Annotated in this window: 94 protein-coding genes and 2 pseudogenes (1 of these 96 running past the window's edge); 34 read left to right on the top strand and 62 right to left on the bottom strand. The window is 59.5% G+C overall.

The annotated features are described in order from the left end of the window. Both ACQR1I_RS31915 and ACQR1I_RS31910 read left to right on the top strand, forming a co-directional pair. A protein-coding gene (locus ACQR1I_RS31915; protein WP_434870240.1) for a 2OG-Fe(II) oxygenase family protein crosses the window boundary here: on the top strand, positions 1–811 show its 3' portion. It extends 122 nt beyond the left edge of the window; only the last 811 of its 933 coding nucleotides appear in the window; the start codon falls outside the window, past its left edge; it ends in the stop codon at positions 809–811. A 242-nt stretch (positions 812–1,053) separates the two neighbouring features. Continuing rightward, positions 1,054–2,190 carry an FAD-dependent monooxygenase gene (locus ACQR1I_RS31910; protein WP_434870239.1) on the top strand — a complete coding sequence of 379 codons (1,137 nt, stop codon included), beginning with the start codon at positions 1,054–1,056 and terminating at the stop codon, positions 2,188–2,190. A gap of 985 nt (positions 2,191–3,175) precedes the next feature. On the opposite strand, the gene ACQR1I_RS31905 is transcribed toward ACQR1I_RS31910, so the two are convergent. Further along, complete coding sequence (locus tag ACQR1I_RS31905; RefSeq protein ID WP_434870238.1) at positions 3,176–4,366, bottom strand: DUF932 domain-containing protein; 1,191 nt, start codon at positions 4,364–4,366, stop codon at positions 3,176–3,178. Positions 4,367–4,718: 352 nt separating this feature from the next. Next, positions 4,719–5,033, bottom strand: coding sequence for a DUF736 domain-containing protein (locus tag ACQR1I_RS31900; RefSeq protein WP_434870237.1), 315 nt, complete (start codon positions 5,031–5,033; stop codon positions 4,719–4,721). Positions 5,034–6,087: 1,054 nt separating this feature from the next. Between ACQR1I_RS31900 and ACQR1I_RS31895 the strand changes: the two genes are divergently transcribed. The 12 genes from ACQR1I_RS31895 (at position 6,088) to ACQR1I_RS31840 (ending at position 22,789) form a co-directional block, all read left to right on the top strand. Then, a complete protein-coding gene (locus ACQR1I_RS31895; RefSeq protein WP_434870236.1) occupies positions 6,088–7,575 on the top strand; it encodes a DUF3987 domain-containing protein in 1,488 nt (495 codons plus the stop codon). Positions 7,576–7,732: 157 nt separating this feature from the next. Next, a complete protein-coding gene (locus ACQR1I_RS31890) occupies positions 7,733–8,152 on the top strand; it encodes a hypothetical protein (protein WP_434870235.1) in 420 nt (139 codons plus the stop codon). Positions 8,153–8,173: 21 nt separating this feature from the next. After that, on the top strand, positions 8,174–9,709 hold the full coding sequence (locus ACQR1I_RS31885) for a hypothetical protein (protein WP_434870234.1): 1,536 nt from the start codon (positions 8,174–8,176) through the stop codon (positions 9,707–9,709). Positions 9,710–9,912: 203 nt separating this feature from the next. Then, positions 9,913–10,812, top strand: a complete 900-nt coding sequence (locus ACQR1I_RS31880) for a hypothetical protein (protein ID WP_434870233.1) — start codon at positions 9,913–9,915, stop codon at positions 10,810–10,812. Further along, on the top strand, positions 10,805–11,446 hold the full coding sequence (locus ACQR1I_RS31875; protein ID WP_434870232.1) for a hypothetical protein: 642 nt from the start codon (positions 10,805–10,807) through the stop codon (positions 11,444–11,446). The genes ACQR1I_RS31880 and ACQR1I_RS31875 overlap by 8 nt, the downstream gene beginning before the upstream one ends. 6 nt (positions 11,447–11,452) lie before the next feature. Continuing rightward, positions 11,453–13,162 (top strand): type IV secretion system DNA-binding domain-containing protein, encoded by a 1,710-nt coding sequence (locus ACQR1I_RS31870; protein ID WP_434870231.1) that lies wholly within the window; start codon positions 11,453–11,455, stop codon positions 13,160–13,162. A gap of 277 nt (positions 13,163–13,439) precedes the next feature. After that, a complete protein-coding gene (locus ACQR1I_RS31865) occupies positions 13,440–17,174 on the top strand; it encodes a hypothetical protein (protein ID WP_434870230.1) in 3,735 nt (1,244 codons plus the stop codon). Between the two features lie 627 nt (positions 17,175–17,801). Beyond that, positions 17,802–20,426, top strand: a complete 2,625-nt coding sequence (mobF, locus tag ACQR1I_RS31860; RefSeq protein WP_434870229.1) for a MobF family relaxase — start codon at positions 17,802–17,804, stop codon at positions 20,424–20,426. Further along, complete coding sequence (locus ACQR1I_RS31855) at positions 20,416–20,628, top strand: hypothetical protein (protein ID WP_434870228.1); 213 nt, start codon at positions 20,416–20,418, stop codon at positions 20,626–20,628. Before mobF ends, ACQR1I_RS31855 begins: the two co-directional genes overlap by 11 nt. Further along, entirely contained in the window at positions 20,625–20,867 is a 243-nt protein-coding gene (locus ACQR1I_RS31850; protein ID WP_434870227.1) for a hypothetical protein, read from the top strand. Before ACQR1I_RS31855 ends, ACQR1I_RS31850 begins: the two co-directional genes overlap by 4 nt. A 1-nt stretch (position 20,868) precedes the next feature. After that, the gene (locus ACQR1I_RS31845; protein WP_434870226.1) at positions 20,869–21,042 is read left to right on the top strand and encodes a hypothetical protein; all 174 of its coding nucleotides are present in this window, start codon (positions 20,869–20,871) and stop codon (positions 21,040–21,042) included. A gap of 34 nt (positions 21,043–21,076) precedes the next feature. Next, entirely contained in the window at positions 21,077–22,789 is a 1,713-nt protein-coding gene (locus tag ACQR1I_RS31840; RefSeq protein ID WP_434870225.1) for a recombinase family protein, read from the top strand. A 301-nt stretch (positions 22,790–23,090) separates the two neighbouring features. Here ACQR1I_RS31840 and ACQR1I_RS31835 read toward each other — a convergent pair. Together ACQR1I_RS31835 and ACQR1I_RS31830 are read right to left on the bottom strand one after the other, a co-directional pair. Continuing rightward, positions 23,091–23,275, bottom strand: a pseudogene (locus tag ACQR1I_RS31835) (hypothetical protein); the annotation flags it as partial. Between the two features lie 459 nt (positions 23,276–23,734). After that, positions 23,735–27,373, bottom strand: coding sequence for a hydantoinase B/oxoprolinase family protein (locus ACQR1I_RS31830; RefSeq protein WP_434870224.1), 3,639 nt, complete (start codon positions 27,371–27,373; stop codon positions 23,735–23,737). 258 nt (positions 27,374–27,631) lie between these two features. Between ACQR1I_RS31830 and ACQR1I_RS31825 the strand changes: the two genes are divergently transcribed. The 4 genes from ACQR1I_RS31825 (at position 27,632) to ACQR1I_RS31810 (ending at position 31,219) form a co-directional block, all read left to right on the top strand. Beyond that, positions 27,632–28,228 carry a helix-turn-helix domain-containing protein gene (locus tag ACQR1I_RS31825; protein ID WP_434870223.1) on the top strand — a complete coding sequence of 199 codons (597 nt, stop codon included), beginning with the start codon at positions 27,632–27,634 and terminating at the stop codon, positions 28,226–28,228. A 104-nt stretch (positions 28,229–28,332) separates the two neighbouring features. After that, positions 28,333–29,622 (top strand): MFS transporter, encoded by a 1,290-nt coding sequence (locus ACQR1I_RS31820; RefSeq protein ID WP_434870222.1) that lies wholly within the window; start codon positions 28,333–28,335, stop codon positions 29,620–29,622. An 81-nt stretch (positions 29,623–29,703) separates the two neighbouring features. Further along, positions 29,704–30,081, top strand: coding sequence for a RidA family protein (locus ACQR1I_RS31815; RefSeq protein WP_434870221.1), 378 nt, complete (start codon positions 29,704–29,706; stop codon positions 30,079–30,081). Between the two features lie 7 nt (positions 30,082–30,088). Next, entirely contained in the window at positions 30,089–31,219 is a 1,131-nt protein-coding gene (locus tag ACQR1I_RS31810; protein WP_434870287.1) for a PLP-dependent cysteine synthase family protein, read from the top strand. A 164-nt stretch (positions 31,220–31,383) separates the two neighbouring features. On the opposite strand, the gene ACQR1I_RS31805 is transcribed toward ACQR1I_RS31810, so the two are convergent. The 3 genes from ACQR1I_RS31805 to ACQR1I_RS31795 form a co-directional block, all read right to left on the bottom strand. Beyond that, positions 31,384–31,950 (bottom strand): class I SAM-dependent methyltransferase, encoded by a 567-nt coding sequence (locus ACQR1I_RS31805; RefSeq protein ID WP_434870220.1) that lies wholly within the window; start codon positions 31,948–31,950, stop codon positions 31,384–31,386. A 79-nt stretch (positions 31,951–32,029) separates the two neighbouring features. Next, a complete protein-coding gene (locus ACQR1I_RS31800; RefSeq protein ID WP_434870219.1) occupies positions 32,030–32,500 on the bottom strand; it encodes a hypothetical protein in 471 nt (156 codons plus the stop codon). Positions 32,501–32,529: 29 nt separating this feature from the next. Further along, complete coding sequence (locus ACQR1I_RS31795) at positions 32,530–33,408, bottom strand: SDR family oxidoreductase (protein ID WP_434870218.1); 879 nt, start codon at positions 33,406–33,408, stop codon at positions 32,530–32,532. Positions 33,409–33,518: 110 nt separating this feature from the next. On the opposite strand from ACQR1I_RS31795, the gene ACQR1I_RS31790 reads away from it, so the two are divergent. Next, positions 33,519–33,890: a winged helix-turn-helix transcriptional regulator gene (locus tag ACQR1I_RS31790; RefSeq protein WP_434870217.1), complete on the top strand. Its 372-nt coding sequence runs from the start codon at positions 33,519–33,521 to the stop codon at positions 33,888–33,890. Positions 33,891–33,900: 10 nt separating this feature from the next. Here ACQR1I_RS31790 and ACQR1I_RS31785 read toward each other — a convergent pair whose 3' ends face one another. After that, the gene (locus ACQR1I_RS31785; protein WP_434870216.1) at positions 33,901–34,782 is read right to left on the bottom strand and encodes an AraC family transcriptional regulator; all 882 of its coding nucleotides are present in this window, start codon (positions 34,780–34,782) and stop codon (positions 33,901–33,903) included. Between the two features lie 207 nt (positions 34,783–34,989). On the opposite strand from ACQR1I_RS31785, the gene ACQR1I_RS31780 reads away from it, so the two are divergent. Together ACQR1I_RS31780 and ACQR1I_RS31775 are read left to right on the top strand one after the other, a co-directional pair. Next, positions 34,990–35,379, top strand: coding sequence for a nuclear transport factor 2 family protein (locus tag ACQR1I_RS31780; RefSeq protein ID WP_434870215.1), 390 nt, complete (start codon positions 34,990–34,992; stop codon positions 35,377–35,379). A gap of 73 nt (positions 35,380–35,452) precedes the next feature. Then, positions 35,453–35,824 carry a nuclear transport factor 2 family protein gene (locus ACQR1I_RS31775; protein WP_434870214.1) on the top strand — a complete coding sequence of 124 codons (372 nt, stop codon included), beginning with the start codon at positions 35,453–35,455 and terminating at the stop codon, positions 35,822–35,824. Positions 35,825–35,949: 125 nt separating this feature from the next. Here the strand turns inward: ACQR1I_RS31775 and ACQR1I_RS31770 are convergent. From ACQR1I_RS31770 to ACQR1I_RS31715, 12 genes and pseudogenes are all read right to left on the bottom strand, one after another. Beyond that, positions 35,950–36,486 (bottom strand): annotated as a pseudogene (locus ACQR1I_RS31770) (transposase); the annotation flags it as partial. A 464-nt stretch (positions 36,487–36,950) separates the two neighbouring features. Then, on the bottom strand, positions 36,951–38,417 hold the full coding sequence (locus tag ACQR1I_RS31765) for an MFS transporter (RefSeq protein WP_434870213.1): 1,467 nt from the start codon (positions 38,415–38,417) through the stop codon (positions 36,951–36,953). Further along, positions 38,326–39,771, bottom strand: a complete 1,446-nt coding sequence (locus ACQR1I_RS31760) for a WS/DGAT/MGAT family O-acyltransferase (protein ID WP_434870212.1) — start codon at positions 39,769–39,771, stop codon at positions 38,326–38,328. The genes ACQR1I_RS31765 and ACQR1I_RS31760 overlap by 92 nt, the downstream gene beginning before the upstream one ends. A gap of 74 nt (positions 39,772–39,845) precedes the next feature. Continuing rightward, on the bottom strand, positions 39,846–41,573 hold the full coding sequence (locus ACQR1I_RS31755; RefSeq protein WP_434870211.1) for a long-chain-fatty-acid--CoA ligase: 1,728 nt from the start codon (positions 41,571–41,573) through the stop codon (positions 39,846–39,848). Positions 41,574–41,629: 56 nt separating this feature from the next. Continuing rightward, the gene (locus tag ACQR1I_RS31750; protein ID WP_434870210.1) at positions 41,630–42,055 is read right to left on the bottom strand and encodes a phasin family protein; all 426 of its coding nucleotides are present in this window, start codon (positions 42,053–42,055) and stop codon (positions 41,630–41,632) included. A gap of 71 nt (positions 42,056–42,126) precedes the next feature. Beyond that, positions 42,127–42,918, bottom strand: coding sequence for an esterase/lipase family protein (locus ACQR1I_RS31745; protein ID WP_434870209.1), 792 nt, complete (start codon positions 42,916–42,918; stop codon positions 42,127–42,129). A 246-nt stretch (positions 42,919–43,164) separates the two neighbouring features. Beyond that, positions 43,165–44,247: an AraC family transcriptional regulator gene (locus ACQR1I_RS31740; protein WP_434870208.1), complete on the bottom strand. Its 1,083-nt coding sequence runs from the start codon at positions 44,245–44,247 to the stop codon at positions 43,165–43,167. Positions 44,248–44,611: 364 nt separating this feature from the next. Continuing rightward, positions 44,612–45,823, bottom strand: a complete 1,212-nt coding sequence (acdA, locus tag ACQR1I_RS31735) for a 3-sulfinopropanoyl-CoA desulfinase (protein ID WP_434870207.1) — start codon at positions 45,821–45,823, stop codon at positions 44,612–44,614. Positions 45,824–45,952: 129 nt separating this feature from the next. Beyond that, positions 45,953–46,942, bottom strand: a complete 990-nt coding sequence (locus ACQR1I_RS31730) for a succinylglutamate desuccinylase/aspartoacylase family protein (RefSeq protein ID WP_434870206.1) — start codon at positions 46,940–46,942, stop codon at positions 45,953–45,955. After that, on the bottom strand, positions 46,939–48,156 hold the full coding sequence (locus ACQR1I_RS31725; protein WP_434870205.1) for a pyridoxal phosphate-dependent aminotransferase: 1,218 nt from the start codon (positions 48,154–48,156) through the stop codon (positions 46,939–46,941). The genes ACQR1I_RS31730 and ACQR1I_RS31725 overlap by 4 nt, the downstream gene beginning before the upstream one ends. A 36-nt stretch (positions 48,157–48,192) precedes the next feature. After that, positions 48,193–49,392, bottom strand: coding sequence for a CaiB/BaiF CoA transferase family protein (locus tag ACQR1I_RS31720; RefSeq protein ID WP_434870204.1), 1,200 nt, complete (start codon positions 49,390–49,392; stop codon positions 48,193–48,195). After that, complete coding sequence (locus tag ACQR1I_RS31715) at positions 49,376–51,001, bottom strand: thiamine pyrophosphate-binding protein (RefSeq protein WP_434870203.1); 1,626 nt, start codon at positions 50,999–51,001, stop codon at positions 49,376–49,378. Before ACQR1I_RS31715 ends, ACQR1I_RS31720 begins: the two co-directional genes overlap by 17 nt. A 100-nt stretch (positions 51,002–51,101) precedes the next feature. Here ACQR1I_RS31715 and ACQR1I_RS31710 point away from each other — a divergent pair, with 100 nt between their 5' ends. From ACQR1I_RS31710 to ACQR1I_RS31690, 5 genes are all read left to right on the top strand, one after another. Next, positions 51,102–52,028 (top strand): LysR family transcriptional regulator, encoded by a 927-nt coding sequence (locus ACQR1I_RS31710; RefSeq protein WP_434870202.1) that lies wholly within the window; start codon positions 51,102–51,104, stop codon positions 52,026–52,028. A 138-nt stretch (positions 52,029–52,166) separates the two neighbouring features. Continuing rightward, on the top strand, positions 52,167–53,078 hold the full coding sequence (locus ACQR1I_RS31705) for a LysR family transcriptional regulator (RefSeq protein ID WP_434870201.1): 912 nt from the start codon (positions 52,167–52,169) through the stop codon (positions 53,076–53,078). A gap of 120 nt (positions 53,079–53,198) precedes the next feature. Beyond that, on the top strand, positions 53,199–53,822 hold the full coding sequence (locus tag ACQR1I_RS31700; RefSeq protein ID WP_434870200.1) for an RraA family protein: 624 nt from the start codon (positions 53,199–53,201) through the stop codon (positions 53,820–53,822). Positions 53,823–53,983: 161 nt separating this feature from the next. Further along, complete coding sequence (locus ACQR1I_RS31695; protein WP_434870199.1) at positions 53,984–55,291, top strand: MFS transporter; 1,308 nt, start codon at positions 53,984–53,986, stop codon at positions 55,289–55,291. 120 nt (positions 55,292–55,411) lie between these two features. Next, positions 55,412–56,392: a phosphoglycerate dehydrogenase gene (locus tag ACQR1I_RS31690; RefSeq protein ID WP_434870198.1), complete on the top strand. Its 981-nt coding sequence runs from the start codon at positions 55,412–55,414 to the stop codon at positions 56,390–56,392. Between the two features lie 152 nt (positions 56,393–56,544). Here ACQR1I_RS31690 and ACQR1I_RS31685 read toward each other — a convergent pair whose 3' ends face one another. Beyond that, on the bottom strand, positions 56,545–57,636 hold the full coding sequence (locus ACQR1I_RS31685) for a YeiH family protein (RefSeq protein WP_434870197.1): 1,092 nt from the start codon (positions 57,634–57,636) through the stop codon (positions 56,545–56,547). A gap of 53 nt (positions 57,637–57,689) precedes the next feature. On the opposite strand from ACQR1I_RS31685, the gene ACQR1I_RS31680 reads away from it, so the two are divergent. After that, positions 57,690–58,571 carry a LysR substrate-binding domain-containing protein gene (locus ACQR1I_RS31680; protein WP_434870196.1) on the top strand — a complete coding sequence of 294 codons (882 nt, stop codon included), beginning with the start codon at positions 57,690–57,692 and terminating at the stop codon, positions 58,569–58,571. Positions 58,572–59,029: 458 nt separating this feature from the next. Here the strand turns inward: ACQR1I_RS31680 and cynS are convergent, their stop codons facing one another. After that, on the bottom strand, positions 59,030–59,518 hold the full coding sequence (cynS, locus tag ACQR1I_RS31675; RefSeq protein WP_434870286.1) for a cyanase: 489 nt from the start codon (positions 59,516–59,518) through the stop codon (positions 59,030–59,032). A 1,078-nt stretch (positions 59,519–60,596) separates the two neighbouring features. Between cynS and ACQR1I_RS31670 the strand changes: the two genes are divergently transcribed. Then, positions 60,597–62,309, top strand: coding sequence for a methyl-accepting chemotaxis protein (locus ACQR1I_RS31670; RefSeq protein WP_434870194.1), 1,713 nt, complete (start codon positions 60,597–60,599; stop codon positions 62,307–62,309). A gap of 368 nt (positions 62,310–62,677) precedes the next feature. On the opposite strand, the gene ACQR1I_RS31665 is transcribed toward ACQR1I_RS31670, so the two are convergent. The 20 genes from ACQR1I_RS31665 to ACQR1I_RS31570 all read right to left on the bottom strand — a co-directional run bounded on the left by ACQR1I_RS31665 (position 62,678) and on the right by ACQR1I_RS31570 (position 86,204). Further along, positions 62,678–63,703, bottom strand: coding sequence for an MBL fold metallo-hydrolase (locus ACQR1I_RS31665; RefSeq protein ID WP_434870193.1), 1,026 nt, complete (start codon positions 63,701–63,703; stop codon positions 62,678–62,680). Between the two features lie 139 nt (positions 63,704–63,842). Next, positions 63,843–64,550, bottom strand: a complete 708-nt coding sequence (locus tag ACQR1I_RS31660; protein ID WP_434870192.1) for a c-type cytochrome — start codon at positions 64,548–64,550, stop codon at positions 63,843–63,845. Next, complete coding sequence (soxC, locus tag ACQR1I_RS31655; protein WP_434870191.1) at positions 64,534–65,811, bottom strand: sulfite dehydrogenase; 1,278 nt, start codon at positions 65,809–65,811, stop codon at positions 64,534–64,536. The genes ACQR1I_RS31660 and soxC (ACQR1I_RS31655) overlap by 17 nt, the downstream gene beginning before the upstream one ends. A 37-nt stretch (positions 65,812–65,848) precedes the next feature. Beyond that, positions 65,849–67,546 (bottom strand): thiosulfohydrolase SoxB, encoded by a 1,698-nt coding sequence (gene soxB, locus ACQR1I_RS31650; RefSeq protein WP_434870190.1) that lies wholly within the window; start codon positions 67,544–67,546, stop codon positions 65,849–65,851. A 578-nt stretch (positions 67,547–68,124) separates the two neighbouring features. Further along, the gene (locus tag ACQR1I_RS31645) at positions 68,125–68,418 is read right to left on the bottom strand and encodes a hypothetical protein (RefSeq protein ID WP_434870189.1); all 294 of its coding nucleotides are present in this window, start codon (positions 68,416–68,418) and stop codon (positions 68,125–68,127) included. Between the two features lie 1,035 nt (positions 68,419–69,453). Next, entirely contained in the window at positions 69,454–70,095 is a 642-nt protein-coding gene (locus ACQR1I_RS31640; RefSeq protein WP_434870188.1) for a pentapeptide repeat-containing protein, read from the bottom strand. Positions 70,096–70,132: 37 nt separating this feature from the next. Continuing rightward, entirely contained in the window at positions 70,133–70,573 is a 441-nt protein-coding gene (locus tag ACQR1I_RS31635; protein WP_434870187.1) for a hypothetical protein, read from the bottom strand. Positions 70,574–70,639: 66 nt separating this feature from the next. Then, positions 70,640–72,109 (bottom strand): hypothetical protein, encoded by a 1,470-nt coding sequence (locus tag ACQR1I_RS31630; RefSeq protein ID WP_434870186.1) that lies wholly within the window; start codon positions 72,107–72,109, stop codon positions 70,640–70,642. A 26-nt stretch (positions 72,110–72,135) separates the two neighbouring features. Beyond that, on the bottom strand, positions 72,136–72,744 hold the full coding sequence (locus ACQR1I_RS31625) for a hypothetical protein (protein WP_434870185.1): 609 nt from the start codon (positions 72,742–72,744) through the stop codon (positions 72,136–72,138). Between the two features lie 399 nt (positions 72,745–73,143). Next, positions 73,144–74,553 carry a sigma-54-dependent transcriptional regulator gene (locus ACQR1I_RS31620; protein ID WP_434870184.1) on the bottom strand — a complete coding sequence of 470 codons (1,410 nt, stop codon included), beginning with the start codon at positions 74,551–74,553 and terminating at the stop codon, positions 73,144–73,146. A gap of 21 nt (positions 74,554–74,574) precedes the next feature. Then, the gene (locus tag ACQR1I_RS31615; protein WP_434870183.1) at positions 74,575–77,166 is read right to left on the bottom strand and encodes an ATP-binding protein; all 2,592 of its coding nucleotides are present in this window, start codon (positions 77,164–77,166) and stop codon (positions 74,575–74,577) included. A gap of 6 nt (positions 77,167–77,172) precedes the next feature. Beyond that, complete coding sequence (locus ACQR1I_RS31610; protein ID WP_434870182.1) at positions 77,173–80,298, bottom strand: efflux RND transporter permease subunit; 3,126 nt, start codon at positions 80,296–80,298, stop codon at positions 77,173–77,175. A gap of 12 nt (positions 80,299–80,310) precedes the next feature. Then, complete coding sequence (locus ACQR1I_RS31605) at positions 80,311–81,474, bottom strand: efflux RND transporter periplasmic adaptor subunit (RefSeq protein ID WP_434870181.1); 1,164 nt, start codon at positions 81,472–81,474, stop codon at positions 80,311–80,313. Further along, positions 81,467–82,312: an efflux RND transporter periplasmic adaptor subunit gene (locus ACQR1I_RS31600; RefSeq protein ID WP_434870180.1), complete on the bottom strand. Its 846-nt coding sequence runs from the start codon at positions 82,310–82,312 to the stop codon at positions 81,467–81,469. The genes ACQR1I_RS31605 and ACQR1I_RS31600 overlap by 8 nt, the downstream gene beginning before the upstream one ends. A 28-nt stretch (positions 82,313–82,340) precedes the next feature. After that, positions 82,341–82,805, bottom strand: a complete 465-nt coding sequence (locus ACQR1I_RS31595) for a hypothetical protein (RefSeq protein ID WP_434870179.1) — start codon at positions 82,803–82,805, stop codon at positions 82,341–82,343. A 271-nt stretch (positions 82,806–83,076) separates the two neighbouring features. After that, positions 83,077–83,901, bottom strand: a complete 825-nt coding sequence (soxA, locus tag ACQR1I_RS31590) for a sulfur oxidation c-type cytochrome SoxA (protein WP_434870178.1) — start codon at positions 83,899–83,901, stop codon at positions 83,077–83,079. A gap of 60 nt (positions 83,902–83,961) precedes the next feature. Further along, positions 83,962–84,291 carry a thiosulfate oxidation carrier complex protein SoxZ gene (gene soxZ, locus ACQR1I_RS31585; protein WP_434870177.1) on the bottom strand — a complete coding sequence of 110 codons (330 nt, stop codon included), beginning with the start codon at positions 84,289–84,291 and terminating at the stop codon, positions 83,962–83,964. A 25-nt stretch (positions 84,292–84,316) separates the two neighbouring features. Further along, on the bottom strand, positions 84,317–84,772 hold the full coding sequence (gene soxY, locus ACQR1I_RS31580; RefSeq protein WP_434870176.1) for a thiosulfate oxidation carrier protein SoxY: 456 nt from the start codon (positions 84,770–84,772) through the stop codon (positions 84,317–84,319). Positions 84,773–84,808: 36 nt separating this feature from the next. Continuing rightward, positions 84,809–85,258, bottom strand: a complete 450-nt coding sequence (gene soxX, locus ACQR1I_RS31575; RefSeq protein ID WP_434870175.1) for a sulfur oxidation c-type cytochrome SoxX — start codon at positions 85,256–85,258, stop codon at positions 84,809–84,811. A gap of 376 nt (positions 85,259–85,634) precedes the next feature. Next, a complete protein-coding gene (locus tag ACQR1I_RS31570; RefSeq protein WP_434870174.1) occupies positions 85,635–86,204 on the bottom strand; it encodes a SoxW family protein in 570 nt (189 codons plus the stop codon). Positions 86,205–86,368: 164 nt separating this feature from the next. On the opposite strand from ACQR1I_RS31570, the gene ACQR1I_RS31565 reads away from it, so the two are divergent. Continuing rightward, entirely contained in the window at positions 86,369–87,097 is a 729-nt protein-coding gene (locus ACQR1I_RS31565; protein ID WP_434870173.1) for a hypothetical protein, read from the top strand. Here the strand turns inward: ACQR1I_RS31565 and ACQR1I_RS31560 are convergent. Continuing rightward, positions 87,094–87,822: a cytochrome c biogenesis CcdA family protein gene (locus tag ACQR1I_RS31560; RefSeq protein ID WP_434870172.1), complete on the bottom strand. Its 729-nt coding sequence runs from the start codon at positions 87,820–87,822 to the stop codon at positions 87,094–87,096. The genes ACQR1I_RS31565 and ACQR1I_RS31560 overlap by 4 nt on opposite strands. 254 nt (positions 87,823–88,076) lie before the next feature. Beyond that, positions 88,077–88,277, bottom strand: a complete 201-nt coding sequence (locus ACQR1I_RS31555; protein ID WP_434888867.1) for a hypothetical protein — start codon at positions 88,275–88,277, stop codon at positions 88,077–88,079. Between the two features lie 1,299 nt (positions 88,278–89,576). On the opposite strand from ACQR1I_RS31555, the gene ACQR1I_RS31550 reads away from it, so the two are divergent. Then, positions 89,577–90,302, top strand: coding sequence for a superoxide dismutase (locus ACQR1I_RS31550; protein WP_434870170.1), 726 nt, complete (start codon positions 89,577–89,579; stop codon positions 90,300–90,302). A gap of 186 nt (positions 90,303–90,488) precedes the next feature. Here the strand turns inward: ACQR1I_RS31550 and ACQR1I_RS31545 are convergent, their stop codons facing one another. Next, entirely contained in the window at positions 90,489–91,574 is a 1,086-nt protein-coding gene (locus tag ACQR1I_RS31545; RefSeq protein ID WP_434870169.1) for a YeeE/YedE family protein, read from the bottom strand. Between the two features lie 861 nt (positions 91,575–92,435). Between ACQR1I_RS31545 and soxC (ACQR1I_RS31540) the strand changes: the two genes are divergently transcribed. The 3 genes from soxC (ACQR1I_RS31540) (at position 92,436) to ACQR1I_RS31530 (ending at position 95,039) form a co-directional block, all read left to right on the top strand. Then, complete coding sequence (soxC, locus tag ACQR1I_RS31540) at positions 92,436–93,722, top strand: sulfite dehydrogenase (protein WP_434870285.1); 1,287 nt, start codon at positions 92,436–92,438, stop codon at positions 93,720–93,722. Further along, entirely contained in the window at positions 93,709–94,287 is a 579-nt protein-coding gene (locus ACQR1I_RS31535) for a c-type cytochrome (protein WP_434870168.1), read from the top strand. Before soxC (ACQR1I_RS31540) ends, ACQR1I_RS31535 begins: the two co-directional genes overlap by 14 nt. 203 nt (positions 94,288–94,490) lie before the next feature. Continuing rightward, positions 94,491–95,039 carry a DUF924 family protein gene (locus tag ACQR1I_RS31530; RefSeq protein WP_434870167.1) on the top strand — a complete coding sequence of 183 codons (549 nt, stop codon included), beginning with the start codon at positions 94,491–94,493 and terminating at the stop codon, positions 95,037–95,039. A 485-nt stretch (positions 95,040–95,524) separates the two neighbouring features. Here the strand turns inward: ACQR1I_RS31530 and ACQR1I_RS31525 are convergent, their stop codons facing one another. Next, positions 95,525–95,893, bottom strand: a complete 369-nt coding sequence (locus ACQR1I_RS31525) for a DUF4437 domain-containing protein (protein ID WP_434870166.1) — start codon at positions 95,891–95,893, stop codon at positions 95,525–95,527. Positions 95,894–96,684: 791 nt separating this feature from the next. Here ACQR1I_RS31525 and ACQR1I_RS31520 point away from each other — a divergent pair. Further along, on the top strand, positions 96,685–98,397 hold the full coding sequence (locus ACQR1I_RS31520) for a methyl-accepting chemotaxis protein (protein ID WP_434870165.1): 1,713 nt from the start codon (positions 96,685–96,687) through the stop codon (positions 98,395–98,397). A 408-nt stretch (positions 98,398–98,805) separates the two neighbouring features. Here the strand turns inward: ACQR1I_RS31520 and ACQR1I_RS31515 are convergent, their stop codons facing one another. The 16 genes from ACQR1I_RS31515 to ACQR1I_RS31440 all read right to left on the bottom strand — a co-directional run bounded on the left by ACQR1I_RS31515 (position 98,806) and on the right by ACQR1I_RS31440 (position 115,098). Beyond that, positions 98,806–99,000 (bottom strand): integrase, encoded by a 195-nt coding sequence (locus ACQR1I_RS31515; protein WP_434870164.1) that lies wholly within the window; start codon positions 98,998–99,000, stop codon positions 98,806–98,808. Between the two features lie 543 nt (positions 99,001–99,543). Continuing rightward, positions 99,544–99,774: a DUF2274 domain-containing protein gene (locus tag ACQR1I_RS31510; protein WP_434870163.1), complete on the bottom strand. Its 231-nt coding sequence runs from the start codon at positions 99,772–99,774 to the stop codon at positions 99,544–99,546. A gap of 11 nt (positions 99,775–99,785) precedes the next feature. Next, positions 99,786–100,979, bottom strand: a complete 1,194-nt coding sequence (locus ACQR1I_RS31505; RefSeq protein WP_434870162.1) for a TrbI/VirB10 family protein — start codon at positions 100,977–100,979, stop codon at positions 99,786–99,788. Further along, positions 100,976–101,944, bottom strand: a complete 969-nt coding sequence (gene trbG / locus ACQR1I_RS31500) for a P-type conjugative transfer protein TrbG (RefSeq protein WP_434888866.1) — start codon at positions 101,942–101,944, stop codon at positions 100,976–100,978. Before trbG ends, ACQR1I_RS31505 begins: the two co-directional genes overlap by 4 nt. After that, the gene (trbF, locus tag ACQR1I_RS31495; RefSeq protein ID WP_434870160.1) at positions 101,941–102,624 is read right to left on the bottom strand and encodes a conjugal transfer protein TrbF; all 684 of its coding nucleotides are present in this window, start codon (positions 102,622–102,624) and stop codon (positions 101,941–101,943) included. Before trbF ends, trbG begins: the two co-directional genes overlap by 4 nt. Before the next feature lies 1 nt (position 102,625). Further along, on the bottom strand, positions 102,626–103,849 hold the full coding sequence (gene trbL / locus ACQR1I_RS31490) for a P-type conjugative transfer protein TrbL (RefSeq protein ID WP_434870159.1): 1,224 nt from the start codon (positions 103,847–103,849) through the stop codon (positions 102,626–102,628). Between the two features lie 53 nt (positions 103,850–103,902). Next, the gene (trbJ, locus tag ACQR1I_RS31485; RefSeq protein WP_434888865.1) at positions 103,903–104,631 is read right to left on the bottom strand and encodes a P-type conjugative transfer protein TrbJ; all 729 of its coding nucleotides are present in this window, start codon (positions 104,629–104,631) and stop codon (positions 103,903–103,905) included. After that, complete coding sequence (gene trbE / locus ACQR1I_RS31480) at positions 104,628–107,069, bottom strand: conjugal transfer protein TrbE (protein ID WP_434870158.1); 2,442 nt, start codon at positions 107,067–107,069, stop codon at positions 104,628–104,630. Before trbE ends, trbJ begins: the two co-directional genes overlap by 4 nt. A gap of 8 nt (positions 107,070–107,077) precedes the next feature. Further along, positions 107,078–107,341 carry a VirB3 family type IV secretion system protein gene (locus tag ACQR1I_RS31475; protein ID WP_434870157.1) on the bottom strand — a complete coding sequence of 88 codons (264 nt, stop codon included), beginning with the start codon at positions 107,339–107,341 and terminating at the stop codon, positions 107,078–107,080. Then, positions 107,341–107,664 carry a TrbC/VirB2 family protein gene (locus ACQR1I_RS31470; protein ID WP_434870156.1) on the bottom strand — a complete coding sequence of 108 codons (324 nt, stop codon included), beginning with the start codon at positions 107,662–107,664 and terminating at the stop codon, positions 107,341–107,343. The genes ACQR1I_RS31475 and ACQR1I_RS31470 overlap by 1 nt, the downstream gene beginning before the upstream one ends. Beyond that, a complete protein-coding gene (gene trbB, locus ACQR1I_RS31465) occupies positions 107,664–108,581 on the bottom strand; it encodes a P-type conjugative transfer ATPase TrbB (protein WP_434870283.1) in 918 nt (305 codons plus the stop codon). Before trbB ends, ACQR1I_RS31470 begins: the two co-directional genes overlap by 1 nt. A gap of 226 nt (positions 108,582–108,807) precedes the next feature. Then, entirely contained in the window at positions 108,808–110,178 is a 1,371-nt protein-coding gene (locus tag ACQR1I_RS31460) for an MFS transporter (protein WP_434870282.1), read from the bottom strand. Between the two features lie 43 nt (positions 110,179–110,221). Next, positions 110,222–110,755, bottom strand: coding sequence for a hypothetical protein (locus tag ACQR1I_RS31455; RefSeq protein ID WP_434870155.1), 534 nt, complete (start codon positions 110,753–110,755; stop codon positions 110,222–110,224). 135 nt (positions 110,756–110,890) lie between these two features. Then, the gene (locus tag ACQR1I_RS31450; RefSeq protein ID WP_434870154.1) at positions 110,891–111,319 is read right to left on the bottom strand and encodes a CopG family transcriptional regulator; all 429 of its coding nucleotides are present in this window, start codon (positions 111,317–111,319) and stop codon (positions 110,891–110,893) included. A gap of 10 nt (positions 111,320–111,329) precedes the next feature. Next, positions 111,330–113,318 (bottom strand): conjugal transfer protein TraG, encoded by a 1,989-nt coding sequence (locus ACQR1I_RS31445; RefSeq protein WP_434870153.1) that lies wholly within the window; start codon positions 113,316–113,318, stop codon positions 111,330–111,332. Positions 113,319–113,337: 19 nt separating this feature from the next. Next, complete coding sequence (locus tag ACQR1I_RS31440) at positions 113,338–115,098, bottom strand: relaxase/mobilization nuclease domain-containing protein (protein ID WP_434870152.1); 1,761 nt, start codon at positions 115,096–115,098, stop codon at positions 113,338–113,340. Positions 115,099–115,343: the final 245 nt, after the last annotated feature.

Genomic DNA, 115,343 nt, shown 5'->3' with positions numbered 1-115,343 from the left:
CGCTTCGCTACATGAAAATTACCTCGATGCGACCATGAATTTTTTCAAGAACGGCTCGGCGCAAGAAAAGCAGGCGCTGAAGCCGGCGAGAAAGGAATTAAGGAGAGGCTTTTCGGATTTGGAGGCGGAAAGCACTGCGCTCGTAATGAACTCGGGCAAGTATTCTGATTACTCGATGTGCTATTCGATGGGGGCGAGCAATAACCTATTCCCATCGAAACGATTTGAAGCTGCATGGGTGGATTATTTTAATGCGTCGAATGCCTTTGCGATTAATATCGCGCGCGCAATTTTGCAGCACAGCGGCGGATTGGCGCCGAGTGTTGGCGATGAATTGGATCGCTGCGATCCGTTGCTGAGGTTTCGTTATTTTCCCGATGTGCCTGAAGAACGTGTGGCCGAGAAGGAGCCTATGCGCATGGCGTCACACTACGATCTCTCGATCTTGACGTTGATCCAGCAAACCCCGTGCGCAAACGGCTTCACAAGCCTGCAGGCGCATATCGGGGGTGAGATGGTGGACCTACCTGCAAAACGAGAGGCGATACTGGTGCTGTGTGGAGCCGTCGCCACATTGGCAAGCAACGGGGCGCTGCCCGCTCCGCGCCACCATGTGGCCTCGCCACCAGCAGACAAGCGGATCGGCAGCGCAAGGACATCGAGCGTCTTTTTCCTAAGGCCAAATCCGGCATTTAGCTTTTCGGTAGGCGAGGCGCGCGGCTACGGTCTCGACGTGAGCCTGAAGCAAGAGCGCGCCACATTCGCCGATTGGATCGGCTTCAATTATGTGACAATGCACACGGGGATCTGATAGCGGTGCCTGTCAGTCAAAGAGCGCCACAGATCGGCATAGCCAGGCAAGCCGCTTTCGAGGCATTTTTTGGTTGGCGCATAGCGAGCGGGAGAGCCTGCTTGCATCACCGGGATCTCACCGGCGGCGACCTCCGCGTTGCGTGTGTCGATCTGTGCGGGCACCGCCCCGTGGTTTTTGCTGCACCGGGGTCGTGTCGATCGCCTCGCGTTGTGCTGGTTGTCGAGCATTGAGCCGTGGCGATGGACCCGCGCGTCCTCATCGTCGGCGGTTCGCTGGTCGGTATGGCGACCGCGCTCGCGCTCGACGCACGTGGCGTCACATGCCGAGTCGTTGAGCGTTGGAAGCCGCCAGTTCGGGGCGGCACAGGGCTCGGGGTCGATAGAGGCTTGCTTTCACGTGTCACTGGGCGCGACGCGCGACGCAGTGACGGCGGCGTCGGCCTTTTGCCCGTGATCCATGCGCACGGCGAAGCCGCTGCGTGGCAAGACATTCACGACTGGCTCTGCGCGCATGTCCTGGCCGCTAAACATATCAATTTGGTGCATGGAGTAAAAATCAATAGGGTCGGCACGGAAGATGACCATGCATGGGCCGACGCTGAGGGGATGCGCCACCTTGCACGCGTCGTGGTGGGTGCCGACGGCTATCGCAGTGAGGTTCGTCGCGCTGTGGGCTCTGGTCGAACTCATGGGCGGTGGGCCGGCTATGTCCTTTGGCGCGGGCTCGCGAAGGAGACTTGGCTACCGCCTGAGCTGCAGGGCTTTCCGGATGGAAACGGGGTCGGCAGGACGACCACGGATGGTTACCGGCTGATAGCCTATCCGGTCCCTGGACCCGATGGCGGAACTCGACGCTGCGCCCGCGCGATCGCGTTCGCATGGTATGATCCGTTCCGTCGCGATGATCTCTCGAGGCTCGGCTGTGTTGCCGGCAATGAGGTCTTGTCGTCGCTTGCGGCTGACGCCATGCCGACTAAGCTCTTACATGAATTGCGTACGCTAGCCGCTCGAGTCTGGCCGTTACCATGGCGAGAGGCTGTGGTTGCAGTAATAGACCGCGGCGAGCTATTCGGCACGCCTATCGTCGAGCACGTTCCTGAACGTCTGACGCACGGGCGTTTGGCGCTGGCGGGCGACGCTGCGCACGTTTCAACGCCTGCACTTGGCGGCGGGCTCGAAACCGGGCTGCTCGACGCCGAGACCTTTGCCGATGCCTTAGCCGAATCCGCTGAGGGCGCAGAAGAACAGGCTCTCGCGAATTACGAACTGTTGCGTCTCCGACACGGCCGCGCCATCGCGCTACGCGGCCAAGCCTGGAGCGAGGCCTATGTCGCCACGGCTCACGAACGACGACTGCCCCACTGCAGAAGTTTGTGACGGCCATGATTCACGCCGAAGCCGCAGAGTGAGCCTGCTGGCTTTTTCATCGACGCCGGCGAGGGTGACGGCCCAAGGCGCTAGTACCAAACATAGAGGATTTGACGGATTGGTTGGGCACCTCCAGGCCGGACAGAATCGTAAGCGTTGTTCTCAAGCGACGTTGCGCAGTTTTCCGCTCCGGCTATGCCCAGGGCATGAGCCCCTATCAATCCGATCATTGGGATGAGCCTTGACGATCTTGGCGATGGTGTCGAGGATATAGACTTGGGGATCGATGGCGCCGAGTTTGCGGGCCTCTTCTATCTGCGTATCTTGGCTGTAGCAATCTTGCGGCGTTAGGCGTTTTTGCTTCGCTCATACGGCTAGGATTGTTGTGATGCACAGGTGTGATAGCAACTTTTCGCAACATTGCGGTTTGCTGCATTTTGTTGCGCTCGAATGAAGGATGATCTGATTGGTCCTCGTACCGTTGTCAGAGAACCACAGCAGTGCACATCAAGCCGGCCACCGATGGACCTGGGCCTCCAACATTCTGCCGGGGGCGCTGCTGTTGCGTCGCCGTAAGCGCGAACGTCTGCGTGCCCCCGTACGCAGTGCGATAGCGAGCCGGGAGATCGACGCCAGACCGACAGAACGAGTCGCGGAAGCGCCCGAGCTTGAGAAGTAAGTTGAGGCCTGGCAGCAGAAGTGCGCGTATCCTCCTGTGCAATTGGCCGTCACATGGAGCGCTGCCGAGACATTAGACTTTCTAGTGGTGAGCCGGTCCGGCTTTTTGTCCAGACCTCGCATGCCAAGCATGCGCTATTTGGCTTCCAATGCCCTCTCGTCGGAGCCTGGTCCTTCGCGAGCCGGGCCGGGAGGCACGGCGAGCCCGCGACGCGGACACGCGTCATCGCCGCCGATCCGGCTTGCCGGATCGGCGGCGCGATTCTTTCATGTTGTGAGGCCGCGCAACTGAGCTCCAGTTGCGCGGCCAATGGCCTTAGACTGCACGCTCCATCAGGCGCCTTGCCTTGCCTTCCAACTCGAGGCGAGCATCCTGATGCGGCTTGGCCCGGGCAAATGCGGTAATTCCTTGAATGAAATCGAAGATACTTTCGGGCTTGCGGTTTTCCTCGCCAAGGACGGTTTTGATGATTTTCGAGGTCTCGGATTTGGTGAAGGCGTTCTTGCGCAAGAATGCTTCTCGGTCCTCGTCCGTGCGAGCAACGATCCGCTCGCGAGCCGCCCTGATGCCGGCGACGAAGGGTGCAGGCGAGGAATTGGCAAAGCGCGTCAACGCGGGCGCAGCCTCGTGCGCAAAGCGCTGAGCGGCGAACTTCGAATGACGGATGGTAATCTGCTCAAAATTCTCCACGCCCCAGAGATTGCGGTTCATGCAGACGGCGCGCAGATAAAAGCTGGCGATGCCAAGGGTCTTGCTGCCGACTTCACTGTTCCAGCAATAAAATCCCCGGAAATATAGATCCGGCGATCCATCCGGCAGCGTTCCGGCCTCGATCGGATTAGTATCGTCGACCAGAAACAGGAACACATCCCGATCGCTGGCGTAGAGCGTCGTGGTATCCTTTGTGACTTCCACAAGGGGATTGTGTGTCATGGTCGACCAATCCAGAACGCCCGGCACCTTCCAACGGGTGTCACCGGTGCCGTTGCCTGCGATCTTCATGACGGCAGCGACCAGCTCATGATCCCAGATGCGGCCGTAATCCGGGCCGGTTACGGCGCGGAGTTCGATGCGCCCGCTTTCCGCTTCCAGCGTTTTGATGAGCTCCGCGCGATGCGATAGCAGACCGTGCTGCAGGTTGATGGCTGACAATGGCGCCGGGAGTTGCCGCAAGTAGGAGGTCGGGGCTCCGACAAGCGTGCACAATTGGCCAAAGCTCCAATGGGTCGGTGCAACTGGCTCGTCCCGTCCCGGCACCATGAGGGAGAGGCGTTCCGGATTATCCCGGCTTGCCTCTACCCGAATGGACTTGCTTTCAATCGTCCGGGCCTGCGTACGCTCGGCGCGGCCTCGCACTGCTGCATAGAGGTCTGGCAGGTTGAGGTAGCGCTCGTCATCGGGCCGAGCAAACCATTCGGACGACACCCGGCCGATTCGCTGACCGCGCGATATGTCCACACGGAAGCCGCCGGAAGCGGGTTGTTCGGGTAAGGTCATGATGTTCATGGTCGTTCTCCTATGGGTTCAGGTTGAAGCGCAGCGCTGCGCTGCAACCCTGCCCGTCGGCGAGACCTGGGGTAGCAAGGGCAAGGGCGGCCGGATGCGGAGGGGGATCACCCGCCCGAAGGGGCGCCGCAGGCGGCGCATCTGTACGCGCTCCGACGAAGTCGTGATCAAAAGCGCGGAAGATCGGGGATACCGTTCCGGCCGGCACGGCGTGCCGTGCTTCACCCTTGCCGGCGCGAGGGCGGAGCCCTTAGCAGTTCCTTCCAAGAAAAATTGTCCTGCCTTATCCGCACCAGCGGCAGAATCGAGAAAGGCCCCGCCTCGAAGAGGCGGGGCCTTAGATGCCTCGGCATCAGTCGCCGCTGCGGCGAGACCAGATCAGAGCGAATTCGTCGCCACCGTCGATCTTGACGAGCGATGCGTAGATCGCGCCAGGCAGTGAAGGATCGTCGATCTTGCAACTGAGGTAGGTGCGATCGCTGTCACGCGCGACCTTCCTCCATGCCGCCCCGCACTCGACCGCGCCCGCGACGATCCGATAGTCGGGCGCCCTGTCGTTACCGGTCTCGGAGTTGGCGACCAGCTTTGCTTTCAGGTTGAGCGTAAGTGTCTTGATGGACCCGACATAGCCGGTTTCCGATGCGGTGAAGGTGCCAATCTGAGCCATGATAGTCTCCATTTGTTACTCGGGCCGCGACCATCGCCGCCTCGATGACGGTCGTTAGCCCGGGGAGCGATGGGCCCGCAGCCTTCAGGCCCGCAGCGGATGCGCAGGACTGCGTCAGCCTGCTTTTTTGTCTTCGCGCGAGGAATGCCGCCGCTTCGCGGCAGGGGAAAAAAGCAGGCGTAGCAGTTGCGGGAAGGCGATCGAGGCGTAGCCGGCCCCCGGGCTTGATCCGCTCATCCGAGGAGGCGCAGGACGCGAGCCCTTTCCAGGCAAATGGAGACAATCATGGCGTACTGCACCGGGTTGCATGAGGGTTTGATCGGCTTGGTCGGAAGCCCGCGAGATGCACGAAGCTCAACCTTGAAGCTGACGATCTGAGGCGGGGTGATGGCGTAACTTCGCGGCTTCGTGGTGCTCGAAAGGTCGCGGACATTGGCGCTTGTCGCGATGGTCGAGAGATCCTCAGTTCATGGATGAGTGCCAACGCGTGTCGGGAGGCTCGCGTGCATACTGTCATCTTGTCACGCGGTTCGTTCAGGACGGCCGAGGCATGCCAACGAGCGTTGCAGGGCTATTCTTGGATTTCGTCAATTTGGCATAGCAAGCGCTGATCTGAGAGGCGTTGACGCCCTCTCACTGAAAATCGGGCCAGAATCCACATCCCCGATGAGAGCGCGCTCTCATCGTGCAGACTTGGATCGCAATCGGCCGGCCTGACAAAATGACGAAATGCCAAGCTTCGTGAGGCGAGCGAGCTCGTGGACGGCTCATGAGGAAAATGCATCGAGCCGCAACGGCCGGCTTTGGATTTTGTCATTCTGTCATTTCGTCAGGCCGGGTACCTGGAGATCGGCTGAATGGCGACGGTCGTGTGGGGAGACCGGAGGCCGCATCGGCAAGGCTGTCCGAGGCCCATGCTCCGGATCGCCGCGATTTTCTCCGGGGTCAGGGGGGAAATTCCCTAACCGGGTCCTCTAACAGAGATGTCGCCCACGCTTCGATGGGTGACATAGGGATCCCCTTTGGGGGGAGCATCATGGCACGAAAGTCGACAATGACCAAAGCTGAAAGCAAGCCGGCGTCAGCCGATGTGGAGCCGGGCCAGAATTTGGCCGGCGTCAAGGCATGGCCCGACGTGGACCTCGCCTTCGCAGAGAAGAACGTCGCGACGTCCCCCTCGTTTCCGGTGAGCGCCTTGCCGCCGGCAATCGAACCCCTCGTCGCAGGCCTCGCCGCCGCAAAATGCATCACGCCGGCCTACCTCGCGCCGGCGATTCTCGGCGCGTTTTCGGGCGCGATCGGCAACAGGTGGCGCATCGCCATCACGCCGGACGAGGCCCAGCCGCTCGGCCTCTTCATCCTCCACGTGGGCGAGCCGGGATCGCATCGCAGCTCGGCCGTTCAGGTCGCGACCCGCGCCCTGCGGCAGGCGGAGGCCGCGATCAGCACGGACCTCACGACGACCGCGGCCATGGCCTCGGCCGAAGTGTCCAAGGCGCGCCACCAGGACAGCGCGCGAGCCATCCGGCAAATCGTTCGCGAGCACGGCACGCCGTTCGACGTCGGCGATGAGGAGATGCCTCCTCCGCCGCTGATCGTGTCGGACGCCAGCGGCGCCGGCTTCGTCGACGAAATGCAGCATGATGCGCGCGGGCGGGTGCTCGTGACCGATGAGTTCGGCGGCGGCAGCCTGGCTGGCCCGGGGGAGATGGGCCAGAAGATCCTGCTGCAGGCGTTCGACGGCAATAGGTTCGACCAACGGCTCAAGAGCAGCGGGCACGTCAGTGTCCCCGCGCTGCTGCTGACGATCATCGCGGCGACTCATCCGGATCGTGTCCAGCAGATCGTCGGGCGAATCCGCAACGGCGCGTGCGCCCGCTTTCTGTGGACGTATCCGGCGTTCGAGCTGGTGCACGACCTGCCCCAGCAGTCCGGGCCGGTTGAGGAACTCGGCAAGCTCGCGGTCGATCTCGCCCGCTCCGGTGGCTCGAACCGGTCCGGCAGCTTCTTCGACACGATCGAACTTTCGGCTGACGCGCGGGCCAATCTGACCGGGGCCAGCAAGGCCTTCACGATGGGGCTCGATGATCTGTCCGGCCCGCTGCGCGATGTTCACGTTCGCGCGCGGCAGCACGCGCTGCGGCTGGCCGGGTTGTTCGCTGTCGTCGAGGCGACGGCGAACGGCAGGCAGCCCGATCAGGTGACCGGCGAGCATGTTGAGCGCGCCGGCACCCTGATGGGTGACTTCTTCCTGCCGATGGCGGCGCGGGCGCTGTCGGCGGGCTCGTACAAGGCCGAAAGCCCGGCGCTTCAGCTCACGCGGCATCTGCGCCGTCTCGGGAAGGCGACGGTGAATGTGCGCGACGATATTCAGCGCGGGATCGGCTCGCCGCTGCGTGAGCTTGCAACGATCGGCGAGGCGCTACGCGAACTGCAGTTGCGTGGCTTGATCAGGCCCGTCGAACGCTTGCGGGTGGGCGCCGGCCGCCCCTCGCGGGACTGGATGATCCATCCGGCCCTGCTCGGCGGGTCTGCTGGCTGAGATCGCTCGCAATAACTGCAGTCGAGAGGAAGTACCCCGCCATGAGCGGGGCGCTTGCCTATGTACCGCAAGACGATTGGCGCGGCTCGATCTGAAGAGCATCGATGAGACGACCAAGAAGCGTTGCGCTTCATCGCGTTGCACTTACATCAATTAAATGGACAGCGAAAAGAGAATCCAGGCGATCATCGCAGCGTTGGGCGACGGCCCCGACAAGATCCCGTTGCGCCGCGCGTTGCGCATGTGTCTGCCGGATTTGAAGGCGCTGCGGGCACAGGGATTGACGTGGGGTGTCATCGCCATGCGGATGACCAAAGCCGGCGCACGTCACAGGAGAGGCCAGGCGATTTCCGAGCATCAATTGCGCACTGAATATGGTCGGTTAACGATGGAGCGAAATGAAAGCGCGGTCCCGGCCAGCGGTGCAAGGAAGTCTCAACCTTTGGGTCAAATGAATCCACCCGTCGAACTTCGCATGGCGCCTGCGTCACCGGCGGATGGAGCGACGGCACGCCGATCGGACCGGTTGGCGGACATTCTAAGGACCCGAGTGCATCGGATCGATCTGGACGACTGACACCACGCGGTGGCTTCACTCATGTGCGATGATGGTTCGAATTTGACGCCGCAAGACATCTTGCAGCAACTGAACCGCAAGATCTCAGTATTCTACGAGAAGCATCTTCATCCACAGTATCGAGAGCGCCGTGCCTTGGACTGCACTGAAGCGTTCCAGATCCATCTGATGGATTTCCTCGACGGCGTCGAGGAGTGGGGCAAGGATCTTCCGCAACTCCCGCCACATCGACGCGGGGAGGGCAATGCGCAGACGGAGCCATCGAAGAACCGACTTCATCTTGTCAAGGAACTCGAACAGTTTGCGGCATTCTTGTCGCGCAATCGGGAGCGGCGCCCGAATCGACCATTGAATCGCACGCGGCTCGAAGGACGCCGGCATCTTTCCGTCTACGCATGTCGAGAACTGGTACACCGCGCTTCCGGGAAGCTTGCGGTTTTGGCTCCAGTTCGCAACCGAGAGCATCAGAGCCCATCGGCCTTGTCCGAATTCCGCATGTTCGGATGGAATAGCGAGGAGAACGGCGTCCATCGCATGAAGCGTGCCTTTACCGCTGCGGCGCGTGATCCATCCGTTGAAATGCATGGGCTGTGGCGGCTCCACGATCGGTTGGGCCGCGAAACTGCCCAGCGTCTGGTTTGGGCCTCCGGCGGACTGCAACGGCATGTTCCGATCGCGCAACTGGTCGCCGAGATGGACGGCCTGGCGATGGAGAATCTGGCACTAAGCTGCCGGCTCGCAGCGAGAGATCTCGAGACGGCGTTCCGACTTTGGGACAGGAACAGGGACCCGCAATTGAACAGGACGGTGACGGACTTCGAGAAGCCCGCACCGCTCTATCAACTGATCAGTGGACTTCTGGAGCAGGGATGGCCATGTTTTAGCGTTGCCATGATCAAGGAAGAAGACGAACGTCTGCTGGCCGGCAATTCCGAGAGCGATCCGTTCGAAAAGCGATTTGCGGAGTTAGTGTCACAGATCGTGGAGTGCACTCCTCGATTGGCTCAAGCACTTCACGGCCAAGATGATTTTGACCCACTTATTGGGATCGACGCGAGAACTATTCTCAAGCATGAGAAGCCGCCACCGCGCGGGGATCTTGCCGCCTGGCAGCTCTGGGCACCGGACGCGGCCAGACATTTCGCCGGCAGGATCGCCAAGGCAAGAGAGCAAATCGTCATCCTGCGCGACTATGCCGAAGCCACGCGGAGGATGAACGAAGATCTGGCCAAGCGCGCGAGAGCCGACCAGCGGCTTGAAGGAGCCAGGGATTACTTCAACGCCCATGCCACCGTTGAAATCTATGCATGGCTACGCGAGTGCGAGCGCCAATACCGCCATGGCGTCTTCTATACGCAGGACGCCAAACGCGGTGACGACTATTTGGAGGTGAAGCGGTTGGGTGTCGAGCTTCTGCGGCACGAATACCCGCGCCGTCATCAAGGCGGGCCGCGGTTTGCCAATGTTCCAGGAGAAAGGATAAGGGCAATCTTCGAGGCTCTCCATCCCGCCGGCGTCATCCGGGATGAGATTCGCAGAATTCTCGCGGAGCTATGAGCTCCATGTCCTGGCGAGAGATGCTCAATGTTTGCGGTTATTTCGGCACGGCCGGCGGCTTGGCTCGGCCGGCTATCAATGTCGTCTGTCGGTCTTCGTGCTGCTCGCATTCCGGCAGCCTGCATTTTTCTCCGGGGTCGCGGGAGGATTTCCCTTAGCTGATGTGAACTTATCGCTGTCCATCCAATCGAAGGAGGACCGCGATGGACGAAAGCGAACGCAAGGAAAAGTTGCTCGAGCGCAAGGCGAGCAAGCTCGTCAAGCAGGTGCGCGCGGCAGAGAAACGGGCTGCCGTGTCAAAGGCCCGGATCTACTTGACGATCGGCCCCAAGGGAGGTCTCGGCAAGACCCTGCTGGCGCGGCTGCTGATCGACAAGTATCGCGCGGGTGGCCAGCCCGTCAGGATCGTTCAGATCGACCGAACGCCGCAACTGCCGTCTCTCTATGGGGACGCGGTGTCGGTCGTCCGTCTGCCGGGCGCGGAGGCGCTGCGCGCCGATCCGCTGGCGGCCGTGGTGGCGATGGAGCCGTATACGGCGGCTATCGACGCATCGCTGCAGGATGGCGCAACGCTCATCGTCGATGTCGGCGGCGGGCCGTCGGCTTCCGGGACCGTCGAGTATACGGGTAAGGCCCGGGTTGACAGCTATCTCAGACAGCACGGTGTTCGCTCGACCGTCTTCCTGTTGCTGCTGCCCGACCCGGCTGCCATGGCACAAAGCATCGAGCTTGGACGGGCGTTGGAAGTCGCATTTCCGTCTGCCGAAATCGTTCCCGTGCTGAACGAGAGGGACGGCAAGTTCCGGTTCTTCCCGGGCTCCACGGCCGAACATGTGTGGCGCGAGAGCGTGGCTCCGTTCGCGTTCGGCCGGCAGATGCTGCACATGCCGGCGTTGCCGGCCGGAGCGATGCCGCCATTCGAGACCCTCGGCTTCACCTTCACCGATATCATCAACACCGACGATGCGGCGATCGCCAAACGTCTCGGCATGTCACGCGCCATTGCAGCAACGCTGCAGGGCGATGTGGCGGCATGGTTGGAAGCCATGTGGTCGGCGATCGACGACGTGTTTAACGCAGATCAGGGAGGTTCCGATGCCTGATCGCGCGGATGAGTTGAAAAGCTTCTATCGTCTGTTGCGCCAGAGGCAGATCTCTGGCGAGGCCGGACGAGCCCAGATCGTAAATCGCCTGGCCAAGATGACGGCGGCCGAGCTGTTGCGCGTACCGCCGTGGGTCATCGTTCGCCTGGGGCCGAAAGGCCTCGCCCTGCTGGCCGAGCGTTCGGCGGTCATTCGCGCAAAGGAAGGCGGCTCGGCGCAGATCGCCGAGGCAGCCGCCCACGCGGTCGGCGCACCGACGGCGCGACCGAGGCTCTCATGGCTCGCGGACATGAAGCGCCGCTGCCCGCTGTGGTGGGAATGTCTGTGCAAGATGGTGGTGACCACGACCGTCGGCCTGGCGTTGATTACGGCTCTCCCGTTTGCCGTGCGATGCCTTCGGTCGCTTGAGGGGCCCACCTCAGGGCGCGAGGCCTGCACTCGGCTCGACCGTTGGACAGGTCACTGCATCTATCGCGTCGGTTCCTCCGGCTTGAGCCTGAGCCAGGCGGCCGATCGCCTCGCTCTTCCTGTCGCGGCGCTTTTTGCGGCGAACCCAGACCTCGTTCCTGACCGCTCGCTGCCACAGGGCACGCTCATTGCGGTGCCGCAGCGCATCAGCATCAACTTGAGGTAACTTGACATGCCCCCCTTCCATCCGACCGAACTCCAGCTCTCGCCGGCCAGCGCACGGTTCTGGAGCACACTTGTGTTTCTTGGCGTGCTCGTGATCGCGACCGCCGCGATTTTCGCCCTGCTGCCGCCGATCGTGTGGTCGCACCGGGCGGACATGTTCGTGACGTTCTACCCGTGGGATCTGTGGTTGATCATCAGGCAGACCAGCATCCCGCCGCTCGAAACGATGAGCCTCGGCGACATCGTGGGCTACCCGTTCAGGATGGCGGCAGCCTTCACTGCTCCGCCGCCGTGGCGCGCCCTTGCAATACCACTGCTCCTGCGCATTGCCGTCGTCATCGCGATTGCAGCATTGGCGGCAAAGCTCGTCTTTGTTCGCGTGCGCGAGGTCAGCCCGAAACAGATGCGCGCACGCCATGTCAACGGTCCCCGACCGATGCGGGGGCAGTGGGGAGCGGCGCATCTCAATCAGATCTGGGCGCCGCTGCGTCGTCAAACAGGCGATGGCTTGCTGCTGGCACCTGGCGTCAGGCTGCCAATCGTCACCGAGCAGCAAGGAATCTTGCTGGTTGGTCAGCCCGGCGCCGGTAAATCCGTGATCCTCGAGGGGCTATTGCGGCAGGCGCTGGCACGACGGGATCGCGTCGTCGCGCTTGACGTGAAGGGCGGGCTTGCGAACCGCATGGCCGCCGACAAACCGGCGACACTTGGTCTTTCGGGAGCCACCTCGGTGGTCTGGGCGATCGGCGAAGATCTTCTGAGCGACGCCGATGCCGACGAATTCGCGGCGTCCCTCATTCCGGAATCCAAGGATCCGGTCTGGTCGGAGGGCTCAAGGCTCATCCTGTCGGCCTTGGTGCTCTATCTCGCCAATCGTTACGGTCGGCAGTGGGGCTGGCGCCATCTTTACCGTTTGCTGAACCAGCCCCTGGAGAAGCAGGAACAGATGGTCCGACAGGTCGCGCCGGAGGTCGCGAACATGATTCAGCAACGTGGCGAAGAGCCAGCGACCTTTATTTTGTCGTTGCTCTTCAATTTGACGGCGCATGTCGGCGCAACCGCCAGGCGCCTTGCCAGGATGGAACATGCACGGGCGCGCCGACTATCGTTGCGGAAGTGGGCGACTGCGACCGGCTGGCGGCGCCCGATCGTATTGAGATACGATCTGCAGCGCAGGGAACGCTCGGCGAATTTTGTCAAACTGTCATTGCGCCTGTTGGCCGGAACGCTTCTTGGCGATGAGGTGGAGGATGGCCGCGATGCGCGCATCTGGCTGTTTCTCGATGAGGTCACGCGGATCGGTCGCAGCGACGCTCTGATCGACCTTGTTTCGCTTGGCCGCTCGCGAGGGGTGCGCAGCGTGGCTTCACTGCAGAGCCCGGCACAGCTCCGGGATGCCTATGGCGAGGCCGGTGCGGAAGCCTTGCGCGAGAATTTCGGCTTGCAGATCGTCTGCGCGCTCTCGCCGGGCGACAATGCCAAGCGTATCGCCAACGATTGGGTCGCACCGCGTACCGTTTGCGAGCCCCGCACCGTCCCTCAAAATGGAGCGCAGCGCGAGTGGACGATTCCGCCGATCTCTCCAGCGGAGTACGCCGCCGATTTCGGTCTCCGATTCGACCTCTGGGGCCGGCCCTACGTCCGGGCCGTGGTATTGGGGCTCGGCGATATCCCGGTACTGGATTGGCCGTTCCATCGCTGGATGCCAAAAGCCTAATCGAGCATGTAGTCATTAGTGGCTCATCGAGCTGTCTCGGAAGAGGACGTTTCCGACAGGCGACGCGTTTCCGGCTCGTTTCTCCATTCATTGGCGAAGTGCCGCGGCTCCTTATCTCTAATTGACGACATCGAGTGGCTTTTCTAGCTTCGGGCCATGTTTGAAATTACAGGCGACGATATTGCGGCATTGACCGACACAGACCTTCGCACGCTCGTCGGACTGCTCTGCGAAGCCGAATTGCGCAGAGGCAGTTTGTCGGTCTCCGCGGTGACCTATGGGGGCAATCAAACGGCCAAAGGATGGCGGCCTGGATGTCCGCGTTGCGGTGCCGGCCGGGTCATCCATACACGGCTTTATTCCGAAGCCTCAGACAGGATTCCAAGTCAAAGCCCAGGACATGCCTCGAGGCGAGATCCTCGATGAAATGAAGCCTAAGCCGGCAAGGGTGTTACGCCCGTCGATTGTCGAGTTGGCCGACATGGACGGAGCATACATCATCGTTAGCTCCAAAGGGTCCGTGGCAGAGACCGCCCTGAATGACCGCCGGGCCGCGATGGCAGAAGCACTTGCGGGCACATCCGCCGCCGGGAAGCTCGTCCTTGATTTCTACGACCGCAGCCGCATGGCAACGTGGGTCCGCGACCACGCGGGCATCATCCCGTGGGTACGAGAGAAAATCGGCAAGGCCGTACCTGGATGGAAATCATTCGGTTCGTGGTCCCTTGCGCCTCAGGGGTCTGAGAGCAGTTACCTCTTCGACGAGCACGCGCGTATTCGAACCGGGGATAAAGATGAAGGCGATGGCATCCCTGCGATCGATGGGGTCAACAAGATTCGCGAGGTGCTTTCTAAGCCGGGGCGCGTCGTGCGGCTTGCCGGCTTATCTGGAGTGGGCAAAACGCGGCTTGCGGAAGCACTATTCGATCCATCGGTGGGAGATGCTGCTCTCGATCCTTCGCATGCTATCTACACCAACGTCGCGGACGAACCCAATCCTCCGCCGGTGGGCCTGGCGTCAGACCTGAATGCCAACGAGACCCGCGCGATCCTCGTGGTCGACAATTGTCCACCGGAGCTGCACCGCACCCTTTCGGAAATTGCACGAACAAAGGGAGCTTCGATCAGCGTCATCACGATCGAATACGACATTCGTGACGACCAGCCTGAAGGCACCGATGTCTTCCGCCTCGACACGTCATCCATCGAGCTGATCGAGAAGCTCGTCGTTAGGCGCTATCCGGATTTGTCTCAAGTCGATGCCCGTACAATCGCCGTGTTTTCCGATGGCAACGCCCGCGTCGCCCTTGCACTCGCCTCGTGTATCGAAAAGACAGAGCGAGTCGCGGAGTTGAGCGACGAAGAGTTGTTCAAGCGTCTGTTCCAACAGCGTCATAACTCCGATCCATCGCTGCTGTTGGTCGCGCAAGCGTGCTCGCTGGTCTATTCTTTGGAGGGCGAAACGCTCGACGGTGATAAAGCTGAACTCCCTGTGCTCGGACAACTGGTCGGCAAGACGGCCGACGAGGTCTACCAGGGTGTTGCCGAGCTGCGGCGTCGCGATCTCGTTCAGGCGCGTGCGCAATGGCGGGCAGTTCTGCCGCACGCCATTGCGAATCGTCTTGCAAAAATGGCGCTTCAGAATATTCCACCCGCTCGCGTGGCGTCCTTTTTGGTGGATAGTGCGTCCGAACGCTTGTTGCGCTCGTTTTCACGCCGTCTTGGCTACCTCGATGATAGCAAGCAGGCCAAGGCGATAGTGGAGAGCTGGTTGGCGTCGGGCGGGCTTCTCGGCGACGTTAGCGACCTTAACGAACTCGGACGCGCGATTTTTGCCAATATCGCTCCTGTCGCTCCCGAAGCTGTTCTAACGGCGATCGAGCGCACGGTTGCACCGGGCGACGAGGAGACGCTTAATCGTTGCAAGCACTTTGTGCGTCTGCTGCGGTCGCTGGCTTATGAACCGGCTTTCTATGATCGAGCAATCGCTGTTTTGATAAAGTTCGCGGCACTTACTCCCGAGAGCGAGAACGACAGCGACGCCAACAAGGTCGTGGCGTCATTGTTTTATATCGTTCTGTCTGGGACCCACGCACCAATCGATATGCGGATCAAGATCGCGCGACGGTTATTGTTATCCGAGGATGAGAAAGAGCGGGCGGTTGGTATCGGTGCATTTGAAGCGTTGCTCAAAACCGATCATTTCATGTCGAGCTATGATTTTGATTTCGGCGCGCGTTCGCGTGATCATGGTTATCATCCCGCTAATGGCGGCGAGGTCCGGTCGTGGTTCGATGCGACGTTGAACTTGGCGCGAAGTGTGGCTCTCTCGAACAGTCCAGTTGCGTCTGTCGTGAAAAAGGCGATTTCGCAAGAATTTCAGGATCTGTGGGGCCGTTCGGGCCAGGCCGAGCAACTCGACCAGCTCGTCCGTGACCTTGCCGGCGCAACGTTCTGGCGCGATGGATGGGTCGCGGCGCGTGAGGCGCGGCGGCTGGACGGCAGCGCTATGCCGCCTGAGCTTAGGAAGCGGCTCACGGAACTGGAGGAGTATCTTCGGCCGAAAGACCTAGCTAATCGCGTACGGGGGCTCGTCTGCGGGCAGCGCGGTGGGGCGCTTGATCTCGAAGATTTCGAGGATGAGGAAGAGGAAACTGCTGACCTGAGCGCAACCGCTGCTCCGCGCAAACCACGAGAAAGCTATGACGTACGGGCGGCGCGCGCGGCTGCGGCCATTAGGGAACTTGCGCGCGATGTTGCTGTGGATGAGAACGCGTTCCGTGCCCTTTTGCCGGAGCTCATGAATGGTAACGATAAGGAACGAATGTTTGGCGAGGCTCTTGCCGAGGCGGCGGAAGTACCGCGAGCGATGTGGGATGAGATCGTCAAACAGTATGGAGCGGTGAAGAACGCTAGCCTTACCTTGGTCGGCGGGTTCCTACAGGGCCTGTTAAAGAGCGACCAGACACTTGGGAACGTTATTCTTGACGAAGCGCTATCGAGTACAACTCTCGGCAAGTCGTTTCCTCTGCTTCAGACTTCAGCCGCGATCGATGGGCCTGCCCTTGGTCGCTTACATAAGTCCCTCGACCTCGGCCAAGCGCCGATTGAAACATTCAACAGCTTGGCCTATGGCCGCGCGTGCGAGAACGTTCCTGGACCCGAGTTTCGGGACCTATTGCTTGCCATATCTCGCAAGCCGGGCGGCATTCCGGTCGCGTTGGAAATCATTGCCATGCGGCTTCATTCTGACGCAGAGGCCAAGCGCCCGCCGGCATCCGAGGTTCGTGAGGCTGGCCGGCGAATCCTTCACCATTTCGAATTCCAACGTACAACCGGCCGCGCGCACCGCGAAGATCACGAGTTGGGCATGGTCGTGCGCGGAACGTTGAGCGGGCCGGAAGGCGCTTCCGTGGCACGAGGGCTTAGCCGTAAGCTGATTGACGCCACATCAAGGCACGATGTCCGCGCTTACGACAACGATGATCTGATGAACGGATTGTTGCGGGTGCATTCGACGGAGGTACTTGACGAGCTCTTCTCAGGTACGCCCGCCGAGATCAAGCGCAGCATAAGCTTCTTTCAGAACCTTTCGCGCCATCGGCAGAATGTTTTTGACGGTGTTACGGACGAGGCCATCTTACGGTGGTGTGATCGCGAGCCCGTGTTGCGCTATCCGCTCATGGCTGCCGTGGCAATCCTTTTCAGCGGAAACGAAGAAAACGCAGCGACCGAGTGGCGGCCCCTTGTTGGAGAGTTGCTAAGGAAAGCACCCGATCCCACCCTGGTTATGAACGAAATCGTGCAGCGCCTTTACCCTTCATCGTGGAGTGGATCGCTTGCGACTGTATTAGAGAAGCGGCAAAAACTGCTCAATGCCTTGCCGGGCACAACGACGCCCGGACTGGCTTCCGCTGTTCAAGCGGCAAACGAGCGGCTCCAAAAAACTATTGACGCAGAGCGATTGAGTGAGCGGAACGAGGACAACGAGCGAAACAGCCGCTTCGAGTAGGGGAGATAGGAGCCTCGTATCGCCAGCCCCGCTTATTGTGGCTTGGAATGCATACAGTGCGTGCACGCCGAGTGACATAGGTGCTGTAGGAGTCGAGGCGGTCGGTAAAACTGGCGGGTGAAAATGGCCGACGATCCGTTCAGGCGGAATATTCGATCGAAGCATAAACGTGAAATCGACCGGTGCTGATCGGTCTGGTTGATTACAAGCGAAGCGTGTCACTTCCCGTAACATTTTGGCGGCAAATTCCTTACGTTTGGCAAGGCTGCTCATGCACAGCGGAAAATCTGTCTCACGAAGCGTCGGGAGGCCTATTTTTTCCGGAACATCCCGATAACTGTGGCCCAGCACGGCGGATAAGCGTCAACGCTGCGATTGCGTTTGGTGTTTTCTGTACGATGCCCACCGGAGACCTGGCCCCGCATAGTACGTGCCATGGTCGCTTGATCGCTGGCGGAGCGCGGGTTTGTGTAGCGCGACTATGAACGGCCTAGCTCTGCTCGTCTAACAGAAGATGGAGCCACCTCTTGGCGGCTCTGCTGTGACACCGGACACAACTTTCTCCGGGGTCAGGGGGGAAATTCCCCCGCGTTTTGACCGAAGCTTCCGCTCGAAAGGTGGAAGCAAGTGGTCGCATCGATCCAAATTGGCACAGCGTCAAGCTATTACGCGAGGGACTATTACCATGGTGGCGAGCGTCAGCTCGCTGCCGCGTGGTTTGCGCGCGCCAATCATTTTGGAGTCAAAGACGGCGCCGCGGTCGATATCGATCTGTTTACCCAGCTTCACGCCGGTCTGGACACGAACGGCGCATCACTGCTGACGACGACGGGCCGCACCGTCGAAGGCGTCGATATCACATTTTCAGTGCCGAAGAGCGTGAGCCTGGCCTACGCGCTGACAGCGGACGAAAATCTCCGTAACGAGATTCTTGCCGCACATCATAGAGCTGTTCGTGCCGCACTCACCGTTCTCGACGACGAGGCGATCTTTGCACGTCGTGGGCGCAATGGTCTTGTGCGCGAGAAAGCGAGCCTGACGGCAGCGCTGTTTACCCACGATAGCGCGCGCCCCGCGCAGCACCTCGACGGCTCGATTTTCGCCGACCCACAGTGCCATACCCACGCCGTATGCTTCAACCTGGCTTTGCGTCAAAGCGACGGCACGGTCGGCGGAATCGACACGCGGTTAGGTCCTTTCAAACTCATGACGGGCGGGGTCTACCACGCTCATCTCGCTCATGGGCTTAGCCAGCTTGGATTCGCGATCCAAGAGATCGGTCGCAACGGCATCTTCGAGATCGGCTTCGATCGGACGATTCGAAAGTTCTTCTCAGCGCGGCGCAACCAGGTAGTCGAAGAGCTTGACGAGCTCGGGCTCGACACCGCATCGGCGCCGGCTTTGGCGGCCGCGGCGGCACTCAAGACACGACGCAATAAGGACGGCGATCTCGGCGACCAGCGCTTCGCGTTGTGGCGGTCGAAGGCAGCCGAGCTCGGCGTTGACGTCCCTCTCTGCGTCGAACGCCTGCACGGGCAGGAGAATGGGCACTCGCTCGGCGATGAGGCCGATTTCGCGAAGGCGTTGGCACTGCTGCCCCAGCGCCTCACTGAGTTCGAGGCGACGTTCTCGCGCAAGGATCTTATCCGCGCGGTAGCAAACGCATATGTGGGCACGCTCGCGGATCCCGCCGATTTGATCCAGACCGTAGACCAGATCATCAAGACTGGCGCGATCGTCGAGATCAGACGCGATCCGCTCAACGAGCCGATCTACTCGACCCCCGAAATGATCTGGCTCGAGCGCGAGACCCTGCTTCACGCCCGCGAGCTCGCGGATCGTCAATGGTCCGGCATCAACACAGATGAACTGCAGAAGAAGATTGTGGCAGCCAGCCTTTCTGCCGAGCAGGCCGGTGTTGCAGCCGCTCTTGCCGGTCCCTCGGCTCTAGTGCTGCTTTCCGGCAAGGCCGGTACGGGCAAAAACCACGCCTTGAAGCCCCTGATCGCACAGATGCGCGAGGACGGGTATCGCGTCATTTTGGCGGCGACGGCATGGCGTACCGTCGAGATGGGGGCTGCCGAACTCGATGGCGTCGAAGGTCGCGCCCTCGATAGCTGGCACGCAATTGCCCGGATGGGCGGCAACTTCATCGACGATCGCACAGTGATCGTCGTCGACGAGGCCGGCCAGTTGGGCGTCAAGATGACTCACGCCATCCTGGGCGAAGCGCTGCGTTGCGGAAACGGGCCGAAAGTCATCCTCTGCGGCGACTCCGCCCAACTGAAACCGATTGCTGCGAGCGCTGGCCTTGAGATCCTACGGTATTCGGCGGAAGAGGCCACTCTGAAGACGGTCGTGCGTCAGCGCGATCCGGCCATGCGCCACGTGGTCGAGCAACTATCGCGCGGCGAAGTCATGCCTGCATACGATGCCCTGGAAAAGTTGGGCTGCATCGTCGACGTCCCCGGCCATAAGCAGGCGATTGCCACCGCAGTCGACGGATGGTTCGCCGCTCAACAGGCGGAGCCTGACAAGAACCACCTCCTGATCGCGCGAACGAACGCGACCGTCCGAGCTCTCAACAACGAGATCCGGAAGCGACTGCGTCGCGACGGCCAAATCCAGGGCGAGAACGTCGTCGTTACGGCCGGAACCGTATCGGACGATCCGTTCGGCCTCGCCTTGGCGGCGGGAGATCGAGTGCGGTTCGGACGACGCTGTCTCATCGACGGTCGCCGCGTCATCAACGGCACGTCCGCGAAAATCGAACATATCGAGCGCGATGGCGACGATCACGCGCGAATCATCGCTTGGGCGGGGCGAAAGCGCCTCAACTTCTCGACGGCGGAGCTCGTCGATGAGCGCGGAAACGTCCGCCTCTCCCACGACTATGCGACGACTGTCTACAGTTCGCAGGGGCTGACGTCGGATAGCTGCACGGTTGTCGTTGACCCTTCGTACGATCGGCATTCGCTGTATGTGTCGGCAAGCCGTGCACGGGGCCAGACGACGCTGATCGTTAACGCGTCTGAAATCGACGCCATCGTTGTTGCCGATCGTCGCTACAGCGAGAGGCCGAACGAAGTGACCGTCGAAGAACGGCGCGCGACTTTGCTAGCGCGCCTGGCCCGGTCGCAGCACAAGACCACCACGCTTGAGGCCTCCGACGTTACCGAGCTCACAACGCGCTCGGTGGCGAATGCTAGCCTCAAGCGCCGGACCAAAAGAGAGCTCGGCCATGAGCTCTAGACGTCCGGCATCAAAGCCTCGGCCGTTCGATCCCGAGTACTGGATTGTAGAGAAAGAGCTGCCCGACCCGATCCCAGTCTCGAAAGCCGAACTGGATGCGATCGAGCGATATTTCAGCGATCTGCTCGACGCTGTGTTCGAACCGAAATCTCGCACCGTGCCGGCAGCTATCTCGGCGCATAAAAAAGGAGACAAGAAATGACTGTCCGCCCCGTCTGCGAACCCCGCATCCTGGAAATGCGCCTTGAGAAATACGCGGAGATCGCGGTCGACGGAGGTATTTGGCTCGTCGGCGAGCTACTGGCGCACGGCATTCCGGTGAATGGCATCTTCCTCCCGGACCCGGGTTACGCTTACAAGCCCCGCCAACTCGAGGCAGCGCTCATCGAGCTGTGTCGGCGAGGGGCTACGGCATCGGATCTTTGCCGCCGGATTTCTTAAATTGCCGGACAACGGTGCTCAGGCAACCTTTCGTCGGCTGCTCGAAACACACACCGAAATGCTGCACGAGGCTTTCCGTATCGAATGGAAGCGTCGCTACGGCGAGACGATCGATATCAGCAAGCCGCGCGCAACTGCAATCGAATTGCTTCACAAGCTCGTTTCGCCTCGCTAGACTCGATGGACGAGCTCAATGGGGGCGCACTCGAATGGCACGGAAACATCTTCAGACACTGAAGGCGACCTCGGAGGAGGTGGTCAAGACGTCTCGGAACGTCTTGATTTACATCCGCGTGTCGACCGATGCCCAGGCCCAGAACGCGCTCAGCCTGACCGATCAGGAAAACCAATTGGTCGACCGCTGCAAGCGGGATGGCGACAACATTGTCGGCATTTTTCGCGATGAAGGCGAGACCGCCACGAATATGAAGCGACCTGCATTCGAGCACATGGTCGCGCGAGCAACCGACGGCACGCGGTCGGTCAACGCCATTCTCGTTTATTCGTTTTCGAGGGCATTTCGGAATCAATTCGAGCAGGAACTCACGGTGCGGGCGCTGCGCAAGCACAAGGTCGAACTGATTTCTTTCGCCGAGCCGCTCGCCAATGATGCGAGCGGAGACATGTTTCGCAAGTTCATCGGTATCGTGAACGAATTCCAGTCGGCGGAGACCTCCCGCGCGACCACCCGGACCATGAAGGAGAATGCTCGCCGTGGATTCTCGAACGGGGGCATCATTCCGTTCGGGTACAAGTCTGTCGATGCCGAAGTCATCGGCAATAAGCAAAAGAAAAAGCTCGCCGTCGAGCCGGTCGAGGCCGAGATCGTCGTTCGCGCATTCGACCTAGCCCGCAATGGCGATGGAAATTCCGGCCCGCTGGGCACAAAGAAGATTGCAATCTGGCTGAACGAGCGCGGCTTTCGCTCAAGGAACGGCTCGCTCTTTGGCACCGGTACGGTACACGAGATTCTGACGCGGGAGGCCTATACGGGCGTTCGCCGCTTCAATGAGTTCAACCGCAAGGGCGACGGCGAACGTAAAGATGCCGCGGAAATCGTCGAGTACGAGATCCCCACGATCATCGATCGCGCCTTCTTCGATGAGGTCCAGGCGCTCCTGGTTGCCCGCCAGCCCCGTGCGAGGGGGCCGCGCCTGACCTCCGCGCCGTCCTTGCTGGGCGGCCTCGTCCGCTGCGACTGCGAGGTCTCCTGCGCACTGTCGGCTGCCACGGGCACGTCCAGAACGGGAAAAATCTATTCGTACTACAAGTGCATTCAGGCAACTAAACAGGGACGCCACAAGGAGGGCAACGGGGCCAATTGCGTCAATCGGAAGATCCCGCGGCCAGTCATCGAAAAGCTGGTCGTCGAGGCGCTGAGCGACCAATTGCTGCAGCCGGACCGGGTGACTTCAATTCTTCTCACCCTGAAAGCCCGGCGAGATGAGCGACAGGCTTCTGCCGACCGCCGGATCGTTGATCTTGCTCGTCAGGCTACCGAGGCCGAGGAGCGCCTGGGGCGCCTCTACGCGGCTATCGAGGCCGGGACCGTCGATGGCACCGATCCGACCCTCAAGGAGCGGGTTGCCGCTCTGAAGGCCAGCCGGGACAGGGCGGTCGAGGCTCTGGATTACGCGAAGAAGTCCAGTGCAACCCCGATCGAGATTGATCCCGTCGCGGTTGACCGGTTTACGCGTCTTATGCGTGAGCAGCTCCTCTCGGGCGATGTAGCCGCGCGGAAGGCCTATTTGTCGAGCGTGGTGGACGCGATCATCGTGTCGGAAGACAAAATCCGGATTATCGGCTCAAACGATAACATCCGGTCCACTTTCGGACCCCAGGGCCAACCCTCGCCCCGGGTTCGTAGATCTGTTCAGGAATGGTGCCCAGGGGCGGAATCGAACATCTGCTCATCTCACTGATCTTACATAGATTTTGTTTATCATTCTCCATAGTGTACCCGTCAATGTACCTAGAGCTTTCTGTAGGGCGGGGGGCTTCACAAGTTGTTTCAATCTAGCCGCTGGCTTCGATACCGCCATTCGTTCGCCATGTGCCCCATATCGCCGAGGCCCAAGGTGGGCACGCGATAAACCTCAACGTCCGACATCGTCTCGTTGGCCGAGCTTCCCAAAGCGGACCTGCTGGACGATCAACCATAGGCACTTCGCAACACGCCCACCCGTGCGATCGGGGCGGCCGACACAATGAGTTTGGGGAGTTCACGTCGCCGATCCGCGCCGACTCCTTGGCGAGTTCGCCGACACGTTCGTTGTGTCCGCCGCGCCTGCTCCATCGCGTCGCTTGCGATCTGCGCGGAGACCTCGACCTGACGGCTGATCTCGTCGATGGAGAAGGTCATCTCCTCGGTCGCGGACACCGACCGAATGCACGTTGGTCGATGCAGCTTGCTCAACTCGGGCCGGTTCCGTGTCGATTAGCCGGCAACCGGCCAACACGGCCGTCGTCGCGTCGGGGGCGCAGCTCATCGTGCCATTGATATCCTCGCATCCGAGCGCGATACCGACCATGCGATGACGAACCGAACGTCGCCACCTCGTGCTCGATCAAGTCCTGGCGACGCTCGTCGTGGAAGCACCCCGGCGATCGATGCACCAGTCCGATCGCGCAATCCGTGCCCCCCAGCAGCAATCGGCCGGCATCCGACGCGATCGCCCCATCGTCGATGCCAGCCACAACTTCCCGTCTTTCGACGTACCCCTCCGCCGAACAGCTGCAAATTCGAATAGATCTGCGCTACAATCTGTCGGCAGCGGGGTGCTCTCCGGATCGACTGAACGTCCTTCTCGTAAAGACCTTTCGCTGATTCAGCGCCTCAATGCGTCGTTTTCGGCGAGATATCCGGGCTAGTCCTGCCTGGCGCCGTAGCCGCCCCCGCCGGGGGTCAGGATCTCGAAGACATCCCCGACGTTCATATGAGTGGCGTCGCAGCTGATCAGATTTGTGATCGCGCCGTCAGCTCTCACAACGCGATGTTCTCCGATCGCTCCGGGATCGCCACCTTTCGCACCGGCCGGGGCTATAACCCGGCGATTTGATACAATCGCCATGTCCAGCGCCGCGAGGAAGCGTACACGTCGCTTCGTGCCCTCGCCTCCCGACCACTGACCTTTCCCGCCAGAGCCCTCACGGATGCTGAACTCCTCCAGCAGAACCGGGAACCGGAGCTCGAATACTTCCGGGTCTGTCATCAGCGAGTTCGTCATATGGGTGTGAACCGCCGACGCGCCATCGAAGCCGCTACAAGCTCCTGCGCCGCCGCAAATCGTCTCGTAGTATTGATACGTGTCATTGCCGAAGGTGAAATTATTCATGGTTCCCTGCGATCCGCCTATTATGTCGAGCGCACCGTAGAGAGCGTCCGTCACCAGCACCGAAGTCTCTGGGTTGCCAGACGACACCGCCGCGGGGTGTTCCGGAGAGAGCAACGATTTTTGCGGAATTACAACTTCGATCGGCCGCAGACATCCCGAGTTGAGAGGTATATCCCTGTCGATCAGCGTCCTGAATACATACAGCGTCGCGGACCTCGCGATCGCCGGTGGCGCATTGAAATTTGTCTCGACCTGAGGGCTTGTTCCTGTGAAATCGACCTTGATGCTTCTCTTCTCCTTGTCCACCGTGATGCGGACAGAAACGTGATGGCCCATATCATGCTTGCAAGTGAATGCCCCCTCCGGAATTTGGTCGATGATCGCTCTTAGCTCCTGTTCCGAAACATCCTGGATGAAGCCGCCATAGGCAGCCACAACGGCCTCCGAATATTCCAGGATCAAACGCTTCAACTCATCGCCGCCGCGGATGCAGGAAGCAACCTGCGCCTGCAAGTCGATAATGTTCTGCTTCGGATTTCGTGCCGGATATCGAGCCGTCGTCAGCAGACGAAGCAGCTCGTCATGGGCGAACGCTCCTTTGTGAACGAGGCGCATCGGCTCGATGAGAGCGCCTTCCTCGTATATGTCTCTGCTGTCGGGAGGGAGAGAACCTGGCGTCTTGCCCCCGATATCCGCCTGATGGCCGCGCGCTGCCGTGTAGAATAGAACCTCGCTGCCATCTGCGTTGAACACAGGCATCACGACCGTGACGTCCGGCAAATGCGCCCCGCCCTTGTAAGGCGAATTGAGGACGAACAGATCGCCAGCCTCCATACTGTCGCCGAACTCCTGCGCGACGACGTCCACACTCTCCGACATCGCGCCAAGATGGATCGGAATGTGCGGGGCATTTGCGATGAGGTCGCGGCTCTTGTCGAAGATGGCGCAAGAAAAATCCAGACGCTCCTTGATGTTCACCGAATGGGCGGAATTCGCCAGGGCGTGGCCCATCTGATCCGCGATCGAACGGAAGCGATTGTTGAATAGCTCTAGATGGATTGGATCGGCCTTACGCGGATCGACAGAAGTTGATCGCGCCTCTCCAACATAGTCGATCTTGAGGGCGCCAGTAGCGTCCTTGATCGCCCGCCAGTCGACGTCGACGACAGTGGTTGAGAACGGGTCTATGATGATTGCAGGGCCAACAACTTCCGAGTCTAGTCCCAGTTGATCATACTTGTAGACGGGTACATCCTGAAAGCGCCCGTTTGCGTACATCCTGGTACGATCGAAAGCCACCGCGCCTCTTCCGGTCGCCGTAGCGATTGCCGCGGCTGCCTTGATTGCCGGGCGATGCGAGCCAGCGGCTTCGATCGTGACGGACTCGATAATGACGTCAGAATGCGGGAGCCCGAATCCGTAGTGTTTCTCGTGAAGGGCCTCGAAGGTCTGGCGCAAGGTTGCGAGGGACTCGAACACGACCTCCAGACCTGAACTGGCGCCTTTGTGGCGGACGACCGCTCGCTGGATGACGACGATATCCGCGCTTCTAACACCCTGCGATACCAATTTCGCCTTTGCCTTGCCTTCGAGACCTGCCATTAGCGACGGCAGCCAATTCTTCTCGTTCGCGTCGAACACCCTTTCCACTGTTGCGGCTTCCATCGCGCGAATATCGGCGATCCCCATGCCAAATGCCGAAAGCACGCCGGCTAGGGGATGGATGAAGATGCTGCTCATATTGAGTTTCTCGGCGACCTTGCAGACATGCTGACCACCGGCTCCACCGAAGCAGCAGAGAGTATACTTCGAGAGGTCATACCCGCGCTCTGTCGAGATCTTCTTGATGGCGTTCGCCATGTTTTCGACCGCAATGTCGAGGAAGCCCTCTGCGCAATCGTACTTCGTTTTCGCGTCTGTAGCGTCCGCGTTCACTCTTAGGGTCAGCTCGTCGAACAGCTCGTTCGGCCTCACTTCGTCCAGCAGTTGATCCCCGTTCGGACCGAAGATGTTGGGAAGATGTCGAGGCGGGATACGGCCGAGTAAGACATTGCAATCTGTGACCGTGAGCGGGCCCCCGTTCCGATACGATGCCGGCCCCGGTACAGAGCCAGCCGACTTCGGACCCGCCTTAAAACGCCTCCCGTCGAAGGAGATGATCGACCCGCCACCGGCTGCGACGGTATGAATCATCATGATCGGTGAGCGAACGCGCGCGCCGGCGATCTGGCTCTCTGTCGTGCGCTCGAAATGGCCGGCATAGTGCCAAACGTCCGTAGACGTTCCGCCCATGTCGAAGCCGATCACGTTGCCGATGCCGGCCGCCTTGCAGGTAGTCACCGCGCCCACGATCCCGCCGGCGGGCCCTGACAGAACACAATCCTTGCCCTTGAATTGGGAGGACTCGATCAAGCCGCCGTTGGACTGCATGAAGAAAAGCGGCACAGCCCCCAGCGCATCGTCCAGTTTCTTCTTGTAAGCGCTCAAAATCGGCGTGAGATAGGCATCTACAACCGCAGTTTCCGCTCGTCCTACGAACTTGATCATCCCGCTGCATTCATGAGATGTAGAAATCTGCGTGAACCCAATTTCACGAGCGATACGGGCAACGGCCATCTCATGTTCGGGAAACCTGTACCCGTGCATGAAGGCGATCGCGCACGCTCTGTAGTTCATGGCATAGGCGCTCTCGAGGTCACGCCGCACTCTTGCTTCGTTGAGACTGACAAGCACAGAGCCATGGACGTCCACTCGTTCATCAACCTCGACAGTTGAGGAATAGAGCTGTGACGGCAGCTGTATGTTCAAATCGAACAATTTTGGTCGGTTTTGATATCCGATCCGGAGCGCATCTCTAAAGCCCGATGTCGTGACAAACACCGTTGGCGCTCCCTGCCTCTCCAGAAGGGCGTTGGTGCCGACGGTAGTGCCCATGCACACCGCTTCGACGAGGTCAGGCCCGATCTGATGGCCCTTAGAAAGTGCGAGGATTTCACGGATTCCGCTAATGGCGGAATCTTCGAGGTTGTTTACCCGATTGGAAAGTATCTTCTTGACACGCACGTCGCCATTCGGGGCCCAAGCGACGATATCTGTGAAAGTGCCACCTCGATCGATGCCGAAAAGATAGCCTCCGACATTTGCCCGAGCAGTCGAACTGGTCTTTTTCATCTTTTCCTCGCGGCTTTCGTAAGCTCACGGAAGATGATTTCTTCGCCCGTCGGTTTGCCAGCGCGTATATATTCGTATGCCCATCGGCTGAATGCTGCGCTCCCGTGGCAAATGGCTCCAATACGCGGTCGCATCCCGCCCGTAGAGCGAGGTGGGCAACGTTTTTCTGCTCGATTTTCGGTTCGTTTCTTGCATGATGCCGTTGGGCTACATCGCCCCAAGCCGCTGGAACCATCAAAACCGAACAGGAGGAAGCGCATGCACTGGGCAAGTCAACTTAAGCGGTATCGCCGCAACAATGGCCTGACACAAATCGCGCTCGCTGAAATCCTTAGTGTAGAGCAGGCGACAATTTCGCGTTGGGAACGTGGGGTTCACGAGCCCGATCTGGGCTTTCAGAAGCGACTACGTTCGCTGATTTTCGGCCGCGGCATTAACTCCGATCATTTCATAATGCAGAACGTTTTGCATTCACCGTTCGCGGTCAAGATCGCGAACAGGCATGGGCAAAACCTAGCTGCTTCACGTGGCGCCGCCGCGCTTCACGGAGTCAACCAGTCCTTTCTCGCGACTGCGAACTATAGACCTTTCTTTACCGAGCCGCTCGAGCGTCATTGGAAATTGGCGATCGAGTTCGGCTTTTTCGACGGCGATCTAGCCAGCATAGAGGTCTGCAATCCCTGGATGCCGATTGGCGGAGGCGTCGAGAAACTTTGCGTTTCATACTGGATTCCCGCACAGCTTTCCGATGGGGAGATCGTTCTGATCAGCGATTTCAGGGTGATGTCGGACGACGATTCCGGCGCGATCGAGCGGCAGCCAAGCTTCAATGCTCGCGCTATGGAGCTTATCTGAGCAGCAGTATACGCATATATACGACCTAACCCCTTGCTTCTGTGCAGGTAGCCTCTGGACTTGCGGGAACCTCACGAAGACCCGCCGCCAGGGGAGACATGGGCATGGTGCAATTTGTAGGTGAAGCTGGATCTTCAAAGAAGGTCCGGGGCGTTATCTGGTCTTCTTTTCTGGGGACTACGCTCGAATGGTACGATTTTTTCATCTACGGCACCGTTGCGGCCCTCGTTTTCAACAAGCTTTTCTTCCCCAGCTTTGATCCAGCCGTTGGCGTGCTGTTGTCCTTTGGGACGTTCACAGCCGGCTTCATTGCACGTCCCTTGGGCGCCCTGATCTTCGGTCACTACGGAGATACGCTGGGTCGCAAACGCATTCTCGTGCTGACAATGTTGCTGATGGGCTTGGCGACTGTCGGGATCGGACTGCTGCCTACGTACGACCAAGTCGGCGTTGTCGCGACCTGCCTGCTTGTCATCCTTCGATTGGCTCAGGGATTGGCGCTGGGTGGCGAGTGGGGTGGCGCCGTCCTCATGGTCGCGGAACATGGAGACTCGCAACGCCGAGGACTGCAGACGAGTTGGGCCCAGATCGGCGTCCCGGCAGGCAATCTGCTTTCGGTAGGGGCGATCGCGGCCATGTCCGCTATGCTGCCAGAAAAGGAATTTCTGTCGTGGGGTTGGAGGGTGCCTTTCCTGCTAAGCGGCATTCTGATCGCGGTAGCGCTATGGGTACGGTCCGGCATTGACGAGTCGCCAAAATTCATGGCGCTTGCTGGCGAAAAGCGGACGAGCTCCAGGCCGCTGATCGACCTGATCAAAGGGCACCCAAGATCTCTTTTTGTGGCGTGCTTTATCAGAATCGGCACCGACGTCGCCTTTTACATCTTCTCGCTGTTCGTTCTTACCTATGTCACTGGGACGCTGGGCTTGAGCAGGTCAGTCGCTCTTCAGGGGGTTCTCGTCGCGTCTGCGATACAGATGTTCACGATACCCTGGTTCGCATCGCTTTCCGATCGCTTCGGCAGGCAGCCGATCTTCTTGGTCGGCTCAATCGGCGCAATTGTCTGGATATTCCTCTTCTTCCCATTGCTTGGAACAAAGGATCCGCTCCTGATCACCACCGCGATTTGCGTGGCGATGACGTTCTGGGCGCTGATGTACGGCCCATTGGCCGCTCTGATTTCGGAGCTATTCCCGACGCACGTGCGTTACAGCGGCATCTCGTTGGGCTACCAGCTCGCAGGAATATTTGGCGGAGGGCTCGCGCCGCTAATCGCGGCCGCGCTCCTGAAAGAGTATCAAAGCCCCACAGCAGTCGCCATCTACGTTGCCGCTGCCTTGGCGTTGACTACGGTCGCGGCTTTCCTATCGCGCAATTATGATCATGCCGGGTGAGCATACCGGGCCGGCGGAGTGAGACCAGCACGTTCGCTACCAGAACGCCGCCGCCAGGCCACCAACCTAGGACGAACTCAGATGACGCGTGTACACACTGCAACCGCCCCCGCGGCGATCGGTCCCTATTCTCAGGGCTACGCCATCGGCGGACTGCTCTTTGTCTCCGGGCAGCTTCCGATCGATCCTCGGACTGGCACCATTGATGCGAGGGAGGCGAGCGAACAGGCCCTGCAATGCCTCCTCAACATAAAGGCCGTCGCTGAAGCGGCCGGGACTTCGCTCAACCGGACCGTAAAGACGACCATTATGCTAACGGATATGTCGACCTTCTCGTCCGTGAACGAGGTGTACGCACGCTTCTTTATCGAACCGTACCCCGCGCGGGTTTGTTACGAGGTCTCGGCGTTGCCGAAAGATGCAGCTGTTGAAATCGACGCCATCGTCGCGCTTTCGTGAGGCCCGGATGTTGCTCAAGTCTCAATCTGATCGTGAGTGGACAAGGCACGCTCTCGAAATCTTGAACGGCGATAGGAGGCGATCGGCCGACACCCATCTGGTCAATCCGATCTTCAGGGGTTTACGCAATATTGCAATTTACCTGAAGGACGAAACGACGCACCCGACGGGAAGCCTAAAGCATCGTCTGGCACGCTCGCTTTTCCTCTACGGAATTTGCAACGGCAAGATACGTAAAGGTACGACGCTTGTCGAAGCATCGTCCGGCTCAACGGCCGTGAGCGAGGCTTACTTCGCCAATCTCCTCGACCTTCCGTTCATCGCCGTGATGCCGAGCATGACGAGCAGCAAGAAAGTTGAAGCCATTAGGCGCTTTGGAGGAGAATGTCAGTTCGTCTCCGACGCGTCGAAGGTTTACGACGTGGCGCAACGCTTAGCGAAGCAGACCGGCGGCTACTATCTTGATCAATTCACATTCGCTGAACGTGCGACTGATTGGCGCGGCAATAACAATATTGCCGAAAGCATTTTCAATCAGATGTCCGACGAGCAATTCCCGGAGCCGAAATGGGTTGTGATGAGCGCTGGCACGGGCGGAACGGCGACGACGTTAGGTCGGTATATTCGTTATAGGAATTTTCACACCGGACTCTGTGTCGTTGACGTTGAACGCTCCGCCTTCTTCGAAGCATTCAAAACCGCCGATCGCGAGGTCACGTGCGACGCGCCATCCCGTATCGAGGGTATCGGCCGCCCCCGTGTCGAGCCTTCGTTTGTTCCGGAGGTGATCGATTGCATGATAAAGATTCCGGACGCCGCCTCGATCGCTGCCATGCGGGTGCTGTCTGATCGGCTATTCCGGCGCGTTGGAGGCTCTACAGGAACGAATTTTTACGGGGTCTGCTGCATCGCTGCGCAGATGCTTGCCAAGGGGGACAGCGGTTCAATCGTCTCTCTAATTTGCGACGGCGGTGATCGCTATACCGACACCTACTTCAGCGACGATTGGTTGAAGGGACAAAATTTGGACATTCGACCGCATGTTGAGGTCCTAACGAGATTTTTGGACGAGGGCGCTATGCACCCCTTCCACTCCGCCGACTCCGATCTCTCACGACCGATCGCTCATTGCGCGTGAAAGACGCTCGTTCCTCACAGGGCCTTCGTGCTACGCATGTGCGGCCGCGGATGCGGAGCGCAAACAGAACAGGGGAGTACCGAAATCAACTCTGCGCGCAAAGCTTGGAAATGTGAGTTGCGTTGACCAGCATGCTCAACTAGCGAAAATGGACTACGGTGCAGTTATCTAGGTACTCGACAGACGATTGCCTGGCCTTTCAGGCAAGCCACTTGTTCGATGTCAACGAAACTAGCGGCTGCCATGTCCTTCGCCAGACCGACCGTACTGCCACCTGAAGGCGGTGTGAACGAGCAGAGGAACGGCGAGCCGGGCCGCAGGACGCGCCTCAGTTCCTTGAGTCCCGCCAGCCGGTCGGGCCAAAAATGCAGATTGTCCATTGCCAGCGCCGCATCGAACGAGGCGGCGGCGAAAGGCAGCGCATCTACCGTTCCCTCGATCAATTTTATCCGTCCTGCGCGGATCGCGGTCTCATTTCTGAGACCAGCGTGTCGGTGCATCAACCTTGATGGATCAACCCCCGTCACATGACCCTGCTGCACTGTCTGTAACAGAATCTGCAGTGCTATTCCGGGACCAAACCCGATCTCGATTACTTCGTCGGTTGGTGTGAGCCTGAGATTTGCAACTGCTTCATTGGCCATTCCATCACCTAACTGCTCCATCAAATCGATACCTCGCTCGCCATCAATACCCTCGGGGCGTACGAACATTCGATAAGGATTGGTCATAAGCGGCTTCTCGTCTGACGAGCGGCTGCGGCCCGGGGTTACCGGGGCCGCCGCCTTTTTCTTTCGCAGGACTCAAGGATTAGTGTTCAACCGGAACATAATCCATCCCGTTCGGATAGTAGACGAAGAACACGCAGTCCTCTTTGCTAAGGCACTTGTTGATATGCTCGGCCTTACCGGGCTGGAACCAGTACCCGCCCGGAGCAATCGGCTTCGCTTCGTTGTCAGGTGCAACCCGGGCGGATTCGGTACCGCTCAACATCACGGCCCAGTAGTCCGAGCTATGAATATGCGTAGGTGAAACACCGCCTGCGGGCACTCGGAACAGGCCCGCAAACGGCTTGCCGATGACGCCGGGCTCACCAGAAACAACAGCCATAGCCGGGCCTTTGTCGCCCATTTGGGGGATCATCGGAAACCATTTGACATTTTCAGGCGCAGTGATTGTCGGTGCGGGTACATTCACCTGGGACGCGGCGCGGGTCGTTGTCGCTCCAAGCATAAGCAGGCTTGAGACGGCCAGCGCCAGGTTAGATACTGTCATTTTCATGATTGTTCGCTCCAGCGTCTGTTGATCGGCTAATGCTTGCTCAGGGCGCTCGCATACATTCGCGCCCAATCTTCGATGGACATCGGCGCGATGGGCAAGAGGTCGAGTGCCGCCTGGTGGTCTACGTTCGTGCTCATCATCTCGGGATTCTGGAAAACCGCGCTGTAGTACCCGACGATGGCGTCTTCGTTGCCGCCGTAAGCAACGGCCTTGGCAAACTCTTCGGGGGGCATCGGACGAAAGGCGATCTTGCGCCCGAGGGCCTTGCCCATCCGCTCAGCGATCTGAGAGCCCGACAGCTTCTCCGGTCCGCTGATTCCAAGGGTGAGGCTCCCGGTTGCGCCGCGCCGAAACGCTGCGACGACATACGCGGCGGCATCCTGATGGCTTATCCATTGGCAATTCACTGCCTCGGGCATCGGATAAGCCAGTACAGCCATTTCTGCCAATTCGGTTGCGATGGCCGGAATCAGGAAGTTTTCCATGTAGACGGTTGGCTGCAGCGCCACGAACGAGATACCGCTGTCCTGCAGAGCGGATAGAACCGGACGACGGAAGTCGATCGAGGGATTGCCCGTGTCGAAGGGCAGAACGGGGCCTGTCGCGTTCCAAACGATCTGCCGGATGCCTGCACGCTTTGCCGAAGCGATCACGTTGTTGGCTTGCGCAGCAGTCCCGGAAAAGAAGGATAGGAGCATAAATGCACCGTCCTGTCCTTTTGCAGCCGCATCAACGCTCTCAGGATCGTCGAGGTCGCCCTTCACGACCTCTATCCCCTTGGCCGCAAGATCCGCCGCCTTGGCAGGATCGCGCACCATGGCACGAACCATGAAACCCGCTGCCATCAGTTTCTCCGCGACCGGTCGTCCCTGCGGCCCCGTCGCCCCGATAACCAGAATGTTTTTCACCGCGATCTCCTCTCGTTGCTTGATACCGCGAGATTTGATCGTTACCTTCAGAATCACAAGAACGCATAATTTTCAGACATACTATGGATTTTCATACTAAGGAGGCTGAGATGACCAGCTCAAAGCCGACCTGCGAGCCAGGCCCGGCCTGTCCCGTCACGCGCGCAGTCTCCCTGCTTGCGGGGAAATGGAAGCTGTACATCATCTTCCAACTAATGCAGGGAACGAAGCGATTCGGCGAGTTGCGCCGGGCCATTCCGGATGTAACCCAACAGATGCTTACGGCTCAGCTGCGCGAGCTTGAGGCTGACAAAATCATCACACGAACGGTCCATCCCGTGGTGCCACCAAAAGTGGAATATGCTCTGACGCCTTTTGGCGCCAAACTCGAAGCGGTAACCGATGCACTCGAAGCTTGGGCCAGCGCCTTGCCTGACGACGTCGGGCGCAGCGCTACCGATCAACACGCAGCGCGAACATGACCAAGATGGATCAGCGATATAGGGCGCGGAATTCAACGGGAGAGTGCGCGACGTACTTTCGGAAAAACTTTGAGAAATTGGTGGCTTCATCAAAGCCGAGGCTCTCGGCGATCAAATAAATGGGCTTGTCCGTGTGCGCCAGGAGCCGCTTGGCCTCGAGGATAACCCGGCGCGCAATATAATCCTTCGCGCCAAGCGCCGTCGCCTCCCTTGAAGCACGATTGACACTCTTCTCGGTGCACCCGAGCGCCTTTGCATAAGGGGCAACTTGATGCCAGCTGGAATAGTTCGCCTCCAGCAATTCCCTAAATTTCACAAAACGCATCATTGACGAGCTACGCTGCGCGCCAGCCATGCCGCGTTCCCCGTTAAGCAGATGAAGCCGCAGGATAAGTGTGCATAACTGGTATCTGAGGAGTGTGTGAACGATTTCGGCCTGGACGTCGCTTCGCGCTTCATCGGCCATCGTGACGATCGCGTCGTTCGTCGCCCGAAAGGCCTTTGGGTCAAGCCTGATGTGTTCGGGCATGCGTTCCAGCATTCTTCCCGGCGTAAGATCCGCAGGAACATCGGAGACGGTCGGCACAAACTCCGGAAGAAAGAGAACCAGCCATCCTTCCCAGTCCAGATCGGGACCGAAACTGTGCACCTGACCGGGACGCAAGATGAGAATGGAACCGGGAGCACATTGTACCGGCTCAAAGTCCACCACTTGCGTCGGCACACCTTCGGTCACCAGGAGTAGCAAGTGAAATTCGTAACGATGGGGGGCCCGGACGACGGCCGGATTCGTCCGTCGCAGGATGTCGGAAAACGGAAAGACTTCCATGTCGAGCTTGCGACCCGGGGGTGAATATCCAAGCCAGGAGATATCTCCCGCGACTTTTGTCAATCCAAGCACTCCCGATATTACGAATGTCCAATATGTATCTCTTTTTTGCGCATTTTCACCAGTAGCACCGCGAGTTTTTCCATTAAATATCACACATCAACGCCCAACTTCCTCCGGAAGCGGCAGGCAATTGTCGGCAGAGAAACACAACGAGCGGCGGGCAATGCTGGCTGAAGGGCTCAACTTCGTTTCAACAACGGTGGCCAAATGAGCAACATCGATATCGCAAAGAACTACATCAAAGCCGTCCAGACTGGAGATCAGGCGGCTCTTGGCAGCCTTATCTCACCCCAGCTTGTCTGGCACCAGCCCGGCGCCAACCAGTTTTCCGGCGTCAAGAACGGCATCGGCGAGTTCGGCGCGATGTTCGGCGCGATGATGGCAGCTTCCGGAGGCACCTTCGCCATTACTCATGCCCACCGCTATCTCTCCAATGGCGATCTTGTCGCGATCGAAATCGAGTTCTCAGCCCGACGCGAAGGCGCCACGCTCAACCAGCCTGGCATCGACCTCTTGCGTATCGTTGACGGCAAGATCGTCGAGGTTTGGCTCTTCTCGTCTGACCCCGAACAGGAAGACAAGTTCTGGGGCAAATAAATCTTCACGCAGAACGCTGCGGAAAAGTAGCTTCACTGCTCACACCATGTTCATTTCTCGAAGGAGCTCAGCAATGAGCGCGGACAACAAGAAAATCGTCACCTCCGCCTACCAACGAATTTTCGGTGACCTGGATGCATCAGCGGTAGATGAATGCATGAGCAAGACTTTTGTTCAGCACAATCCAACGATTGCCGATGGCCCGGATGGGGTGAAGCAGCTCGTCCAGATGCTGGCCTCGCAGGGCGTGCCAAAGCAGCAAATAGAATTCAAGCATGTGGTCGCTGACGGCGACATCGTCATTCTTCATTCGCGCTATGAAATGGCCGGAAAAGAATGGCGCTTCATCGATATTTATCGCATCGAAAATGGAAAGCTGGCCGAGCACTGGGACGCAATGATGCAAATGCCCGATGAGCGCGCAAACAATAATCCGATGTTCTGAAGTCGAACGTTTGCGGAGGCGAGCGAGACGGCTCCTGCCCCCTCGCTCGGCTGCGCGGAATCCTTTCCCTGAGCGTTGTGTAGCTGGCTGCGACTAACCGCGTTCGCCGGCGTGGGCCGGATCGGTCAGCTGGCGAATGCCGGAAGGCTGACGTCGGGACCATCGCCCAGACACGCGATGGTTTCCAGCAGAATGTAGCGCCTGCGTTGAAGCGCCCACTCGTCGTTCTCTTCGTGCAGGATGGCGCCGACCAGGCGGGTATTGGCGTCCCCGTTGGGGAAGATGCCGACCTCCGTTCGTCGCTTGACCTCGCGATTGAAGCGATCGAGCGGAACGGTCGAGTGCAGTTTGACTCGGTGGGTAACTGGGAAGCTCATTTAGGCCAACGCGTCGGTCTCGGCCTCATTGAGAAAGACCGCGAGCTTGGGTAATTTGGGGCGCAGTTGATCGGCGACGCGCCGCCAGTGCGTTCGCGCCGCTTCGGCGTCGTCCTCAAACGCGGTAGCAATGAGGGCGGAGACCCTGCGTCGTCCGCTCCTGCCAGCATCGCCAGCGCGTTGCGCATGAAGTGTACGAGCGGCGCTGCTAGGTGCGTCGAGATTCTTTCCGACCGCAGCTTTGATACCCTCATAGACGTCGGAGACGACGAGCTTGACGGGCCGTGACAATGCGATCTGACATATTCATAGGTCGATCGGTGAGCGGCCTTCTCTTTTTCGAAGTTTTGAGGACAAGCCGTAACCCGTCGCCTGACGCGGTGCAGTGATCACTTGCTGTCGGTGATGAAACAATGACAATCGTTGAGACTGAGGCCAAAAGTCTATCCAGAAGTCGAAAGTTCCGTCTATTGACCCATGTCGCGAAGCCTTACACGGGTTGCATTCTGGGGCGCGCCTATTGTTGTGCAAGTGTCGTGGCCGTGCAGTGGGCGAAAGCGCTTCGGAAAGGGACTGGCTGATATGATGGATCCTGCTCAGGAGGGAATTGCTATCTCGTAAGCCGGCATCAAGGGACTTGCGACAACTGGCAGTAGGAGACGGAGGACGGTTGGTGTCCTCCCGCCCTCCCCGCAACAGCACGAGATCCACCAATGGATCAGCCAGAAGTTCAGCTGCGCGCTGCCCTACTAACCCGCGTGCGCAGGCGTGGCTACGCCCATGGGTAAAGGCCGTTGACTCACCAACAGCAATAGCGCCCCCGACACCAAATAGAGTGCGATCACAAAATACATACTGTAGGTATTGTCACCGGTGCTCCTGACGATCAGCCCGTTGATCGACGGGCTGACGGCAGGACCGAGATTGCCGAGGCTGCTGATCAACGCAAGGCCGCCGGCGACCGTCGCTGCCGAGAGATACTCGCTGACCAGGGCAAAAAACAGCGGCGTCGCCGATGCGATCCCGATGACCGCAAGGGACAGCGCCAACACCGAGCCCACCAGACTGCCCTGCAGCAGCGTGGTGACGAACAGGCCGACAGCTGCGACCGCGACGCAAGCTGCAAAATGCCAGCGGCGTTCCTTCCATGCGTCCGAATGGCGGCCGATCAGGATCATGCCGATAACGCCGACCGCGTTCGGAATCGCCGCATAAATGCCGACCAGAAACAGATCCTTGACACCCCAGCTCTGGATCAGGGTCGGCAACCAGAACACCATGGTATAGGTTGCGCCCAGAAGGCAGAAATAGACCAGCGACAGCAGATAGACCTTCGGATCCTTCAACATGCCTCCGAAGCCGCCGGCCGGATTGCCTTGTGCGCGTGTCGCATCTTGCCGTAAGCTGTCGCCGAGCAGTTGTTTTTCGCGATCCGAGAGCCAGGACGCGTTCGTAGGCTTGTCTTCGAGCAGCAGATAGACCAGCAGACCGAGCGCGACCGCGGGCAGTCCCTGCGCTACGAACAGCCATTGCCAGCCGTGAAGGCCGCCGAAGCCGTCGAAATATTTCAGTGTGGCGCCACACAACGGTCCCGCGATCACCGAGACGATAGTAGTCGCCGACATGAACGTGGCGATCACCTGACCTCGCCGCACCGACGGATACCAGTAGGTGAAGTAGAGGATGACGCCGGGAAAGAACCCCGCCTCGAAGACGCCGAGCAGGAACCGCAGCACGTAGAACTGTAGCGGCGTCGAAACGAACATCATCGCCGCCGCGGTCACGCCCCAGAGCACCATGATGCGGAGCAGCGACTTGCGTGCGCCGATCTTCTCCAGAAGCAGATTGCTCGGCACCTCGAACAGGAAATAGCCGATGAAGAACACGCCGGCGCCGAGGCCGTAGACGGCCTCGTCGAACGGCAGGCTCTGCTTCATCTGGAGCTGCGCATAGCCGATGTTGATGCGGTCAAGATAGGCGATCATGTAGGCGATCAACAGCAGCGGGATTAGGCGCCAGCTGACGCGCGAGAAAGCTGACTTGAGTTCCTCACTCTCCGATGACATTCCCGGTGACGACCCGGTCGCGTCGATAGCATGCATGCTCGTTCTCCCTTGAACTAGATTATGCGGCTGTCGCCGCGCCCGGCGTCTGCTCGACCGGAGGTAACGCCTCGATCTCGCGTAGCGCGGACCGCAGATGCTCGACGAGCTCATAGGATTCGTCCTGCGACAAAATACGGCGACAGGCCGTCAGCCCGAACTCGAGCAACCCGGCATAACTCTGTACCGTGATGTTGAGCGCGCTGCCGTGAAACGGAATCGAGACCGGAAAGTAGTGCACCATCCGTGCGCCGGCCATGTAGAGCGTCATCGACGGGCCGGGCACATTGGAGATCAGAACGTTACCGGCCGCGGGCGTGCGGCTCGCGAGGTTGGAGCGCCCGAGCAGCGAAGCGAGCCCAGTCATCAGCCACGGCGAGCCCGTGATCGGCACATCCACCCCGAGCACTGGCTTCAGTTCCCGCACCACCGCCTTGGCCGCTTCCGACGAAGCGTGAATCGCCTTGAAGCGCTCTGGCAACTCCTTGATGTCGGTCGCCAGGTCGACACGAACCATCGATACTTGGTTGTTCATGGCACTGTCGCCCTCGGCGCGCAGGCTCACTGGGACTATGGCAATCAACGATTCCTTGGGCAGCAGATCGCGCTCCGTAAGGAATCGTTGCAATGCGCTGCTGCAGATTGCCATCACGATGGTGTTCACGGTGCCACCGACCCGCCGGCCGAGTTTTTTGACATCCGCCAGCGGCAGCGACAGCGTACTGTAGGATCGCTGATTGGTGACGGAGTCGTTGAAGACCGTCTTCGGGGCGAGCCCGAGGTTTAGGGGACGCGCGCCGCCGGCCGAACGCTGGCTGGCCACGACGCTCGCAGCCGCGGCCATTGCTTTTGCCGCCGTCGGCAGGAGATCCGCCAGCTTGCGATATTGCTGGACCGAGTTGGCGACCGCGGCCTGCAGCAATTCGGTCATACCGAGCTGATAGCCTCCTGTGTTGCGCTTGCGCCGTGGTGGCGGCACTTCGCGCATCTGCGGCGAGACGTCGTAGAGTACCTTAGCGATTTCGACTCCGGCCTTGCCGTCGACGCCACTGTGATGGGCCTTGGTGTAGAAGGCGACCTGCCCGTTCTCCAACCCCTCGATGACGTACATTTCCCATAAGGGGCGGCTGCGATCGAGCAGCGTGGAGTGCAACCGCGCAGCCAACTGCTCGAGCTGCGCCATGGTCCCTGGACGGCGCAGCGTCACGCTGCGCACATGGTAGTCGAGGTCGATGTCGTCATCCTCGATCCACACCGGCTCGGCCAGCTCGAACGGCATCTGCGCCAGCTTGCGGCACAGCACGGAGGCCAGATGCAGACGCTTGCCGAGCAGCGCCTTAACGTCCTCGTAGTAGTCGCCCTGATATCCCTCTGGAAGCTCGAATATCATCAAGCTGCCGACATGCATCGGCGTTTCCGGCGTCTCCAGATGCAGGAACGAAGCGTCCATGCTGCTGAGCTGGTCCATTCCTGATCGCTCCTCTGCGATGTCGAACGAGCACGGCGTCCGATATTTCGTTAGTCTAAAAAAGATATTCTGGGTTAGGTCGAGGAAGGTTGTTCGTCGGAACTGGCGCGTTTGCGCGCCTCTTCGTCATACAGATCCTTCTTCGAAATCTTGCCGACGGCAGTCTTCGGCAGCTCGGCACGGATTTCGAGCGCCTGAACCATTTCGTGCTTGCCCAGCTTGTCTTTCAGAAAGCTCTGCAGCTCGCTGAGGGAAAGTGCCTCCGCTTCTGCCTTCAGCTTGATGAAGGCTTTCGGAGACTGGCCACGATACGTGTCGTGAATGCCGATCACCGCGACCTCCTCGACGGAGGGATGCTTGTAGATCGCTTCTTCCAGCACCCGCGGATAGACGTTGTAGCCGCTGCACAGCAGCATGTCCTTGGTCCGATCGACGATGAAGATGAAGCCGTCCTCGTCCATATAGCCGACGTCGCCCGTGCGCATGAAGCCATCGAACGTGGTCACCTCGGCGGTCGCCTGAGGGTTGTTCCAGTAGCCCTTCATGACGTTGGCCCCCTTGATGCAGATTTCGCCGCGCTCGCCGAGCGGGACATATTGCGTGGGGTCATCGACACTGAGAAACTTGATGATGATGCCGGGTGAAGGCATGCCGCAGGAGCCTGCCTTGCGCATCGCGCCGGGTTGAGCCGGCGTGAACGTGCCGCTCGGAGAGGTCTCGGTCATGCCCCAGCCTTCGGTCAGCTGGCATCCCGTGATCGAAGCAAATTGCTGCGCGACTTCGAGCGGCAACGGAGCTCCGCCGGAGCCGCAATATTTGAGCGAGCGCAGGCTGTGATTGGGCGTCTCCGGGTGATTGATCAGCGCGGTGAACATGGTCGGCACGCCGCAGAAGACGCTGACTTGCTTCTGCGCGATTTCGGCCAGCGCCGCCTGCGGATCGAACCGAACATGCTGGACGATCTCCATGCCGTACAGCAGGCCGAACAGCACGTTCACGGTCAGCGCGTAGATGTGGAAGGGCGGCAGCACCGCCAGCAACCGCTCCTGCCCTTCGACGAGCACCGGCGGCTCGCCGCGCGTGGTCTCCTTGTATTGCTGGCATGCGGCCGAAAGATTGCCGTGCGTCAGCATCGCGCCCTTCGGCAGCCCGGTGGTGCCGCCTGTATACTGCAGCACGGCGATGGTTTCGCGCGGATCGGCAATCGGGTGGGTTTCGAACGCGCCATCATTGTCGAGCAGGTCAGCGAAGCTGATGTGGCTCTCGTCCCAGCTGACGTCGCTCACCTGCTTCCCGGCCTTCATCTGGGCGACGACCGCGTCCGGCGCCGCGGTCATCTCGGCGAGGCTCCCGACCACCAGCTTCCGCAGCCGCGTCTTGCCGAGCATTCCCGCCATCTGCGGGTACAGCGTCACATGGTCGAGCGTGATCAGGATATCGGTCCGGCTGTCCTCGATCTTGTGCTCCAGCACCTTCGCCGCATCGAGCGGCGAGTAGTTCACCACCGTGCCGCCCGCCTTGAGGACCGCAAAGAACGAGATGATGTAGTGCGGCGTGTTGTGCAGAAACAGGCCGACATGCACCCCGGGCTTCACGCCGAGCTTTTGCAAGCCCCGGGCCGCGCGGTTCACGTGATCGCCGAGCTCGCGATAACTCAGGCGCTTGCCCATGAACTCGACGGCCGGGCGATCCGGCCGCTTTGCGGCGGTGTCATCGAGAATTTGCTGCACAGGCATGGGAACGATCTCGGTGTCCCAGCGTACCCCTCCGGGGTAGGACCTGATCCATGGCATGTCGTTCATGGCAAATCTCTCTCAAAGAAAGAAGACGGAGCCGCAATGCGCTCGGGGTCGCGGCGCTACTTAGGCTGAAGCAGCTTCGTCAAATTGGCGAGATTGTCCTGCAGGCGATCCTGCGCGACCTTCCAGGCGTTGTTGCGCGACTGCGCTTCCATCTCAGAAAGTTCGCGGAAATTCTCGAACGCCTTTCGAATTGCCAGGCTCGCCGCTTCAGCTTGCTTGGTCAAACCATCTACACTCACCCCGTTGCCGATCGCCGCCTGCCATTGCGCGAGAGTGTCCCTCAGGATCTCATTGCGCCGCTCGATGAGGGCCGTGATCCCCGCATACGCTTGCCGGTTCGCCTCGACCAGGGCGTCCATGTCCTTGCGCTGCCATTCGATCAGCGCTCCGATGTCGAGGCCCGGCAGCTTGAATGTGTCCGCCAACTTTCTCAGGTCGTCGGACCATATCGCACCGCTTTGCGGCTTGCCGTCAGTTTCCATGGAAGCTCCTCCTGTGTGGGTATGGTGTCGTCGCGGGTCAGGGGTGGTAGGTATGATTAGAACAGGCTGGCTTAGCCGCGCGTTTCTCTCTCACGGCTGCTGCGCTGCGGATCTGGATAGAGCAGACCGCGCACGCCGCTGCGGTCGAACGGGCGCCATTGGCCTTCGGGCAAGGCAAGCCGGTCCGCTACCGCGTAGAGCACGACCGGATTGTGCCCTAGCCCGCAATGACTGCTCTCCACCTCGATATTCTCAGTGGTCGCGCTCTCCTGCTCGCGGCAGCCTTGCCAGGCGACAATTCCGTCGGTGCGGCTGTAGATTGCCGTGCTCGGAACGGGGGGCGGCAGCCTCATGGCATGACGCCCGGGCCAGTCGTCCGACTGGCGTCCGCTCAAGGCCTCGTAGACTTGCCAAGCGTTGCTTGCCTTCGGCTCGTTGGCGAAAGGACTGCCCAGTGTGATCACCTGTCGGACCAGCGATGGCGCCCGACGCGCCGCCTCGCGCGCAAACACGCCGCCGAGGCTCCATCCGATCACGCTGATCTTGCGCTCATAACGGGCCGCGAGCTCAGCGACCCGTGCATCGATGCCCTCTTCCACGCCGGGATGCGGGCCATGGTTCGGCCCTTGCTTCCAGCCATGGGCGGCGTAGCCTAGCTCCTTCAGAAACACGCGCAGTGGCCGGGTAGAAACGTCGCTGGCTGCCAGACCCGGCAGCACTAGCACCGGATGCCCGTCGCCGCGCGGTGCATGCCGCATCAGCGGATAGACAGCGAAAAATGCCTGCAATTCCAAGATGCCGCGCAGTTCAAGCGCCAGCAACAACCGCGATGGCGGCTCTGCAGGATCGGTTGCCCGTCCCATGCCAAACGTCTCCCCTTACCGTCATCCCGCTTTTCAGCAACAAGTCCTTCGCATGACCGGGATCGGAACACCCTCGTTCAGCCAGACCTTTTGTGCGGGTTTATTTGACGGGCAAGCTATCGAGGCCCCGGCGCCTTGCACAGGTGCGAATCGGCCGCCGGAGCGGGTTAGTTTTGGACAGCCGACCGGGCGTCTCTACTGCCGAGCAACTAACTGCAGCGTCTCCATCTCACGGTTGTAAAGGCGTCAAGAAATGCCACCGGAGATACGGAACCTGGACGGGCTCTTGCCTGTCCATCGTAAGAATGCATGCCGAAAATTTGCAACATCACTGTAACCGAGAAGATTGGCGATTTCCTCGTTGGTCATAGTCGTCTTCCGCAGGTACTCGGTGGCGAGGCGCATTCGCACCTCGGCAAGAATATCGCGGTAGGACGTCCCCTGTGCCTCCAACCGGCGTCGCAGCGCGCGAGGATGTATTGCCAGCTTTTCGGCGATCACGTCGATACTGGGATATCGACCGGGCTGCTCGATCAGGATCCGGCGGATATCCGCCGCGACACCGCCCCCCCGATTGACCTCCCCAAGGACCTGTTCGCAAATTTCGCACGCCATAGCATGGCTCCGCGAATCTGCCAGTGCCAGCGGACCGTCCGCTGTCGACAGATCGTAGCGATAGGTGTTGCTTCGCTGCGCAAACTGGACCGGACATCCGAACAGGTCTTCATACGCGCCGGCATGTGCCGGCGGGGCGTAAGCAACACAAATGCCCGAGAAGGCAAACGATGGCCCGGCCAGATCCCTGGCCGTCGTCAGATGTGCCGACAACGCAAATTCGACAGCGAACCGGTGGAGGTCGTCGGTCGGATGCGGCCAATGCCGCGGCTCGATGGTGCAGAGCACCGTCGTGCCGTCGCACGACGAAACGGCATCGCAAAACGGACCGATTACCCTGACGTAGCGATTGGCTAACTCGCGAGCATCCGCATACGTGGGGCTGCTCAACAGCCCATATCCGTACATGCCGTACGCCGTAATGTGCATGCGCCGGCCAGCGCGAAGCGCGACGCCTGGGTCGCGCGACAAACGAAGCGCATTCCGGATGACGAGATCGAGCTGCCTATAGGAGACCTGAGTGGTATGAGCCTTAAGCTCAGCCTCGCTCAAGCCCGTGCCGTCGAGAGCCAGCGATGCCTCGACACCTTGCGTGCCTAGCTCAGACACGATCGCGGCGATCGAATGCGGCGAGTAGATGCGCTGCACAAACCCTTGTCGGCTCTGGCAATGCAACTCACCATCCAGTTGATTTCCTTTGTCCACCACGCTCATGGTCCCGGTCAATTCTCCTTCAGTGGATCACCTGCTCTCCCGAGGCACAGACTACTCACCGGCAGCGACCGGCACAACGGCTTGTCGCTTGAAACCGAGCTGTCGCGCTACGGACCTCGCCAAGGACCAGCTTGAGCGGCAGAGCCAGGCTGCGTGGCAGGCGACGCGTTGGAGCAAAGCGAGCTTCTACCGCGGCTCTGGGGGAGGCCTGAATGGGTCTCGCATTGCCGCTACGTCTCCTCAACGCATCCTCCTCCAAAAGGCCGCGCTACGGCTAGCCTGATATGATCTCTGCAGTCATGACCGCTACAAAGCCGGGGCGATCTGCTAACCGGATGAGAGCGAGTGCCGCTTCGGGCCGCTCTCACTCTACTGCGGCGCAATGAGAGGTGAGCGGCTTGATGTAGCCGCCACGCGTCTGCGGACTCTTCATGTCGAGCACTCTCGAGGCAACCAGCGTCCTCAGCACTTGCGCCGTGCCACCCGCAATCGTGAACATGCGTGCGTCTCTGACCGCGCGTTCCAGGGGGTAATCGCGCGAGTATCCGCGAGCGCCATGGAGTTGTAGCGCCTGATTGGTAACGACGTTAGCTGTTTCCGAAGCGATGATCTTGGCCTGTGCGGCCAAGAGAGGATCCGGAAACGGGTCGGCGATCGATGCGGCTTGATGAAGGGAAAGCCGTGCTGCATTGAGGGCTACGGCCATGTCGGCCACTATCCACTGCAGTCCCTGAAATTCCGCGAGCGGCCGCCCGAATTGCTCGCGCTCCTTTACGAAGGTCACCGCCTTCTCGAAAGCGCCTTGGGCGATTCCGAGGGCCACCGTACCAGCCCCGACCCGCTGACTATTATAGGCATTGATCAGATCAGCAAACCCGCCACGCAGGCCGCGCGGCGGCAGAACGAGCATGTCTTCACGCACCTCGAGACCCTCAAAAAGAAGCTCTGTCTCGGGGATTCCGCGAAGCCCCATCGCCGGCTCGCGCTTGCCGACGACCAAGCCAGGGGTGCCGGCCAAAGCGATGAAGCCTCCGATGCCCTGCTCTACTCCAGCCTCATCGAAGACACGGGCAAATACTAAATGAAGCTTTGAAACCCCTCCCCCGGTGATCCAGTGCTTTTTGCCATTGATCACGTAGGTATCTCCGCGCTTGTCGGCACGCGTCGTCATTTCAGTCGCCGCTGATCCGGCATTCGGTTCGGTGATACATATCGCTGGCTTGTCGCCGCCAAGCACAAGATCGGCAGCCAACCGCTTCTGTTTCTCGGTGCCGTATTGCATGACGGCCGAGATCGCTCCCATGTTCGCTTCGACGGTAATCCGACCGGTGGCACCGCAAACGCGAGCCATTTCTTCGATGATAAGCACCGCCTCGAAATAGCTGCCGCCGCGCCCGCCATATGCCTTCGGAATGGTGTACCCCATGAATCCGGCCGCCTTGAGGGCGGCCACATTGTCAAAGGGATAGGCCTCAGTCCGATCGACTTCCGCAGCCCTGGCAGCGAATTCGGCTTCGGCAAGTTCGCGAGCGACGTTTCGGAGCTTCAACTGCTCCGACGAGAGCTTCATATCCATGAGTTAGTCCTCTATCGGGCGACTGGATGATTGGAGCAACTCACTCCAAGGCGTTTCAACGACCATTTGGCTCGATTTCACAGGATGGCAGTCAATTTCCACGAGCATGGGATAGCTCCGGGCGACTGACTAAGCCCCCACTCCTATCTCGTAGAGACAGTCACCGCGTTTGGTGAGACTTGGAAATCGCCTACATAGAACGCGTCCGGCAGTCTGGAATGTGGCGGCGGCCGGCTCTCGCCATGGTGTGTCCGGGAAGTGCATGCGAGCAGCAAGCTGACCTGCCATGACCACGTCACCAAGCTCGGCGAGGGGCTGGAACAGCCCGTTTTCGGGGGCATAGACATAATTGTCGAAACCATTGACCGAAAGGATCTCAGTCTTACCCGGAGGGTCGGCCTCGCCTTTCGCTATCCCCGAGACAGCCAGGATCCTGTTCACGCCCGCATTCGTGAGCGCCAGATAGTCCTGCTGAATGCTGCCGCCCCCACCGATCTCGACACAGAGATAAGGGACATTGGAGCGTGCTGCAGCCGCGGCCATGGTGCGGTTCTCGCCGGAAAGCGGCTTAAAGATACAGCCATAGGGAGCTCCGAACGCCCGCAGCAGCGTCAACGTACGCTCCATGATCCCGGGATCGGGATTTGAACGGGCACGGATTGTCGGGCAATACTGCAGAGAGCTCCCGCCGGAATGCAGATCGATGACACAGTCCGACAGCGGCAGCAGCTTGGTTTCGATGAAATCGGCGATCATCTCCGTCGGCGAGCCGCCCTCGCTACCGGGGAAGCTTCTATTGAGGTTGCCGCCATCGATCGGCGAGACTCGCCGGCCGGCCATGGCCGCGGGAAAGTTTGCGGCCGGCAGAATGATCACGCGTCCTTGTAGGTCAGCCGGATCGAGCGCCCTGCAAAGCTCGGCCAGCGCCACCTGGCCTTCATACTCGTCACCGTGATTGCCGGCGATAAGCAGCACGGTCGGTCCGGGCAAGCCGACCACGCAGACGATCGGTATCGGGATCCAGCCGTAGGCCGACTCGTGCGTGGAGTGCGGCAGGCGCAGGAAACCAGCATGCTTGCCCGGCGCATCAAAGGAGATCGTGGGAGAGATCCGGCTCACTTGCGCTCCCCACCCCTGAGCTTCGCAACAGCAGCCGCCATTCGTCGGCATGCATTCCCGATCGCTTCTTCCGAGGTCGCGTAGGACAGACGCAGATGCGGCGACAGTCCGAATCCGGCGCCATGCACGGTCGCGACATGTGCCTCCTCGAGAAAATACAGCGCGACGTCCTGATCATTCTGCAAGGAACGACCATCGCGACGAACCGAGCCAAGCAGACCGGCGACCGAGGGATAGACATAGAACGCTCCTGCCGAGGCAAGGCAGCGGATGCCGGGAATATCATTGAGCAGACCAACGATCAGATCCCGCCGGCGCTCGAAGGCACGGCAGCGCTCCGCAACGATTTGCTGTGGGCCCCGAAGCGCTTCAATGGCCGCATATTGGGTGATCGTGGAGGTGTGCGTAGCCGTATGTCCAAGTACGTCGTTCATGGCCTGGATCAAGGCGCGGGGGCCTGCAGCATATCCGAGGCGCCAGCCGGTCATCGAATAGGCCTTTGAGACGCCGTTCATCGTCAGCGTTCGATCGCGCAGATCCGGAAACAGCGCGGCAAATGACGCATATGCCCGGCGGTCGTAAAGGATGTGTTCATAGATCTCATCGGATAGAATCATCGCGTCGGGATGCTTGCGCAGGACGGCCGCCAGAGCAGCCAGCTCATCATCATCCAGAACCGCTCCGGTCGGGTTGGATGGCGAGTTCAGAATGAGCCAACGCGTCCGCGGGCCGAGCGCAGCAGCAAGCTGCTCGGGCATCAGCTTGAAACCGGCCTCCTGGCCACAGGGCACAATGACCGGCTGCCCGCCCGCCAGTCGAATGATGTCCGGATAGCTTGCCCAATAGGGCGCCGGCACGATGACCTCATCGCCCTCATCTAATGTAGCCAGCATGGCATTGAAGATGACCTGCTTGCCGCCGCAGCCATGCGTGACCTCCTGAACCGCGTAGTCGAGGCCATTCTCCCGTTTGAACTTCTCGGCGATTGCCTTGCGAAGATCAGGCAGCCCGGTGATCGAAGTGTACTTCGTCGCGCCGGTCTGAATAGCCGCGATTCCCGCTTGCTTGACGTTGTCCGGCGTCTCAAAATCCGGCTCTCCGATCGACAGATCAACCACGTCGATGCCTTGCGCTTTCAGTTCCGCCGCCTTGGCCACGACCGAAAGGATCGGCGAAGGATTGATGCGTCCCATCCGTTGGGCAACTTTATTCATCGTCAATTCCGATTGTGGTTGCGAGGTCGGGCGAGATCACTTGTTGGGTACGTCCAATTCGGCCAGCACTTCGTTTGAATGTTCGCCAAGGCGTGGTGGTGGGCGGCGGTATCCCACCGGAGTCCTGGAGAGCTTCAGCGGACTTCCCAAGAGATTGATCTGTCCGTCACGCGCGCTGTCGTAAGCCATCGTGATCTTCATCTGGCGGGCCAGAACATGCGGATCGGCAAACACCTGCTCGATTGTGTTTACGGGACCGCAGGGAACACCCGCCTGCTCAAGCGCATCGATCCAGAAGGAAGAGAGACGAGACCCCATGCACTCCATCACGATCGGCTCAAGGGCGACCCGATTACCGAGCCGAGCAGCGTTGGTAGCAAAACGAGGGTCCCGAAGGAGGTCGGGGACATGTGCTATCTCCGCCCATCTTTGGAACTGCGCGTCGTTGCCAACGGCCAATACGACGTGCCCGTCCTGTGTCCGGTAGACGTTGTAGGGACAAATGTTAGGATGCGCATTGCCTTTCCGAAGCGGCTGTTGGCCGCTCAGAAAGTAATTCGTCGCCTCGTTGATCAGCCAAGAAACCTGCGTATCGAGCAGCGAGCAATCAATATGTTGGCCAAGGCCCGTTTTGTCGCGATGTCGTAGAGCAGCCAAAATGCCTATTGTCGCATAGAGGCCGGTTGTGACATCAGCGATTCCCACGCCAACCTTCATGGGCGGGCCATCTGGGTCTCCGGTCAAACTCATGATCCCGCCCATGGCCTGGGCGACATGATCATAGCCGGGCCTTGAAGAATACGGGCCGCTCTGCCCGAATCCGGTAATCGAGCAATAGATCAGGCCCGGAAATCGCTGGCTTAGACTAGCGTAGTCGAGGCCATATCGCGCGAGCCCCCCGGCTTTGAAGTTTTCAACCAGAACGTCCGATCGGGATATGAGAGCAAGGACGGTTCGCTTGCCCTCTTCCGTACCAATGTCCAGCGCGACCGATCGTTTGTTGCGATTCGCGCAAAGATAGTACGCCGATTCTGCGGTCGGCATGCCATCTGTCCCAGTGACGAAGGGCGGCCCCCATTTGCGGGTGTCATCGCCATCGTTCGGCTTCTCGACCTTGACCACATCGGCGCCGAGATCGCCCAGGATCTGAGTACAGGTCGGACCAGCGAGAATGCGGGACAGATCGAGAATACGTAGTCCCTCAAGACAGCCAGACGTGTCAGATAAGTCCGTCATAAGCCCGCCTATCGATTGTCGCAGCGATCAAGGTGAAGCCGTCCGTGCGTGCCGCCGCCTCGCGACACGCCTGCTCGAGCGATGGGCGATCTGAAACCGTCACACCAACACCGCCGAACGCCTTTGCGATCCCTGCAAAATCGTGTCGGCCAAAATCGACGCCCAAATTACCCATCTGCCGCCCGCGCTGCTTCATTTCAATCAAGCTCAAGGAGGCGTCGACGAATACAATGACGGTCACGGGTATCCGCAACTCGGCCATCGTAGATAGTTCGCCAACCACCATGAGCAGACCTGCATCACCGGTGAACGCCACAACCGGTCGCGACGGATCGGCGATCTTGGCACCCATCGCGAGAGGAAGCGCACAGCCCATGGTGCACAGTCCCGTGGACTGGAGCAGCCCCCGTGACTGATAGACCTCCCAGAGCTGCGACAAGAGGATGCGATGTGCGCCGGAATCGACCGTTGCGACGGTTTCTTTAGGAAAGACCAAGCGCACCGTTTCAACCACCGCCGCGGGGCCCCATTTGCCTTGACTGGCAAATGCATCGCCGAGCGCTCGCCCAAGATCGGCGGCGCGGGCGGCCGCCCAGGTCTTGCACGGTTTGACGCCACTAGAGACCGCGCGGAGCCCTTCGGCTACGTCACAGATAAAGGCGAGCGTGGCGTGGTGCATGTAATGGTCGTTGCGTGCCGCCGCGAACTCGAGGACACGCTGCTTCGCCGGATCCCACACGTCGCGCCATCCGATACGCATCTCGATCGGGTCATAGCCGACGAGAAGGATGAGATCAGCTTCCTTGACGAATTCGACCAGGAACTTGTCGGCGAGCGGCGACAATCCGGCGCCGCCGAGCGCCAGCGGGTGGTCCTCCGGCAGAATGCCTTTCGCCTTGTAGGTGGTGATGACAGGAACACCGAATGTCTCGGCGAAGCTACGTATCTGCTCTTCCGCGCCGTCGTTCAACGCATCAAGGCCGACGATCATGACCGGCCGCGACGCCTCGCCAAGCCAGGCACGCCCGCGCGTCAGGTCCGTGCCCTCGGCGGGCGCAACCTTGGCCACCGGCCGATGGCGCGATACGAGCGGTCGCGGTACAGCCATATCCGCAACCGAGATCGGGATGTCGATGTGGACAGGGCCAGGCCTTGCCGATATGGCCATCAGCACCGCCTTGTCGGCGATGATGTCAGCGCCATCAGCCGTCAGGGTAAAGGTCGCCTTGGTGATCGGCGCAAGAACAGCGCGATGATCGAACACTTGATGCGTATAGGTCAAGGCTTCGTTGGCATCGACACAGCCGGAGATCACGATCAGCGGCACGCGGTCCTGCTGCGCATTCGCAACCACGTTAAGACCATTTGCAAGGCCCGGGCCGACGGTCGCGACGAGGATCCCGGGCGCTCCCGTCCTATGATAGGCCCCTTCCGCCATGAATCCCGCGGAGTTCTCATGCTTGCAGAGATGGAAGGAGATCCCGGCCGCTTCCAGCGCGTCGACCATGGTGAGGACCTCGCCTCCGGGCATTCCGAACGCATGCCTGCATCCGGCCTCGTAGAGGCGGCGCGCGAGAATATCGGCAGCACGCGGTGGCTTGGCGTCCATGTGATTGATCTCCTTCGGCTAAGAAGGACACGACACAAATCACGTCAAGGCAATCTAGATATATTGGCATTTATATTCAATTTCCCTTAATATAACGCCGATGTCGATCCGAGCCCTCAAGACTCTTCTCTGGATACGTGACGGTCGCTCCTTCCAGGAGACCGCCCGCGAACTCAACATGACGTTGTCTGCGGTCAGCATGCAGATGAAGCAATTGGAGGAAATCTATCAAGTCGCTCTATTTGACCGCTCCACACGGCCGCCGAGATTGACTCGGGAGGGGCTTACGCTGGCGGATGCTTCGCGGGATATCGTGACGGCCTATGAAGACCTTCCGATCGTGTTGCGGAACAACCAGCCGCTTTCGGGAAAGCTGGCGCTCGGCGTGGTCGCGACCGCAAGCATCCGTCTGCTCCCGGCTGTTGCGAAGCATCTCATGAGTGCATTTCCGCAACTCAAACTGCGGGTCGAAAGCGCGCTCTCGATCGATCTGGTGGACAGGGTCGCCGACGGCCGGCTCGATGCGGCAGTCGTGACGGGAACCGAAGACCTGGGCAATGCGTTCGCGGTTACGCCAATCCTGGTCGACCCCTTCGTGCTGGTTGCGGCAAAATCGGAACGCCGGCAGCTGTCCATCAACTTGCTCCGCACGCGCCCTTTCATTCGCTTCGCGCCGCGGACCGGCATCGGGCAACTGGTCGATGCCTTCCTGGCCGATAGGTCGATCGATATCCGCGAGGGCATGGTGCTAGACTCGCTGGAAGCAATCATTGAGCTCGTGGCTCTCAACATGGGAGTGGCGATCATTCCCAAACCAGAGGCACTGCGCTATGGTCAAGGGCGGGTCGTCTGGACCGAAAGTCTGGGCAGGCCGCTTGATCGGACGCTCGCGCTGATCACGCGGCGAACGTCGGGATCGTTGGTGCTTCACGATCCTCTGGTAGAGGCGTTTCGCCAGGTTGTGCCGCGAGATCACGCGACAGGACGACGCGGCTCTTCCACTGCAAAGAAACAGGCGAGGAAGTGAGAGCTATCCTAGAGCTGCACGCCGCCTTCTTCTTGCGCACATTGGCGGCTCGACCGGATGATTGGTTCTGCTGGCTTCGTCCGTCCCTTTGAACGAAATCGGGCTGTTCGGAGAGCGCGGCTGGGATAATTTTACGACATGACGCTGAAGCAACTCGAGGCCTTCTATTTCGCGGCGACCCTGGGCAGCTTCGCTCTGGCAGCACAGCGCGTGCACGTCACTCAATCGTCGTTGTCGAAGCGCATCGCGGAACTCGAGGCCTGGGTGGGAGCAGAGCTTTTCAGCCGGTCCGGAAAGCGGGCTCATCTCACGGAGGCGGGCCATCGGCTGCTACGCCTGGCCGCCGAGATGCTGGAGCTCAAGGAGAGCGCCCGAGGCGCTCTCGATGCACCGGCCCGGCTGAGTGGAACGTGCAGATTCGGCATCAGCGAGCTCGGCGCGCTGACATGGTTGCCGAATTTCGTGGCTCGGGTGCGCAAAGATCATCCTGGCCTCGCCTTACGTCCCCATGTCGATCTGGGACGCCGATTGGAGCGTCAAGTGGTGCGGGGCGAACTAGACTTCGCGATCGTCCCTGGGCCACCCGAAGATTCGAGCATCACCTCCTATAAGGTCGGGGATGTCCGGTTCGCATGGATAGCAGCACCCGGCAGATTCAGAGCCGGCAAAATTCTGAAATCGAAGGATCTCTCTCAACACCCCGTCATCACGATGACGGAAGGCTCCGGACTGACTCAGGCATTCGATGCCTGGGCGGCGGCACAAGGCCTTCGGATAGAGCGAATCGTGGCGAGCAATAGCTTGATGGCCATCATCGGGCTTACGATTGCAGATGTGGGTCTCAGCTTTCTGCCGCAGTCGTTCATGCGGCCGTGGGTTCAGGGCGGCGCTCTCCTGACATTTCGCAGCGATCCGCCGTTGCCTACTCTACCCTACTGCTTCATCCAACGCGAAGACGACCTTCGTGCGCTGCTGCCAATCCTCCGCGACTGCATCATGGAGGTTGCCCAGTATTCGACGACTGCCGGATACTCCCGGAAGATCGCTTAGTGACCTCAGCTGGGCAAGAATGACGCTGTCGCAAAACGACACATTCGTTTGGAAAATAAATCGCTTTTCTTCCCTTTCGTTGGCGTTCATCAATGGACGTAACAAAATTGGGAGGAACATTTGCAAGCTTTGGACACCACATTCGAGCCTGACATTCTGGACGCATTCCGCGACGTTCCGACGGCCGTGATCAGTGACAACCTTCAGCGCTTGCCGGGCTTCTTCGGCTTGAAACCCTATCATCGCTCGGGCCGGTTGATTGGCCGCGCAAGAACCGTCCGTACCCGGGCAGGCGACAATTTGACGATTCACAAGATGCTCGATCTCGTCAAACCTGGCGAGGTGATCGTGGTCGCAGGAGAAGGCGACACGTCCCGTGCACTCGTCGGCGACATCATGAAGAATATCGCGGAAAGCCGCGGCGTCGCCGGTTTCGTCATTGACGGAGCGATCAGGGACTGCGCGGCCTTTGCAGCGTCTGACTTTCCTTGCTTCGCCAAGGCCGTGACCCATCGCGGACCGTATAAGGATGGCCCGGGCGAGATCGACGTGCCGATCGCCATCGAAGGAACCGTCGTTTCTCCCGGGGATATCGTGGTCGGCGACGCGGATGGCGTCGTTACCTTCTCCATCGCGGTCGCGAAGGAGCTTGCGGCTGCCGTGCACGCGCAGATCGCACGCGAAGAGGCGATCATAAATTCCATCCACGCGGGGACTTATACCGGCGCTTACGCCAAGAAGTAGCAGCGCAGCGCGGCTGCTGAAGCACGTCGCATCGCTTTGACGCCAACGAATTCCGGCCCAACCGGATGCAGCGCCGACGCGCATGGACGCGCGCATTCGATGGACAGCTGCGTTCACACGCAACCACTGACAGGGATTGAATTTAAGAAGAGGAGGACAGCGTGAACGAGGCGCCGAAAGGTTCAGACGAGCACAAGGCCAAGTACAAGCGAGCGACGGCGGTGGCAGTCTTTGGCACCTTCATCGAATATTACGATTTCAGCATCTACGGCTACGTTGCGGCCACGATCGCCACGGTCTTTTTCCCGAAGGCCGACCCCCTTGTAAGTCTGCTCGATACGTTGGCCATATTCGGACTGGCCTTTCTCGTCCGCCCGATAGGTGCGTGGTTCTTCGGGCGTCTTGGGGACGTGAGTGGCCGGCGTATCAGCTTGATCGCAAGCATTACGCTGATGGGCGCCGCCTCGGCGGCCACCGGTTTGCTACCAAACTACAACGCGATCGGCGTAGCCGCCCCTTTTCTGTTGATCCTCATGCGTATGCTGCAGGGATTTTCCACCGGCGGCGAGATCGGCGGCGCGGCATCGTATATTCGCGAATGGGCGCCCCCCGATCGCCGGGCGCTCTACATCTCGTTCATCCCTTCAGTCGCGCAATTAGGAAAGGGGCTGGCCGCGGCTCTTGCTGCGATCATGGCAGTCTCTCTTTCAAAACAGAGCATGGCCGACTGGGGCTGGAGAATACCATTCCTGCTGGCCGCGCCGCTCGCAATTCTAACGATCTGGATGCGGCTTCAGATTGAGGATAGTCCCGAATACGCTCGCCTTGTCGCTTCCAACAAAACTACAAGGACGCCGCTGAAGCACGTGTTTCAGGTCTTTCCGTGGGCGCTTGCGAAAGTCACGCTGATATCCGCGGTACAAAACCTTGGGACTTACATCGGTACGGTCTTCGTTGCCGTCTATTTCAGCGAGGTGCTCGGCTTCAGCAAAGCCGAGGCCGCGACCATTGTCTTGCTTGCAGTTCTGCTCGCATCGGCACTAATCCCCGTCGCGGGCAGCATCGGAACGAAGATCGGCGGCAAGAAACTCCTTCTCTGGTCGTACGCGACCTATGTGGTCGTCACCATACCTGAATTTGCGCTGATGAATCAGAAATCCTTCGCGCTCGCTCTCCTCGGCCTCTTAATCGGCATCATACCCTACGCTCTTTGTCAGGCTGGGACCTATACGACGATGCCGGAGCTTTTTCCGACCGAAGTCCGCCATACGGGCGTCGCCTTCGGACACAGTGTCGGAGCGGTCGTCGGGGGCGGCGGTGGTCCGTACCTGGCGACCTGGTTGATCAGCGCTACCGGCAACACTTACATACCAGCCTATATCCTGGTGCTCTCTGGCCTCATAGGCCTCGTTCTGATCGGTTTCACCGTCCGCCCCAACGAAAAATCGGCGGGCCACCTCTACGCATAGATCGGCCCGCTGCGCTTTCCTCTCATAGCGCAGCGGACGTTATCAAATGAGTCCTGCTGGTGCCCCTAAGACCGGCAGAGGACGGCTTTTGTCAAACGACGGGACCACGTGGAGCAGCGAATGACCTTTAATGTCCTCGTTTCAACGCGCTTCTTCGATGAGACCGCCGAGCGCTTTTTGCGAGACAACGAGTGCCTCGTGCGGCGCACGGGTCTTGCTGACCATATCCAGGACGACACGCTTGATGCGGGCACCCTACGCCAGCTGCTGAGTGGGGTCGACGCCTGGATCGTCGGCACTGCATCTGTGACACGCAATCTCATGCTCGAACACCAAAGTCTGAAGGTCATCGCGCGGCGCGGGGTCGGGTACGACACCGTCGATACCGACGCGGCGCGCGAGCTCGGCCGCCGGGTCGTGATCGCCCCCGGCGGAAACGAGCCAGCTGTTGCGGACCATGCGGTGGGCATGATGCTGTCGTTGGCCAAACGCTTGCGGGAAGGCCATCTCGCCATCGAAGCGGGAAAATGGTCACCTCTCGTCGGCACGGAACTATTCGAGAAGACGGTCGGCCTAGTCGGCTTCGGGCGGATCGCTCAGGCGGTGGCGCGAAGGGTTCGCGGGTTCGATGCGACCGTGCTTACTTACGATCCATTCCCAAACAGAGAGGCCGCCGCGAGCCTCGGAGCGCGCTTCGTCGAACTTCCAGACCTGTTGAGCCGCTCTGACTATGTCAGCCTCCATCTGCCCCTTACGGGCCAGACCCTCGGCCTGTTCAATGAGGCAACACTGTCTGCGATGAAGCCGGGAGCCATTCTTGTCAACACAGCACGTGGCGGCCTAGTCGACGAGGAAGCTCTCATTTGCATGCTGAAATCGGGTCGCCTCGCAGGGGCGGGGCTGGACGTTTTCGATGGTGAGGCCGATTCCATGCGCCATCCGAGGGTCCAGGAACTCGTCAGCCTCCCCAATGTCATAGCGAGCGCGCACGCGGCCGGATCCAGCAGCGAGGGTTTGTCGCGCACCAATAGAATTGCTGCGCAAACGGTCATCGACATTCTGCACGGCAGGTCGCCAAGTCCGCATTGCGTCATCGTCTGAACACGACGTGTCAATCGGCGTTCGAATTTGGCTCTGACTCACTTGTGATGCAGTTTAGGGGATGTCTGGCGGATCGGCGGCCGGTACGTGATTGACGACCACTCCGAGAACACTCGCCAGAGCGGAAGCTCGGTCAGTCCAAGTGTGACCGCTCAGCCAAGCCAATGGACGACGACGATGCTGATAGCGAGCAGAAGCAGCAAGGACAGACTGACAGCAGCAGCTGCTCTCACTCCTACGTTTGCAAGTACTCGGACGTCAACGTCGAGGCCAAGAGCAGCCATCGACACGACCGTGAGGAAACCGGAAGTCGCGGTGAGCCAACCGACGAAGGCTGCAGGCACCAGCTCGATAGAGCGCGCCGTTGCTAGCGCCAGGAAGCCAAGGATGAACCAAGGCACGAGGCGGACGAAACCGATGCTGGTTCTGCGGTTTCCCTCGTCGTCAAATCGTGAGGCGAACAATGAAAGGATCAAGACAACCGGTCCAAGCATCAGAACGCGCATCAGTTTAACGAGCGTACCGATCTGGGCGCTAACGAGCCCGGCCGGCAGGGTTGCGGCGAGCACTTGCGGCACAGCGTAAACGGTAAGGCCCGCAAGGATGCCGTATTGTTTAGCTGACAATTGGAGAAGCGGAATCAGCAGCGGCAGACCGAGTACCGTCAACACACCAAGAATGGCGGTGAAGGAGATCGATGAGGCGATGTCGTCACCGTCGGCGGAAATGATGGGCGCGACGGCGGCAATTGCCGAATTGCCGCAAATTGAGTTGCCGCAGGCGATAAGGATCGAAAGCCGTGTAGGCAGACCCAGCAGCCGACATAGCCCGAAGCTCAGGCAAAGAGCGATAACGACTACTGCGGCAATTGCGGCGAGCAACTCGCCCCCCGACGATGCGATTGCAGAGAGGCTTATGGAGGCGCCGAGCAGCATCACCGCAATCTCAAGTAGCCGCTTCGCGCAAAAGGCGATACCGGCCTGCCAACACTCGGAAGGCTTCCAGAAACTGCGTACAGCCATACCTAGCAGAATCGCGAGCACAAGCGCCTCCACATACGGGTGCGCGAACAAACGTCGTTCGAGGAACTCAAGGCCAATCGAGACGATGCATACGGCGAGGCAAAGCAGAAGGCCAGGAATCAAGCTTGCATGACGCCTCAAACGCGCCCTGGCACTGCGGCCGGCCACCGACTGCTGATCAGATGACACGAACTTCTCCTCAAGGAGAAGATTCTTATGCATCGTTCTGCTCAATCGCATAGTATCTTTTTTGTCTAGGCCGATAGAGGAAAGTTATGTCCTTGAACCTCCATCTTCTGCGTCTATTCGCCACCGTGGCGCGGACGGGAAGTTTTTCGCGCGCCGCCGAAACCTTGCATATCAGCCAACCATCGATCTCGAAGGGCGTGCGCGATTTCGAGCTTCAAGTGGGCTGCCGATTGCTCGACCGTACACCAAAAGGCGTGCGACTCACCCGTGAGGGCCAAGCGCTTGCTCGGCATGCCGACCAGATGTTTTCAGTCGAGCGTGCAGCAGAGGAGGAGCTGCAGTCGCTACGCAGCCTCGATAGTGGATCACTTCGCATCGGCGCTTCTACAACAATCGCGACGTACATGATCTCGGAACACCTCGGGCTATTTCACCGAACGTATCCGGGAATTGATCTTCACCTCCTGATCGCCAACACGCGCGATGTCGCCGACCTCATGCTCGCGCATGACATCGAGATCGCGCTGGTTGAAGGCCCGGTTGAGGATACTGTACTTGATAAACGTGCCTGGCGCACCGACGTAATGAGCCTGATCGTTGAACCCCAACATCGCTTTGCGAAAGTCGAGCACAGCATTCGAGCAGCCGAGCTTAGGCACGAAGTTCTGATCGTGCGCGAGCCTGGCTCTGGAAGTCGGGAGGTGGTGAGTCAGGCGCTCGCTTCAACAGGGATCGAGCCCAGGCGGACACTCGAGATCGGCAGCACTGAGGCAATCAAGCATGCAGTCGCTGCCGGTCTCGGCGTTGCTATTGTTTCCAGGGCAACAGTCTCCGATCAACTTAATCTTGGCCGGCTCAAGATTGTACCAATGATCGACCTCTCCATCCAACGCACCCTTTGGCAGTTGAAGACGCCCGGACGTATCGAGGTCCCGGCTGCAGCAGCGTTCGAACAGATTCTAGGTTGAGTGAAGCCACAACAGGCCGTTAGGATGAGCACTCTCCACTCATCCGAGGGTGGGGCCCACGACCTTGATCAGGCCCGACGACTGTGCACCCCCCGTCGACCGCAGTATCCGTGGCCGCGATAAAAAAGCCCGCGAGATCAGAACACGCGAACAGCACGATGTTCGCTACCTCATGCCCTCGCCCGACGCGCCCTAGCGGATGAACGTCGCGGAAAGGGTAGTTGCGGCTCCGAGCGGCGCGCCCTGGATCAGGAGATCTCGCGTCCTGAGTGTCAGCTTTCTCTCGCTGACGTGGATCATGGAGGCGATAACGTCCCCAAGCTTGATATAGTCCATAAGCCGCTCTAACGTCGGTCAACAGCTACCCCGTAATGAGCGGGAACGACACCCGGGCGCTTGAGAGCGGTGCCAGGGCACAGGGGGCCTCTAGCCCGAAGGCTCGGCGTGGTTCGCTGCGTTCATTCCTCCTTGTAGCCGTACTCCTGATTGTTACCGCTTGCGTTATAGTACTTGTAAGGCAGGAACTTGCCCGACATCACGATCTTGACGCGGTCTCCCTTTGGATTCGGCAGCCGCTCCATCACCATGTCGAAGTCGATGGCAGACATGATGCCATCTCCAAACTCCTCCTCGATGAGTGCCTTCCAGGCCGGCCCGTTCACCATCACAAGCTCGTACAGCCGATAGATCAGCGGATCAGTTGGCGGCATGGTAACCTCCTCCCCTCGCATGGGCACTTCGTTCAGCATTGACTGCTCGGTACTGGAAAGGCCGAACAAGCGTGCGGCATTCGCAGCTTGCGGCTTTGTCAACTTCATCTGCCCAAGGATGGCGCCTACGATGAGGACTTCGGAGTGCCCCCCGATCTCGTCGCATATGTGCCTCCAGCTCAAATGCTTCTCACGTTTTATGTCGAGCAGCTTCTCAGTCAGGTCTCGGCGTTTCATTGAAGACCCCTCCAAATCTTTCATCTGTGCCTCAGCAACGACTATGCCAACTTGATCGCCTCGGCATCTGAGCGACGATCACAGCGCGTGCCATGGATGGCCGCAGGCCGCAACGCGGCTCGGACCGGCATGAAGGAGCCGAACGTCTCCCAGTGCTCGATCGGGCGTTTCGCTTGGAACGCGTGTTTCAACACGAAACATTTTGAACTCGAATACTCTTGCCTTGCGCCGTACTTACTTTCATTCGCCGAATGCGTGAAGCGAAGCGTTTTGAGTGTCCCGCATGACGCCAGGCGCGCCCGTGGGGCGGCGGCGAATGCCGTGTCGCTGGCGTACGGCTTGGGACTGTTAGTTCTGTGATCCGATGTGGCTCGGCGGGCTGACAGACGAGCAATTCGGCCAAGGAAGATCCCTCTGCGGGATGAGGACCTGCGCGCAGCTAGGCGCGCATCGCCGTCAGGGACCCTCGCGGCGTACTCATCGGGTCAACGTATCGGGTGCGCTCGGAAAACTGTTCGATGGCAAACAGCCTGCGACGTTTCATCCCACCGTCTTGATCGAAAATGCTCCGTCGCCCCCCCGGTTGGGGCGACGGAGCAGTGGATCCGGTCCCGGCCTGGTAACCGGATCAGGGAGCCGGTTCGCCTTGGAGAGCGCGCGTGGTTTGATCGAACTCATATTAGCAGTGCTCCCTGGGCTGCTTAGTCTCCCGGTAGTGCAACTACCCTGCCAAAGTGAAACTCAGTCGGCTAATGGCATAAGGACATCTGCGGAATTCAATCCGCGCTTCCAACGCGACAAATGCACCACGTCAGCGCGTCGGCTGGGCGCTTCAGTCCAGCAAAGCTCCGAAGTTGTACGTGGCTCTAACCGTTATATGGAAACCGACCGCTCAAATCCTCACAAAGCGGACGTTTCAATTTGAAACTGCGATTGAAACAGTAGAATTTACATGGCTCTTCTCACTTCACCTTTGCTCGAGCGACGCCGACGCCTTTCAGGCTCCATGCTTCACACAGTCTTATCGAATGTATGGAAACGTTAGCAACCTTCACCAACATCAGAGCGGACGAAAACTATGCTTTTCAATTTGAAGATTGGCGGCCGCATCATAGTTCTGATCGTGATCAGCGTTATTGGCCTGATCGTCGTCGGCGTCATCGGAGTGCTATCGACGTCAGCCACGCAACGGATGCTGTCTCGCACCGAACGCGATGCGCTGAAGCCGATCCAGCAAATTTCACAGCTGAACGAATCTATGCAAGAGACATTCCGCCAGGTTCTCATGGCGGTTCAGCACAACCCCGTTCTTCCGGCCTCCAAGCGCCATGACCATCCGGCGTCTTTGCATACTGACGCTCTGGAAAATGCGATCAAAACAATGAACCAGTCACTTCGCGAATATCGGCAGTCGGACGCGGGTACGCGGTTCACCGATATCGCATCGCGCGTTGAGGTTAGCGCAGCAAAGATGATTGAAGAAGGCCTCAAACCGATTGCACAGAAAATCCTAGCGGGCGAATACGATCAAGCCGGGATTGATCTTACAACGCAGGTTCTCCCCCTCTTCAACGAGGTGAAGAAGGGCGCCGAAAAGTTGCTCGAACTACACCGGGAAACGGCAAGGGAAATCGAGCGGTCCGCAGAGGAGCAGTACGCTCTAGTTTTTCGAGTTCTGATGATCAGCAGTTCTCTGGCGTTCGTCATCATGGTCGGTGGCGCTATCTTCATTGCCAGGTCGATTACCCGTCCGCTTGGCTCGCTTACGGCAACGATGACGGTCCTCGCGACCGGCGATCATTCCGCGCCGGTGCACGGTCCAGATCGCAAGGATGAGATCGGCGAGATGGCCAGAGCCGTTCAGTTCTTCAAGGACAACATGATTGAGGCGGAACGTCTTCGCAGGGAGCGGGCGGATGCCGACGGCGCGGAACGTCAGCGACGTCGAGCGGAAATGCAAGAGCTTGCGAAGCGCTTCGAGGCCGAAATCGGTGAAATCGTCAATGCCGTCTCTTCGGCCTCCGGTGAGCTTGAGGTGGCCGCTCGTGGGCTATCGAACACCGCCGAGAGCACACAACATTTGTCTGCGATCGTTTCGCAGGCCTCCAACGAATCATCAACGAACGTTGGGTCGGTTGCTGCGGCGAGCGAAGAACTGGCTGCCTCGGTCAACGAGATAAGCCGTCGTGTGCAGGAATCCGCCGCGATCGCGTCTGTTGCGGTCGATCAGGCTCAGAACACGAATGAGCAGGTCCATGCTCTGTCTCACGCCGCGACCCGCATCGGCGATGTGGTCGAGTTGATCAATACGATCGCTGGCCAAACCAATCTGTTGGCCTTGAACGCCACGATCGAAGCCGCACGCGCGGGTGACGCAGGACGCGGATTCGCGGTTGTGGCAACCGAGGTCAAGGCGTTAGCTGAACAGACCGCTAGGGCCACGGGCGAGATCAGCCAGCAGATCGGCAGTATCCAGGCGACGACTCGCGGTTCCGTTCTTGCCATTCAGGAGATAAGCACCACCATCGGCCGCATATCGGAGATAGCCACGGCAATCGCGACGGCCGTTGAGGAGCAGGAGGCCGTTACGCAAGAGGTCTCGCGCAACGTTCATCTGGCGGCGCAAGGAACGCTACAGGTCGCGTCGAACATCGGCGATGTGCAGCGCGGTGCCAACGAGACCGGGTCCGCCTCCTCGCAAGTACTTCTTTCGGCCCGCGCATTGTCCGACCAGAGCATTCGCCTGAAGTCCGGAGTTGGTACATTTTTGGATTCAGTTCGCGCGGCCTGACATCGCGGCAAAACTCCAGCACCGGCGCGATGTGCGCCGGTGAGGATGGCTCGATTCAACGATCGATCATTCGTCGCCAACGATTCTACTGAGACGTTCGTCCGTTCGTTGAGCAACAGTACTCGCTGATTTTCGGCCCTCCGCTGGGCCAACCAACTGCGAATATCTTCGCAGCGGCGATAGGCTTAACTGCCTTCGTGCCATCCTTGCCGGATTGCTCGAGGAAGGCCGTCAGATCCTTGCCTCCTGCTCCTAGCGGGAGTCGGTATCGTTGTTCTGCAAATCCGGGTTTTGGTACTCCTCGATGCACCGTGGTATCCCGAGCGGCGATCACTTCGCCGCCACATGCATGTGAAGCTCAAAATTAGTCAGCCAAAAGGCACAAACCGATAGGCGGTGCCTTCGGCCTTCGCGATACCGTCTCCAGGATGCGGAAGGTGGAAGCCAACTATCCTTACCTTGTCGTTTGCTATCCTGTCGAGCAGACGCTTGCGGGTCTCTACCGCCATCGTCGGGTCATGATCTGTACCGCCATGCCAGTGAGGATTAGTGAACGATATCGTGCTCGACAGCACGTCGCCTGCGACAAGCACGGGATCGGAGCCGTGGTGAAGCAAAAACGAGGTGTGTCCGGGGGTATGTCCCGGCGTCTCGATCGCCTCGATGCCTGGTAGGATTTCAGCACCCGCCTTAAACAACTTCAGCCGGTCGCTTATCAAAGGAAGCCGTTTTTGGGCGCCTACGACAAATGCCTTACGATCTTCCGGAGCTTTTCCCAGCGTGTCGGGATCCAGCCAGTAGTTCCATTCCACCTCGTTCATTCTGTACGTGGCGGCCGGAAATATAAGCTCATCAAATTCATCGGTCAAACCCCACAAGTGATCCGGGTGACCATGAGTAAACACCACATCCGTGATACTGACGGGATCAATACCCGACTCCTGAAGATTGCCAAGAAGCTTGCCCGCACTTCTCATGAAATGGGCGCCGGATCCAACATCAAATAGGACAATTCGCTGTCCGGCGCGGAGTAGCGTAACGTTACAATCCGGCTTGAGCGTATCAAGAGAAAGTTTGTTCGCTGCCAGTACCGCCGACCGTTCGGCTTCCGGAACGTTCGGGAAGCTGAAGGCTGCAGGCAACTCCAGGTAGCCGTCACTTATGACCGCAAGATCTGACGCGCCCAATGCGAAGCGCTTGAACGCTTGCGAAGAGGACGGCCATGCAGCCAATGCTGCAACGGCGCCGACGACTAACCGGCCGGCCTCGCGACGCGTCAGGCAATACGGCATCTCAGATCTTCGGTTAAATGTCATGATGTCTTCGTCCTTCCGCTCGCCAGCATGCTCGACCCCGAAGTCGCTGCGGGTCCGTTGTAACCGGCGACGGTACATGTTGAAGAATTTCTCGGCCGGCGACGGCGTCCTGTACTCCTGCCGACATGGTCGCTTCTTCAAAGATGGCAACAGCCGGCAGGAAACGTCGGGTCATCATTTAGCGCGATCACGGGTTGTCTATTGGTCCGGGTTACGCTCACTCGACCTTAGGTCCTGATTTCCCATCAGGGGTCACGTCAATCGAGATTGCCTTGCCAGTGACCTTGGGAACGCCACGGCAGTTTTTCATGCAGGGGTCCTTATTCCAGAACTTTTTTTCCGAGTTTTCACGATCATCTTCGAAGAACGCGGATGCGTTCGGCAATTTTATCGAGTTGAAGTTCTTGTCGCTGAGCTCGAAATTTTCGTCCTTTATGATGTCATTGAGGTTGAGAAGATAGGCCACCAGCGCGTAAGCTTCGTCGTCGGTCAACGAACGCGCGTTTCCATATGGCATCGCCCGCTTGATGTAATCGTAGACGGTCGAGAGATCCGGCCAGAACGAGCCTATGGTCTTTTCCGGGCGATCTGCTTTCAGAGAACCGTCCCCACCGGCGAGCACAGGCCAGCGACCGGCACCCTCACCAAACTCGCCATGGCAAGATGCACAGCGCTCCTGGTAGAGTTCATCGCCCTGCTTCACCGTGCCGCGACCCACCGGCAACCCCTTGCCATCGGGCCGCACATCGTTGTCCCAGGCCGCGACTTCTTCCGGAAGAGCTTGCCGCCCCAACCCCATCTTGCTGGCAGGGTTCGCCGCGGCAGCAGCGCTGCGAGGACTTTCCGCCGAACTTGAGTTGAATACGCCGCTGACCGATACGACGAGAAGAAGGCCCGCAGAGAGCAGCTTAGACCAGCTCGACATTCTCGGTCTCTCCGTTGCCGTGTACCAGCCAGGTCTGGATGCCGTTATTGTGGTAGATTGAATTGACGCCGCGTATTTTCCGGAGTTCATCCTTACTTGGCTGCACGTACCCGGTCGAATCTATGGCACGCGATTGCACCATCAGCTCTTCACCATTCCATTCAAAGTCGACGTAGAATCGCGTCAAGGACTTGTCGAACACCGGGCCGTCGATGCGCGCCGTCTGCCAATTGCGGCCTCCATCAACGGATACGTCTACCCGTTTGATCGGGCCGCGCCCTGACCAAGCGAGTCCGCTCAGAACGTTACGCCCCCTGAATCTGAGCGGAGCCTGCGGCGATGGATTCGTCACCACCGACTTGGCATCCATAATAAAGGTATGTTTACGTGATCGCCCATCGGCCAGCAGGTCGGTATACTTCGATGTCTCTTCGCGCGTCTGCCAGGGCTGGTCTCCGACCTCGATGCGGCGCAACCATTTCACCCAAAGGTTTCCTTCCCAACCCGGGATCACCGCCCGTAACGGGTAGCCTTGTTCGGGGCGGAGCGCCTCACCGTTCATTCCGAACGCTATGAGCACATCACTCAACGCCTTTTCGATCGGGAGTGATCGATTCATACCCGAAGCATCGCTACCCTCGAGCATCAGCCATTTGGCGTTGGGCCGCAGGCCGGCTTCATCGAGTATCACTTTCAGCGGAACACCCGTGTACATCACGTTGTGGACCATTCCGTGTGTGAACTGACAGCCATTCAACTGAGCGCCGCGCCATTCCATTCCCGAATTGGCCGCACATTCAAGGAAGTATATCCGGTTCGTGCGGGGCATCCGCTTGATGTCGTCCATCGTGAACACCAACGGCTTTTCGACGAGTCCGTTAATCATCAGGCGGTGTTTGGCCGGATCGATCTCGGCAATTCCCCCGTGATGTCGTTCGAAGCACAGCCCCGATGGAGTAATGATTCCGTCCATTTCATGGAGGGGCGTGAAGTTCACCGACGATTCGGCAGACGCCGTTAACCACGAGACATCGCGCCTGATCACGTTCTTCTCGAACTTCGACGGCGATCCGTAGGGACGCTTATCTACACCGTCGCCCAGATGGCGCTGCCAGTCCTGCACTTCCGTGATGAGCGGATCGGGCTTGGCGGCGGCTTCCGCCGCCGCATTCCGCGGCACTGCAATCCCAGCTCCGGCAACTCCGGCAGCGGACAAGAAGCTGCGGCGATTGACGAGATTTCGCAATAGCTTCTCATTCATGGAGCTTCACCTTTCTTCATCGCAGGATTTTGCCGGCTCAGGCCCCAATGACGCGTACGGCTGAACTGGGGGACATGTTGATCGCCTTTGCTTTCGAGACGTGCGAGGCGAGTACATCCCAGATTGGCGGCCCTTGCGTGCCTTCATTGATGCTGGCCCAGCCGGCCACCGAATACGTCCTGGCCGCGTCGACCGGCTGCCCGGTCTTCAGGTACGTCATCTGCGAGATCCGCGATCCCATCGGCTTGGAAATATCGATCGCGTAACCAACCCCTCCAATGCGAACCATGTCGCCGCCTCCCTGAAAGTACGGATCAGGATGGAAGATGTTGTCCGCGATATCCTCGAGCGCGTCCTTCAGCTGCAGGCCGGTCATCTGGCTTCGATAGCAGTTTGGATAAGTGATTGCGGTTGCATTGGTAATGTGCTCCCATGTAATCGTTTCACCCGGAAGCAACGTTCCACCCCACCTGAAGCCTGGCGACAGCGCAATTTCCGCATCGCGCTCAGAAATCATCGCTTCACAGATCAAGTCGTCAAACGTCCCATTGAAATTTCCTCTCCGATAAAGCAACGACTCGGTTTTCCCGATCGGGCGGGCCAATTCCTTCGCGAACGGGGCACGGATATTCTCGACCAGGGACGCCATCATCGGATCGGGCTTGATCGCGTCAGAAAACACCGGCATCAACTTGAAGCGAACGCCGGCAACCTTTCTGTCTTTGATGTCGACGTCGAGCCGTGACACAAACTTGCCGTGTGAGCCCGCCGCGACCAGAACCGTATTTCCCACCCGCAGCAACCCCGGCATCGCGTCATGGGTGTGAGCAGTTAGAATGACATCCAGACCCTTCACGCGTCCGGCAAGCTTCCGATCGACGTCGAATCCGTTATGAGACAGTAGCACGACGACGGACGCGCCAGCCCCGCGCGCCTCCTCCACCTGCTTTTGCAGTTCTTCCTCGCGAATTCCAAATTCCCATTTGGGAAACATCCATCGCGGATTTGCCACTGCAGTTCTCGGCAATGCCTGCCCAATCACTGCAACCTTAACTCCGCCGCGTTCGAACATCTTGCGCGCTTCGAAAACGGGCTCTTGCCATTCACTATCGCGGACGTTCTGCGCCAAAAACGCGAAAGGAGCCTTCTTCGCGATCTCCATTACGCGTTCAGCGCCGTAGGTGAACTCCCAATGCCCGACCATGGCGTCGACGCGAAGCGCCGAAAGCACGTCGACCATGTCCTGCGCCTTGGTCTGTAGCGAGGTCCAACTACCCTGCCAGCTATCTCCGCCGTCGAGCAGCAACACGTTGTTCTCGCCGCGCTCGGCCCTCACCGCCGCGATCAGCGACGCGACGCGATCCATGCCGCCCATACGCCCGTAGTTTCTGGCGAGCGAGACGAAATCGTCCGACGTCAATGCAAACGCATCGGGAGACCCAGCCGCAATCTTGAAATACTTCTGGAATTCAGCGTCCGTGATGTGTGGCGGTTGCCCTCTGGCCTCACCTACGCCGAGATTGACGGACGGTTCGCGGAACTGCAGCGGCATCAGCTGCGCGTGCGTGTCCGCGACATAGAGGATCGTCAGCGTACCAAGCGCATCGAAGCGAAGGATGTCCGCCTGCGTCAGACGCTGCTGAGCTGCGACTTTGCCGACTGAACCGACGCCGCCACCAATCAGCATGGCGGAAGCGGCCGCAGTCGCCTGAAGGAATTCGCGTTTCGATATCATGCTTGCTTCGTACCTCGGTAGCCACGAAGGATGATTACGTGAAGACCAATGACGGATGTGCCGAGCAGCCGCCCCATCAGATACCTTCGCTTCATCGAGCGCTCCGCCCCCTATTCCCCTCAGGCAACGGAGCAATCCGCATGCCAACGCGATCGCTGCCGGCTCGGGCCTCGCGGTGAGCGGTTACGGGAAGAGACTGCGCCAGCCTCATCCCGCCAGCGCGCGCTTTCGATCCCGCTAACAAGGGGGAACAGGCGAGCAGCGGTCTCGCGCCGCAGGGCACATCGACGCAGTTTGTGGCTACCCCCATTCCGAAAACAGGATCTTCGCCTCGTTTCACCTGGAACGACGAATTTCAAGCTGAAACACGGAACACTGAACCACACCTGTCGCCCCTGGCGATTCTAAACGAACCCGACGCTTGAAACACCTGCCGGCGGCTCCGGCGTTTCTCGACCCACAGTTACGGAGAGCGAGACGGCCGCTCTCCATGCAGGCGAGAAGGCCCCTTAAATTTTTCGTCCACTTTGGCGAAAGAATAAAGCTCGTGGTGTTCTTTCAGTGTGAGGACAACGACCTCAGGGTGCACGATTTGATGGGCTCTCAACCTTCTCAGCCAACTTTCCGAGCAGCCCCCAGAAAGCCGCGTCATCGATATAGCCGGTGATGCGCCCAACCTCGCGACCACGGTCAACCACAACAAACGTCGGCGTATATCTCACAGGTCGTTGCAGAACGATATTGCCCTGGCTGGGGTCGTAAATTCTTATGCGCCGCAGAGGCATCAACCGAGCTTCTTCGGTCTTCTCATAGATCTTGCCGATATCCTCAACCCATCGGCGACACCAGGGACACCCCTCCTGCTCGAACATGACAAGTTCAGCCGCGCGAGCGACGTCACAAGCCGGGAGGCCGGCCAGCAATAGCGTTCCCCACAAGAACAGTATTTTCTTGCAACTGCCAAATATCATCGGTCACACATACTCCAATTCGGACGTGAGTTGAATAAACGTGCTTCGCCGGTCATGTTTCCGGTGCGTCGCGGTCCGAAGACGGCAACAGCGTCAATCATTACGGAGTACGCTGGCGTCAGGTCTTGCCCCTATCAGTCGAGAGCACCCGACCCGAACCTGGATTTCAGCGTATTTCTGCTGCCGCTCCTTCGGATAGCCTTTGTGCTCGTCGAGATGGGCGCCAGCTCCTTCTGCGAGGCCGGGCGCAGGCGCTCTCGCACGAGCCGACCTTCGGCACGATAGAACGCCAGCCCTCCGGAATAGCTTCGGAACTCGGCGTTGCGGTAGCCTCGGCGGCGACGGAGCCGGTAGAAGCCGCGGTCTGCACCGGCGCGATTCTCGGATCCCCCTATTTCGGCTTCTTCTCGTTCTCTTCGTCAGCAACTGATCGACCTCTTCCGACTCTTTCGGCTTATCCCGCGGCAATACGGCTTTGTTGACCTCGGCCTTCCGCCTGACGAATTGTGGTGATTCCACGGAACAATCGGTGTCCGGGCCAGGCGGCAAGTCTGCCCCCCCCGTTGCAACGACGCCAGTTCGAGGCCAACTTCGATTGCCGACGCACCGATGGCGTCATCTGCCTCTTCGGTCTTGAGTTGAAGCGCAAGCGCGATTGATGCGGCAGAACGCCGGAGCCGCCGCAAACGCTTTTGCTCGCCGATCTCCGTCACGAGGTTTTTCCTGCGCCGCTTGCGCTCCGCCCTGCGGCCGAAACACCTTCAATCGCCACCGGCATGATCCCGGACTAGCCGCCGATCCGCAGAATCTCGAGAACTCCGACCAGTACGCTATGGGGCACGGCCCGGTCGTGCGCGCAGAAGGATGTGGCATGGCAAATTAGGCCACGTGAACGACGTTAAAAGCCACAAGGCCGATAGTTCGCGTCCAATCGCTTTATTGGTCTCGTAACCAGCAGGGTCCGCTGGTGTGTCCTGGACAAGTGGTACTTTCGTCTGAAATCACGCCAAATGCGTCAACTTCAGCCACGTCGGCCGAAGTAAGATCCGCCGAGACAAGGTTCGCTCCCCTAAGACTGGAGAAGAACAGCCGAGCCGAATAGAGATCGCTCCCCCGGAGAACTGCATTGCTCAAGTCGGCACCTTCCAGGTCAGTCTGATTCAGGTGCGCACCGACAAGACTGGCGAACTTGAGGTCAGCGCCAGCCAACGAAGCCATCATAAGATGCGCCTCATCCAGCGTTGCGTTTCGCAGCCTGGCACTCCTCAGATTGGCGTCAGCCAGGATCGCGCCGCTCAAGTCTGCACCATCAAGAATGGCGTTCTGAAGATCCGCACCAGTAAGCGCCGATCCTTTGAGGTTCGCTCCAGGGAGACGTGCTCCCCGAAGGGATGCGCCGATCAGGTTGAGGCCCGACAAGTCCACTCCGGCGAGATCACAGCCCTTGCACGCGTTGGTGCTCAGAAGCTGGTCGCGGGCAGTTGCGCCTTTTTCGTCGGCCGTCACGACGCTGGTAGAGGCCAGCACGACCAGAGCACTGAACCGGCCAAGACGGCTCAAATAGGCGATCCGACTCATGTCTACCTGCCCTGGTATCCGACCGACATTGAACGACTCAATGTCTCCCCAGCTGAAACCGCGCTTGCAGCGGCTCTTCGTCAGGCATCGATATGTCAAGAATGACACGCATTTCGCCATTCACGATGCCAGGATCGCTTCCGCGCATTTCGTTCTTTGCAGCCGGAGTTAGCAAGACAACCAGCCGCTTTTCGCCGACCAAGATCGTTGCCTTTCCGGAGAATTTCTCGGTCGGAACGGCCGTGTTGCCATGATCGGTCACCCAGACATGGATGGCGCCGCCCTCCGACGTGAGCTCCAAGTGATGGTTACCTGACGCGCGGATTTGCCCGCCATGGTCGCCTACCATAGCTGCCATCTGCTCGTCGGTGTGAGCTACTGCCGAGTTTCCTGCAAGGTGGATTGAGCCAGCAACCAACGCTAGCACAACCAAGATGCGGTAAACTCGAAATTTCCCGTTTCTATCCAACGCGAACATAGAGATCTCCTCGGGCGGTGTGGATTGACTAACCCGCCAACACGGTCGGCGGGTTAGCCGTCGCAACTAGACGGACGTACTGCGAGACGCCTTCATACCTTCCCAGGATTCCGGCACCACGACGTGATCGTGATGCCCGGCAGCGCTCGGTAGACGTGCGACAACCTCATTGGAGTCAGCGTGGATAACGACGAGACCGGATTGGCCGCCTTGGTTCCCGCTATAGACCGTGGTCATATACTGGCCGTCAACGGTACAATCACAGGTGTGCGGGTCGGGACCGGTGTCCCACTTCGCCACCACCTGCCACGTCTTCGGGTCCACCTTGCAGATAAATCCGTTATTCGGCTTGCGCGCCCAAATCGTAAAGAAAGCCCAGCGAGAGTCGGGCACATTGCCCATGTGAAGCGGAAGGTATTTGTTCCCGAACCCTTCCACGAAGTTTTCCTTCTTCCACTTGCGCGGGTCCGGATCCTCAGAACGGTATACAGCGATATTGTTCTGGAGGACGTTGTTGCATGCCAAGAAGTACTGTCCGCTCGTGATAAAGCCCGCTTCGTGCAGCGGCGTAAGCACGGCCGGAAGAGAGAACGTCCAGGTGTATCCCGACTGCTTGACCAGCGGAAAGTTATCCGGCGATCCCTTGGCCGTCGACAACATCGCGAGCGGCTCCCAGGTCTCGGTATTGACGATCACACAGCAGCCGTGGCGACGGACCAGGATAGCGCCCAGGGGCAACGTCGGATGCCACGTAAAGGCATCCACAAACACGGCGGTCGGATCGGCCGGCATCAACTCCTCACCAAGCATTGCCTCGTGAGAGGTCTTCATACCCTTCCGTCCCTGGAAATCGAACTTCTGGGTCGAACTGTCGGGGAAGACGTGAGCGACATTGACTTGACGCGCTATCGGATCGTAGTCCACGCGAAACGCCTTGACGATCTTGGGATTGTCATCGATCGTGGTGATCAACACCATATCCTTCTGGCCGTCGGCGAAGGCTACATATTTCTGCGCATTGGCCCCTACTCCGATCGACACGTGAACGCCCAAGGCCATACCCGTGGTCGCGGAGATGTCGTTTACGACTCGAATCGAATTTTGAGTTCCCGATCCGTCGTACCGCATCTTGAACATCTTGAAGTCACCGCGATCGCGCCACTGCGGCGAATTTTCGTTCACGTAAGGTGCACCCGGCGGCTGCATCGTCTGATAGAAGTCAAATCCCTTATACGGGTCCGCTGAGGGCATCGCGGCGATGTGGTGCGGGATTGGCATGTCGATGCCATGCAGGCCATAGTTGTACCAAGCCAAAGTTTCCGGGCCGGCCAGATCGAGTGCGCCCACCGTGCCGTTATACTTGCCCGGAAGCAGGATGACATTCCCCTTGAACTTGCTGAACAGGGAATGTTGCGCTTCCTTGGACATGTCGCCCACGGCACCGAAGGCCTTGGACGACAAACCCGACCCACCCATCATGGCGGCTGCCGCGCCTGCGCCCATACCACGCAGATAGTTTCGTCGTGAAATGCTCATGTTTGTTTCCTCAGAAAACGGTTGCTTCAGATGTCGCCACGATTCCAGGCGTGCTGTCCGATAAAAACCTTCTCGACATTGCCGTCCGCACCAATGAGGTAGCTGGTCGGCAACCCTCGAAATCCAAGTCGATTGGACAAGCCCGCTGGACTGAGGGCGTCATTTGGAGCGACGAACATCGACGCCGTGAGATTGTTTTCGCGCTTGATCAAGGTAACCGTCCGGACGGTTTCAGCTATTGCTGTACCGGCGCCACCCTCAAGGGCAACGCCGACGGTGTCCGCATTGATGAACATCACTTGCGTATTCTGCTTTGCACCCTCGACTGCCGCCAGAATTTTGCCGAGTTCGCTTACAGAGGCCGGCGCCGCCGAAATGAAGAACGTCACCAGGGTGCGTTTGCCCTTGATCGCTGAGGCAAAGTCGACTTTCTTGGATGCCTCATCGAACACGTCAATGTCGGTCGGAAAGGCGTCTCCCTGCTTCAGACCGGCCGGAAAGACTTGTCCTCCAACTTGGTCCGCCGACGGAAATATCCCATCCTTGCTGTCGGCAAGAACTTGCGTGCCAGCCGCTAGCACCGAGAGCGTCGCGATAACGATAAGCCGCCGTACAGAACGGCTCAAAGGCACCATGCGAATACACCCCTTCTCAAAACAATGCCGTCGCATCTCGAGCTTCCCTCCTCCGCTATTTCTTCATTCCCCAATCGCCACCCCTTGAACAAAGGCGGGCTGATCGCAGCTGCCATATTGCAAGGGCCATACCACGGTGTATTTCAAACCGCCCGCTAGGCGACCAGCGCAGAGTCGCGCGTTTTGCGATCGCAGAGGGACCCTCGGACGATTGGGGCTTGCCGTCCATGCTGGAGCGGCATCAGCTGTGGCGCCATCTCGTTCCAATCGAAACGACCGCTCGTTTCAGAGTGAACCGCCAGGCGCAATCGGAATAGCGTTCGCTAACTCGAACGAGGGAGCACAGCCCGGGCGCGTACCCGAACGGAGGACTAAACAGGCGCCAAACTTTCTAACGTGTCAGTTTGACGACTTGATCTCGGTACTACCATTGGTGGACTTGGGTACGGATGACCGTTGAATATTGTGTTGGCGAATCTTCCGCCAGAGGGTGGTCCGACCAATCCCTAGCCTTCGTGCAACGTCACTTAGCGTTTGGCTACCCGACAGGGCGGCCTCAATCATTATTCGCTCGGATTTTCCTAAGCTCAAATCGACGTCGGCCGCAGCAGACGTTTCGACCAAACTCAACTCCTCGGGCAACGCATCGGAATCTATCACTCCCTCCGCAGCTGAGAATACGACCATCTGTTCAATAAAACTCTCAAGTTGTCGTATATTTCCCGGGTACGAATAACTAAGCACAAGATTCAGCGCTGCGGGCGTCATCGTCAATGGCTTTCGGCCGTACCTTTTTACGTACCTTTCCAGCAGCCGTTCGACCAGAATACGCAAGTCGTCCCCGCGCTCGCGCAAGGAAGGCAGATGTATCCGAATTCCGTTGAGACGGTAGTAGAGGTCCGCGCGAAATTCCCCTCTGGCGATGAGAGTTTCCAGGTTCCGGTTAGCTGCCGAAATGACGCGAACGTCGACCCGTCGCGCGCGATTTGAACCGACGGGACGAATCTCCCGATCCTGGAGCACGCTGAGAAGCTTTGCCTGCGTACCCTGCGAGAGCGTGTCCACCTCGTCAAAGAATATTGTTCCGCCATCGGCCTCCTCGAACAGGCCTATGCGCTTCTGGGTGGCCCCGGTGAAGCTGCCTTTCACATGCCCAAACAGCTCGCTCTCGAGCAACTGCTCGGGCAGGCTTGCGCAGTTGATGCTGACAAATCTCTTTGACGCCCGGTGGCTCAGCTCACATATATTTCTTGCACATCGACTCTTGCCGGTACCGGTTTCACCGGTGATCAAGACACTCAAGTCAGTCCTTGCCACGCGCTCAATACGCGTGGCGATCGCCTGCATTTCTGCACCGGTAACGATCAGGCGGTCTGAGCCATCACTCCGATCTGGTCGAACATCCTCCGTCTTGGCTTCCCCCTGCACACCGGCTGCCATCTGCAGATGGCGACTCTGCTGGGCATTGTGAATCTTCTCCAGAATATCCTTCTCCCGAAACGGCTTAGTCACATAATCGTAGGCACCTAGGCGCATCGCCTCGACCGCCGATTCCACCGTTCCGTAGGCCGTGACCAGGATAAGCGGCAGATCTGGTTCCTTACGCCTGATCGCCTTCAACAACTCAATTCCGCACATGTTATCCATCCGAAGATCGGAGATAACGACATCGAACGAACCGACCTCAAGCGCTCTGAGCGCTTCTACTCCATCGCCGGCCTGCACCGACCCTATGCCGGCATTCTCCAGCAAAAGCGCTAGGCTTCGCCTCGCACCACTCTGATCGTCCACAATCAATACGCGCGTCATGGGCTTCCTTCCGCAAAACTCTTACGCGCTTGCGACGATACGAAACTCTTCGGCATGCCTCACTCGGTCGTGGCCGTCGTTGCAGAGAGGAACCAGCACCGCAAAACAACTCCCGCCACCGAGGGCGCCCCAGATCCTGATCGTCCCACCCCACCCGTGTATCAATCGGCGCACGATCGCCAGGCCAAGACCCGCCCCCTCGGATCGCTCGGTAACGAACGGCTCGAACAACTGTTCGCGCCGCGATGGCGAGATACCCCTGCCGTTATCCAGCACGACCACGAAGAAATGCGTTGGCTTTTGACGGGCCTTGACCACCACATGGCCTTCGGCATCGATTGCCTGAACCGCATTGAGCATGAGGTTCATCAAGACCTCACGAAAACCGTCCGCGTCGAAAAGAACAAGACGATCATCCCCTCTGAACTCGCACGAAACGGCGATCGGCAGCTTGCGGCTATCAACGTGCTTGCGCACGACATTGCAGATTTTTCTCGAATGATCCCTCACCGACATCAGCTGCAAAGCGACTGTTCCAGCCGGCTTTCCAACATTCAGAAAATTCTTGATAAGCCTTTCAAGGCGCTGGGTTTCTTCCTCAATAATCATCAATGCAGTCTGAGCCTTCGGATGGTCCGGGATCACGCTCCGCAGGACCGTCGCGCAATTCACGATTGCACCGAGCGGATTTCGAATCTCGTGCGCAACCGTAGCTGCCACTTCACCCAGCGCTGAAAGCCGCTCTGCCACCAACTTGCGCTTTTCCGTCTTGCGCAGACGCAGATTTGCCTGACGCAGATTGTCGCAGCTCTTCGCATTTTCTAGCGCAAGCTCGAGTTGCTGGATCAGCAACTGCCCCTTCTGAAGCGTAGCATTGCTAAACCTTATCGAGTTGCATCGAGATACGACAACCGCACCGACCAAATGACCGTCCTCGACCAGCGGGAACATGGCATGCGCTGCGGTTTCTGTCCCTTCCGCGCAGCTCGGCAATCCGGTTGGTAGAGGATCCTCCGCGGTAACATCCCGCCCGGTCACCCAGCCAACCGGCTTCAGCTCCAACGAAGCAGGCTGCTCTAGCCGCTGTGACAGCCAGGGACCCATTCCATCGGCGACCGCAGCATGATTTTTCCCGCACGATCCTATCCCGATCTCGCGACCGCTTTCCCCTTTGACCAATATTGCGGCACTATCGCTGTCCAACAGACTTGCAGCGCTATCGCAAAACAACATCCTCAATCGCTTCTGCTCCAGCGTCGAGCGCAATTCTAGTACGATTCGAAACAGCCCTTCGCGAAACATGCTCTCCTGCATCAACTGCTCGTAGATCAGGGTGTTATAGAAGATCTGCCCCATCTCGGCGGCCAAATCGGAAAGGTGATCCCATCGCTCCTCCACCAGCGCCATGTTCGATACGGGAACGCTGATGTATCCCAACTGCCGATCGTTCGCACGCAGTGTGAACTGCAATTCCGTCGTATCCTCGCCAGAGTGACGCGACAGCCATGTCTCGGAGGTCGAGGGATCGCGTTCGTTTGATTTCACCGGCCTCGGAACGACCGATACGCGCCAGTCATCTCTGACGTACCCGAACCGGCACTGATTTTCATCTACTTCGTCAACCGGGGCAAAGAGGACGAGATTGATGTGCTGTACATCGAGATATGTCCGCAACGCGCTCGCGATGACAGCGAGTGTGGCATCAAGGCCGAACGCACTCGTTGCCTTGTTCGTCATCCAGTTTCTGACTTGCAGGCCACCCACGAGATTGCCGAGGCGGGTATGAGCGTGAGCCAGTTCAACATGCTTTTCAGCCAGCGCCTGGCGCGACAGTTCGTTTCGCCGAACCATCAGTGCAAATTGCACTGTGATGATGAGCAGAGCACCAACATAGAACAGCGCCTTGACGAAGTGCCAGAGCCACCACACTTCGCTCCAGAGAGACGAGAGCCTGAACAGGAGAACGCTTACTGACAGAACGAGCAGCTCTCCGGCGATTACGAGCCAGAGGGCCTCCCTGCTTGCCAAATAGGAATTGAATGAAGCAAAGGCTGCCACGACAAACAGCGCACCGGCAAGCAAGTGTACGATTTGTGTTGTATCGTCGAATGACTTTTCGTTGGTCGAATTGTCGAAAACAAGGGAAAACGCAACAATGCACGCCAACGCCAGCGCGAGAAAACCGACAACCCGCAGCTCTACTTTAAGGTTATTAGTCCTGTAGCTTGTATGTAGCTGCACCATCACGCCAGCGATCATGAATATCGCTCCGCACGACGTCGACAACGTGTGAAATACTATAAATAGCTCAGTTGTAGTGACTGGATTGGTTCCGGCATGCAGCGTATCCAACGTCCCGCTCAGCAGGAACGCCATCCCGAACAATGCGGTAGGCAATCGCCGATTATGAACCGTGGTGGCAAAAAGGAGGCCCGCTATGAGAAACGAGACAACACCGCAAAAAAGTTCGACAAATGCATGGACCTCAACGTTGAGGCCCAACTTGAGCAAGTGAGCGTGCGGAATAAGCCAAGACAATTCCACGACCGTCAGCTCCCAGAAGCGACCATTTTTAGTCCGACCCGCCGCATAAACCCCAACGGTTCCGAACATCCGCAGTCAGAAATCAACACCTGCAGCCTTTTTACGAGAGCCACGTAGCTCGGGCCATCTGCTGGAAATCCACACATAGCTCGCCGGCAGGACGAACAGACTTAGCAGAGTCGACGATGCCATCCCGCCTAACAGCACTATCGCCATCGGTCGCTGCAATTCCTTGCCAACCGGATCTCCGAGCAGCAATGGTACTACAGCCAGACCGGTCGTCAACGCCGTCATCATGATCGGCAACATACGATCAGACGCGCCGCTTCGCGCGATCGCCCCCGCGTCGGTCAAGCCGCTGTCGGAAAGCTGTTCGTACCGCGACAAGAGAAGAATACTGTTGCGCGCGGCGATGCCGATGAGGACGATCATGCCGACAAGCGACGGTATATTTAACGTACTGCCGGTAACAACCAGAGCGATCGCACCGCCAACCGCGGCAAACGGCAGGTTCAATAGCACAAGGCCCGCCAACAACGTTCGTCCGAACGCCGCGAACATCAGTACGCATATCAAGGCGAATGCGGCGGCGCCGTAAAGTAGCAAGTTTCGGGTCGCCCGTTGCTGCGCGACGTAGTCTCCGCCGAACTCGATCGTCATACCCGGCTTGAGCGATACCTTGTCCGATATCATCGCACGCGCTTCCTGCACCACGCTGTTCAGGTCCCGCCCCTGAATGTTCCATTGCACGACCGCGCGCCGCGCTCCGTCGTCTCGGTTGATGAAGAACGGTTCGCGCACTTCGGAAATCGTTGCCAGCTGACGGAGCGGAACGATCGCACCTTGCGGGCTTCTCAAGGAAAAGTCACCGATCGACTCGATGTTCTTGCGACTCCTTTCATCCGCTCGAACGACGAGATCGAACGCCTTGTCGTTTTCCAGGATACGCGAGACTGACACACCATTCATCGCTTCCCCGACCTGCCGTGTGACGTCCAGCGGAGTGAGTCCGTGCAGGGAGGCGGCACGGCGATCGACCCGAACGTCGATGCCAGGCCCCAAAATCATCGGCTCGGCCTGCAGATCGACGATTCCCGCAATTCCCGCCACCGCGTTCATGACTTCATGCTGCTTCTCCTGCAGCTCGCCAATATCCGAGCCAAATATCTTGACTACGACTTCCGCCCGGACACCGGACAAAATCTCCTGCATTCTATGCACTATGAACTGAGACACATTCACAACCAAGCCGGGAATTTTTGACAGCTTTTCCCGGATTCGTCTCATCACCCGAGCTGCATCCGTCACCGATCCCTGCAGTGCCACGTCGTATTCGGCAAAGTTCACCGGTTGGGCATCCTCGTCGAGCCGGGATCGACCCGCTCTGTGCGCGACACTCTTGATCTCTGGAATATCGTTCAAGGTCGACGTGATGGCGCGGCCGACACGCATATTCTCCTCGAGAGAGGTCCCGGGATTCATCGTTGTCGCAATGACAATGTTTCCCTCGGCAAGCTCCGGCAAGAAGGACCGCCCCAGCGAAAAGGTAAGCAGAACGGCGGCTACGCTGACGATAACGCTGAACGCAAGCAGGAAGCCGGTGCGGGCAATCGCCCAGTCGAGCGATTTTTCATAGTGACGTTTCAGGGTTCTGGTTAGGAGACTGCCCCGATACCGTACAAGTACGGTGCCGTGCGCGAGCAGGTAATAGCAGAGAACCGGAACGAGGGTGAGGGCCACCAGCAGAGAGCTGGCCACCGCCGATACGTACGCGATCGCCATCGGCGCAAAGATACGCCCCTCGATATCCGACAGCGCAAATATCGGGAGAAACGATACGATCACGATCAAGGTTGCGAATACGACGGAATTCCTGATTTCCCGGGATCCCCGTAGCACAACGGACAACTTCGGCTCGTCGCTTTTCGTATCCTCGTGTTCGCGAAGAAGCCGCACTATGTTCTCAACATCGATGATGGAGTCGTCGACGACTTCGCCGACTGCAAAGACAAGGCCGCCCAACGTAAGTGCGTTGATGCCGGCGCCTAGGACCCACAGGACGAGCCCACCTATCATCAGGGAGGCCGGGATCGCAACTAAGCTGATGATCGTCGGCCGCCACCTGGCCATGAACAGAAACAGGACCAGAGCGACGACGATCGACGAATGAAGCAGCGCGTCTTGCAAGTTGCTGATCGATCGCTCGATGAAACTGGCTTGCCGAAATACATCGGGAATGAGCTGAATGTCCGATGGAAGCGCTTTAGAGAACTCCCGCAATGCCTCTTCTATATGTCTCGTCGTTCCAAGCGTGTCGGCACCCCACTGCTTCGAGATGGTGCCTACAACCGCGTTCGTTCCGAATACCTGGGCATCGCCGCGCTTCAGTTCGTCCCCAATCTTCACATTTGCGATGTCGTTCAACGTTATCGGAACGCCGTCGCGAACCGCAATTGCGGTCAGTCCGATGTCCTGGAGACGGTTGACCAAACCGTTCGCTCGAAGGAAGTACTCCTCTTCACGCGTAGGATAGACAAATGCACCGGACGCAACGATATTCGTCTGTCGGCCGGCCTCAACAACGCTGGAGAACGGTAACCCAAAACTGTTGAGTTTTGCGACGTCGACCTCGACCTGATACTGCCGTACTCCCCCGCCGATCGAGACCATCGAGGCCACGCCGGGCTGAGAAAGAAGACGGTTTCTCAAGTCCCAATCGACGAGGCTCCTCAACCGCTGGTTATCCGCCGAAGGGGACCAGTCGATCAAGGCGAATTTCTGCAGCCAGCTTACCGCGGAAGTGGTCGGCATCAGTTCAGGAACGGAGATTCCGGCCGGCAACTGGGGCTTCACCAACTGAAGCCGTTCTTGAGCGATCGACCTCGCGCGGAATACGTCGATGCCACTGCGCAAGACCACAGTGATACGCGAAAGGCCGATCGACGAATTTGAACGGACCTGGGCGACATCAGGCATGCCTCGCAGGGCGACCTCGATGGGAACGGTTACCAGCGCTTCGGTGTCTTTCGCGGACAGTCCTTGCGTCTCGGTCTGGATCTGGACCTGCGGCGGCGCAAACTCCGGAAAAACATCTACGGACATCGTCGGTATGAGCACAATCGCTATGCCCGCCGCGACTGCGTATAGAAGCAGTACAATTATGCGGTTCTGCAACGACCAGGCAATGATTCGATCAAACACGCTCGCTGCCCCTCAAGACTCGCAGCTTCCGTGATCATGTACATCCCGGCTTTGCAATCGATAGGCCCCCTCCAGAATCATCTTGCCTGTAGTCACCACACGCTCTCCTGCCGTTACATTCGACAAGCGAATGAAATCGTCCGTCGTCTCCAGGGCCTTCACTGAGCGACGTTGGAAAACGCCTGGCTTCATTTCCACAAAAACCACCGGATCCAATCCCTGGCTGCTTACGGCTTGTCGGGATATCCAGATTCCATCAGCGCCCCCACCGTCGATCTCAAGTTGGACGGTCTGCCCCAAGGCAAACGTCTTGGGACCTTGACCCAGACGGATGATCGCGCGCGACATCATGTTGGATCTGTCGACGTCAAAAAGCACATCGCCGATCGTGAAGCTCGCAGCAGCCCCGCCCACCGCCCCTATTCTGACGCCCGTCTCGCCAGGCTTTACGAGCCCAACGCGATCGGATGGCAAGTAAACCTCAATCCAATCAGGCGCCGACAGCGGCACCATGCGAACCAAGGGTTTACCGAGGACCACGAAATTCTGCATCGTCTTGTCGCCGGCATTGATGATTTGGCCGGGCTGAACGAAGACCTCGGTAACAATTCCGTCCTGAGGAGCACGAACCGAGATGCTTTCGACCACCTCTCCGCTTTTCGTCAATTTATCAATCTCCTCGTCGCTCATGCCCCACCATATTAGGTTGTCTCGAGCATCCGAAAGAAAATTGGGCAGCCGCCCTTCTTCCTTGAGAATGCTTTGCTGCTCGTCATTGCTTAGGAGCGCGAGGTAGGCCTTCTGCGTCAGAAGGAAGTCTGGGCTCGAGATCGTGGCGATCAACTCATCCTTGAGCACGATGGATTTGGGCCGCACGAAGATTTCGCTTATCTGGCCGCTCAGATAAGCATTGATGTTTAGGACGGCGGAAGGATCGGCCACGACACGGCCGAATGTCGGATATAGTCTCGTCTGCTTGCCTGATACGGCCGCCTCCAGTCTCAGTAGGCTGGAAGCGTTACACGGGGTGACGAGCGCGTCCGTCACTCCTAGCGGGATTGCCCTGTCGGCATTCTGCTTCGGCCTGTGCGTCGTTGAGGGCGTGTCGTGCGCGATCGCCGGCGTCAGCAAAGCGCAACCAGCCGCCAAGCCGACAAAAACTCCCAGTCTAGTCATGGCTGTCACCGAAGGTTACGCGCATTTGCGCGCCTTCCTGCAACGAGGGTGTTTGCAGCGTGAGGTCGGGCGTGATGCGAACCTGGCGGGTTTGGTTAGGAGCCACAATAGGAGAGATTTGCTCCACCACGCCGGCGACGACGGGCGCTTCTCCGCCGGCTGAGAATCTGACCTGCATGCCGACCGACAATTTTTCCGCCTTCTGGGCCGGAACATCTGCCTCGATGACAAACGCCCTCTCGTCGGCAATCCTTGCGACGACCGCTCCGGCTGAACTGAACAATCCGGATTGCGACCCTGCGTTTACGATCTCCCCGTTAACAACCCGAAGCTCCATTAGGTAGCCATCCACTGGCGCAAGCACGCTGATGGTCTTCACGGCCTCTCCCTTCTGCTCGATCGCCTGAACATCGGCGGCAGACAATCCGCGCCACTCCAAGTTGGTACGGGCCTCTATTACTTTCTCTTTCCCCGTGATGCTGAAGGCCTGAACCGCGTCGAAGTTTCGGACCGTTTCGATGAAAGACCGTTGGATAGTCTCAAGCTCCGGACTATCAAATGTCATCAAAACATCGCCCTTTTTAACCTTTCGACCCGAATAGAGATTGCGAAGACTGGTGATCCTCGCATTGACCTTCAAGACGACGTCTCGCACGTGCCGGGGGTCGATCCGCACCAGTGCGGGATAGACATCGTCACGGTACGCGGCGCCAGATGCCTGCTTCAGTTCTTCGTCGCCGCCAAATACACTGGAATCCGAGTGTGCACCCGCGCGCGTCGACGGGCCCAGCAGCGTCAGTAGCACCACGAACGGCAACATAACCCGGACCGACCGCACGCATGCGCTCCTTCCTGCACCAGTTCTGCTACGGACGAACATAGCTCCATCCATTTTCCTGCAGCTCCATAATGTGCGCCACGCCTACATCGACCACCTCGGCCTGCGGAACAAGACGGACGGGCCCTCCCTCGTTGCGCTCCATCGTCCGAATCGTATTGCCACAGGCGACGAAGCGAATGCCTCGTAGACTTTCGCTGATCGACTTGATGCGTGCCTTCACGGGCGACGAGTCTTCGCGAAGCATGTGAAGACCTGCGCCGTAAGCTATGATCTCCATTTCGACCTCCTCGCCAAGCTCGCTGTAGTGGCGATCTACGTTAACTGCATTGTCCAATGCGAGGCGCATCAAGACCGGATCGTCGGTAGTCACTTGAATTATCAGGCGATGCTGATGTGCCTCTCGGTCAGCCGCAACGGCGGCCGGTCCCACCAGAAGAAGCACTGTAACGGGCAGCCAGCGCAACAATAGCCACTCGATGAGTACCTTCACGTTGTCCCTCATCGTCAAAAGCGACGTTCGTCAATCGACCGAACAAGGTCCGTTGCTAGCTCGATCAGCATCGAGCCGCGCGGTTCGATCGATACGAATTGCCAAGCGCCCGCTCTATCAGCCCGAGGCCAGCGTCGATACTCCTAGTCGGCACGGGCAACGTGGAGCTGTCGCGCCGCAGCCTTAGTGAGCGTGCTGGATCCCGGCTGTTTACCCTTCGGCAAATCATCCGACCCGCAAGCTCCTCAACCGTCGCCAGGACTCCGACGATTCAGTTGCGCACCGCCGGCGTTTCGACTGGCAAACCAATTCCGCGGTAAGCGATATAGAGCTCAAGCGCCAGGAACTCGTCCGACATTGGCTTGAATGGCTCGGCGCGAATGTCAAACATGCAGCCGGCGAACCGCTCGTGGAGCGGAATCATTGTCTGTGAGGCCAACCGATAGGTCGGGAATCCATTCGTCTGCCCCTGGCTCAAATAATCGGAGCGCAAAAACTGCCCGTAGTGCTTCTCGTGACAGCTGGCGCACGACATATCCAGCTGACCGTTACGTTGGTAATAGAGTTGCTTCCCCTTTTCAAACCAGGGAGTCATCGGTCCATCGACCTTGACGCTGACGGCCACGTCTTTCGACTGCGTCTTGATGAACGTCGTCATCGACGTGAGGGCCTCCGTCTTGAATTCCCAAGGTTCGGCCTTCATGTTGTCAGTCCTGCAGATATTGATCTGCTGCTCCAGGTTGACCGGCTTGCCCTTCTTCTCATTCCATTTTGGGTAGGCCGCGCCGGCCGACGCCATGGACTTAGCTGCGTCTCCATGACACGACGAGCACGATTTTCCGGCCGCGCCCTCCACAGTCGCCCATAACCGCGAACCGCGCTCAACCCAGAGCATGCCGGGATTTTGAAACTCGTCCTTCTGGACGTCTTGCGTTTCCTTGGAACGGAACTCGAATCCCGAGATAATTTCTGGCAGGGGATGGCCGGCCGGCGCCTTGATACTCTTCATGTCATTGGCGCACGCAAGGCCGACCTGGGCAGAAGATACCCCGATCGCGGCAATCACCAATCCGAAACGTTTGACGCGATTGAACATCCTGCCTTCCTATCTTACGAGAGAACTTCCGTTTCGAACCAAGACAACGGCGCACCACCGCTACGTAGTCGCGATAGTCTGCTCGTCCTTGTAGACCGAGCCATCGTCATCGGTCCAAGTAAACGCAAAAGTGCCGGGCTCGTCGATCTTGACCGAGAACTCAAAGTAGGGATTGGCTGAAACCGACGGCGCGATGTCCGCCGAGTACACGGCCATTCCATTGAACGTGACCGCAAACTTGTTGATGATCTGCCGGGGAATCGCCTTCCCCTGGGCATCCTTGCGTTGTCCCGACTCCATTTGATGGGAGATCAGCGTCTTTATTTGAATGACTTCGCCCTTCTTCACCGTCTTGGGTAGCTTGATACGGGGCCTGACATCCTGAGCCATATTTCAATCCTGTGATTGGAGTTCGTTAGCCGCCGCAACCACCGATGGTCACCTTGACGGTCTTCTGATCCATGTAGAACGTCCCATCGCTCATTTGCGCGACGGCAATGACATTTTGCGTCTGCGCGAGGCGGATGCGTGTGGCGGTATCGGCCCTGCCGGACATGGGGGAGAAGTAAAACGTCGCAACACCAGGAAGTGGATTTCCATCCGCTACGATCAGAACCGACTTCACATGGCTTTCCTTTGTCATCGGGCTCTCCACCGAAACCGACAAAGGCACCGTGTTTCCGTTCTCGGCAATTTCCGGCACGGTTAGACTTACTTTGCCTGCCTTAGGAGTAGCCCCACCGGTGAACTTTGAGATGGCTTGAGCCGTCTCCTCAGGAGTCGCAATGGCGACCGGAATTCGTCCGAATAGCGCCACCGCCGTGGCTCCCAGACTGACATTCAGAGCGCCGCGCCGCGTTAGTTGGATCATGGTGAACCTCGTTTGTTTTGATATGACCCGCTACACTCAATCCCGGAGCGTCGTCAGATATGCGACGACATCTTCCACCTGTTGAGCAGTTAGCATTGGCTTTTCCTGAAACTCCCCGCGCACCCGATGCATGCCGGCAGTCCGATAGAACGCAGGCATCGCCGTGTCCTCGAACAGTACCTTGGGGTTCACCACGATCAGGCGGAGCTGCCCTTCCTTCCATCGGCCGGCAACTCCGTCGAGCGCTGGCCCGACATCGCCATGAAACGGCTCGGACTTCATCTGCGCCACCTTGTGGCATGCCAGACAGTTTCCAAGCTTGCGGTCCGCCATGGCGGCGGCGCCGTTCTTTGGATTTCCCGGCTGCGAGGTTAAGGGCTGCGCGATCGAATCCTTGTCGACGCGAATGGCGGTGAGATCCTCGGCCCAAACGCTTGACGTTGTGATCGTTGAAAGAACGAACAACGAGAATGCCAAATGCCGCATCCTGGTCACCTACCCCCTGCAAATTGACAATCTTTTAGTTAAGCATCAGTTCAGCAATGCTCGTGCCAATTTCGCTGGCGGCGGTTAAGTGCATCGCGACGGGCCGAAATCGGCATCGCCTTCTTTTCAACCTGCCGAAAAGCTGAAATCCCGCGGCTGCGAGACCTGCGACAGCATCTCGGCGTCAGCGACCCAGCCCCTCATTCGATTTGGTCGCGGACCCGACCGCCACGCTCGTTCCATGGTGTGAAACGCCACGTTTCGATATGAAACATTGAGCTTGTCGCGAGCACGCTTTAGCGGCGCCTGGCTTTCCTCGTCCCGACGCCGATAGCTCACCTATGGCTTGCCCCGGAATTCCAATCAGGTTTCGAACTCAGCGAGCCTGATTATTGACGTAGCTCCGAAAGTTTTCCCGCTCATATGCTTTGTCCCGGACGAAGCGAAACATCGCCAGGAAATGCTCACCCTTTACGTATCCTGGCATCCGTGCAACTTCCCGCCGGCCGGGATCCTTGGAGGATAAGTCAGCCGCGATTTCGGGAAAGAACTGGATGGTAGGAGTGAACCGCACATTGTACTTCTGTGCGAACTGCTTCTCGGAGAGTTTGGCGCCATCGAAATCCGTAACAATTCGACTGCCTATGATGTTAAGTTGCAGTATGGAAAAATTCGCCTCGATGTACGAGGCCACCTTGGCATCAGCCAGGTTGACAAGGTGCATTTCCTTGCAATACGGGCAGCCCCTGAGTTCCCAAAGAATAGCGAACCGTTTGCCATTGCTCGCTGCATCGCCGAGATCATCCGACAGCTCCAGCATGGTATTGAGGAACCACGGTTCCGAATACATCCCGTCCTCGTTCAGAACCGCAGCGACGGTTGGCTTGAACGACGACAGCAGCAGTGCCGAGCTTGCGGCAAGCACCTTACGCCGTGAGATGGTCATTTCGCTTCCTTCCGCCCAACTGTTGGAGAGCACCGACCGAGTGTACAAGGACTTGAGTCTTTCGCGATTATTGATAGATGTCCTTGCTGTACGCGCCCAGCTGAAAAGAGCACTTCGACGTACTTCTTCGGGCGGAGGGCCCGCAAATGACGGGGAGATTCTTCATGCGTACCCGAGCCCGGCTAACGATCACCGCAATTGCGTTCGGCCTTTCCTCATCCATCGGCATGGCGGACGATCTGGCAGCTTTCAACGCTGCGGTAGACGACGTTGCTTCCCACTACCGTCTCGCCGCCAGCTATCTGCGTACAGGCAACGCCGACTTGGGCGGCCTTGAGGTCGACCAAGTACGTGCCGCTTGGATCACTCTCACCAAATCCGTTCGAGCAAACACCCCTGACACTTTTCGGAATAATCCATTCTTTGACTCGACACTCGAGCAGGTCTCGTACCACACTGAAAAGGCCGTGGAATACGTCGATCACGGCAATCTCAAAGCGGCCGAACGGGTGATGATTTCCATTCGAGACGCCCTTTCTCAGCTTCGCCGCGCAAACAATCTCTATCTACTGGCCGACTGCGTTCTCGATGCGAACCGAGCGATGGATACGCTGTATGTCTACGAGACGACGCCGCCGAACTTGTCCGAGCAATCCGTCGCGGCTGCCGTTCAGTCCAGCGCTGAGGTCTATGAAGGCATACTGCGTCGCTGCGATCGAATGGCATCAGATCGCACCAAGCAGGATCCCGAATTTCGCAGACTCATCGACGGCGCCACCGCGAGCCTCAGATTGATACCCAAGGCGGCTCGAGAACACGACAGCGGCCTTCTTCATCGCGTCCTCATCGAAATGCGTTCGTTCGACAACTTGCTGTTCTTTCGTTTCGGCTAACCAATAGATCCGAGGATCGGAAACGTTTCCAACAACCAACCTGAAATCATCGACATTTGTCCGGTCATGAAAACCACGCCAGTGACAACCAGACTTGCACCCATCACCTTCTCGACAAGGCCAAGATACTGCCTGAAACGGGCCACCAGAGTCATGAAATAGCTCGCAAACATCGCGGCGATCATGAACGGCAAGCCGACGCCGGCTGAGTAAAGAAGCAGCAGCCACACACCTCGACTAACGCTATCCTCCGCTCCAGCGATAAAGAGGATCGTCGCGAGAATCGGCCCGGCGCACGGCGTCCAACCAAATGCGAAGGCGAGCCCCATCACGTAAGCACCCACAAATGTGCCCGGAGACACTTCCGTCTGGACAGTGACCGATCGATAAAGATACGGAATCCTGATGATGCCGAGAAAGTGCAGGCCCATCGCAATTATGATTGCTCCCGCGACATATCCGATCGACGCGATGTTGGACGAGATTATTCTTCCAAGAAACGAGGCGGTCGCGCCAAGCGCGACGAAAATCGTTGTGAATCCAAGCACGAACGCAAACGAAGTCAGCACTATTCGAGATCTGTCAAGCTTCTCCTTCGACAGATCCTCCATTGACGTACCTGCAATGTAACACAGGAATGGGGGCACCAGAGGCAAGATGCATGGCGATGCAAACGAGAGTAGACCACCGGCGAATGCACCGGGAATGCTGACGTCGTAGGCCATACGTGATCCATACCTTTCCAACCTGTCGAAGCGTGTGCCGCGCCCCTTGCTTACGGTGACGATGAGCCACTGGCGAATTCGCCCACTTGAACCCCGCCACTGTCGCTCGAGCAGATAAACGCCCGCGGATCGAAGCTGCTTTCGAGCACGCTTGACCGCGCGTACAGAACGACAGCCGTCAACAGAACCCACGCAGTTGCACCGGTCCACACGACCACGCTCGATCGCATCTTGCGGATTGCTAGTCGAACCATTCACTCCCCCCTGGCCCGGTTCTTATCAAGTTCGCTGCACAGCCAATCCGCCGTAAACAAAGATGAAATCAAAACACCCCGCTCTACGGTCACCGCTCGGTGCTGCCTCGGCAAGCCATTTTTATTCCAAATTTTGACCAATACGGCAATCGACAGGTCGACCACCTCATCGGTGTGATGCGGCGAGGACGTGATCAGCAAGCGTTCCTTACCGCGCGCCGCTATTGGGACGCCGACTGTCTGAATGTCGATTGCGCGGCTATTCGGCAGCAAATCGCGTGCCGCCTTGCAGTCCTCCGAATTCTAAACGTGCAATGGAATGACGTTGGCCGTGCCGCCACCAACGAGCACGCTCACGTCTTCGCGCATCGCCTTGACCCGTAGCGCACGTTCCTATCTTCAAGTACTTGATAGCGGAAGCGCTAGCTGCACAACTTGACAGCGACAGCGCGGTGGCGAAAGCGCACTCGCGCGCGTAAGACCGATGCGCGTCGATCAGTCCGGCCGATCCCGCAATGTAGCCCCCAAGGCCGCCGAAGGGGTCTCCCGTTCTGCGGCAGCGCCGCTCAACGCGCACCCACTCCAAGGCCTCTTTTCCGAGGATTGCTTTGTCATTCATAGGCGCGGTCCGCCAGTCGGAGCTACTCCACTGAAGTTAGTCTATCCGCATTGTTCTTCAGAAGTCGAGCAGCTTCAGACTCCTCAGCAATGTGCCACTAGCGAAACATTTGTTCCAAAATGAAACCTCGCACACGATACGTTTGGTTGCCTCCTAGCGAGGCGACCGAACATATCTACTGAATTTATGGCTTGCATCAGTTAGCATTTCTGGACAGCAGTCCTGCAATCGTTGCACTGTCTCCAACTGATCAATCACCTCTAACCTTTCGAATCCGCGATGCGCAGCGACATCAGTCATTTCCCAGGCGTCGAACCCGAGACAAGAAATCGGCTCGCGGGAAACGTTCCTATAGATGATGGCCGCGATCGTAGCCGGCACGTTGTTCCGTACTTTAGGGAAAACGACTCAACCTGGAAGACGTTGGCTTCATGCTGCGAACGGGACCTTGTCCGCCGTCACCGCTGCTTGAGCAGATCCGCGGGAGTTAGTTTAACCAGCCTCGTGAGGATTGCGAGGCGTTGGAATGCCGATGCCGCGTCACGTTCGAAACCGCCGAAGCCGCCAGTCGGCATTGGCGAGCTCGCTTCCGCACGATCCGCCGGCGTTCCACTTTGCTAAGGGAGCGGTGAACAGGAAGAGCCGACACACTTATCGCTGCGGTGTTCACGCAACGAGCTGAGCCGAGCACGGCGCGTCATTTCGCACTAACCGGCCGCCTGACAAACAACGGAGTCGCATGACGCCGATCGACCTAGACACCCGGACGGTTCTTGGCGTTGACGGCTCATAGGCCGCCGTGGCAGGCGGCGGCCGGAATCCATCTATTCCCCGCTTGACGACCTCTTATTCCGACTCATAACTTTCAATGGAGACCTCCGATGTCATCTATGTCCCGTCGACACCTAATCATCGCAGCAACCGGTATCACCATCTTTCCTCGCCTTGTATTTGCGCAAGCGGCCGCCTCTGCACCGTCGGCCCCTTTTAAGGTCGATCCCCTGACCTATGCAGCTAGCGCTCTTGAGCCGCACATCGATGGGAAGACGATGGAAATACATCGCGATCGGCATCACCAGGCGTACGTCACGAATCTCAATAACTTTGCCAAGGATAATCCGTCGATTGCCGACAAGCCGATCGCGGAAGTGCTGGGAAATCTCGCTGCCATACCAGACGCCATCCGAACCGGAGTGCGCAATAACCTAGGCGCACACGCAAATCACAGCATGTTCTGGCAGATCATGGGACCAAACGGTGGCAACGCGCATGGCGACGTGCTGGCCGCGATCGACCGCGACCTCGGCGGTATCGAAAAACTCCAGACCGATTTCAATGCAGCGGGTGGACGCGTCTTTGGCTCGGGATGGGTTTTCGTGACGGTGTCGAAGGAAGGCGAGCTCGCCATCGAAACACGTCCAAACCAGGATAATCCAATGATGGACGGCAAGCGCGCGCTGCTCGGCAACGACGTGTGGGAACATGCATATTACCTTAACTATCAAAATCGTCGCGCCGACTATCTCAAGGCATGGTGGAACACCGTCAATTGGAAGGCGATTGACGAGCGCTATGCGGCGGCGAAGGCAGGCACGTTGGGCATTTGAGCGCAGTCAAGGTCCACGCGTGAGGTGGTAGCAGAGCAGAGTTACCACCGCTTCGCATCATGAGCCGGCGGAACTCGATTGCCAGGGAGCGTTCCCACGCATCTCAAGCTTTTGCGAGCATCTGCGCTTGCTATCGATGAACAGCGTTCATGTTGTCGGATCGGCGGTTACCGGGAACCATACGGTTCATTTGCTTGATGCAGGCGAATCGGCCGTTGATTGCGATTGCGGCGCCCGATCGAAAGTGAAGTCTGTCACTCCCGCGCCCAACCACATACCGCCGAGCACAAGCCAGGCGGTGAGTGCAAACACTGAAGCGCCAGTCACCCCGGCCCCAACGGCGCAACCACCGGCGAGCATCGCGCCAAAACCCATCAACATCGCACCGAGGAGATAACGGCGCATTCCGAGACCGTCCGAAAAACCTTCAAGTCGCAATTCGCGCGTCAACGCTGCAGCGACGAATGAGCCGAGGAAGACACCGGGTATGACACCAAGATCGAAGCCGAGCCGCAGATACGCACTGTTCAATACCAGCATCAATAGCTCGGCCGAGGGACCACTGAAGGTGAGGCTTTTTAGCGCTACGGGCGAGAAGGACGCTTGTGCGAGCTGATAGGTGAACAGCCATCCTGCTACGACCGCTGCGCCGGTCAGAAAAGCGGAGAGGATCAAACGGCGCGACAACTCGCTCCGAAATGCAAGCGTAAGACCTGCGAGCAGCCACAACGCTCCGAACGCAAGCTTCTCGGGAGTGCCGGCGCCGAACATCGCCATGATGTCACGCGACTGGCCTCCGTCCACCTGCCACAGACTTGTTAACCATTCGCGCGCAGGAGACAATAGACCACGGTAAGAGGCCTGCGCCGTTACGACAAAGACAAGACCGGACAGCAGCGCCCTCAAATTTCCATTGGCAGACAGCACCAACAGCCGGCTCGCGCAGCCACGCGCGAGGATCATGCCAGAGCCGAACATCAGACCGCCAACGATAGCACCGGAGATGCTGCCCCGCTGGCCAAGCTGACGCGCTTCCGATACTTCGATCCAGCCAAGCGCAACAAGTGCCTGCGTGCCAAGCAAAGCAGCCGCGAAGGTCAGGAGCCAGACCGCGAGACGTGGGCCTCCGTCGCCGCGCGAAAATTCGACGGCGGCGGCGCGCAGGCAGAAACGGCTGCGCTGCGCAAAGAACCCGAACATGCTACCGACCAGAAGGCCTCCCAGCCACGAAAGCCGGTCTTCTCCGACAAGATCAATGACTGACACCAGCACGGCTGCCTCCCGCTGCTTGGAGCCTGCAGTCTTATCGGTCCCGCAGGCCTGTTACATGAGCCAGATCAAGGGCCGCTTCGCAAATGAGACCGTGCGCAAATTCCCGCGAAGAGATCGTGCATTGCGCTGTCCCCACCGGGTTCGCGTATTCCGCTTGCTTCACTCATTCTTGCATTGGCGGTAGCGAAGCATTTGAATTTTCATGCCGCCTCGGCGCCGACGCCGCCCTGCTGCCGGCCGTCAAGCATGCCTTCATGCGTGGCATCTGCCATGACCCACCTCCTCAAAGCCGGTCATGCCTGTATCTATGGTAGATCACTCGCACCACGCCCAGGTGTAGAGGTCATGCCGGTTGCAATCAGCAAGGCGGCACCGGGAGCACGGTTCGGGGATGCTCGCCGTGGCCGAACCATCGGCATCGGCGCGCCACGCCAGCCACATTGCCAAGCGTTCAAGCCGGTCAGCCTCAGAACGCGCTGCGAACTCTCTGCCTGGCAGTTGCATCCACGTTTGAGCGCTGATGTCGGCGCCCGACCAACACGATAAACTTTGCCGCAGGCCCCAGTACCCGCGGCCGGCCTGCAGGTCCTCGCCAATCGTTGTGCACGTCGATCAGGAGTGCAGCGACTCGCACTGGTATTGTTTTCACGACTAGGTCAGAAAATTGCGCATCCTTGTAGTTTTATAGTCCATCGATATTGTCTGCTCGTGACGGGAGAGTATCCGATGGAGAGAATGACCCAAGTGAAATATGATGAAGTGACTCGTCGCCAAATTGAGGCGATTGTCGAAGCAGAGGAGCAGCACCTCGCAATCGATTGCGTTGAGCTTGATGGCGATGACTGTTCATGCAAGACGGGCATGTTTCCGTCTTCATCGCTTCATCGACGCAATTTTCTCTTTGCGGTAGGATCAGCCGCGGGCGCCTCGGCCGCCGCCGTGTTGAGCTCGCTTCCTGCTGCAGCCGATACCAATGCTCCTCCGGGAGCCCAGCGCTTCGAAGCGCCGGCCGATTCCACCAAAGAGCAAGGGCGCCCTACCGCCGCCGACGGTGGTTATGGATCGCGCTCGCAATTCGAGACCGAAGTTCGACAACGCTACCCTACCCCCAACGAGAACACATCCTGGACATTTACCCCTCTCGATAGAATGTTGGGGAATCTGACCGCATCGGGCCTGCACTTTGAGCGGCATCATGGCGGCATTCCCACCATTGACCCGTCGCGGCACCAGCTTTTCGTGCACGGAATGGTCGACACGGCCAAGAGATTCACAGTCGCTGACCTGAAGCGTTTTCCGTCAATCACACGCAGGCACTTTATCGAATGTTCCGGCAACGGATTGACGGAGTGGAACAAGCCAACGCTAAAGACTGTACAAGGGACCCATGGGCTACTCAGCACATCGGAATGGACCGGCGTTCCTTTTTCGACGATCGCGAGGGAAGTTGGAATCAAGGAGGGATCTGGGTGGGTCCTTGCCGAGGGGGCGGACGCTGCAGTCATGACCCGCTCAATTCCGATCGAGAAAATGCTGAAGGATGCCTTCATTGCCTACGGACAGAATGGCGAAGCCGTTCGTCCGGAGCAAGGATATCCGATCCGCCTCATGCTGCCCGGCTATGAAGGCAATACCCATATCAAATGGCTACGCCGCCTCGAGGTCAGCGACAAACCATTCATGACGCGCGAAGAGACCTCCAAATATACAGACCTTTTAGGAAACGGTAAGGCCCGGCTATTCTCGCTCGATATGGACGCGAAGTCCGTGGTTACCTTTCCTTCGGGGGAGATGAAGCTGCCCGGACCGGGCTTCTACAACATCACCGGCCTTGCATGGTCGGGACGCGGCCGTATCCAGTCCGTCGACGTCTCGGTAGACGGCGGCCAATCCTGGTACCCCGCACGGATTGACACCGCGCCCGAACCAATGTGCACGGTAAGGTTCAGCTTTCCCTGGATGTGGAACGGCAAGCCTGCGATCTTGCAGAGCCGCTGTACCGATGAAACAGGTTATCTGCAACCAACCCTGAACGATCTCATCGCAATTCGCGGCTCGAACGGCCCGTTTGCGTCCGTCTATCACCTCAACGCCATCCAAAGCTGGGCTGTGGCGGCCGATGGGAGCGTGAGCAATGTCCATGCGTAGGACCGCCGCGATCGCAGCGACATGTGCGGTGCTAGCGATCGGCATATCCTTTGATGCCTTCGCCCAAATGGGCAGCGATGCCCGCTTCGGCCTCGGCACGCCATCCAGCGAGAGTGAACGCTCCGCGTTCTTCTCTATTCCACCGAGTGGGCGCGGGTTGCCAGCCGGTAGCGGAGCGGCGCAACAAGGGGCGAAGGTCTACGCCGAAAATTGCGGTGCCTGCCATGGTGACAGGCTAGAGGGAGTTCCACAGCCCGGCCTCGGCGGAGACAAATTAATCGGCGGACGCGGCTCCCTCGCGACGAAGACGCCGGTCAAGACCGTTGAGAGCTACTGGCCGCACGCGACAACGCTGTTCGACTACGTTAAGCGTGCAATGCCATTCAACGCTCCGGGCTCTCTGACGGACGATGAGGTCTATGCGGTTGTCGCCTACATCCTCTCGGAAGCTAAGATCATCCAGCCAAGCGACGTGATGGACGCGAAGACACTGCCGAAGGTCCAGATGCCAAACCGGGACGGGTTCATTCCTGACTCCAGGCCTGAGTTCCAGCTCTACCGTTAGATTAGCACGACGCCATTGATCCCTTGCCAGAGATCTCGTGACTTTGTCGCACTCTCCAGCACATTCGAGTGGATCGCCAGATTCGCCTCGGGCAACGATTTCGGTCACGCCCTACGCAACCGCCGGGATTGCCAGACACCCTATCATCCGAACCAGCTAGTCTCGGCGACCGCGGCGTCTGTCAGAACACGCCGGAAACGAGGATGGAAATGCCCGATGAAGCAAAAGCGGTACTGAACTTTTGGTTTAATGAGACATCAAGCGAACGGTGGTGGCAGAAAGATCCTGCATTCGATCATCACATCCGACAGGAATTCTCCGCTTTGCACAAAGCGGCGACAATGAACGAGTTATTTCCGTGGCGGCACACGATCCGCGGTCGGCTTGCGGAGATCATTGTACTCGACCAGTTCTCGCGTAATATTTACCGTGGCAAGGCCAGAGCGTTTTCACACGATGCTCATGCGCTTTGCCTTGCCCAGGAAGCAATTCGATGCGCCGATCACGGTGAACTGCGGGTCGATGAGAAGGCATTCCTTTACATGCCGTTCATGCACAGCGAATCGTTGGTCATTCATGAAGAGGCGCGCCGCTTGTTCTCCGAGCCAGGACTTGAAGAACATCTTCGCTATGAAGAGGCGCATCGTGCGCTTCTGGTTCGATTTGGCCGCTATCCTCACCGCAATTCTGTGCTGGACCGCGTATCAACCCGCGAAGAACTCGCCTACTTGGCGAACCACGCAGATTTCTGATGTATCGAACGATAACAAGAAAGGCTTGGCTTTCCGGACACGCGCATAGTTGACGATACTTAGGCCAGCCTGGCCCAGGCAACCAAGCGTAAGAAACAATGACACCAGACATCTTTGCATCGTGCTTCGCCATTTCGTCGATGCACCAAAGGTCCTGCTGCAGTACTCCTGAAACCTTCAGAGGGCCGGGGTGGGCGTGCCAGATCGGTAGCCGAGGCTGATCAGCTAGCTTGATCTGCTTCTGAGAGTGGCATTCTCCACTATACCTGCCTGGTAGCAACCTTTGGCGCCGAACCAGTCGCAGCTCGCGAGACACATCAGGCATCGCGCGAGGCGCAACTTGCGTTTCAATCATTGGAATTGGATATATATGCGCGGAAATGTGGATCGACGGAAGAGACGCAATCTGAGGCGCTGACAAGCGGAACGCCGCAGATTGCAATGAATTGTTTCTGCTCAGGGCCGACTCGAACTAGGTCTTCGGCTTATTTCGCATCCGACTCCGCAGGGACGTAGTCCATACCATCCTTATAGTAGACAAAGAACACGCAATCCTCCGGTCCCATGCACTTGTTTACGTGTTGAGCCTTGCCCGGCTGGAACCACCAGGAGCCAGGAGGGATTCGTGCAGGCGCGTCTTTAGCCCCCTGACGAGCTGATTCAGTCCCCGAAAGCATCACAGCCCAATAGTCAGAGTTGTGAATGTGCGAAGGCGATTCGCCGCCGGCCGGCACCCTGAACAAGCCACCGAAGGGTTGCCCGAGAACTCCGGGTTTGCCGAAGACTACCGCCATCGCCGGACCTTTTTTTCCCATCGCGGGAATCATCGCGGACCATTCGACTTTCTCGGGCATAGTGATTCTAGGAGCCTGATCGTCGGCTCGCGCGACAGTAGCGGTCGCTATCGCGACGGCCGCGGCAGTGATCAGGGCCCTTGATGTAGATCGCATATCTCTCTTCATGAGGTTCTTCCTTAAGTTGACGTGGAATTCCCTGGCGCTGCCGGAGAATAGCTAGAGGGTAAAGCGAGCCCGCCTCACCGCGAGGTCTTCCGCTTTGGTGGGATCTCTGACGAGACCTCTGTCCTAGAAACCCGCAGCGGCAAGTTTTTTGGGCAACGGGACGGCCTTGCGGATCGACGGCCCTCACTACGAAACTGCTCTTCATATCGCTCTCTCTGTGAGAGAACGAGCTAGACGTTGCGATAAAAACCGCAAGTACGCTTATTATTCATACATAGTCTGAATATACATACCACGACTAGCACCATCGGCGCTTCCGTGTCCTGACCACCTTCGGCAACTGCCAGCGTCATCCGGGCCCTCGGAGCCTTCGTCCGCTGCATTCTGCGCGATTTCAGCGCACTCATCATCGCTCATACCGACGAGCACTCTCGAACTATTGATATTTCCTCTACTGCTTCTGCACGCTGCCCCCTCGGTCGTCCACGCTCGTGACCGGCCGTCGACGAGCGGGCGCTCTGACGCGCCATGTACTTTGCTGCACAATTGACGGACCGCACACACCACCCGTATTTGTCCGGATCGTTTTCAGCCGATACATCGCCTCAGGTTTTACGTGGAATTATCCAATGCAGAGACAGGATGCCTTCCTCGCAGCAGCACACTGACTACGAAGGTCGAGCATGCTTTCCCGTCTTAAGATCGGCAGCCGGATTACGATGCTAATCGCCATTAGCGTTATAGGCTTGACCGCCATTGGCACAATCGGCATCTTGTCAACATCGGCAACACAGCGGATGCTGGCGCGGACAGAATCCGAGGCTTTGCAACCGATTGAACAGATCTCGCGGCTGAATGAAGCGATGCAAGAGAGCTTCCGCCAGCTTCTAATGGCCGTGCAACACAATCCCATTCTTCCCGCGGCGAAACGACACGATCACCCAGTTTCCTTGCATACAAATGCGCTGGACAACGCCATAAAAACGATGGGCGAAGCGCTTCGGCAATATCGATCGTCTGAAGCGGGCATTCGATTTGCAGAACTCGCCGCTCGCGTTGAAGCGTCTGAGGCGAAGCTGATCGAAGATGGCCTGAGACCCGTGGAACAGCAGATCGCGGCGGGTAACTATGACCAGGCGGGCGTCGATCTCACTGCGAAGGTTCTGCCACTGTTCAACGGCGTTAAGAAGGACGCAGAAGTGCTCCTTGAAAAACATCGAGAAACGGCACGGACCATAGAGCGTTCGGCTGAGGAGCAGTACACGTTCGTCTTCCGAGTCCTTGTCATCGGCGGCGCACTGCTCTCGATTGCAATCGTTGCGGCTGCCATCCTTATTGCGAGATCGATCACCCGTCCGCTGAGCTCGCTGACCGACACAATGACACAGCTGGCTACGGGCAACCGTTCTACGTTGGTACCCGGACAGGACCGACACGATGAGATAGGACAAATGGCAAAAGCCGTCCAAGTCTTCAAGGCTGGCATGATCGAAGCCGAAAGGCTGCGTACCGAGCGCGCTGACGCCGAACGGATCGAACACGTACGGCGCAAGGCTGAAATGAACGATCTCGCTGTACGTTTCGAGAACGAAATAGGCGAGATCATAGAAGCTGTCTCATCGGCTTCCGGCGAGTTGGAACTTGCAGCCCAAGGCCTATCGAAAACTGCCGAAAACACGAAGGAACTATCATCCATCGTCTCACAAGCGTCTGAAGCGTCCTCGACGAATGTCGGATCGGTCGCAGCGGCGAGTGAAGAGTTGGCTTCTTCGGTCAATGAGATCAGCCGACGCGTCCTGGAATCTGCCAACATTGCTGCCGCCGCCGTTTCTCAAACTCAACGAACGAACGAGCAGGTGAATGCGCTATCCCAAGCCGCAACGAGGATTGGAGATGTAGTCGATTTAATCAACACAATTGCTGGTCAAACTAATCTTCTTGCGTTGAATGCAACGATCGAGGCCGCTCGTGCGGGAGAAGCTGGACGAGGCTTTGCCGTTGTTGCTACCGAGGTCAAAGCCCTCGCGGAGCAAACGGCTAGAGCCACCGGCGAAATTAGCCAGCAGATCGGCGGCATCCAATCGACCACTCAAGATTCTGTACTCGCGATCAAAGAGATCAGCGGAACTATTGATCGAATTTCGGAGATTGCGAACGCGATCGCTACGGCCGTCGAAGAGCAGGAGGCGGTTACCCAAGAGGTCTCCCGCAATATTCACCTAGCGGCGCAAGGAACCCAGGAAGTCGCCTCGAATATCGGAGCTGTGCAGCGGGGAGCAAATGAGACAGGCTCTGCATCATCGCGAGTCCTTGGCTCGGCGCGCATCTTGTCGCAGCAAAGTACTCGATTGAAATCTGGCGTCGGCTCGTTCTTGGAATCCGTTCGAGCGGCTTGAGGCGGCGGCAGCAGGGCGGCTCTGCTCCTTCCCCTCGCGGCGCGCTGCTTATGCAATGCGCGGTAGAGGAACGCAAGGGCAACCGCCGTCCTCGGTTAAGGTGACTTCATCTCGTTGAGTGGCGTAGCTGACGTGGCCGGTGATCGGTTAGATCGTAAGCGTCGTTCTGCCCTCACCCTTCATGTGACGGCCTGATCTGCCAGGTCTACGGTCCGTTTTGGATCGTAAGGCTTAGAACGGATACTGAGCGTTCTGCTATCACGAAGCCTGCGCGCCAGCTCGAGATATTCACGGGCAGAGGCCGGCGTCCCGCAATTATCTGGAGCATAGAATTATGCGGAGTCCTGCCGGATTGATCAGGCGTGGACCGGAGTTCGCGGCTACAGCGCTCCGCATAATTTTGCGTCGCTATCTGCCGCTGAGCATAGCCAACAGTTTTTCAGGCGGTCGGAACTTTCCTGCCCGAAGGTTAGGTGCCGACGTGGAGTTCCGCGCCTCCAGTTTCTTCGTGGGATCCGACCGCAGATAAGCCTCCGTACTCTGAAGGCCGGCGTGACCAAGCCATAATGCTACCTCGCGGATGTCATGGGAGGCCTGAGGCATATGTATTGCGTAGCTGCGGCGCAGAACGTGCTCCGATACTTCTTTGCGGCTATGGACGGCAGGGCGACCACGGCGATGTCGGCGTGCTTGGCGAGGATATACTCGAACCCCGCGCGGGTCATCGCTCGGCCGGAATCGTTGAGGAACAGCGCCGTGTCCAAGCCGTGCGGCTGGACGGCGAGCCAAGTTTTGACTGCGTCCGTCGTTTCCCGCCACAACGGCAGAACCCGGTCGCGCCGGCCTTTGCTCATGACGTGAATATTGGCCGGCGCCCGGGCGTCGTGATTCCGACCAGTTCGGATACCCGCAGGCCTGCGGACAACGTGAGATGGTCTTCGCGCTAGGGATCACCAATGCGGCCGGCAGCACGCTATTTCCCGCGCTGCAGCACAGGTTTGGAACTTAAAGAAGGCCTCGAATCTTGCCGATTCGGCAGCTTACCAGGGACCTTCGATCGGGATAGCCGGACCGGTCGTAACCGGCCTGTTTCTTGTCGTAACGTCGCGCAGGCGGAAGGTCTCAAGAAATAGGGCTGATCACCCACTATTCGCCTTCCTCCGATGCCGACTGCCTAAACTTGGCAAACGCCCGATCGGTGGCCATGAAGCGCGTGATCATTGCCGCGGCGAGTCGCCCGATCTCGATAGGCATTTGGGTCGACTCTCGCGCCATAATCTCCGCATACGCTTGTAGATCTCGATGAACGCTCGCGGGTAGCTCGACGGAGATCTTAACCGGCTTGTCGTCTGGAAGCGCCGAAATCTTCAGCTTCATGCTCCCGGCCCCTAGCGATCGCGATATGGCTCGAGAACCAGGTCGCGATTGACGATTACGCGCACCGGAAAGCCCGGCTTCACCGTCAATGTCGGCTGAATGTTCATCTGCTGGCGCACGAGCTGCTGGCCGGTCTGACTTATCGCGTTACCAAAGCCCTGGCGCAACGCCTGGATGATCCCTGCATTGTTCGTGTTCGCATTCGCTCCCGCATTGATTTCACTACCCACCGACAGCAGGCTCGAGAGCAATGCGGAGCCGATGAGTTGCTTCCAATGATTGTCGACCTCGTCAGAGAGCCCGGAATAGCCGCCTGCATCGGCGCCCTGCTGCCGCTCGAGAACGATCGAGCGGCCATTGGGCATGATCAGTCTCGTCCAGACCAGGAGCACACGCGTTTGGCCGGTCGTCACCTGGCTATCATATGTACCGATGAGGCGAGCTCCCTGCGGAACTAGCAAAGTGCGTCCCGAAGGAGTGTCGAAGACGTTCTCGGTCACCTGAGCCGTGATCTGTCCAGGTAGGTCGGAGCGAATCCCCGTGATCAAAGCGCCGGATAAGACGGTGCCGGCTTGGACAACGAATGGAGACGCTGGCCGCGTGACCCGGTCCGGACTGGTGGTACGGCGATCAACCGGAGCGTTGACGAAGGCGAGCTTGCGCTCCTGACCATTCTGGGTGAGGAACTCATCCGGATTCATCCCAGGCCGGTCGCCGCCCTGAACTGTACCGGCCGGCGGCTGGCTGTCGCGCGCATTGGTCGTGGCAAACAGCCGGCTGACGCGCGCAGCTTCCGTCTCCTGCTCTCGGCGCTGCTGATCGGAATCGGGCGTGGTCGGCCCCGCCTGACCTTGTGACGCAAGGATCGGCCGGCCGAGGTCGCCCGGCAGCGGTGGGCCGAGAACAGGGGTGTCCTTGCCCAAGCTCGCATAATCGCGCGGCAGCGCAGACACGCCATCGGCTACGTCGTGGTGATCGGTGCTGTAGAGCTCGTCCGCCCTGGATTGGCGCGGCTTGTTGGCCTGCAGCGCCCAGATGAAGGTGCCGCCGATCACGAGGAGCGCCAGCGCGCTCCCGCCCGCCAGGACCTTACGGGACAGCCGCGTGATCTGTGGCGGATCACCCTTGAGTCGCAGCTCCTTTGTACGCTGATCGGCAGCAGACGTTTCTTGCACAACCGAACCCGTGTCGTCCCCGCCCGTCATGGGGTCGCTCCTTCGGTTCGGATGATCCGGACCTTCTGCTGCTGTTCGCCGCCCAGGCGCAGTTCTGCAGCGGCAAACAAACGATCGACGATGATCACATTGCGGAAGGTCCGATAGTTGACGATCTCCGGCGCACCATCCGCGCCAATGACGAACAAAGGCGGCAATTCGCCTTGCACGATGCCGCGCGCGAACTCGATATAGACCTTTCGCCCGTCGTCATAGGCATTGACCGGCTTCCACGGCGGGTCATCGCCCTCGATCCGATATCGCAGACGCCGCTGCGATGGCTCAGGCAACTCTGGCCTCAGCACCGCCTGTCGGGCCCGGGTCTCGGCATTCTGCGGATAGTACCAGGCCACGGCCGGCATATACGGCTTCTCGCGAGACCGCAGTTCGATCAGATAGGTCCGCCGGTCGGTATTGACGACGAGATTGGTCTCGATAGCAGGCCGCGTGGGCTTGACGAGGATATGGACGCGTCGCGTCTCACCCACGCCGCTCTCGGTATCACCGACTACCCAGCGGACGGTGTCGCCGGCCGAGACCGGACCGGAGCCCGTAAGCTGCTCGCCCTCCTCGAGCATGATGTCGGTGATCTGCCCAGGCGCCGCGTAGACCTGGTACAACGCGCCCGGACTGTAGGCATAGATCTGCGCCGCGTTGAAATACCCCCGCCTCCGCGGCTCGACCCTTGCGGCGCTGTTGGCCGTCTCAACGCGATCGAGCGGGTCCGCGTCCTCCTTCGCGCCAGCCCCGCCGCCTAAGGACACCTTCCATGGCGGCGGCAAGTGAAGCGGTTTGGGCCTGTCCTCCACGGCCGGAGGCGGTGCCGGCAGAGGCGGTATGTCGCTGTCATAGCTTATCTTGGGCGGCGCAGTCGTCACGCAGCCGGCAAGCGGAACAATAGTCGCAAGCACGATCGTCCATCGCGCGCGCGACAACCCAGCAATTGGCCTATTCACTGCGACAACTCCTTCGACCAGTTTATGGCTTGGACGTAGACACCGAGCGGGTTCTTGCGCAGCCGATCCGCGTTGTCGGGCATCGCGAGCACGATCGTCAGGATTGCGGTCCAGCGTTCCGTTGCGCTCAGCGCACCGCTCTCGTAGCGGCGCTCCACCCAGGCGACCCGGAAACTATCCGGCGAAGCTCGGATGACGCTGGAGACCTCGATGGAAACCTGGGACTTGCCGAGCTTCGTGAACGGATCGTTGGAACGAGCGTAGTCGTTGAGCGCAGCGGCGCCACGATCGGTCGTGAAATCATAGGCGCGCAGCCAGTTCTGACGAAGCACGATCCCGTCCGCCGGCAGCCCTCTGACATCCTCGATAAAGCGAGCGAGATGGAACGCGACCTGCGGATCAGTGGGCTTGTAGTCTGCGATCGCAGGCGCGACCCGTTGGACCTCGCCAAGATGACCGACCTCGATCACCCAGGGCGTCACCGTCCCGCGGGTCGATTGCCAGATCAAGGCGGACGCAAGACCTGCAACGAGGCCCAGGCAGCCCAACGCCATCAGCCGCCAGTTCTTGGCCTGCACGCGGGCCGAGCCGATGCGCTCGTCCCAGACTTGCGCAGCCTTCTGATAGGGCGTAACCGGCTCCGGTGTACGGCCATAGTGGACGGATGGGCGCTTGAACATGTCAGGATTTCCCCTCAGAGAGATCGACGGAGCCGCCGTGCCCGCCCTGCTCGGCATTGCGCACCGCTTGCGTGGTTGTGGACGCCCCCTGGTGAACGGCACGCGCCGCCTTGATGCGTTGTGCCCAGCGGGGCGAGGCAGCGGCCGAAGCATTCCCGTCGACTGACGAAGAAGAATTCGGTGGGCCGTTCTGCGCAGCTATCTTCTCGCGCAACGGGCTCGGTGCCACGCCCGTGTCCTCAGCTACGGCCGTGCTTCGGCGTAACAGGCTCGACGCGCCAGGGCGCAGCGATGCCGCGGCTCGCGCCGAACCGGAGATCGCGCCGCCGGCGAGCCCTGCGGCTCCAGCGGCAAGCCCCACGCTGGCCACGGCGAGACCTCCGGCTGCCAAGGATGCACCGGCCGCGCTGCCGGCGCCGAGCTGCGGGCCGCCGGACACCAAGCCATTCGCAATGCCAGGCCCGAACAGTCCTAGACCAAGCAGCGACAGCGATCCCAGCACCAGCGCCATAGCGCTGTCGATCGTCGGCGGATCGCCGCCGCCCGCTTGCGTCAACTGCGCAAAGAGCGTGGAGCCGACGCCGGAGATGACCGCGAGCACCAGCACCTTGATGCCCGAGGACATGACATTCCCGAGCACGCGCTCGGCCGCGAACGCTGTCTTACCGAACAGGCCGAACGGAATCAGCACGAAGCCTGCAATTGTCGTCAGCTTGAACTCGATCAGGGTGACGAAGAGCTGGATCGCCAGGATGAAAAACGCCAGCAGCACGACTAGCCAGGCAAACAGGAGAACCACGATCTGAACGAAGTTCTCGAAGACGCCGACATAGCCCATCAGGCTCGATATCGCCCGGAGAAGCGGCCGTCCGGCATCAAGGCCGACTTGGGCGATTTTCCCCGGCCGGAGAAAGTCAGCAGTCGATAGCGCAGACCCGGAGGCTTTCAAGCCGAGGGCAGCGAAGCTTTCGAATACGATGCGGGCCAGACTATTCCAGTTGCCGATGAGATAGGCGAAGACGCCGACGAACAGCGTCTTTCTCACCAGACGCGCAACGATGTCGTCCTCGCCGCCCCAGGCCCAAAATAGCGCCGCCAGGGTCATGTCGATCGCGACCAGCGTGGTCGCGAGATAGCCGACCTCGCCGCCGAGCAGCCCGAAGCCGCTGTCGATCGACCGGGTGAAGGTCTCCAGGAATTGATCGATGATGCCCGTTCCGGCCATGGGCCAATCTCCCTCAAGCGACAGCCGAGCTCCCGCAGATCAGAGCTTCATCCTCAGTGAAACATCTGGACGTTGGAGGGCTGGTAGCCCTGTCCCGGCGCGAGGAAGCGCCGGAGCTGCTCGCGACCCTGGTCCTGGGCTGCCGCGCGCTGCGCGCTATCGAGGCTCTCGGCCCGTCCCTGCGCGGCCACCGCGGCCGTGAGATCGGCAAGCTGCTGCGCCTGCAGCGCCAGGATCTGGTTGCCCGCTTGGGTCACCTGCAGCGCGCCGGTCGCGCCCTGGCTGGCCGCGACCAGCGCCGCCGACTGGCTCTTGACCGTATCGAGATTGCCGACGACGCCGGCTTGGACCTTGAGCGCATCCTGCAGCGCGGCCACCGACGTCTGCCAGCGCGCCTGCGCATTGCTGACGAGATCTTGGCTGGACATATTGCCCGTGGCTGGCGCGTACGTCGTCGCAAAGGCGTGGTCGATCTGCTGGACGTCATAGGCCAGCCGCTGAGCCTGCCTGAGGAGATCCTGGGTACGCTGGATCGACTGCTGCAGCTGCCCCAGCGAGGAATAGGGCAGGCTCGCCAGGTTCTTGGCCTGGTTGATCAGCATCTGCGCCTGGTTCTGTAGCGACAAGATCTGATTATTGATCTGCTGCAGCTCGCGCGCGGCCGTCAGAACGTTCTGGGCGTAGTTGTTCGGATCGAACACGACGAGCTGCGCCCGTAGCGGCGCAGCCGAGACCAGGACAAAGGCCACGGCTGACGCCGCCAAACGACACATCCGCCTCATGCCCGGATTTCCAGGTTGTCGAGGCTCGGAACAAGGTCGGCGGCCCAGCCAACGTTCCGGTGTTGGAGCCAAGCCGCGGCAAATCCCTCCTTCCCGGCTGCCGCCGAGACCTCCGCGACTGCCGCCTGATCCGCTTTCGAAGAGACGGCAGCAAACGCAAGCCCGACCTCCCCGAGTCCGAGTTCGAACATCCGATTGCCGCGGCGCGATTGGCAGTAGTAGTCGCGCTTGGGCACCGCGCGACTCAACAGCTCGATCTGGCGATCGTTCAGCCCGAAGCGGCGATAGATCGCCGTGATCTGCGGCTCAACGGCACGCTCATTGGGAAGCAGAATTCGTGTCGGACAACTCTCGATGATAGCGGGCGCGATTGGCGAACCATGGATGTCGGACAGAGATTGGGTCGCGAAAACGACCGAGGCGTTCTTCTTGCGCAGCGTCTTCAGCCATTCCCGCAGTTGTCCGGCAAAATCGGCATCATCCAGCGCCAGCCAGCCCTCATCGATGATCAGCAGCGTCGGGCGGCCGTCGAGGCGCTGGGCGATCCGATGGAACAGATAGGCAAGCACCGCGGGCGCTGCGGCTGTCCCGATCAGCCCCTCGGTTTCGAAGGCCTGGACCGATCCGTCGCCGAGCGCCTCGTGGTCGGCATCCAGCAGGCGGCCATGGGCACCATCGAGGCAATAGGGCTTGAGCGCTCGCTTGAGGCTGTTGGACTGCAGCAGCACGGACAGCCCGGTCAGCGTACGTTCTGCTGCTGGCGCCGACGCTAGCGAGGTCAGAGCTGACCAGAGATGCTCCTTGGCCTCCGGCGTCACGACAATCTTCTCGTGCACCAAGATGCTGGTGATCCAATCGACCGCCCAGGCGCGCTCGCCGATGTCGTCGATGCCGGCCAAGGGCTGCAGCGCGACGGCGGCGTCCGTCTCCGCCGACAACGCGCCACCGAGGTCGTGCCAGTCCCCGCTCATGGCCAGCGTAGCGACCCGCATGGAGCCGCCGAAGTCGAACGCGAAAATCTGAGCACCAGGATAGCGACGAAACTGCAGGGCCATCAGCGCCAGCAGCACCGACTTCCCCGCTCCCGTCGGGCCGACCACGAGCGTATGACCGACGTCACCCACATGCAGCGAGAAGCGGAACGGTGTCGCGCCTTCCGTCCGACCGAACAGCAGCGGTGGCGCCTTGAGATGATGATCGCGCGTCTCACCGGCCCAGACCGCCGACAGCGGGATCATGTGGGCCAGGTTAAGGGTCGACACCGGCGGCTGCCGGACATTGGCATAGACATGTCCCGGAAGGCCCCCGAGCCACGCTTCGACGGCGTTCACGCTCTCCGCCATGCAGGTGAAGTCGCGTCCCTGGATGACCTTTTCGACCTGCCGCAGCTTCTCGTCCGCTCGTGCCGGGTCCCCATCCCAGACGGTCACCGTCGCCGTGACATAGGCCTGACCAACGTCGTCGGATCCCAAATCCTGCAGAGCCGCATCGGCATCTACCGCTTTGTTGTGCGCATCCGTGTCCACGAGGCTTGCAGCCTCGTTGGTCATGACCTCCTTCAGGATAGCTGCGAGCGACTTGCGCTTGGCGAACCATTGCCGGCGGATCCGCGTAACAAGCTTCACGGCATCCTGCTTGTCCAACATGATCGCGCGCGTCGACCAGCGGTAGGGAAACGCAAGCCCGTTCAGCTCATCGAGAATCCCCGGCGTGGTGGCCGAGGGAAAGCCGACGATGGTGAGGACCCGCAGATGCACCGATCCCAGCATGGGCTCGAGCCCGCACATCAGCGGCTGGTCTGCGAGCAGCCCATCCAGATGCATCGGGATTTCTGGAACCCGGACCCGCTGGCGCTGCGTCGAGATCGTCGAATGCAGATAGCTCAGCACCGCGTCGTCACCGAGCCAGCCGCATTCCGGCATGAAGCCGGCGATCAGCTGCAGGATGCGGTCCGTACGGTCGATGAAGCTGCGCAGGATTTCGCGGCCGTTGACGCCATCCGATTGCGGCCGGCCCTCGTAGAGCACGCGTTCGGAACGGGCGACGTCTTCCCGTGGCGGCAGGTACAGAAACGTCAGGTAGTAGCTCGACTCGTAATGGGCCCCCTCCTCCTCGAACTGTGCCTTGCGCTCGGCGTCGACCAGCGCAGACGCCGCATCCGTAAACATGCAAGGCGGATAGGATCCCGCCGAATGCCGTTGCGCCTCGACGAAGATCGCCCAGCCCGATCCGAGCCGCCGCAGCGCATTGTTGAGTCGGGCCGCGACAGCGACAAGCTCGGACGCGACGGAGCTCTCCAGATCGGGGCCACGGAAGCGCGCTGTCCGCTGCAGCGAGCCGTCCTTGTTGAGGACGACACCTTCATCGACCAGCGCCGCCCAGGGAAGGAAATCCGCAAGCCGGATGTTGGTGCGGCGATATTCGGCGAGATTGAACATGGCTGACCTTACTGACCGAGATGACCGGGAATGCGCAGATGACGGCGCACGACTTCGATGAAGGACGGGTCACGCTTCGTGGCCCAGACCGCGATCATGTGACCGATAAACCAGAGCAGCAGGCCGAAGAACCAGAGCCGGAGTCCCAAGCCGAGCGCGGCCGACAACGTGCCATTGACGATCGCTACCGAACGAGGTGCGCCGCCGAGCAGGATCGGCTCGGTCAGAGAGCGATGAACGGGAGCGCTGAAGCCCTTGACGTCCTCTTCCATCAGATCACCACCCCGCCGCCGAAAGCGAAGAACGACAGGAAGAAGCTCGAGGCCGCAAACGCGATCGAGAGCCCGAACACGATCTGGATCAGCCGTCGGAAGCCACCCGAGGTTTCGCCGAAGGCCAGCGACAGCCCGGTCGTGATAATGATGATCACCGCAATGATCTTGGCGACCGGCCCCTCCACGGAGAGCAGAATCTGATTGAGCGGCTGTTCCCAGGGCATGTTCGAGCCGGCGGCGCGAGCTGGGCAGTCGATCAGCAGTGTGAAAGCTGCGGCGGCAGTTAAACCCGCCGATAGTCGCCCGATCGGTCTCTTCATCATTGGTCTCCCAAAGGCACGAGAAGGTAGTCTCCGTTCGCAGCGAGCCCCTCGACCCGGACGAGTTCGCTCAAGCGTCGTTCACGACCGCGTCCCGTGAGCACGGCGATGGCATTGATCGTTTCGGCAATGAGAGCGCGCGGGACGGTGACGACGGCTTCCTGAATCAGCTGCTCTAGCCTCCGAAGCGCGCCGAGTGCCGAACCGGCGTGGATCGTGCCGATCCCGCCTGGATGACCGGTGCCCCAGGCTTTCAGAAGATCGAGCGCCTCGGGGCCGCGCACCTCGCCGATCGGAATGCGATCGGGACGCAGCCGAAGCGACGATCGGACCAGGTCAGACAGGGACGCAATGCCATCCTTGGTTCGAAGCGCCACGAGATTGGGTGCGCGGCACTGCAGTTCGCGCGTATCCTCGATCAGAACGACGCGGTCTGAGGTTTCCGCAACCACAGCCAACAGCGCGTTCGTCAGCGTCGTCTTTCCAGTGGAGGTGCCACCGGCCACCAGGATGTTGCAGCGATCGCGGACCGCTTGCCGCAAGCTGCTAGCTTGCGCTGGATTCATGATTCCAGAGGCAACGTAGTCGTCGAGCGTGAACACCGCGACGGCAGGTTTGCGGATCGCAAAGGTCGGAGCGGCGACGACGGGCGGCAACAAGCCCTCGAACCGTTCCCCTGTTCCCGGTAATTCAGCGGACACACGAGGCGAACCTGCATGGACCTCGAATCCGACATGGTGCGCGACCAGGCGGATAATCCGCTCGGCGGCGGCGGCGGGGAGCGTTTCACCTGTGTCAGCCAAACCAGACGCGAGGCGATCGGCCCACAACTTGCCATCCGGATTGAGCATCACCTCGACGACGCTCTGATCATCAAGAAGCTTCGCAATGGCCGATCCCAAAGCCGTCCGCAGCATGCGCGTGCCGCGCGAGACCAACTGCGTCTGAAGAACTTCGACCACCCCGTTCTCCGATCCTGAGCGCGCCAACATCGGCTCCGCGCGACCGGATGATCAAAGAATACATAAGCAAGCATGGAGCAAGGACCACTCCGCTCCGTTCGTGCTCTGGCGTAGGAAAGCGCAAAGCCCGAGACTACCAGCCAACGGATCGCGCCTGACCTGCGCCCGATTCAATGTCAGTTCACCACGAGCCTGCCGTTGCGGGATCACTGATGAAAACGGGACGTTCGTAGGAAGACGCGGCGTCGGGTTCGCTTAGCTCGTCGACATCACGACCGAGTTGCAGGCTGGACAGCTCCCTCTCTCGCTTCCCACGCGGAATTGCGAACCAAACCAGAGCCGCGAACTGCAGCGCGACGTTCACACCGAAAGCCACCTGATATGCGAAGATCGGATAGTGACCGTCATGCTGCGCCCACTGCGCCAGCAACAGGCCGGTTCCATATTGGGCCAGAAATCCCCAGCCGAAATGAACGACGTTCAATACCCCGTTGGCCCGTCCGGCCATCTCCTTTGGAAAGTAGTCTGAGATGATCGCAAAGCTCAGCACCGTCGCTGCACCCACGATCGCGATCATCAACCAGGGAACAATCGGAGGCACCGGTAGCCGGAATACCAACGCCAGCTGAGCCAGGACGAACAGTCCGCCTACAATTGCCAGCAATGTCTCGGACCTGATCCCCTTCTTGCGTGTCCAATTGGCCAGGGTGCCCAGCAACCATGCGCCGAGGCAGAGCATAATCGCCGTCGTACACAGCGCCGTCACCACCTGGCTTCGGGTCATGCCCTCCACTTCGGTCAACCACGCCGGCGCCCAGAGCCCTTGCATTGACCAGGCAGATCCAATGCATGCTCCCGACAACGGCGCGACCTTCCAGAAGCGTTGGTCGATCAAGATGCTCCGCAGGCCACCTTCAGCCGGTGCGGAAGCTGCATCGCTTTCGCGTTCGGGGACCAGGAAGTAAATCAGGACAGCAGTGCCTGCCGTGGCGACCGCCAGGATCTCGAACATGTCGCGCCATCCGGTCCGAGCCAGGATCGCTTCTGCCGGCAAGGTCGCAGCGACGGCGCCGAGAGCACCGAGCATGACCATGTAACCGTTGACGAGTGCCACCCGCTCGCGCGGAAACCAGAGAACGATCGCTTTCAGCCCTGCGGTCAGGGCTGCCGCGACGCCCAGCCCGATTACGGCGCGTGATGTCATCAACGAGATTGATCCCGTCGACCGCGCGAACCCAGCCGCACCCAATGCCGCGACCACGAGCAGCGCACTCTGAACGCGCCGCGGTCCGTAACGATCGAGCATCATCCCGACCGGAATTTGGGCGGCCGCAAGCACCAGGAAATAAACCGCCGTGATCAGACCGAGGTCGGCAGCATTCAGTCCAAGCTCGGAGGCCAAGCGTTCGGAGACTACGCCATTGATCGTCCGGAACAGGTAAGACAGGAAGTAGCCCGCTGCGAACGGCATGAACACGAGAGCAACAACGAGCCAACCGGGAATCCCGGCAGTGCGGCCTGTCCTCGCTTCGGCAGCCTTCCGACCGAACATGAAGGCCGGCAAGGGAGGATCAGGATCAATCGCGCCGGATTCGTCAGCGCATTGTTTCCGACGCAAGGCGAAAGGGATCCTCGCCGCCCTCCTGGGCGGCCGGCATTCCCCAGGACACTTCTGTGGTCGGAGCAGCTCCTAGAGCCGATCGTGTACGGCGGGCTGGAGCTCCGAACGGCAAGTCCTCGTCTTGCTGATGTTGACCTCCAGAACCTGCAACCCTCGCCTGCTCGCGGGTCTCATGTTCGCCGTCGTGACGCGTCTGACAGCCGTCGACGGGCGCGGCGGAGCTCACTCCAGCACCGCCATCTCGGCCGAGCGACGTCAGCGCCAGATGATAGCGAGCATGGAGAGCGACCGTCTCATTGAGCGCCCTGAGATCGCACTTGATGCTCTCGAGTTGCCGCTCCAGGCCACCAAGGCGATCCTGCTGCGGCACAGATTCCGTGGGCTCGGCGAGAAAGCGCTCCAGGGCTTTTTCGATCAGAACGGCGCGGTTGACACATCGCTCCTCAGTCGCCCCCTTCAAGCGACCGAGGATCTCGTCGGAAAGCTGCAGCGTGATCTTTTTCTTCATCGTTCGGACCCCATTTGGTCCGTCGATAAGCGGCCCTCCGCTGGATGGCACCCACGGCGCCTCGGCGTTCGCGGAAAGGCGTAGAAAAAGAAGCTCTGGCGTAGACGCCTGCTTGGCGACGATCGAATCCGCCTCTCAGCTGCTTGGCTCCTCCGGCTCCTTCCGCACGAAATCCTCCGGGATCTCGCGCAGAAAGCTCTGCCCCTTCTGGAGGCGCCGACCTAGGGCCTCAACGAAGCCTTCGAACCGCTCACGCCCCTTGATCTGGGCCGCGGATTGAGCCTCGTTCGGAAGCGGCGGCGTGACGGTCAGCCAGAAGCGGACGAACAACGCCAAGGTCTCCGCGAGGATACCGACGTCGCGCTCCAGCCGCTGTATCTGGCGAGATAGCCGGTCGAGCCTTCGCGTGAACGCAGCTTCGCGCCGGTCCGCCCCATCAGGCGACAGGAACGACAGAACGGCAGCCTCAACGATTGCCGAGCGCGACAGCTTCTTGCGATCCGCGAGCTCCGTGATCTGCTTCAGGAGCTCCGGCGGAAAGTAGACATTCATGCGATCGCGCATCAGATCGGCCTCACAGACCCATATCGTCACCGGGATCAAGCGCAGCCTGCCGTGCGACACCCGTCATTGTCGGATCACGGTCGGCTCTGGAACGCTGCGCCAGGTCATCGTCATCGAGCACGACGGAGAACTCGTCTGCCGGATCGACGACGGTGGCCTCACTTGCGATCGCGACGTGCTCCGGCAGCTCGGGCTCCCGGCGCAATCCGCCATTTGCCTGATCTTCGCGGGCGGGCGATGGATCTTCGGATTTGGACAGCGCTGGCGATATCGGCGCCAGCGCCGACCATGCATCCGCTCCTTGCGTCAGCACGGCCCTTACGATGTCTGGGGGCGGGAGGACACGCGCGACCAGCCTCGCGTCCTCGAAGTAGCGAACCTTCTTGGCCCGGATCGGCGGCGCGCCGGCGACCATCACGATCTCATCCGCCGGCGGCAGCTGCATCACCTCACCCGGCGTCAGGAGCGCCCGCGGCGTTTCCTGGCGGGAGACCATGAGGTGGCCAAGCCAGGGTGCGAGACGATGGCCGGCATAGTTCTTCATAGCCCGCATCTCGGTGGCAGTGCCGAGCGCGTCGGACACGCGTTTGGCGGTCCGCTCGTCGTTAGTGGCAAAGCTCACCCGGACATGGCAGTTGTCCAGGATCGCGTTGTTCGGCCCGTAAGCTTTCTCGATCTGATTGAGCGATTGCGCGATTAGAAAGCTCTTGATGCCGTAGCCGGCCATGAAAGCCAGCGCCGACTCGAAGAAGTCGAGCCTCCCGAGTGCTGGAAACTCGTCCAGCATCATCAGCACGCGATGCCGGCGCTCGCGGGCCTGCAGGTCCTCGGTCAGCCGCCGTCCGATCTGGTTCAGCACCAGCCGAATGAGCGGCTTGGTCCGCGAGATGTCCGAGGGCGGCACGACCAGATAGAGCGTCGCTGGCTCGTTGCCCGCAATCAGATCCGCGATGCGCCAATCACAGCGGCCCGTGACCTCGGCCACCACGGGATCGCGATAGAGCCCAAGGAACGACATTGCCGTCGACAGTACGCCCGACCGTTCGTTCTCGGACTTGTTCAAAAGCTCGCGTGCGATCGATGCGATGACAGGATGCGGACCCGCTTCGCCGAGATGCGGCGTTGCCATCATGGCCGTCAGCGTCGTCTCGATCGGTCGCCGCGGATCAGACAAGAAGGCTGCGACGCCGGCCAAGGTCTTATCGGCTTCCGCATAGAGGACGTGCAGGATGGCGCCGACCAAAAGGGAATGGCTGGTCTTTTCCCAGTGGTTGCGCTTGTCGAGCGAGCCTTCGGGATCGACCAGGACGTCGGCGACGTTCTGGACGTCGCGCACCTCGAAGGCTCCGCGCCGGACCTCGAGCAGCGGGTTGTATGCCGAAGCGTTCGGATTGGTCGGATCGAACAGCAGGACCCGGCCATGCCGGGCCCGGAAGCCGGCTGTGAGCTGCCAGTTCTCGCCCTTGATGTCGTGAACGATCGCCGATCCCGACCAGGTCAGCAGCGAGGGCACGACAAGGCCTACGCCCTTGCCCGACCGCGTCGGCGCAAAGCACAGCACATGCTCGGGTCCGTCATGGCGGAGATAGCGCGGCCCCAACCGGCCCAGCACGACGCCATCCTCACCGAGCAGCCCGGCTTTCTCGACCTCACCGGGCTCGGCCCAGCGCGCGGATCCATAGGTCGCGACGATCCTCGCTTCCCGGGCCCGCCAGAGCGACATGCCGATCGCGGCAGCAACGGCCAAGAGGCTGCCGAGCGCTGCGATGGCCGCGCCCTCTGTGAACACGCCGGGCGCATAGGCATCGTAGACGAACCACCACCAGAAGAACGCCGGCGGCCAATAGACCGGCCATCCTGCAAGCCAGAACCAGGGCGGTCCCAATCGCGCCTGAAACGCCAGCCGCCAGGCTGTCCATTCCGTCGCGCCCCAGATTGCAATGAGGACGATGAACGATACAGCAAACACTTGGCCCCAGAGGATTCGGGTCGCAGGCATTGATGCTCTCCTGATCTGATCAGAGGCTGAGGTCGCGCTTGCGACCGAGCTGCCACTCGATGCCGCCGGCCTTGGCAACGCCGGCGACGGTCTTCCCGAGCCGGCTGTCCAGCTCGCGCGACCACGGGACCAGGTAGAAGCCAAGCCCATTGTCGATCATCGCGAAGCGGCCGGAGGCGAGCGTCAGCCGCTGGCGGTAGGTTCCGGCGATCGGGGCACCTGGCGACACCGGCAGAGGCGGCAGATCGAATTGCGCCGACAACTGCGCACCGACGGAGTCCAGCTCTCGCTGTCGCAAGCTCTTCAAGAGATCCCGCTGCACGATGATCCGCTGGCCTTGCCGCTGCGCCAGACCCTGATCCGCAAGATGCGCGGCCCGCGCGCGAAGAGCATCCCGGGCCTCGGCTCCGAACCCGCCCAGTGCCAGCGGCATCGGCTCGCGTTCGACCAGACGATGATCGAGCCAGGTGGCGCCCTCCGCTGTGATCTGCTCGGCGAGACCAAGATCCGAGCGCGTCGCGAGAAGCAGGGTCGGCCGCGCCTCGTCCGGTCCGCCGAAGCGCCTGACCTCGACAATGCCGCCAACCGGTGGCGCCTGGGCGAAGGCCTCGGCGCCACGGAACCGAACATGATGCGCCCGGCCGTCGACACCATCGATCACGGCGTAGGCCTCGCCGATCAGTTCGTCGTGCAGCCCACGGTCGATCAGCCGACCGACGATCGGCGCCCCAGCATCGGATCCCTCGATCGCATAGTCGGCCACCGAGCGCTCTTCCTCGCGCGCAGCGAAGGCCTGGTGCATCGTCTTGATGATGTCTCCTCGCAAGCCGAGCTCGCGAAGCTTCCGCTCCGCACCGAGTTCGACCATCCACTCGTTCGGGCCCGCCGCGCTCGCTAGCCCCAGGCGTTCCAGATACTGGAGGCGCCCGCGCATGAGCCGGGCCACATCAGGATCCGGAAGCCCCGCCGCTTCCTGCCGAAGGTCGATGGCGCCGACCTCGTTCGCCGCCATCCGGACCTCACGATCGAGCCGCGTCCAGCGATCAGCCGTGATCTCCTTCTCAAGTGCGTTGCGGATCTCATGCTCCGGCTTCGGCCCAAGCTCGATCGCAACCAGCTCCTCAGCGCGCGAACGCAGGCCGCGGCTGATGTAGTCGCGGGAGATGACGAGATCCGCGCCGGTCTCGTCGACGCCGCGCACAAGGACGTGGATGTGCGGATTGTCCGTGTTCCAATGATCGACCGCGATCCATTCCAGCCGCGTCGAAAGATCGGCCTCCATCTGCCGCATGAGGTCCCGGGTGAATGCCCTGAGGTCCACCATGTCGGCCGCGTCCTCGGGCGAGACGATGAAGCGGAAATGATGCCGGTCACCCCTGCCCCTCGCCTCGAATCCAGCCTCGTCCGCTTGATCGCCAGCCGCATCGAACATCCGGGCCGGCTCACCATCGCGGGTGACGCCATCGCGCTTGAGATAGGCGAGATGGGTCGCCAGAGGCGCTGACCGAAACGCGCGCCCCGCGTGCCTCGCGATCCGCGCCTTGACTGTCACCCGACGCACGGGGGTGAACAGACGCTCGCGGCTGAAGCTGAGCCGGCCGCGACCGAAGGTCGAGTGAGCCCGCACCGCATGACGTCCATTGATCGTCGGCAAGCGCGCGACGTGACCGGCGGTATTGGCAGCCCGCAGCACGCGATTGATGAAGGTCTTGGCCTTGGTCCCCCGCCCATGACGAATGCGCCCGGGGCGAATGCGGAACTCACGCTCACTGGTGCTCATGCAGAGCACCTCTGTGCCGCGAAACTCACTACAGTGCCGAAAACCACATTGATCGTGCTACCAAAAACCTCGAGCGCGGCACGCGCTCCGACCGACCGGCACGGTTGAACGCAAGCCATGTCAATGGCTTGCTGTTCGACAGGCGAGCCGCTTTTATCTTGCCCTAGAACGTCGCCCTGTAAGCGTCCGGTCCCTGCACACCTTCCCCCTCGTGTGTTGTCGTTCCATTTCGGGTTCTCTGCTGC

This window comes from Bradyrhizobium sp. HKCCYLS2038, from assembly GCF_051167655.1.
Classification (GTDB): Bacteria; Pseudomonadota; Alphaproteobacteria; order Rhizobiales; family Xanthobacteraceae; genus Bradyrhizobium.
The sequence above is the reverse complement of the archived record's forward strand: the minus strand, read 5'-3'. Positions and strand labels throughout refer to the sequence as shown.

Excerpts from the sequence above, each read along its gene's own strand:
- ACQR1I_RS31725 (WP_434870205.1), bottom strand. The coding sequence starts at position 48,156 with ATGAATAAAGTTGCCCAACGGATGGGACGCATCAATCCTTCGCCGATC.
- ACQR1I_RS31645 (WP_434870189.1), bottom strand. The coding sequence starts at position 68,418 with ATGTTCGAGCAGGAGGGGTGTCCCTGGTGTCGCCGATGGGTTGAGGAT.
- trbB (WP_434870283.1), bottom strand. The coding sequence starts at position 108,581 with ATGCTGCGGACGGCTTTGGGATCGGCCATTGCGAAGCTTCTTGATGAT.
- ACQR1I_RS31660 (WP_434870192.1), bottom strand. The coding sequence starts at position 64,550 with ATGTCGAGCTGGTCTAAGCTGCTCTCTGCGGGCCTTCTTCTCGTCGTA.
- ACQR1I_RS31805 (WP_434870220.1), bottom strand. The coding sequence starts at position 31,950 with ATGACCAATCCTTATCGAATGTTCGTACGCCCCGAGGGTATTGATGGC.
- ACQR1I_RS31570 (WP_434870174.1), bottom strand. The coding sequence starts at position 86,204 with ATGACCATCTCACGGCGTAAGGTGCTTGCCGCAAGCTCGGCACTGCTG.
- trbE (WP_434870158.1), bottom strand. The coding sequence starts at position 107,069 with ATGTTCAATCTCGCCGAATATCGCCGCACCAACATCCGGCTTGCGGAT.
- ACQR1I_RS31670 (WP_434870194.1), top strand. The coding sequence starts at position 60,597 with ATGCTTTTCAATTTGAAGATTGGCGGCCGCATCATAGTTCTGATCGTG.
- soxZ (WP_434870177.1), bottom strand. The coding sequence starts at position 84,291 with ATGGCTCAGGATGTCAGGCCCCGTATCAAGCTACCCAAGACGGTGAAG.
- ACQR1I_RS31525 (WP_434870166.1), bottom strand. The coding sequence starts at position 95,893 with ATGCCCGAGAAAGTCGAATGGTCCGCGATGATTCCCGCGATGGGAAAA.
- ACQR1I_RS31895 (WP_434870236.1), top strand. The coding sequence starts at position 6,088 with ATGACCAAAGCTGAAAGCAAGCCGGCGTCAGCCGATGTGGAGCCGGGC.
- ACQR1I_RS31720 (WP_434870204.1), bottom strand. The coding sequence starts at position 49,392 with ATGACGGACTTATCTGACACGTCTGGCTGTCTTGAGGGACTACGTATT.
- ACQR1I_RS31910 (WP_434870239.1), top strand. The coding sequence starts at position 1,054 with ATGGACCCGCGCGTCCTCATCGTCGGCGGTTCGCTGGTCGGTATGGCG.
- ACQR1I_RS31510 (WP_434870163.1), bottom strand. The coding sequence starts at position 99,774 with ATGAAGCTGAAGATTTCGGCGCTTCCAGACGACAAGCCGGTTAAGATC.
- ACQR1I_RS31815 (WP_434870221.1), top strand. The coding sequence starts at position 29,704 with ATGACGCGTGTACACACTGCAACCGCCCCCGCGGCGATCGGTCCCTAT.
- ACQR1I_RS31780 (WP_434870215.1), top strand. The coding sequence starts at position 34,990 with ATGAGCAACATCGATATCGCAAAGAACTACATCAAAGCCGTCCAGACT.
- ACQR1I_RS31505 (WP_434870162.1), bottom strand. The coding sequence starts at position 100,979 with ATGACGGGCGGGGACGACACGGGTTCGGTTGTGCAAGAAACGTCTGCT.
- ACQR1I_RS31640 (WP_434870188.1), bottom strand. The coding sequence starts at position 70,095 with ATGAGTCGGATCGCCTATTTGAGCCGTCTTGGCCGGTTCAGTGCTCTG.
- soxC (WP_434870191.1), bottom strand. The coding sequence starts at position 65,811 with ATGAATGAGAAGCTATTGCGAAATCTCGTCAATCGCCGCAGCTTCTTG.
- soxY (WP_434870176.1), bottom strand. The coding sequence starts at position 84,772 with ATGATCCAACTAACGCGGCGCGGCGCTCTGAATGTCAGTCTGGGAGCC.
- ACQR1I_RS31615 (WP_434870183.1), bottom strand. The coding sequence starts at position 77,166 with ATGTTCGGAACCGTTGGGGTTTATGCGGCGGGTCGGACTAAAAATGGT.
- ACQR1I_RS31775 (WP_434870214.1), top strand. The coding sequence starts at position 35,453 with ATGAGCGCGGACAACAAGAAAATCGTCACCTCCGCCTACCAACGAATT.
- trbJ (WP_434888865.1), bottom strand. The coding sequence starts at position 104,631 with ATGAGGCGGATGTGTCGTTTGGCGGCGTCAGCCGTGGCCTTTGTCCTG.
- ACQR1I_RS31665 (WP_434870193.1), bottom strand. The coding sequence starts at position 63,703 with ATGTACCGTCGCCGGTTACAACGGACCCGCAGCGACTTCGGGGTCGAG.
- ACQR1I_RS31680 (WP_434870196.1), top strand. The coding sequence starts at position 57,690 with ATGTCCTTGAACCTCCATCTTCTGCGTCTATTCGCCACCGTGGCGCGG.
- ACQR1I_RS31550 (WP_434870170.1), top strand. The coding sequence starts at position 89,577 with ATGTCATCTATGTCCCGTCGACACCTAATCATCGCAGCAACCGGTATC.
- ACQR1I_RS31535 (WP_434870168.1), top strand. The coding sequence starts at position 93,709 with ATGTCCATGCGTAGGACCGCCGCGATCGCAGCGACATGTGCGGTGCTA.
- ACQR1I_RS31885 (WP_434870234.1), top strand. The coding sequence starts at position 8,174 with ATGTGCGATGATGGTTCGAATTTGACGCCGCAAGACATCTTGCAGCAA.
- ACQR1I_RS31880 (WP_434870233.1), top strand. The coding sequence starts at position 9,913 with ATGGACGAAAGCGAACGCAAGGAAAAGTTGCTCGAGCGCAAGGCGAGC.
- ACQR1I_RS31440 (WP_434870152.1), bottom strand. The coding sequence starts at position 115,098 with ATGAGCACCAGTGAGCGTGAGTTCCGCATTCGCCCCGGGCGCATTCGT.
- ACQR1I_RS31905 (WP_434870238.1), bottom strand. The coding sequence starts at position 4,366 with ATGAACATCATGACCTTACCCGAACAACCCGCTTCCGGCGGCTTCCGT.
- ACQR1I_RS31625 (WP_434870185.1), bottom strand. The coding sequence starts at position 72,744 with ATGGTGCCTTTGAGCCGTTCTGTACGGCGGCTTATCGTTATCGCGACG.
- ACQR1I_RS31745 (WP_434870209.1), bottom strand. The coding sequence starts at position 42,918 with ATGGGACGGGCAACCGATCCTGCAGAGCCGCCATCGCGGTTGTTGCTG.
- trbL (WP_434870159.1), bottom strand. The coding sequence starts at position 103,849 with ATGGCCGGAACGGGCATCATCGATCAATTCCTGGAGACCTTCACCCGG.
- soxB (WP_434870190.1), bottom strand. The coding sequence starts at position 67,546 with ATGATATCGAAACGCGAATTCCTTCAGGCGACTGCGGCCGCTTCCGCC.
- ACQR1I_RS31810 (WP_434870287.1), top strand. The coding sequence starts at position 30,089 with ATGTTGCTCAAGTCTCAATCTGATCGTGAGTGGACAAGGCACGCTCTC.
- soxA (WP_434870178.1), bottom strand. The coding sequence starts at position 83,901 with ATGTTCAATCGCGTCAAACGTTTCGGATTGGTGATTGCCGCGATCGGG.
- ACQR1I_RS31855 (WP_434870228.1), top strand. The coding sequence starts at position 20,416 with ATGAGCTCTAGACGTCCGGCATCAAAGCCTCGGCCGTTCGATCCCGAG.
- ACQR1I_RS31455 (WP_434870155.1), bottom strand. The coding sequence starts at position 110,755 with ATGAAGAAAAAGATCACGCTGCAGCTTTCCGACGAGATCCTCGGTCGC.
- ACQR1I_RS31825 (WP_434870223.1), top strand. The coding sequence starts at position 27,632 with ATGCACTGGGCAAGTCAACTTAAGCGGTATCGCCGCAACAATGGCCTG.
- ACQR1I_RS31630 (WP_434870186.1), bottom strand. The coding sequence starts at position 72,109 with ATGAGCATTTCACGACGAAACTATCTGCGTGGTATGGGCGCAGGCGCG.
- ACQR1I_RS31850 (WP_434870227.1), top strand. The coding sequence starts at position 20,625 with ATGACTGTCCGCCCCGTCTGCGAACCCCGCATCCTGGAAATGCGCCTT.
- ACQR1I_RS31705 (WP_434870201.1), top strand. The coding sequence starts at position 52,167 with ATGACGCTGAAGCAACTCGAGGCCTTCTATTTCGCGGCGACCCTGGGC.
- ACQR1I_RS31740 (WP_434870208.1), bottom strand. The coding sequence starts at position 44,247 with ATGAGCGTGGTGGACAAAGGAAATCAACTGGATGGTGAGTTGCATTGC.
- ACQR1I_RS31800 (WP_434870219.1), bottom strand. The coding sequence starts at position 32,500 with ATGAAAATGACAGTATCTAACCTGGCGCTGGCCGTCTCAAGCCTGCTT.
- ACQR1I_RS31475 (WP_434870157.1), bottom strand. The coding sequence starts at position 107,341 with ATGGAAGAGGACGTCAAGGGCTTCAGCGCTCCCGTTCATCGCTCTCTG.
- ACQR1I_RS31635 (WP_434870187.1), bottom strand. The coding sequence starts at position 70,573 with ATGTTCGCGTTGGATAGAAACGGGAAATTTCGAGTTTACCGCATCTTG.
- ACQR1I_RS31530 (WP_434870167.1), top strand. The coding sequence starts at position 94,491 with ATGGAAATGCCCGATGAAGCAAAAGCGGTACTGAACTTTTGGTTTAAT.
- trbF (WP_434870160.1), bottom strand. The coding sequence starts at position 102,624 with ATGTTCAAGCGCCCATCCGTCCACTATGGCCGTACACCGGAGCCGGTT.
- ACQR1I_RS31830 (WP_434870224.1), bottom strand. The coding sequence starts at position 27,373 with ATGAAAAAGACCAGTTCGACTGCTCGGGCAAATGTCGGAGGCTATCTT.
- ACQR1I_RS31790 (WP_434870217.1), top strand. The coding sequence starts at position 33,519 with ATGACCAGCTCAAAGCCGACCTGCGAGCCAGGCCCGGCCTGTCCCGTC.
- ACQR1I_RS31765 (WP_434870213.1), bottom strand. The coding sequence starts at position 38,417 with ATGAGCTCGTCGAGCATCTGCGGTCCGCGCTACGCGAGATCGAGGCGT.
- ACQR1I_RS31515 (WP_434870164.1), bottom strand. The coding sequence starts at position 99,000 with ATGCCTCAGGCCTCCCATGACATCCGCGAGGTAGCATTATGGCTTGGT.
- ACQR1I_RS31450 (WP_434870154.1), bottom strand. The coding sequence starts at position 111,319 with ATGCGCGATCGCATGAATGTCTACTTTCCGCCGGAGCTCCTGAAGCAG.
- ACQR1I_RS31755 (WP_434870211.1), bottom strand. The coding sequence starts at position 41,573 with ATGAACGACATGCCATGGATCAGGTCCTACCCCGGAGGGGTACGCTGG.
- ACQR1I_RS31715 (WP_434870203.1), bottom strand. The coding sequence starts at position 51,001 with ATGGACGCCAAGCCACCGCGTGCTGCCGATATTCTCGCGCGCCGCCTC.
- ACQR1I_RS31560 (WP_434870172.1), bottom strand. The coding sequence starts at position 87,822 with ATGGCCTACGACGTCAGCATTCCCGGTGCATTCGCCGGTGGTCTACTC.
- ACQR1I_RS31760 (WP_434870212.1), bottom strand. The coding sequence starts at position 39,771 with ATGGACCAGCTCAGCAGCATGGACGCTTCGTTCCTGCATCTGGAGACG.
- ACQR1I_RS31470 (WP_434870156.1), bottom strand. The coding sequence starts at position 107,664 with ATGAAGAGACCGATCGGGCGACTATCGGCGGGTTTAACTGCCGCCGCA.
- ACQR1I_RS31900 (WP_434870237.1), bottom strand. The coding sequence starts at position 5,033 with ATGGCTCAGATTGGCACCTTCACCGCATCGGAAACCGGCTATGTCGGG.
- ACQR1I_RS31820 (WP_434870222.1), top strand. The coding sequence starts at position 28,333 with ATGGTGCAATTTGTAGGTGAAGCTGGATCTTCAAAGAAGGTCCGGGGC.
- ACQR1I_RS31520 (WP_434870165.1), top strand. The coding sequence starts at position 96,685 with ATGCTTTCCCGTCTTAAGATCGGCAGCCGGATTACGATGCTAATCGCC.
- ACQR1I_RS31685 (WP_434870197.1), bottom strand. The coding sequence starts at position 57,636 with ATGCATAAGAATCTTCTCCTTGAGGAGAAGTTCGTGTCATCTGATCAG.
- soxX (WP_434870175.1), bottom strand. The coding sequence starts at position 85,258 with ATGCGGCATTTGGCATTCTCGTTGTTCGTTCTTTCAACGATCACAACG.
- cynS (WP_434870286.1), bottom strand. The coding sequence starts at position 59,518 with ATGAAACGCCGAGACCTGACTGAGAAGCTGCTCGACATAAAACGTGAG.
- ACQR1I_RS31890 (WP_434870235.1), top strand. The coding sequence starts at position 7,733 with ATGGACAGCGAAAAGAGAATCCAGGCGATCATCGCAGCGTTGGGCGAC.
- ACQR1I_RS31840 (WP_434870225.1), top strand. The coding sequence starts at position 21,077 with ATGGCACGGAAACATCTTCAGACACTGAAGGCGACCTCGGAGGAGGTG.
- ACQR1I_RS31565 (WP_434870173.1), top strand. The coding sequence starts at position 86,369 with ATGCGTACCCGAGCCCGGCTAACGATCACCGCAATTGCGTTCGGCCTT.
- ACQR1I_RS31605 (WP_434870181.1), bottom strand. The coding sequence starts at position 81,474 with ATGACTAGACTGGGAGTTTTTGTCGGCTTGGCGGCTGGTTGCGCTTTG.
- ACQR1I_RS31875 (WP_434870232.1), top strand. The coding sequence starts at position 10,805 with ATGCCTGATCGCGCGGATGAGTTGAAAAGCTTCTATCGTCTGTTGCGC.
- ACQR1I_RS31870 (WP_434870231.1), top strand. The coding sequence starts at position 11,453 with ATGCCCCCCTTCCATCCGACCGAACTCCAGCTCTCGCCGGCCAGCGCA.
- ACQR1I_RS31865 (WP_434870230.1), top strand. The coding sequence starts at position 13,440 with ATGGGGGCAATCAAACGGCCAAAGGATGGCGGCCTGGATGTCCGCGTT.
- ACQR1I_RS31460 (WP_434870282.1), bottom strand. The coding sequence starts at position 110,178 with ATGTTCGGTCGGAAGGCTGCCGAAGCGAGGACAGGCCGCACTGCCGGG.
- ACQR1I_RS31690 (WP_434870198.1), top strand. The coding sequence starts at position 55,412 with ATGACCTTTAATGTCCTCGTTTCAACGCGCTTCTTCGATGAGACCGCC.
- acdA (WP_434870207.1), bottom strand. The coding sequence starts at position 45,823 with ATGGATATGAAGCTCTCGTCGGAGCAGTTGAAGCTCCGAAACGTCGCT.
- ACQR1I_RS31445 (WP_434870153.1), bottom strand. The coding sequence starts at position 113,318 with ATGCCTGCGACCCGAATCCTCTGGGGCCAAGTGTTTGCTGTATCGTTC.
- ACQR1I_RS31620 (WP_434870184.1), bottom strand. The coding sequence starts at position 74,553 with ATGACGCGCGTATTGATTGTGGACGATCAGAGTGGTGCGAGGCGAAGC.
- ACQR1I_RS31710 (WP_434870202.1), top strand. The coding sequence starts at position 51,102 with ATGTCGATCCGAGCCCTCAAGACTCTTCTCTGGATACGTGACGGTCGC.
- soxC (WP_434870285.1), top strand. The coding sequence starts at position 92,436 with ATGTTTCCGTCTTCATCGCTTCATCGACGCAATTTTCTCTTTGCGGTA.
- ACQR1I_RS31750 (WP_434870210.1), bottom strand. The coding sequence starts at position 42,055 with ATGGAAACTGACGGCAAGCCGCAAAGCGGTGCGATATGGTCCGACGAC.